This window comes from Sporofaciens sp. JLR.KK001 (assembly GCF_036941055.1).
GTDB lineage: Bacteria > Bacillota > Clostridia > Lachnospirales > Lachnospiraceae > Sporofaciens.
Window position 1 is genome coordinate 173,014 of sequence record NZ_JAYMNO010000002.1, and the last position, 115,343, is coordinate 288,356.

At 48.1% G+C, this 115,343-nt stretch carries 107 protein-coding genes (1 of these 107 running past the window's edge); 21 read left to right on the forward strand and 86 right to left on the reverse strand.

Translation table 11 applies throughout. From position 1 onward, the window contains the following. The 9 genes from VSQ62_RS26045 to VSQ62_RS26085 all read right to left on the reverse strand — a co-directional run. Positions 1-419 carry the 5' portion of a DeoR/GlpR family DNA-binding transcription regulator gene (locus VSQ62_RS26045; protein WP_334637963.1) on the reverse strand. The gene continues 352 nt to the left of window position 1, outside the view, so only the first 419 of its 771 coding nucleotides appear in the window; it begins with the start codon at positions 417-419; the stop codon falls past the left edge of the window. A 33-nt stretch (positions 420-452) separates the two neighbouring features. After that, a complete protein-coding gene (locus tag VSQ62_RS26050) occupies positions 453-1,967 on the reverse strand; it encodes an FGGY-family carbohydrate kinase (protein WP_334637964.1) in 1,515 nt (504 codons plus the stop codon). A gap of 34 nt (positions 1,968-2,001) precedes the next feature. Then, positions 2,002-3,093 carry a zinc-binding metallopeptidase family protein gene (locus VSQ62_RS26055; RefSeq protein WP_334637965.1) on the reverse strand — a complete coding sequence of 364 codons (1,092 nt, stop codon included), beginning with the start codon at positions 3,091-3,093 and terminating at the stop codon, positions 2,002-2,004. Positions 3,094-3,103: 10 nt separating this feature from the next. Further along, the gene (locus VSQ62_RS26060) at positions 3,104-3,907 is read right to left on the reverse strand and encodes a BtpA/SgcQ family protein (protein ID WP_334637966.1); all 804 of its coding nucleotides are present in this window, start codon (positions 3,905-3,907) and stop codon (positions 3,104-3,106) included. Positions 3,908-4,006: 99 nt separating this feature from the next. Then, positions 4,007-5,164 carry an ABC transporter substrate-binding protein gene (locus tag VSQ62_RS26065; protein WP_334637967.1) on the reverse strand — a complete coding sequence of 386 codons (1,158 nt, stop codon included), beginning with the start codon at positions 5,162-5,164 and terminating at the stop codon, positions 4,007-4,009. Positions 5,165-5,213: 49 nt separating this feature from the next. After that, positions 5,214-6,023, reverse strand: coding sequence for an ABC transporter permease (locus tag VSQ62_RS26070; RefSeq protein WP_334637968.1), 810 nt, complete (start codon positions 6,021-6,023; stop codon positions 5,214-5,216). A gap of 15 nt (positions 6,024-6,038) precedes the next feature. Next, on the reverse strand, positions 6,039-6,839 hold the full coding sequence (locus tag VSQ62_RS26075) for an ABC transporter ATP-binding protein (RefSeq protein ID WP_334637969.1): 801 nt from the start codon (positions 6,837-6,839) through the stop codon (positions 6,039-6,041). Between the two features lie 15 nt (positions 6,840-6,854). After that, positions 6,855-7,613, reverse strand: a complete 759-nt coding sequence (locus VSQ62_RS26080; RefSeq protein WP_334637970.1) for an ABC transporter permease — start codon at positions 7,611-7,613, stop codon at positions 6,855-6,857. 19 nt (positions 7,614-7,632) lie between these two features. After that, positions 7,633-8,412 (reverse strand): ABC transporter ATP-binding protein, encoded by a 780-nt coding sequence (locus VSQ62_RS26085; protein WP_334637971.1) that lies wholly within the window; start codon positions 8,410-8,412, stop codon positions 7,633-7,635. A 252-nt stretch (positions 8,413-8,664) separates the two neighbouring features. Between VSQ62_RS26085 and VSQ62_RS26090 the strand changes: the two genes are divergently transcribed. Both VSQ62_RS26090 and VSQ62_RS26095 read left to right on the forward strand, forming a co-directional pair. Then, positions 8,665-9,393 (forward strand): phosphatase, encoded by a 729-nt coding sequence (locus VSQ62_RS26090; RefSeq protein WP_334637972.1) that lies wholly within the window; start codon positions 8,665-8,667, stop codon positions 9,391-9,393. A 97-nt stretch (positions 9,394-9,490) separates the two neighbouring features. Further along, a complete protein-coding gene (locus VSQ62_RS26095; protein WP_334637973.1) occupies positions 9,491-10,225 on the forward strand; it encodes an SDR family NAD(P)-dependent oxidoreductase in 735 nt (244 codons plus the stop codon). A 90-nt stretch (positions 10,226-10,315) separates the two neighbouring features. On the opposite strand, the gene nifJ is transcribed toward VSQ62_RS26095, so the two are convergent. The 25 genes from nifJ to VSQ62_RS26220 form a co-directional block, all read right to left on the reverse strand. Continuing rightward, positions 10,316-13,849, reverse strand: coding sequence for a pyruvate:ferredoxin (flavodoxin) oxidoreductase (gene nifJ, locus VSQ62_RS26100; RefSeq protein WP_334637974.1), 3,534 nt, complete (start codon positions 13,847-13,849; stop codon positions 10,316-10,318). Between the two features lie 152 nt (positions 13,850-14,001). Continuing rightward, positions 14,002-14,943 (reverse strand): TIGR03943 family putative permease subunit, encoded by a 942-nt coding sequence (locus VSQ62_RS26105; RefSeq protein WP_334637975.1) that lies wholly within the window; start codon positions 14,941-14,943, stop codon positions 14,002-14,004. Positions 14,944-14,986: 43 nt separating this feature from the next. Next, positions 14,987-16,051: a CobW family GTP-binding protein gene (locus tag VSQ62_RS26110; protein WP_334637976.1), complete on the reverse strand. Its 1,065-nt coding sequence runs from the start codon at positions 16,049-16,051 to the stop codon at positions 14,987-14,989. A gap of 146 nt (positions 16,052-16,197) precedes the next feature. After that, positions 16,198-17,802, reverse strand: a complete 1,605-nt coding sequence (pckA, locus tag VSQ62_RS26115; protein ID WP_334637977.1) for a phosphoenolpyruvate carboxykinase (ATP) — start codon at positions 17,800-17,802, stop codon at positions 16,198-16,200. Between the two features lie 279 nt (positions 17,803-18,081). Then, complete coding sequence (locus VSQ62_RS26120; RefSeq protein WP_334637978.1) at positions 18,082-20,064, reverse strand: sodium-translocating pyrophosphatase; 1,983 nt, start codon at positions 20,062-20,064, stop codon at positions 18,082-18,084. Positions 20,065-20,279: 215 nt separating this feature from the next. Then, positions 20,280-21,041, reverse strand: a complete 762-nt coding sequence (locus tag VSQ62_RS26125) for an acyl-CoA dehydratase activase (protein ID WP_334637979.1) — start codon at positions 21,039-21,041, stop codon at positions 20,280-20,282. Positions 21,042-21,084: 43 nt separating this feature from the next. Then, on the reverse strand, positions 21,085-21,345 hold the full coding sequence (locus tag VSQ62_RS26130; RefSeq protein WP_334637980.1) for a putative Se/S carrier protein: 261 nt from the start codon (positions 21,343-21,345) through the stop codon (positions 21,085-21,087). 14 nt (positions 21,346-21,359) lie between these two features. Continuing rightward, positions 21,360-22,634, reverse strand: coding sequence for a double-cubane-cluster-containing anaerobic reductase (locus tag VSQ62_RS26135; protein ID WP_334637981.1), 1,275 nt, complete (start codon positions 22,632-22,634; stop codon positions 21,360-21,362). A 220-nt stretch (positions 22,635-22,854) separates the two neighbouring features. Next, a complete protein-coding gene (locus tag VSQ62_RS26140; protein WP_334637982.1) occupies positions 22,855-24,027 on the reverse strand; it encodes an aminotransferase class V-fold PLP-dependent enzyme in 1,173 nt (390 codons plus the stop codon). 15 nt (positions 24,028-24,042) lie between these two features. Next, positions 24,043-24,795, reverse strand: coding sequence for a tRNA pseudouridine(38-40) synthase TruA (truA, locus tag VSQ62_RS26145; RefSeq protein ID WP_334637983.1), 753 nt, complete (start codon positions 24,793-24,795; stop codon positions 24,043-24,045). Positions 24,796-24,873: 78 nt separating this feature from the next. After that, positions 24,874-25,698, reverse strand: coding sequence for an energy-coupling factor transporter transmembrane component T family protein (locus tag VSQ62_RS26150; RefSeq protein WP_334637984.1), 825 nt, complete (start codon positions 25,696-25,698; stop codon positions 24,874-24,876). A gap of 51 nt (positions 25,699-25,749) precedes the next feature. After that, entirely contained in the window at positions 25,750-26,598 is an 849-nt protein-coding gene (locus VSQ62_RS26155) for an energy-coupling factor transporter ATPase (protein WP_334637985.1), read from the reverse strand. Then, the gene (locus VSQ62_RS26160; protein WP_334637986.1) at positions 26,583-27,434 is read right to left on the reverse strand and encodes an energy-coupling factor transporter ATPase; all 852 of its coding nucleotides are present in this window, start codon (positions 27,432-27,434) and stop codon (positions 26,583-26,585) included. Before VSQ62_RS26160 ends, VSQ62_RS26155 begins: the two co-directional genes overlap by 16 nt. A 71-nt stretch (positions 27,435-27,505) precedes the next feature. Continuing rightward, the gene (locus tag VSQ62_RS26165) at positions 27,506-29,191 is read right to left on the reverse strand and encodes an ABC transporter permease (RefSeq protein WP_334637987.1); all 1,686 of its coding nucleotides are present in this window, start codon (positions 29,189-29,191) and stop codon (positions 27,506-27,508) included. Continuing rightward, positions 29,184-30,197, reverse strand: a complete 1,014-nt coding sequence (locus VSQ62_RS26170; protein ID WP_334637988.1) for an ABC transporter ATP-binding protein — start codon at positions 30,195-30,197, stop codon at positions 29,184-29,186. Before VSQ62_RS26170 ends, VSQ62_RS26165 begins: the two co-directional genes overlap by 8 nt. A 73-nt stretch (positions 30,198-30,270) precedes the next feature. Further along, a complete protein-coding gene (locus VSQ62_RS26175) occupies positions 30,271-31,383 on the reverse strand; it encodes an extracellular solute-binding protein (RefSeq protein WP_334637989.1) in 1,113 nt (370 codons plus the stop codon). A gap of 153 nt (positions 31,384-31,536) precedes the next feature. Then, positions 31,537-31,728 carry a hypothetical protein gene (locus tag VSQ62_RS26180; RefSeq protein WP_334637990.1) on the reverse strand — a complete coding sequence of 64 codons (192 nt, stop codon included), beginning with the start codon at positions 31,726-31,728 and terminating at the stop codon, positions 31,537-31,539. Beyond that, the gene (locus tag VSQ62_RS26185; RefSeq protein WP_334637991.1) at positions 31,715-32,026 is read right to left on the reverse strand and encodes a PucR family transcriptional regulator ligand-binding domain-containing protein; all 312 of its coding nucleotides are present in this window, start codon (positions 32,024-32,026) and stop codon (positions 31,715-31,717) included. Before VSQ62_RS26185 ends, VSQ62_RS26180 begins: the two co-directional genes overlap by 14 nt. A gap of 10 nt (positions 32,027-32,036) precedes the next feature. Then, positions 32,037-32,213, reverse strand: coding sequence for a chorismate--pyruvate lyase (locus VSQ62_RS26190; RefSeq protein WP_334637992.1), 177 nt, complete (start codon positions 32,211-32,213; stop codon positions 32,037-32,039). Continuing rightward, positions 32,207-33,127 (reverse strand): DMT family transporter, encoded by a 921-nt coding sequence (locus tag VSQ62_RS26195; protein ID WP_334637993.1) that lies wholly within the window; start codon positions 33,125-33,127, stop codon positions 32,207-32,209. The genes VSQ62_RS26190 and VSQ62_RS26195 overlap by 7 nt, the downstream gene beginning before the upstream one ends. After that, complete coding sequence (locus VSQ62_RS26200) at positions 33,127-33,645, reverse strand: peptidylprolyl isomerase (protein WP_334637994.1); 519 nt, start codon at positions 33,643-33,645, stop codon at positions 33,127-33,129. Before VSQ62_RS26200 ends, VSQ62_RS26195 begins: the two co-directional genes overlap by 1 nt. 90 nt (positions 33,646-33,735) lie before the next feature. Next, positions 33,736-34,371, reverse strand: coding sequence for a hypothetical protein (locus VSQ62_RS26205; RefSeq protein ID WP_334637995.1), 636 nt, complete (start codon positions 34,369-34,371; stop codon positions 33,736-33,738). A 36-nt stretch (positions 34,372-34,407) separates the two neighbouring features. Continuing rightward, positions 34,408-35,124 (reverse strand): AAA family ATPase, encoded by a 717-nt coding sequence (locus VSQ62_RS26210; protein ID WP_334637996.1) that lies wholly within the window; start codon positions 35,122-35,124, stop codon positions 34,408-34,410. A 496-nt stretch (positions 35,125-35,620) separates the two neighbouring features. Next, positions 35,621-36,775, reverse strand: coding sequence for an IS91 family transposase (locus tag VSQ62_RS26215; protein ID WP_334637997.1), 1,155 nt, complete (start codon positions 36,773-36,775; stop codon positions 35,621-35,623). Further along, positions 36,762-37,634, reverse strand: a complete 873-nt coding sequence (locus tag VSQ62_RS26220) for a tyrosine-type recombinase/integrase (protein ID WP_334637998.1) — start codon at positions 37,632-37,634, stop codon at positions 36,762-36,764. The genes VSQ62_RS26215 and VSQ62_RS26220 overlap by 14 nt, the downstream gene beginning before the upstream one ends. Before the next feature lie 354 nt (positions 37,635-37,988). Between VSQ62_RS26220 and VSQ62_RS26225 the strand changes: the two genes are divergently transcribed. The 5 genes from VSQ62_RS26225 to VSQ62_RS26245 all read left to right on the forward strand — a co-directional run bounded on the left by VSQ62_RS26225 (position 37,989) and on the right by VSQ62_RS26245 (position 41,118). After that, on the forward strand, positions 37,989-38,627 hold the full coding sequence (locus VSQ62_RS26225; protein WP_334637999.1) for an MBL fold metallo-hydrolase: 639 nt from the start codon (positions 37,989-37,991) through the stop codon (positions 38,625-38,627). Positions 38,628-38,701: 74 nt separating this feature from the next. Beyond that, the gene (locus VSQ62_RS26230; RefSeq protein ID WP_334638000.1) at positions 38,702-39,094 is read left to right on the forward strand and encodes a DUF6483 family protein; all 393 of its coding nucleotides are present in this window, start codon (positions 38,702-38,704) and stop codon (positions 39,092-39,094) included. 156 nt (positions 39,095-39,250) lie between these two features. Beyond that, a complete protein-coding gene (locus tag VSQ62_RS26235; protein WP_334638001.1) occupies positions 39,251-39,439 on the forward strand; it encodes a type II toxin-antitoxin system HicA family toxin in 189 nt (62 codons plus the stop codon). Between the two features lie 28 nt (positions 39,440-39,467). Further along, positions 39,468-39,869: a type II toxin-antitoxin system HicB family antitoxin gene (locus VSQ62_RS26240; RefSeq protein WP_334638002.1), complete on the forward strand. Its 402-nt coding sequence runs from the start codon at positions 39,468-39,470 to the stop codon at positions 39,867-39,869. A gap of 184 nt (positions 39,870-40,053) precedes the next feature. Then, complete coding sequence (locus tag VSQ62_RS26245) at positions 40,054-41,118, forward strand: helix-turn-helix domain-containing protein (protein ID WP_334638003.1); 1,065 nt, start codon at positions 40,054-40,056, stop codon at positions 41,116-41,118. 206 nt (positions 41,119-41,324) lie between these two features. Here the strand turns inward: VSQ62_RS26245 and VSQ62_RS26250 are convergent, their stop codons facing one another. Next, positions 41,325-42,050, reverse strand: a complete 726-nt coding sequence (locus VSQ62_RS26250) for a nitroreductase family protein (protein ID WP_334638004.1) — start codon at positions 42,048-42,050, stop codon at positions 41,325-41,327. 90 nt (positions 42,051-42,140) lie between these two features. Continuing rightward, positions 42,141-42,935: a pyrroline-5-carboxylate reductase gene (gene proC, locus VSQ62_RS26255; RefSeq protein ID WP_334638005.1), complete on the reverse strand. Its 795-nt coding sequence runs from the start codon at positions 42,933-42,935 to the stop codon at positions 42,141-42,143. Between the two features lie 268 nt (positions 42,936-43,203). Here proC and VSQ62_RS26260 point away from each other — a divergent pair, with 268 nt between their 5' ends. After that, positions 43,204-44,811 (forward strand): AAA-like domain-containing protein, encoded by a 1,608-nt coding sequence (locus tag VSQ62_RS26260; RefSeq protein WP_334638006.1) that lies wholly within the window; start codon positions 43,204-43,206, stop codon positions 44,809-44,811. A gap of 28 nt (positions 44,812-44,839) precedes the next feature. After that, on the forward strand, positions 44,840-45,499 hold the full coding sequence (locus VSQ62_RS26265) for a GntR family transcriptional regulator (protein ID WP_334638007.1): 660 nt from the start codon (positions 44,840-44,842) through the stop codon (positions 45,497-45,499). A gap of 81 nt (positions 45,500-45,580) precedes the next feature. On the opposite strand, the gene VSQ62_RS26270 is transcribed toward VSQ62_RS26265, so the two are convergent. The 8 genes from VSQ62_RS26270 to VSQ62_RS26305 form a co-directional block, all read right to left on the reverse strand. Continuing rightward, a complete protein-coding gene (locus tag VSQ62_RS26270; protein WP_334638008.1) occupies positions 45,581-46,273 on the reverse strand; it encodes an anaerobic ribonucleoside-triphosphate reductase activating protein in 693 nt (230 codons plus the stop codon). Between the two features lie 78 nt (positions 46,274-46,351). Continuing rightward, positions 46,352-46,939 carry a TetR/AcrR family transcriptional regulator gene (locus VSQ62_RS26275; RefSeq protein WP_334638009.1) on the reverse strand — a complete coding sequence of 196 codons (588 nt, stop codon included), beginning with the start codon at positions 46,937-46,939 and terminating at the stop codon, positions 46,352-46,354. A gap of 35 nt (positions 46,940-46,974) precedes the next feature. Next, positions 46,975-47,244, reverse strand: coding sequence for an acylphosphatase (locus tag VSQ62_RS26280; protein ID WP_334638010.1), 270 nt, complete (start codon positions 47,242-47,244; stop codon positions 46,975-46,977). Between the two features lie 155 nt (positions 47,245-47,399). Next, positions 47,400-49,778: a trans-4-hydroxy-L-proline dehydratase gene (hypD, locus tag VSQ62_RS26285; protein ID WP_334638011.1), complete on the reverse strand. Its 2,379-nt coding sequence runs from the start codon at positions 49,776-49,778 to the stop codon at positions 47,400-47,402. A gap of 4 nt (positions 49,779-49,782) precedes the next feature. Then, complete coding sequence (locus VSQ62_RS26290; RefSeq protein WP_334638012.1) at positions 49,783-50,691, reverse strand: trans-4-hydroxy-L-proline dehydratase activase; 909 nt, start codon at positions 50,689-50,691, stop codon at positions 49,783-49,785. 141 nt (positions 50,692-50,832) lie between these two features. Beyond that, on the reverse strand, positions 50,833-51,777 hold the full coding sequence (locus tag VSQ62_RS26295; protein WP_334638013.1) for a DUF1848 domain-containing protein: 945 nt from the start codon (positions 51,775-51,777) through the stop codon (positions 50,833-50,835). Between the two features lie 6 nt (positions 51,778-51,783). Continuing rightward, entirely contained in the window at positions 51,784-52,335 is a 552-nt protein-coding gene (locus VSQ62_RS26300; RefSeq protein ID WP_334638521.1) for an HD domain-containing protein, read from the reverse strand. Positions 52,336-52,354: 19 nt separating this feature from the next. After that, a complete protein-coding gene (locus VSQ62_RS26305; RefSeq protein ID WP_334638014.1) occupies positions 52,355-56,185 on the reverse strand; it encodes an efflux RND transporter permease subunit in 3,831 nt (1,276 codons plus the stop codon). Positions 56,186-56,365: 180 nt separating this feature from the next. Here VSQ62_RS26305 and ymfI point away from each other — a divergent pair, with 180 nt between their 5' ends. Continuing rightward, positions 56,366-57,100: an elongation factor P 5-aminopentanone reductase gene (gene ymfI, locus VSQ62_RS26310; protein WP_334638015.1), complete on the forward strand. Its 735-nt coding sequence runs from the start codon at positions 56,366-56,368 to the stop codon at positions 57,098-57,100. A 19-nt stretch (positions 57,101-57,119) separates the two neighbouring features. Here ymfI and VSQ62_RS26315 read toward each other — a convergent pair whose 3' ends face one another. The 10 genes from VSQ62_RS26315 to VSQ62_RS26360 form a co-directional block, all read right to left on the reverse strand. Then, positions 57,120-57,872, reverse strand: a complete 753-nt coding sequence (locus VSQ62_RS26315) for an exodeoxyribonuclease III (RefSeq protein ID WP_334638016.1) — start codon at positions 57,870-57,872, stop codon at positions 57,120-57,122. Between the two features lie 49 nt (positions 57,873-57,921). After that, on the reverse strand, positions 57,922-58,656 hold the full coding sequence (truA, locus tag VSQ62_RS26320) for a tRNA pseudouridine(38-40) synthase TruA (protein ID WP_334638017.1): 735 nt from the start codon (positions 58,654-58,656) through the stop codon (positions 57,922-57,924). Between the two features lie 228 nt (positions 58,657-58,884). Next, entirely contained in the window at positions 58,885-59,334 is a 450-nt protein-coding gene (nrdR, locus tag VSQ62_RS26325) for a transcriptional regulator NrdR (RefSeq protein ID WP_334638018.1), read from the reverse strand. A 29-nt stretch (positions 59,335-59,363) separates the two neighbouring features. Then, entirely contained in the window at positions 59,364-59,990 is a 627-nt protein-coding gene (locus VSQ62_RS26330; RefSeq protein WP_334638019.1) for a GNAT family N-acetyltransferase, read from the reverse strand. A gap of 72 nt (positions 59,991-60,062) precedes the next feature. Continuing rightward, complete coding sequence (locus VSQ62_RS26335; protein ID WP_334638020.1) at positions 60,063-61,709, reverse strand: glycoside hydrolase family 43 protein; 1,647 nt, start codon at positions 61,707-61,709, stop codon at positions 60,063-60,065. Positions 61,710-61,787: 78 nt separating this feature from the next. Continuing rightward, positions 61,788-62,453 (reverse strand): hypothetical protein, encoded by a 666-nt coding sequence (locus VSQ62_RS26340; protein WP_334638021.1) that lies wholly within the window; start codon positions 62,451-62,453, stop codon positions 61,788-61,790. A gap of 142 nt (positions 62,454-62,595) precedes the next feature. Next, a complete protein-coding gene (locus VSQ62_RS26345; RefSeq protein WP_334638022.1) occupies positions 62,596-62,832 on the reverse strand; it encodes a PRC-barrel domain-containing protein in 237 nt (78 codons plus the stop codon). Between the two features lie 155 nt (positions 62,833-62,987). After that, positions 62,988-63,173 (reverse strand): ferredoxin, encoded by a 186-nt coding sequence (locus VSQ62_RS26350; RefSeq protein ID WP_334638023.1) that lies wholly within the window; start codon positions 63,171-63,173, stop codon positions 62,988-62,990. Positions 63,174-63,293: 120 nt separating this feature from the next. Continuing rightward, positions 63,294-64,223, reverse strand: coding sequence for a carbamate kinase (arcC, locus tag VSQ62_RS26355; RefSeq protein ID WP_334638024.1), 930 nt, complete (start codon positions 64,221-64,223; stop codon positions 63,294-63,296). Positions 64,224-64,271: 48 nt separating this feature from the next. Then, the gene (locus VSQ62_RS26360) at positions 64,272-64,889 is read right to left on the reverse strand and encodes a flavodoxin family protein (protein WP_334638025.1); all 618 of its coding nucleotides are present in this window, start codon (positions 64,887-64,889) and stop codon (positions 64,272-64,274) included. 171 nt (positions 64,890-65,060) lie between these two features. Between VSQ62_RS26360 and VSQ62_RS26365 the strand changes: the two genes are divergently transcribed. Next, positions 65,061-65,726 carry a PepSY domain-containing protein gene (locus VSQ62_RS26365; protein ID WP_334638026.1) on the forward strand — a complete coding sequence of 222 codons (666 nt, stop codon included), beginning with the start codon at positions 65,061-65,063 and terminating at the stop codon, positions 65,724-65,726. A gap of 22 nt (positions 65,727-65,748) precedes the next feature. Here the strand turns inward: VSQ62_RS26365 and VSQ62_RS26370 are convergent, their stop codons facing one another. The 5 genes from VSQ62_RS26370 to VSQ62_RS26390 are packed head-to-tail and all read right to left on the reverse strand — an operon-like array spanning position 65,749 to position 73,317. Continuing rightward, entirely contained in the window at positions 65,749-66,351 is a 603-nt protein-coding gene (locus VSQ62_RS26370) for a PilZ domain-containing protein (RefSeq protein ID WP_334638027.1), read from the reverse strand. 25 nt (positions 66,352-66,376) lie between these two features. Beyond that, the gene (locus VSQ62_RS26375) at positions 66,377-68,815 is read right to left on the reverse strand and encodes a hypothetical protein (RefSeq protein ID WP_334638028.1); all 2,439 of its coding nucleotides are present in this window, start codon (positions 68,813-68,815) and stop codon (positions 66,377-66,379) included. 20 nt (positions 68,816-68,835) lie between these two features. Further along, entirely contained in the window at positions 68,836-69,972 is a 1,137-nt protein-coding gene (locus VSQ62_RS26380; RefSeq protein WP_334638029.1) for a class I SAM-dependent methyltransferase, read from the reverse strand. A gap of 24 nt (positions 69,973-69,996) precedes the next feature. Further along, positions 69,997-72,603: a sensor histidine kinase gene (locus VSQ62_RS26385; protein WP_334638030.1), complete on the reverse strand. Its 2,607-nt coding sequence runs from the start codon at positions 72,601-72,603 to the stop codon at positions 69,997-69,999. A gap of 12 nt (positions 72,604-72,615) precedes the next feature. Next, positions 72,616-73,317, reverse strand: a complete 702-nt coding sequence (locus VSQ62_RS26390; protein ID WP_502957844.1) for a response regulator transcription factor — start codon at positions 73,315-73,317, stop codon at positions 72,616-72,618. A 269-nt stretch (positions 73,318-73,586) separates the two neighbouring features. Here VSQ62_RS26390 and VSQ62_RS26395 point away from each other — a divergent pair, with 269 nt between their 5' ends. Both VSQ62_RS26395 and VSQ62_RS26400 read left to right on the forward strand, forming a co-directional pair. After that, entirely contained in the window at positions 73,587-73,931 is a 345-nt protein-coding gene (locus VSQ62_RS26395; RefSeq protein ID WP_334638032.1) for a sporulation initiation factor Spo0A C-terminal domain-containing protein, read from the forward strand. A gap of 357 nt (positions 73,932-74,288) precedes the next feature. Continuing rightward, positions 74,289-74,927, forward strand: coding sequence for an endonuclease III domain-containing protein (locus tag VSQ62_RS26400; protein WP_334638033.1), 639 nt, complete (start codon positions 74,289-74,291; stop codon positions 74,925-74,927). Positions 74,928-74,934: 7 nt separating this feature from the next. Here VSQ62_RS26400 and VSQ62_RS26405 read toward each other — a convergent pair whose 3' ends face one another. Next, positions 74,935-75,174: a hypothetical protein gene (locus VSQ62_RS26405; RefSeq protein WP_334638522.1), complete on the reverse strand. Its 240-nt coding sequence runs from the start codon at positions 75,172-75,174 to the stop codon at positions 74,935-74,937. 84 nt (positions 75,175-75,258) lie between these two features. Here VSQ62_RS26405 and VSQ62_RS26410 point away from each other — a divergent pair, with 84 nt between their 5' ends. Next, positions 75,259-76,032 (forward strand): HD domain-containing protein, encoded by a 774-nt coding sequence (locus tag VSQ62_RS26410; RefSeq protein ID WP_334638034.1) that lies wholly within the window; start codon positions 75,259-75,261, stop codon positions 76,030-76,032. A 7-nt stretch (positions 76,033-76,039) separates the two neighbouring features. On the opposite strand, the gene VSQ62_RS26415 is transcribed toward VSQ62_RS26410, so the two are convergent. The 5 genes from VSQ62_RS26415 to VSQ62_RS26430 form a co-directional block, all read right to left on the reverse strand. Next, a complete protein-coding gene (locus VSQ62_RS26415) occupies positions 76,040-76,903 on the reverse strand; it encodes a class I SAM-dependent methyltransferase (RefSeq protein ID WP_334638035.1) in 864 nt (287 codons plus the stop codon). Positions 76,904-77,229: 326 nt separating this feature from the next. Continuing rightward, positions 77,230-77,769, reverse strand: coding sequence for a site-specific integrase (locus VSQ62_RS26420; RefSeq protein ID WP_334638036.1), 540 nt, complete (start codon positions 77,767-77,769; stop codon positions 77,230-77,232). Beyond that, positions 77,756-78,283, reverse strand: coding sequence for an Arm DNA-binding domain-containing protein (locus VSQ62_RS26425; RefSeq protein ID WP_334638037.1), 528 nt, complete (start codon positions 78,281-78,283; stop codon positions 77,756-77,758). The genes VSQ62_RS26420 and VSQ62_RS26425 overlap by 14 nt, the downstream gene beginning before the upstream one ends. 198 nt (positions 78,284-78,481) lie before the next feature. After that, the gene (locus VSQ62_RS32545; protein ID WP_022746012.1) at positions 78,482-78,565 is read right to left on the reverse strand and encodes a putative holin-like toxin; all 84 of its coding nucleotides are present in this window, start codon (positions 78,563-78,565) and stop codon (positions 78,482-78,484) included. A gap of 333 nt (positions 78,566-78,898) precedes the next feature. Continuing rightward, a complete protein-coding gene (locus tag VSQ62_RS26430) occupies positions 78,899-79,342 on the reverse strand; it encodes a helix-turn-helix domain-containing protein (RefSeq protein WP_334638038.1) in 444 nt (147 codons plus the stop codon). Between the two features lie 114 nt (positions 79,343-79,456). On the opposite strand from VSQ62_RS26430, the gene VSQ62_RS26435 reads away from it, so the two are divergent. After that, positions 79,457-79,639 (forward strand): DNA-binding protein, encoded by a 183-nt coding sequence (locus VSQ62_RS26435; RefSeq protein ID WP_334638039.1) that lies wholly within the window; start codon positions 79,457-79,459, stop codon positions 79,637-79,639. Positions 79,640-79,660: 21 nt separating this feature from the next. Beyond that, a complete protein-coding gene (locus VSQ62_RS26440; RefSeq protein ID WP_334638040.1) occupies positions 79,661-81,505 on the forward strand; it encodes a VapE domain-containing protein in 1,845 nt (614 codons plus the stop codon). A gap of 446 nt (positions 81,506-81,951) precedes the next feature. Here VSQ62_RS26440 and VSQ62_RS26445 read toward each other — a convergent pair whose 3' ends face one another. After that, complete coding sequence (locus VSQ62_RS26445) at positions 81,952-83,334, reverse strand: IS1380 family transposase (RefSeq protein WP_120397169.1); 1,383 nt, start codon at positions 83,332-83,334, stop codon at positions 81,952-81,954. Between the two features lie 251 nt (positions 83,335-83,585). On the opposite strand from VSQ62_RS26445, the gene VSQ62_RS26450 reads away from it, so the two are divergent. Then, a complete protein-coding gene (locus tag VSQ62_RS26450) occupies positions 83,586-83,942 on the forward strand; it encodes a hypothetical protein (protein WP_334638041.1) in 357 nt (118 codons plus the stop codon). Between the two features lie 300 nt (positions 83,943-84,242). On the opposite strand, the gene VSQ62_RS26455 is transcribed toward VSQ62_RS26450, so the two are convergent. From VSQ62_RS26455 to VSQ62_RS26475, 5 genes are all read right to left on the reverse strand, one after another. Further along, positions 84,243-84,443 (reverse strand): hypothetical protein, encoded by a 201-nt coding sequence (locus VSQ62_RS26455; RefSeq protein WP_334634633.1) that lies wholly within the window; start codon positions 84,441-84,443, stop codon positions 84,243-84,245. 109 nt (positions 84,444-84,552) lie between these two features. Beyond that, positions 84,553-85,005 (reverse strand): PLC family EF-hand domain-containing protein, encoded by a 453-nt coding sequence (locus VSQ62_RS26460; RefSeq protein ID WP_334634634.1) that lies wholly within the window; start codon positions 85,003-85,005, stop codon positions 84,553-84,555. A 171-nt stretch (positions 85,006-85,176) separates the two neighbouring features. Further along, positions 85,177-86,373, reverse strand: a complete 1,197-nt coding sequence (locus tag VSQ62_RS26465) for an IS256 family transposase (RefSeq protein ID WP_334634635.1) — start codon at positions 86,371-86,373, stop codon at positions 85,177-85,179. A gap of 260 nt (positions 86,374-86,633) precedes the next feature. After that, entirely contained in the window at positions 86,634-86,855 is a 222-nt protein-coding gene (locus VSQ62_RS26470; protein ID WP_334638042.1) for a peptidoglycan-binding domain-containing protein, read from the reverse strand. Positions 86,856-87,132: 277 nt separating this feature from the next. Next, positions 87,133-87,231, reverse strand: a complete 99-nt coding sequence (locus VSQ62_RS26475; protein WP_334638043.1) for a putative holin-like toxin — start codon at positions 87,229-87,231, stop codon at positions 87,133-87,135. A gap of 540 nt (positions 87,232-87,771) precedes the next feature. Between VSQ62_RS26475 and carB the strand changes: the two genes are divergently transcribed. Continuing rightward, positions 87,772-90,996 (forward strand): carbamoyl-phosphate synthase large subunit, encoded by a 3,225-nt coding sequence (gene carB, locus VSQ62_RS26480; protein ID WP_334638044.1) that lies wholly within the window; start codon positions 87,772-87,774, stop codon positions 90,994-90,996. Between the two features lie 156 nt (positions 90,997-91,152). Here carB and VSQ62_RS26485 read toward each other — a convergent pair whose 3' ends face one another. After that, positions 91,153-91,698, reverse strand: coding sequence for a GNAT family N-acetyltransferase (locus VSQ62_RS26485; RefSeq protein ID WP_334638045.1), 546 nt, complete (start codon positions 91,696-91,698; stop codon positions 91,153-91,155). Between the two features lie 182 nt (positions 91,699-91,880). Here VSQ62_RS26485 and VSQ62_RS26490 point away from each other — a divergent pair, with 182 nt between their 5' ends. After that, a complete protein-coding gene (locus tag VSQ62_RS26490; RefSeq protein ID WP_334638046.1) occupies positions 91,881-92,774 on the forward strand; it encodes a helix-turn-helix domain-containing protein in 894 nt (297 codons plus the stop codon). A gap of 158 nt (positions 92,775-92,932) precedes the next feature. Here the strand turns inward: VSQ62_RS26490 and VSQ62_RS26495 are convergent, their stop codons facing one another. From VSQ62_RS26495 to VSQ62_RS26510, 4 genes are all read right to left on the reverse strand, one after another. Beyond that, a complete protein-coding gene (locus tag VSQ62_RS26495; protein WP_334638047.1) occupies positions 92,933-93,793 on the reverse strand; it encodes a MetQ/NlpA family ABC transporter substrate-binding protein in 861 nt (286 codons plus the stop codon). A 29-nt stretch (positions 93,794-93,822) separates the two neighbouring features. Then, complete coding sequence (locus VSQ62_RS26500) at positions 93,823-94,482, reverse strand: methionine ABC transporter permease (protein WP_334638048.1); 660 nt, start codon at positions 94,480-94,482, stop codon at positions 93,823-93,825. After that, the gene (locus VSQ62_RS26505) at positions 94,475-95,506 is read right to left on the reverse strand and encodes a methionine ABC transporter ATP-binding protein (protein ID WP_334638049.1); all 1,032 of its coding nucleotides are present in this window, start codon (positions 95,504-95,506) and stop codon (positions 94,475-94,477) included. The genes VSQ62_RS26500 and VSQ62_RS26505 overlap by 8 nt, the downstream gene beginning before the upstream one ends. A gap of 312 nt (positions 95,507-95,818) precedes the next feature. Beyond that, entirely contained in the window at positions 95,819-98,512 is a 2,694-nt protein-coding gene (locus VSQ62_RS26510; protein WP_334638050.1) for an NYN domain-containing protein, read from the reverse strand. A 141-nt stretch (positions 98,513-98,653) separates the two neighbouring features. Here VSQ62_RS26510 and VSQ62_RS26515 point away from each other — a divergent pair, with 141 nt between their 5' ends. Beyond that, the gene (locus tag VSQ62_RS26515; protein ID WP_334638051.1) at positions 98,654-100,444 is read left to right on the forward strand and encodes a flavin reductase; all 1,791 of its coding nucleotides are present in this window, start codon (positions 98,654-98,656) and stop codon (positions 100,442-100,444) included. A 90-nt stretch (positions 100,445-100,534) separates the two neighbouring features. On the opposite strand, the gene VSQ62_RS26520 is transcribed toward VSQ62_RS26515, so the two are convergent. Next, positions 100,535-101,830 carry an FAD-dependent oxidoreductase gene (locus VSQ62_RS26520; protein ID WP_334638523.1) on the reverse strand — a complete coding sequence of 432 codons (1,296 nt, stop codon included), beginning with the start codon at positions 101,828-101,830 and terminating at the stop codon, positions 100,535-100,537. A 183-nt stretch (positions 101,831-102,013) separates the two neighbouring features. On the opposite strand from VSQ62_RS26520, the gene VSQ62_RS26525 reads away from it, so the two are divergent. After that, positions 102,014-104,200 (forward strand): alpha-galactosidase, encoded by a 2,187-nt coding sequence (locus VSQ62_RS26525; protein WP_334638052.1) that lies wholly within the window; start codon positions 102,014-102,016, stop codon positions 104,198-104,200. Between the two features lie 80 nt (positions 104,201-104,280). Here VSQ62_RS26525 and VSQ62_RS26530 read toward each other — a convergent pair whose 3' ends face one another. The 9 genes from VSQ62_RS26530 to VSQ62_RS26570 form a co-directional block, all read right to left on the reverse strand. Beyond that, on the reverse strand, positions 104,281-104,919 hold the full coding sequence (locus VSQ62_RS26530; RefSeq protein WP_334638053.1) for a DUF4190 domain-containing protein: 639 nt from the start codon (positions 104,917-104,919) through the stop codon (positions 104,281-104,283). Positions 104,920-104,963: 44 nt separating this feature from the next. After that, positions 104,964-109,382 (reverse strand): hypothetical protein, encoded by a 4,419-nt coding sequence (locus VSQ62_RS26535; protein WP_334638054.1) that lies wholly within the window; start codon positions 109,380-109,382, stop codon positions 104,964-104,966. After that, the gene (locus VSQ62_RS26540) at positions 109,375-110,091 is read right to left on the reverse strand and encodes a DUF6063 family protein (protein ID WP_334638055.1); all 717 of its coding nucleotides are present in this window, start codon (positions 110,089-110,091) and stop codon (positions 109,375-109,377) included. Before VSQ62_RS26540 ends, VSQ62_RS26535 begins: the two co-directional genes overlap by 8 nt. Before the next feature lie 20 nt (positions 110,092-110,111). Then, on the reverse strand, positions 110,112-111,722 hold the full coding sequence (locus VSQ62_RS26545; protein ID WP_334638056.1) for a hypothetical protein: 1,611 nt from the start codon (positions 111,720-111,722) through the stop codon (positions 110,112-110,114). Positions 111,723-111,733: 11 nt separating this feature from the next. Next, the gene (locus tag VSQ62_RS26550) at positions 111,734-112,726 is read right to left on the reverse strand and encodes a Wadjet anti-phage system protein JetD domain-containing protein (RefSeq protein ID WP_334638057.1); all 993 of its coding nucleotides are present in this window, start codon (positions 112,724-112,726) and stop codon (positions 111,734-111,736) included. A gap of 87 nt (positions 112,727-112,813) precedes the next feature. Next, the gene (locus VSQ62_RS26555) at positions 112,814-113,128 is read right to left on the reverse strand and encodes a DUF2326 domain-containing protein (protein ID WP_334638524.1); all 315 of its coding nucleotides are present in this window, start codon (positions 113,126-113,128) and stop codon (positions 112,814-112,816) included. A 46-nt stretch (positions 113,129-113,174) separates the two neighbouring features. After that, complete coding sequence (locus VSQ62_RS26560) at positions 113,175-113,402, reverse strand: ABC-three component system middle component 6 (protein WP_334638058.1); 228 nt, start codon at positions 113,400-113,402, stop codon at positions 113,175-113,177. Positions 113,403-113,543: 141 nt separating this feature from the next. Beyond that, positions 113,544-113,816 carry an SMEK domain-containing protein gene (locus tag VSQ62_RS26565; protein ID WP_334638059.1) on the reverse strand — a complete coding sequence of 91 codons (273 nt, stop codon included), beginning with the start codon at positions 113,814-113,816 and terminating at the stop codon, positions 113,544-113,546. A gap of 245 nt (positions 113,817-114,061) precedes the next feature. Next, complete coding sequence (locus VSQ62_RS26570) at positions 114,062-115,141, reverse strand: hypothetical protein (protein WP_334638060.1); 1,080 nt, start codon at positions 115,139-115,141, stop codon at positions 114,062-114,064. Positions 115,142-115,343: the final 202 nt, after the last annotated feature.

Here is a 115,343-nt window from a genome sequence, read left to right on the forward strand (position 1 = left end):
ACATCCAGATCGTCGCATTTTGCCAGAGAGACAGCATTTCGGACATCACACGTCGCAACGACAAGCTGTTTAAATCGATTCATCTCTTCGGTCAGATGCAGGATCGTTGTGCCGGAGTCCAGCACGATCGTTGTACCTTCCGAGATCAGCTCGCTCGCCCGCTTTGCAATCCGTCTTTTCTCGTCTTCATTTATCATAATCTTCTCATCATAGGACGGCTCATATTTCGTACTTTCCGTATTGCGCTGCATAACTCCGCCGCGGACGATCTTCAGATTGTCACTGTCAGACAATAATGACAGATCTCTGCGCACAGTCGCTTTAGATACATTCAGCGCTTTCATTAATTCTTCTGTGGAAGCGTATTTGTGCTCCATCACATACCGCTCAATACATTCCAGTCTCTCATTTCTGATCATAAGCCAATCCCTCTCATCAACTATATTACCGTATCAGTCTCGGTGCATAATCTCTCTCGTCGCCAGATACAGATCCGTGTATTTCTTCTTCAACGGACGGTATAATTCATGATTTTCCATATCTGGTTTCACAGCTTTTCGTATCTTGATAATCTCATTCACTTCATCGGGAGTCCGAAAAACCTTCACGCTCAGTGCGGCAAGCAGCGCGTCTCCGTATGCCGCCCCGATCGTTTCTTCTGCTTCCTTCTGTTCTCTGCCGCAGATATCCGATACGATCTGGATCCATTTCTCATTTTTCGTGCCGCCGCCTACTGCCATTACCTTCTTTGTCTCTATCTTCCGCTCTTCAAACACATCAAAATGCTGCGCTATTCCGTATCCGATCCCTTCCAGGCATGCCTGGTAAATATGTTCCCTTGTATGAAGGACATTCAGGCCGAATATCACTCCCTTTGCCTTCACATCATTGATCGGAGTCCGTTCTCCTGAGAAATAGGGCAGAACGATCACTCCCTTTGATCCTGCCGGAATATCCTCTGCTCTCTTCGCCAGCTCCTCATACGCATTCTGCCCGCGCTCTTCTGCCTCTGCCGCCACGTCTCTTGCGAACTGCTCTTTATACCATCTGGTAAGCGTCCCCGAAGTTGACATTCCCGCCGCCATAGAATATGTGCCCGGGAACAGATAAGGCCCCGCCCATAATCTTCTGTCATTGGTAAAATTTTCCACCACATGAATAATAAATATGGAAGAACCATACATAACCATCATATCGCCCGGTTTCATTACGCCCACGCTGAAAGCTTCCGCAGACGCGTCAGCCGTTCCCGTAATCACCTTCGTATGAACACTAAGCCCGGTCTCGGCAGCCGCAGCAGGCGTTACGGTTCCGATCACTTCATCCGACCATCTGCATTCCGCCAACTGATCCCGGCGGCAAAACAGCGACAGGTCTTCTTCCCAATCCTGCTTCCCGATGTTGTACATCGGCGTCCAGCATGCTGCCGTATAACGGTCTATCACAAATTCACCGGTCAGTTTCGCTGTTAAGTAGGTACTTCCTGTAATAAATTTATATGTCTTCGTATAGATATCCGGTTCATGGTTCTTTATCCAGAGTAATTTCGCACCGGCTGACTGAGACGTGATCGGCGTTCCGCACTTTTGGAACAGCTCTTCCTTTCCAAAAGTATTCTCCAGATATTCGATCTCTTCTCCGACCCGGACGTCCACTCCGTACAGGATCGCTTTCCTTAGAGGGCGCAGCTTCTCATCCACCGGCAGACAACAGGGAGCGATCGTACTGCATCCAACCGCCTCGATCTCCTCCGGTTCTATACCCGAATCCTCAATCAGCTTCCTGCTGATCTCACAAAAATCCTTCCACCAGGTTGCCTCGGCATCATGTTCAGCATATCCCGGCTTCGGCGTCTCCATAACATGCGGACAGGAGTAAGTCATAATGACCTTACCCCGTTCGTCTATGACAGCCCCCTTGCTCTCATATGTCCCTATATCTATCCCCATAAAATACCTTGTTTTCATAATCATTATACCTCACGCAATAGGCCTTTTCAACTTAAAAGCGTTTTAATTCCATATCCGCATTCACTCTTTGGGCCATCCCGCTGCATAAGCCGGCCAACTGTTCAATATCCCGTACACAGCATACCTCCGCCGGCGTATGTGTATATCTTGCCGGGAATCCCATATCCAGAGTCGCCACGCCCTTACCCTCTAACTGCACATAAGAGGAATCCATCAGCATACCATAGGCAACCGTTCTTTGCAGCGATATCCCCATATCCCTGGAGACCTCCTTCGCGAGCCGAAACAGCCCTTCACAGGGCAGCACCCCGTTCAGCGTTCCCCTTCCGTGGAACGTAAGCAGTTCCGCACAGGGCCCCTTCCCCAGTTCCACATCAAAGACACCCTTCAGATTCGGCGTATCACCTGCCAGTGCAACATCAAGGGATATACAGATATCAGGAGCAATATGCCTTGCCGCCAGGATCGCGCCTCTTAAATTGAATTCTTCCCATACGGTTCCGACCAGATAGACACTGGAGACAGGCCTGTTTTGATGCAGCAATTCCGCCATCTTCACTAAGGCAGCGCACGCTCCCCGGTTATCCACTGACGTACCTGTTACTTTGTCATCCATCAGTTCTGTCGCTTCCGGCTTATAAACCACCGGGCAGCCGATATGTATTCCCTTTTCTTCTAATTCCTTCTTCGATCCTGCTCCCAGATCAAGATAGACCTGATTAACATTCTCTACCACATACTTCTCTTCCGGCGGCGTCACATGATGCGCCTTGGGGCCGATCAAAGCAGGATACCACTGCCCGTCCTCGCTTCTTACAAGGAATTTTGCCCCGGCAAGAACCTTCTCTTCCGTTCCGCCCAAGCGGCTGACCCCGGCAAATCCATCCTCATCAATATGCCTGATAACAAGTCCGACTGAATCCATATGGCCAATGAACATGATCTTCGGGGCCTTCGGATCTGTTCCGTCTATTTTCCCGATACAATTTCCCACATTATCAATGAACACCTCATCACAGAACCTCTCAAAATATCCTTTCATCTTATAGGACATCTCTTTTTCATAGCCTGCCGGCGCCGGTGTACGCATGAACTCCATCAAAACTTCTTTTACATCTATCATGGCATTCTCCTTATCTTGATCTCTCGACCCGTTCCATAAACCGCAGGACTCTCTCCTGATCGACCTGGTTTTCGAATCTGCCGTCCTTCTTAAATGTCGTCCCCACAACCGCTCCGTCGGCAATTTTAAGGATATCTTCGATCGTCTCTTCTCTGCATCCGGTATTGGCGAATACTGCCGTGTCCGCAAGAGCATCCTTAACCTTCTTCAGTACATTCACATCTGTAGCCGCTCCCGCATTCGTCCCTGATACGCAGATAACATCCGGTTTATTGTTAAATACAGTTGTCTTCGCGATCTCTTCGATAGGCCTTTCCACTAAGTACCTTGCAGACTCCGGGACAATATTGAACAGCATCTTTACATCATCCAGCTCCAATGCCTTTTTATGCCGGTAAATGTCACCGGTATCTGTATCCCACAGCCCAAAATCGCTCGCATATACTCCGCTCATGATCTCCCTGATAAACTTGGCGTTAACCGCTGCAGCCAAATCAAGCGACGCATACGGATCCCACAGAACATTGACGCCGTACGGAATCCTGATCTCAGATTTTAATTCTCCGATAACTCTTGCCATTGCAGCCGTCGTCTCCGGTTTGACCTTCTTAAGGTACGGCAGGCTGAATTCGTTCGAAAACATTACCGCATCCACTCCGCCTTCCTGCAGCGCCAGGAAATCCTGCCGTGCCATCTCAACGATTTTTGCCATTCCGCCTTTCGCGTCGTACGCCGGATCTCCCGGCAATGCCTGCAGATGGCACATCGCAACAATGGGCTTCTCTGTTTTAAATACTTCTTTTATCCACTTCATACATAATCCCCTTTACTTGTTATATATTTCCCCGGGATCCTTCTGCCGGAAGAACTCCTGCAGGGATCCCGGACATTTCTCATTCAACAGCCCGCGGCATTAATGCGCCGACTCATACACCTTGGACGTACATTGGTAAGCCTCTGCGTCTGCCTTGGCGTCCGCTTTGTCCTCATCACTTAGCAATTCTGGAAGCAATTCATCAGAATAACAGTCTTCCACCTTAAGCTTCTCCTTGATAACACCCGCCTTGACCGCATTATCGATAACTGTGTTCCATGCCTCGTCCGACATATACCCGACGCCGACCTCGTCAACAAAATACTCTTCCAGACTTCCTTCTACACCCAAAGCCTGTCCGACGCGTCCGTTTGCGCAGCCCAGAGCGCCGTCCCATTCTACCTCGATCTCCGGAAACTGATTACATGTGATATCTGCTGCCGCCTCAGGATTCAGATACATGAAGTAGATAGACTTCTGAAGTGCATATAAGAACTTCTGAAGCGTCTCTCCCTTCTCATCAAAGAAATCTGTTCCCGCAACCCAGGATGCACCGAATACTTCCAGAATCTCACTTCCGTCAAGATAATTGAAATCATAGCCCATACCTTTTAGCTGTTCATACTCCGATATCCATGTAAACAGTACGTCCACCTGTCCCTCTGATACCATCTGGTAACGGGAATCCCCGTTCACCACGTACTCCACATCTTTTTCCGGATCCAGGCCTGCCGCGATCAGTGTCGGAGCCGCAATAGATTCCCAGGAAGCGTCGCCCAGAGCGATCGTCTTACCCTTAAGGTCTTCCCAAGTATCGATCCCCTTACCGTTTACTGCAGAAAACCCATAGATATTGATCGCGTCATATCCTGAAACAATCTTGACGGGTACTCCCGCTTCAATCTGCGCCATCGTTACATTCGGCGACGGGCACGCCAGGTCTGCCTGTCCGGTCGATACCATCTGGATATCAGAAGGATTGGAACCCGAAATCATCTCCAGCTTCAATCCCTGCTCCTCGAAATACCCCTGCGAATCCCCGATCCACATCGCCATATCATCCAGACATTCGATATCTCTTGGCATAACAACCTTCACCGTCTGAAGCTCCCCTGTATCCTCCGCGCCTCCTGCTTCTTCCTTCTTTTCTTCTGGTTTGCCTGCACCGTCCTTCTCTGATTGGGAAGACGAGGAACAACCTCCCAAAACCACGAGCATTGCCGCTGCCGTCAATAACGCCACCATACGTTTCTTCATAACCTTTCACTCCTTTTCTTTGTTTTTTTGATTGTTATGTATGTTCTTTCTATTCTTTCCATTTGACAAGCACAGCCTCCAGCGCATCCGAGAGCATGTAGAAGAACACGCCTATGATCGCAATAAAAAGAATAGAACCAAACATCTGATCTGTCCTGACGTAGGTCTTTGCCTCGATCACGAGAGCTCCGAGTCCTACCGTACTCCCGTTGACCTCAGCCGCGACACACGTCGTAGTTGCAAATATCGCCGATAACTTCATTCCGGTAAATACGTTATTGATCGCCGACGGAAACATGCACTGAAAAAAAGTCTGTCTCTTCGTCGCCCGCAGAGACGTCATAAGCTCGATTCGCATTACCGGGACATTCATGAAACCAGTCGAGGAATTCATCGTCACAATTGCGAAGGACTGCAGTATGATCGCTATGATAATGACATCCCTCCCGATTCCCATAAACACATACATCATCGGCACCAACGTGATGACCGGCAGCGTACACAGCAGATTAATATACGGCGTAAGCGTTGTTCCAAGCAGCGCATAGTTCGCCATAAGCGCACCCATGACTACTCCGATCAAACATGCAGCGACCCATCCCGTCAATATTGACGTGAACGTTCTCACGATATTCGGCCAATACAATTCGAAATCTTCCAACATAGACCGTATGATCAAAGACGGCCTTGATATCTGCCAGGTAGGGAAATCTCCCAGGATAACCCACAGCTCCCAGATAAGGAACAACATCACGATACCCAATATCGGCATCGCAACAGAAGAGATCTTAGATATCCGGTTCTTTCGTCTTCTCTCAATTATTCTTTTCTCTTTCGTCTCATCCAGCATCCGGCTCATTCCATTCTCCCCCCTTTACTTGACCTTCCTAAGATCCACGTGTCCGATACATTCTGTCAGTTCCGCACAGTAATCCTGAAACTTCCGCTCTGTGAGCAGATCAAGCGATCTTGGCCTCTCCAGATCCAAAGTAATCTCTCTGGTGATCCTCCCCGGATTCGTCCCCATCACATAGACCCTGTCTGACAAAAGAACTGCTTCTTCGACATTATGGGTAATGAAAATCACCGTCGTTCCTAACTTCTTCCAGATATCCAGTATCTCCATATCCAGCTTCTCCCGCGTCATGGCATCCAACGCGCCGAACGGCTCATCCATCAGCAATATCTCCGGTTTGTGGACCATTGCACGGATCACTCCTATTCTCTGCATGACTCCTCCCGAGATCTCTGCCGGATATGCATTCTGATATTCCGTAAGACCGGCCATCTCGAGCAGTTCATCTATATACCTCTGCGTTCCCTCATCCCGGATCTTATATATTCTGCATGCGATCCCGACATTCTCCCTTACCGTCAACCACGGGAACAGATTGGGCAACTGAAAGATAAATCCCATCTTCTGATTGATCTCCTTCGGAATTCTCTTATAAGAAGTGATCTCCTTTCCATCTATGTAGATACTGCCCGATGTCGGCTTGATAATATCATCTATCATGCGTATGATCGTAGACTTTCCGCATCCGCTCGGTCCGATCAGAGATACGAATTCTCCTTCTCTTATGTCTATATTGGCATCCTTCACCGCGTATATATCCTGATGCCTGGTATGAAAAACTTTATTCAAGTTTTCCGTCCTGATCTTTGAAGCCTTCATGCTCTCACCCTTCCACTATTTAATCCATATCACAACTTTTTTCTCTATATATGCCACGATCATAAACAACACGATACCAATCAGCGCCACGACGATAATGGTCCCGTATGCCATATCCGTCATAAGCATGCCGGAATAGACAGAGATCCTGCTCCCCAGCCCTTCGTTGCTCGCCGCAAGATCAGCGCTCATCGCAGCTATCGTAGAGAATATACATCCAAGCTTCAAACCGACAAAAACCTGCGGCAGTGCATTCGGGAAAATCAGCTTCACAAATGTCTTAAACCGTCCTGCACCCATTGAGCGGAACAACTCCCGCTTCGCCGTCTCAACCTTTGTGAAGCCCCTCAAAGTATTCAGACATATAATGGGGACCGCCTGACAGATCACCACAATAATCCGCACCTTCATAACATATCCGTACCATAGCTGAAGGATCGGCACCAATGTCAGCATCGGAATCACCACCATCAGAATCAACACAGGCGTGATCGCCTTCGTCACCAGCTTCGACTGCGAACACAATGCAGCAAGCAGGATCCCGCTTGGAATGGAGATACAGTATCCGATCAATATGACCTGAATCGTATAGAGAAAATCCCCCGAAAGATCCCTCATGAACCTTTCCCCAAGCTTGCTTAGAATCACATGGGGAGCAGGCAGGATCCGGGCGTCAATACCGCTTACCGCAACATACAGCTCCCAACATACCAGAATTACAATAAGCAATATGACAGGAGAGACAATATTCAGCCATTTTTTATTTCCTTTCATCTTCTGCGCCACCTCCTAATCATTCCTGTATCTCATGAACAATATCATCTAATTTTTTTCTCAGTTCATTATATCTGTCGTTGTACGCGATCTTTTCATCCCGGGCCTTAAGCGGCACGTCATTTACGATCTTGCTGATGAATTCACCCTTTTTATTCATGACCAGGATCCTGCTTGACACCAACAGCGCCTCCTCTACACTGTTCGTGACCATGATCATAGTCTTCTGAGTCTTCTTCCAGATATCCAGCATCTCATAAGAAAGCATATTTCTTGTGATCGCATCCAACGCTCCGAACGGCTGGTCCATAATAAGCACCTTCGGATCATGCACCAACGCCCTTGCGATCCCTGTCCTCTGCTTCATACCCCCGGACAGCTCATGCGGATAAATATTGGCATAATCCTGAAGTCCTACGATTTCCAGCATCTCTTCAACTCTTTTCTCCCATTCACTGCCTTTAAGCCTGAAGATTTCCAGATTTAATCTCAGATTCTTCTGTACCGTCCTCCATTCCAGCAGATTATGCTGTTGAAAAACAAATCCGAAATCCTTCAGATGGCTTTTGGGAATTCCGTCTTCAAAAACTTCTTCATCCATGACAATGCTGCCAAGCGTCGGTTTCTCAATTCCTCCTATAATTTTCAATAAAGTTGATTTGCCGCATCCCGAAGGCCCCAGAATACAGACATATTCCCCTTCCAGAATAGTCAGATTGATATCATCCAGGCACACTAGCTCGTCAAGCCCCTTATCAAAGACCTTACAGATTCCCTGCAAACGCATCAATTCTTTCATTTTTCATCACCCTCTCCTCTTTTATTTGTATTTTGATTCATAATATTTCTATAACGAATTATTTTGTACAAAATAATTTCTTATCCGCTCTATTTGTTTCTGTAATGACATTATAGTTTCATTTTATCTCACTGTCAACCTATTTTTTGCACTTTTTACATCATTTTTTATCTTTTCGTTGCACTTTTTGAATTATAGTGATACCATTTGAGTAGATTATTAAACAAAACAGATCAACGAAAGGAGTTCTTCATGTATAATTATCAGCATATCGAAGTAGATACCCACACCCATACCGTTCTCTCAGGCCACGCATGGTCTACGCTTAACGAAAATTGTATCGCCGCATCGTCCCGGGGTCTGAAAGGATTGTGCCTGACCGAACACGGCCCTGCAATGGATCACTCTTTGAACAGCTTTTCTTCCTGTTCCCTAGGCATGATCCCTGAGTTCGTACATGGTATCCGCGTATTCACGGGCATGGAATTTAATATCACGAATTTTAACGGAGATATCGATCATATCGAGCCCGTTTCTCACAAGCATATCCACTTCGGCATCGCCAGCATGCACGATGTCTGTATGCCGTTAGGCACTAAAAAACAGCACACAGAAGCATATATCGCCGCGCTCAACAATCCTCTGGTCGATATTCTCGGTCATCCGGGCTATGCTTATTTCCCGAACGATCCCGAACCGATCGTCTTAGAAGCCAAGCGGCTGGATAAATTAATTGAGATCAACAATAATTCCTTTCGGGCAAGGAAAGGAAGCGAAAAGAACTGCCTTAGATTCATCCGTTACTGCAAACAGTACGGGGTCAGAGTGTGCGTATCCAGCGACGCGCATTTTGATTCTATGGTGGGTGTTGTCCCCAGGGCTTTGAAGCTTCTGATGGATGCAGATTTTCCTGCAGAGCTCATCCTCAACCGCACATATGATGATTTTGCAGGCTATCTTTCTGACCGGGGCAGAATATGATTTATTTTGAACTATTTTGATATTTATATTGACATTTTTAGATTAAAAGATATAATATTAATCATAATTGAATCATTTTAATTCAGGAGGTGTCTCAATGAGCAAAAAAACAATTCTAATTACGGGCGGAAACGGAGAAAAAGGAATCGGATTAGGCGTGGGAAGACGTTTTTCCAAAGAAGGATGGCGTGTGATCATCCTGGACGTGGCTGCCGAACCAACGCCGGGCTGCCAAAAGGTTACATCTGAAAGCGGAGGGAAATACTATCAGTGCGACGTAGCCAACAAGTCACAGGTTGACTCTGTAATGGCCGATATCTATGATGAGTTCAAGAAAATTGATGTGCTGCACAGCAATGCCGGCATTCTCCAGTGGCATCCCTTTGTAGAGTATACTGAAGAACAGATTCACCGGGAGATCGATATTAACTTAAAGGGAATGTTCTTCGTAGGACAGCCTGTTGCAAGAAAAATGATGGAAGAAAAAGACGGCTGTATCGTCTTCACCGGCTCTATGGGCGGCAAAGAAAGCGCCGCCAACCAATCTGTATATGCCGCATCCAAAGGCGGCGTTATCCAATTAGCGAAGACGCTCGCTAAAGAACTAGGACCGTACGGAATACGCGTAAATAGCATCTGTCCCGGTATCATTGAGACCAATATGGCCGATGATGCCCCTGAGCCGGAGATTCCGTGGATCAAACGCACGCCGTTAGGACGCTTCGGCACTCCTGATGATGTTGCCAATATCGTCTGGTTCCTTGCGAACAGCGACGCTTCTTATGTAACGGGACAGGCATTCAATATTACGGGCGGGATGATGACCTTCTAGTACAATTGTCCTTCCAAGAAGCAATACGCATAAAGAGTCCCACACCGAATTCTCAGTGTGGGACTCCTCTTATTCTAATCTTATATTATCTTAGTCTTCTCCATACAGAGTAACCAGTTTCTTAAGGTAAGCATATCTCTCCATAGCCTCAGCCTCATTCTTCGTGAAGAGTCTCTCGGCCTTCTCTGGATTCGCTCTCTTAAGTGCATTGTAACGAACCTCTCCGTCAAGGAATGCCTGATAATCTCCTGCCGGCTCCTTGCTGTCAAGCGAGAACTTCGCACCCTCTGCTGCCGGATTGAACCGGAAGTTATTCCAGTAACCGCACTCTACTGCCAATGCTTCCTCCGTCTGAGCCTTGCTCATACCCTTCTTGATACCATGGTTGATACATGGAGCATAAGCAATGATCAGTGATGGTCCCGGATATGCCTCTGCCTCTGCAATAGCCTTAACCGTCTGGTTGAAATCAGCACCCATAGCGATCTGCGCTACATATACATAACCGTAGCTCATAGCGATGCCCGCAAGGTCCTTCTTCTTGGTCTCTTTACCGCCTGCAGCAAACTGAGCTGTAGCGCCTGTCTTGGTAGCCTTAGAGGACTGTCCGCCTGTGTTGGAGTAAACCTCTGTATCGAATACCATTACGTTAATGTCTTCGCCGCTTGCCAGTACATGGTCAACGCCGCCGAATCCAATATCATATGCCCATCCGTCGCCGCCGAATACCCACTGAGACTTCTTAGCGAGGAAGTCTTTATTCTTAACAATGTCCTTGCATGTATCGCAGTCGCATCCTTCTAATGCCGCAACCAGCTTGTCTGTAGCATCGCCGTTGGTAACACCACAGTTGAAAGTATCAAGGTATTCCTTGCATGCTGCCTTCACATCTTCGGAAGCCGCATCTGCTGCTGCAACTGCCTCAACCTGAGCTTTTAATCTGTTTCTGATCGCCTTCTGAGCTAAGAGCATACCATAACCAAACTCTGCGTTATCCTCGAACAAGGAGTTTGACCAAGCCGGTCCCTTTCCTTCCGGAGTTACAGTGTAAGGCGTGGACGGTGAAGAGTTACCCCAGATAGAGGAACATCCCGTTGCATTGGCAATATACATTCTGTCGCCGAATAACTGTGTGATCAGCTTCGCATAAGGAGTCTCGCCGCATCCTGCACAAGCGCCTGAGAACTCAAGCAGCGGCTGCTTGAACTGGCTTCCCTTTACAGTCTCTGGTTTGAACTTCGCAACGACTTCTGGTTTTACCGGAATCTCTCTTCCGAAATCGAATAATTCCTGAGACGCAACGTTCTCTTCCATATTCTTCATCACGAGAGCCTTCTCGCCCTTCTTGCCCGGACATACATTCGCACAGGAACCGCATCCCGTACAGTCGTATGCTGATACAGACATCGCGAACTTCATGCCCGGCATACCGATCATATCAATAGCCTTCGTTCCTTCCGGAGCCTTGGCAAGCTCATCCTCTGTAAGAGCGATCGGACGGATAACAGCGTGCGGACATACATACGCACAGCGGTTACACTGGATACAATTCTCCTCTACCCATACCGGAATATCTACCGCGATACCGCGCTTCTCATATGCAGAAGATCCTGATGGCGTAGAACCGTCAACATAGTCGTTGAATGCAGATACCGGAAGTGAATTACCTTCCTGAGCATTCACCTTAGACTGAACGTTCTTAACGAAATCAACAACGTCTTCTCTTCCGCCCTTAACCTCTGGTGTAAATAATCCCTCATCCTCACAGGACTTCCAGGATTCTGGAACAGATACTTCTACGATCTGCTTTGCACCGGCGTCAATAGCGTCATAGTTCATCTGAACGATCTTGTCTCCCTTCCTTCCGTAGGTTGCCTTCGCAGCAGCCTTCATCAGGTCGATTGCTTCCTCCTCAGGAATGATCGCTGCCAGCTTGAAGAACGCTGACTGCAATACTGTATTGATACGTCCGCCAAGTCCGATCTCTTTACCGATCTTAATACCGTCGATGGTGTAGAACTTAATGTTGTGATCTGCGATATAAGCCTTCACCTGTCCCGGCAGATGCTTCTCTAATCCTTCCATATCCCATGGGCAGTTCAACAGGAATGTACCGCCGTCAACCAACTCCTGAACCATGTTATACTTGTCCACATAAGATGGATTGTGGCAAGCAACGAAGTTCGCCTGACGAATCAGATAGGTGGACTTGATCGCCTTCTTACCGAAACGTAAGTGGGACATAGTAACACCGCCGGACTTCTTGGAATCATAATCGAAGTAAGCCTGTGCGTACATATCTGTGTTGTCGCCGATGATCTTAATGGAGTTCTTGTTCGCTCCAACCGTACCGTCTGCTCCAAGTCCCCAGAACTTACAGTTGATCGTACCTTCCGGAGTCGTAACCAGAGCCGGTCCTGTTGCCAGAGACAGATTCGTTACATCATCCTCGATACCGATGGTGAATCTTGCCTTGTCAGCATTGTTAAATACTGCAACGATCTGTGCAGGAGTCGTATCCTTGGAACCTAATCCATAACGTCCGCAGTTGATCGGAACCGCATCGAACTTAGACCCCTTCAGTGCGGATACAACGTCCAGATACAATGGCTCGCCCTGTGCTCCAGGCTCTTTTGTCCTGTCGAGTACGTTGATATATTTTACTGTATCTGGGATCGCATCGATCAATGCCTGAGCGCAGAACGGCCTGTAGAGGCGAACCTTCACAACGCCGACCTTCTCGCCTGCTGCCAGCATATAATCAATCGTCTCTTCGATCGTATCACATACGGAACCCATTGCAACGATGACCTTCTCGGCATCTGCTGCTCCATAGTAGTTAAACAGCTTATAATCTGTACCGATCTTAGCGTTAACCTTGTCCATGTATTCCTGAACGATCGCCGGCATAGCATCGTAATATGGATTACATGCTTCTCTTGCCTGGAAGAAAATATCCGGATTCTGAGCAGAACCTCTCTGGCATGGATGATTCGGATTCAATGCGTGATTCCTGAATGCATCAATTGCATCCATATCTACTAATTCTTTCAGATCTTCATAATCCCAAGTCTCAATCTTCTGAATCTCATGTGAAGTACGGAAACCGTCAAAGAAATTAATGAACGGAAGCTTGCCCTTAAGCGCCGCACAGTGTGCAACCGGCGTTAAGTCCATAACCTCCTGTACGCTTGACTCACAGAGCATGGCTGCACCGGTCTGTCTGCAGGCGTATACATCTGAATGATCTCCAAAGATTGACAGTGCATGACTGGCAAGGGCACGTGCAGATACGTGGAACACACCTGGGAGCTGCTCGCCTGCCACTTTATATAAGTTAGGAATCATAAGCAGTAAGCCCTGAGATGCGGTAAATGTCGTCGTCAAAGCTCCTGCCGCAAGAGAACCGTGTACTGCTCCTGCTGCTCCTGCCTCTGACTGCATCTCTGTTACCTGAACTGTCTGTCCAAATATGTTCTTTCTGCCTTCAGTTGCCCATTCATCTACATGCTCCGGCATAACAGATGATGGAGTGATCGGGTAAATAGCTGCGACTTCTGTATATGCATATGATGCATGAGCTGCCGCCTGATTACCATCCATGGTCTTCATTTTTCTTGCCATTGTCGTTGTTCCTCCTTATAATTGTACAAATTATGGATAATTTGACGTATGCATTTATTATAGTTCACACTCTTTTAAAAGTCTAGTCATTCTTAGCTTTATTTTTGTTCCTTTTTCGGTACAAGTAGAGCGATTGCGCGCGCCGCAGGGGGTTATCCCAGATACACCACATCTTCGTCTGGTTTTTTTGCCGGTTCCATATCGATCAGATAAAGAACGGGCTGTTCATTTCCAAAAGCAACTGCCTGTTCAAATTCGAATCTGGCACGGATCTTGAACCATTCGCCCCTCTTAAAATCTATTTTATCTTCCGACTTGCACGGGTATCCATAATAATTGATATCTTCCGCACAGCATGTCATGATCTTGCGCACAGGGACAAACATATTCTCTTTCATCCCTTTCGGCCGGAACGCCTGAGCCACGAATTCGATCTCCTTGTGAAGATACAGTTCTGGATGGTCGCAGGCATCCACATACCAGATTCCGAAGTCAATAGAATCTATGGCAATCTTATCCCCCTTCACATCGTACGGCAGGTCTTCCTCGGACGGCTGGATGATCCTGCCGTCTAATCCTTCAAATATTAACTGCGCCATCGGATTCTGTACCTTCAGCGCATGCCGGAAGCCCGAGCGGTCCGTACCTTCCGGGCAGCGGTTTACCACGATCAGCTCAGATTCCGTCAACTGTTCCATCAATATATTTCTCATATTCTTAAGATACATGTCAAGAGTCGTCCCATTGACGGTGGAATAGACTCCCTGCAGCTCCCAGTTGCGGGGATATTTGACAGACAAGAGTTCCTCTAACTTCCACATTCCGTTATACTCGATCACAACCTGCGCCGGATGATAATTCATATCACAATTCTTAAAAAATGCCGGATTCAACTGGTCAAATTCATTAATTCTCAGCAGCGCTATCTCTTTTTCTTCCAGGTATTCCTTCGGATACTCTTCCTCCCCTTCTTCGCACAAGAGCAGCAATGTTAATCCCGGCGCGATCCAATCCTGCTCCATCAGCGTTCCTTTGACAAGCGTTGTCTTGCCGCTGTCCAAAAAACCTGTACATATGAATACAGGCGTTCTCATGCAATCACCTCCATTTCTATTATCCCATTCGGATTATTATAGCTTAAATATGAAACAGCTTCCGAAGCTCCTCTTCCTTCAGATTCGTTCCGATCACGCATACACGCCCGGTATAATCCGCTTGTCCTGCGCGGACCTCATACTCTTCCGGCACCAGGTCAAATTGCTTCCAGGTTCCGTCCTCCATCGGGATGATCCCCTTTGAACGCAGGATCGTCCCGTATCCGTCCGTCTCCGATAATGCTTTCAACAGGAAATCAAGCTCCTCGTCCGTATATTTATGCGCTGTTTCCCTGCCCCAGCTTGTGAAAACCTCGTCCGCATGATGATGGTCATGGTGACCATGACCGCAGCAGCCCTCTCCATGATCATGGCCATGCTCCTCATGACCGCAGCAGCCTTCCCCATGGCCATGTTGGTGACCATGCTCTCCATGGCCGCAACAGCCTTCCCCATGGCCATGATGACAGTGCTCATGTTCATCCCGGTTCTCCAACAGTTCTTCTATCTCTGCCTTACGCTGCAGCGCACGGCAGACCGCATCCTTACCAAGTTCTTCCCAGGGTGTTGATATGATCGCGGCATCCGCATTTTCTTCCCTAAGCATATGAACACATTCTTCAATCTTCTCATCCGTCATCATCTGCGTCCTGCTGACGACGATCGTAGACGCATGCTTCACCTGATCTTCAAAGAATTCACCGAAATTCTTAAGATATAATTTCGCTTTCTTACCGTCAACTACCGTGATCCTTCCGTTAATCTCAATCTCGGCCTTCTTCTTCACAGCCTTGATCGCTTTTACGATGTCGGATAATTTGCCGACTCCTGACGGCTCAATGAGCACACGGTCCGGTTCATATTCCTTAAGCACCTTCTGAAGCGCTTCGCTGAAATCACCTACCAGCGTACAGCAAATACAGCCCGAATTCATCTCCGTGATCTCAATCCCTGCATCCTTCAAGAAACCGCCGTCAATCCCGATCTCTCCAAATTCATTCTCGATCAGAACCAGTTTCTCTCCCGCATATACCTGGTCGATCAGCTTCTTAATAAAGGTGGTCTTGCCCGCCCCCAGGAAGCCTGATATAATATCTACTTTTGTCATCTGCCATTCCTCTCTTCTAATATCAAATCTTCTTTGCCTGTCCTCAACCGGCAGTTTACATTCCTTATCCGTTAATGCAAAGAGAACCAACATTATATCCTAATGTTGGTTCTCCTGCTGTCTATAGACAGTTAACAGATAGTCAATTATAACTGCGGACCAGCCGGAACCAAAGCCTTGCCGGCTTCATTTCCTTCATACTTCGCAAAGTTCTTAACGAATCTCTGTGCAAGATCCTTAGCCTTCGTCTCCCACTCAGATGCATCTGCATAAGTATTGCGAGGATCCAGGATGTTGGTGTCGACGCCCGGAAGCTCTGTCGGAACATCAAAGTTGAAGTATGGAATCTTCTTCGTTGATGCCTTCAGGATATCTCCGCTTAAGATCGCATCGATGATACCACGGGTATCACGGATAGAGATACGCTTGCCTGTGCCGTTCCATCCTGTATTAACCAGGTATGCCTTAGCGCCGCTCTTCTGCATTCTCTTAACAAGCTCTTCTGCATACTTCGTAGGATGTAATTCAAGGAACGCCTGTCCGAAGCATGCGGAGAAGGTTGGTGTAGGCTCAGTGATTCCGCGCTCTGTACCTGCAAGCTTAGCTGTGAATCCTGACAGGAAGTAATACTGTGTCTGCTCCGGTGTAAGAATAGATACTGGAGGCAGTACACCAAAAGCGTCTGCGGACAGGAAGATAACTTCCTTCGCCGCTGGAGCAGCGGATTTAGGACGTACGATCTTCTCGATGTGATCGATCGGATAAGACACTCGTGTATTCTCTGTCACACTCTTGTCGTTGAAATCAATCTTGCCCTCTGCATCCAGAGTAACATTCTCAAGAAGAGCATCTCTCTTGATCGCATTGTAGATATCCGGCTCTGATTCCTTGTCAAGGTTGATAACCTTCGCATAACATCCGCCCTCGAAGTTAAAGATACCGTCGTCATCCCAGCCGTGCTCGTCATCACCGATGAGAAGTCTCTTCGGATCAGTAGAAAGCGTAGTTTTACCTGTTCCGGAAAGTCCGAAGAAGATCGCGGTATTCTCTCCGTTCATATCTGTATTGGCAGAACAATGCATGGAAGCAATCCCCTTAAGCGGCAGATAGTAGTTCATCATAGAGAACATACCCTTCTTCATCTCTCCGCCGTACCATGTATTGATAATAACCTGTTCGCGGCTTGAAATGTTAAATACAACTGCTGTCTCAGAATTCAGACCAAGCTCCTTGTAGTTCTCAACCTTAGCCTTGGATGCATTATAAACAACGAAATCCGGCTCAAACTTCTCAAGCTCTTCTTCAGTCGGCATAATGAACATATTCCTGATAAAATGAGCCTGCCATGCCACTTCCATGATAAAACGGATTGACATACGTGTGTCTTCATTCGCACCGCAGAAGGCATCTACCACAAACAGCTTCTTGTTTGAGAGCTCACTCAAAGCAATATCCTTAACTGTCTTCCAGGTCTCCTCTGAAGCCGGATGATTGTCATTCTTGTATTCATCGGAGGTCCACCATACGGTGTCCTTAGAATTCTCATCCATTACAATGAACTTGTCTTTCGGCGAACGCCCGGTGTAGATACCAGTCATGACATTCACTGCGCCAAGCTCGCTGACCTGTCCCTTTTCAAAACCTTCCAGTTCTGGCTTTGTCTCCTCTTCAAATAACATCTCATAAGAAGGGTTGTGTACGATTTCAGTGGTGCCGCTGATGCCATACTTACTCAAATTAATCTCTGCCATCTTTCATAATCTCCTTTTTTTCATAGTATATGTTATTTAGTATACATATTTAAAAAATAAAATCAATAAAAATTCTCTAATTTTTTCTAAAAAGTCAAATTTTTAACAATCTTCACAACCAATTGCGTTATGAAATAACCTTTTTCAACATTTAGCTCAGTTCCTCTTAGGGGTATGTACTGCCATACAATAAGAGAAAGAAGAGAGACTTACCGCGTCCCTCTTCTCTCTCTAAATAAATATAACTTATAGTCACCAGACTGCAGATCTACCGCTGATCTATAATAATCCGCCTACAGCCAGGAATAACGGCGCAAATACCAGTGACACAATGGTCATCAGCTTGATCAGAATATTAATAGACGGTCCTGAAGTATCCTTGAACGGATCTCCTACCGTATCGCCCACAACCGCAGCCTTATGCGCTTCGCTGCCCTTGCCGCCGTGTGTTCCGTCTTCGATATATTTCTTCGCGTTATCCCATGCGCCGCCTGAGTTCGACATAAAGATCGCAAGCATAACGCCCGTCACCAGCGCGCCTGCAAGCAGACCGCCCAAGGATGCAGGCCCCAGCAATAATCCTACAGCCAGCGGAGATAATACCGCCATGATTCCGGGCACTAGCATCTCCTTAAGTGCTGCAGTCGTAGAAATGGCCACACAGGACTTATAATCCGGCTTCTCTGTTCCTTTCATGATACCCGGCTTCTCACGGAACTGCCGTCTCACTTCCTCGATCATCTTATACGCCGCCTTTGACACCGACTCCATCGTCATAGCAGAGAATAAGAACGGCAGCATACCGCCGATGAATAATCCGATGATCACCCGGCTGTCAAGCAGGTCTATATTCTTAAGCTGCACCGCCTCCGCATAGGAAACGAACAGTGCAAGCGCCGTCAGCGCCGCGGAACCGATGGCAAAGCCTTTGCCCATTGCTGCCGTCGTATTGCCGACCGCGTCCAGCTTGTCCGTAATCTTGCGGACGCCGGAATCCAGACCTGACATCTCTGCGATACCGCCCGCATTATCTGCGATCGGCCCATAGGCGTCTACCGCGACCGTGATCGCCGTCGTAGAGAGCATACCTACCGCCGCCAGTGCGATTCCGTAGAGTCCGCAGAATCGATATGCCAGAAAGATTCCCACACAGATCAACAGAATCGGGATTCCCGTAGACTTCATACCTACCGCCAGACCGCTGATGATCGTAGTTGCCGGCCCTGTCTCTGACTGCTCCGCAATCTCTTTGACCGACTTATAATCACCGGATGTATAGACCTCAGTGATGATACCGATCAGAAGACCGACGATCAGTCCGGCTACGATCGCGATCGCCGCTTTCATATTGCCGAAAAGATACTGGCTGAACACGAACGCCGCAATCAGCACCAGCGCGCTGGCCACATAAGATCCCATCTTAAGCGCCTTATGCGGATTCGAATTCTCATCGCCTTTAACAAAGAATGTTCCGAGAATAGACGCAACCAGACCGAGTCCTGCGATCAGAAGCGGATAGACCGCGCCTTCAATCTTATAATATACAATTCCAAGAGTGAGCGCTGAGATCAGGGCGCCCACATAAGACTCAAATAAGTCCGCGCCCATTCCGGCAACGTCGCCTACATTATCACCTACGTTATCCGCGATAACTGCGGGATTACGCGGATCATCCTCCGGGATTCCCGCTTCAACCTTCCCGACAAGGTCCGCTCCTACGTCTGCCGCTTTCGTATAGATTCCTCCGCCTACACGGGCAAACAGAGCGATCGAAGATGCTCCAAGGCTGAATCCTGAGAGAACGTCTACATTCCCCGTAATCAGGTAGATCGTGCTTACCCCCAGCACGCCAAGTCCGGCTACACACATCCCCATAACCGCGCCGCCTGAAAATGCAATAGAAAGAGCCTTATTCATGCCGCCTTCCTTCGCTGCATTCGCAGTCCTGACATTAGCCCTCGTCGCTACAGTCATTCCAAAATATCCTGCCAGTGTGGAGAATACCGCCCCCACCACGAAACAAACTGCGGTCACCCAATTGCCGATTCCAAAGCCGATCAGCAGAAATAATACCAGAACGAAGAATACCAGTATCTTATACTCTGCTGTAAGGAATGCCTGGGCGCCCTCACTGATTGATGATGCGATCTCCCGCATCCTCTCGGTTCCTGCACTCTGCTTATTCACTTTTGCAGCCAGGACACCTGCAAAAACAAGTGCGATAATCCCCAACACAGGAACCACGTTCAAAAACATTTCCATAAATAACCCTCCTACTTTCCTCCTATAAAACTTATTACCCTTATATTATCACAAAAAAATAGTTTGTATATAATTTTTTTCAGATTTTTTGCTACTTTTTAACAGTTTGCGAATAATATTTCGAATATTCGTACATACAATTCATATTTATTTTTTATCAGAGTAATAATTTTTTATCAAAATTAATATATCACATTAAGAAAGAGAAGTCAAACCTATCTTGACTTCTCTTCTGCAAGCAGCGCCGCTCCCAGCGCTCCCGCATATCTACCCCGTTCGGTCGGTTCAACCTCCCGCCCGATCTTCTCTGATAAGATCCTGGTAAAATACCGGCTGCTGCTTAAACCTCCTGTCAGTATGATCCTTCCCGCAAGGCTCTTCTTTTGACTTAACTGCGCCACCTTCGCCGCGACCGAATCCACAACCCCGGCCGCGATATCCTCTCGTTTCCTTCCCTCTCCGATATAGTTGATCACCTCGGACTCCGCAAATACCGTACACAGCGAGCTAATCGGAAGGACCGTTCCCGTATCCGCCATATCAAACAATTCCTGCAGGGTAACCCCCAGCCGGTTTGCCATGATCTCCAGGAATTTCCCGGTACCGGCGGAGCATTTGTCATTCATCAGGAAATCCTGCACCATCCCGTTCTCTACCAGGATCACCTTCGTATCCTGTCCGCCTACATCAATGATGGAGCAATGATCTCCCGCCATCTCTCTTCCGCCCCTGGCATGACAGGTGATCTCCGTGATCACATAGTCTGCGAAATCTACCGCCACCCGGCCGTATCCTGTCGCTACCACCTTGGTGTCTTCTGACAGTACATCTATGTCATTTTCTTTTAATTTTTCTTTAATTGTGTGAGTAGTTTCTTTGCTGCTCCATCCCGTCGGAAGAACGAACTCCATCTCCTTCTTTCCTCTCGCCACCACCTTGGACGCCGTGGAGCCGATATCAATCCCTACATAATCCATATCCCTTTACCTCAGCCAAAAAACTCGCGGCAAGCGCCGAATATTAACAATATCTGTCCCTCTTAGGGTTCACATCCCGCTCGATTGCCGCGATCTTAAGAATCTCAATTCCATGCTCCTCTATACAGGCCTCTACCGCTTCCTTATCTTCCTCCCGGATCAGAAGCGAGACCCCGCAGCATTTACTCGCGGCTCTGGGGGTAGGGGCGATCGTCGCCCGAACCCCCAGATTCTTCAATTCTCTATGTAACCGCATTGCATTATCATGATTGGGAAATAAAACATAATGCTGAATCTCCTGCATATATATTCACCCGACTAATTATTCAGCATCTCGATAAATGCACTGACTCTCGTACGAAGCTGCTGCGCATCACTGTCCGTATAATCCGTCTCAATTCCAAGCACCGGAATTCCCGCTTCCTTCAGAGCACGCTCTACCAGATACCCTTCAGTGTCATACAGGTTACAGAACTTCAGGTTCACATCAATGATACCGTCAGCCTTATACTCCTTCGCAAGACGCAGGATATCGTCAATTCTTCCCGCATTCGGCGTGAAGCATGCGCAATTGATATTCATGTATCTCTCAGCCAATGCTGTGATCTGATCTGCCACTTCCGTCTTCGACTCGTCTACCAGATGTTCGAAATAGCGTGTACCCGTACACATCTCTTCACAGACAACAGCGCCTCCGCTGGTCTCCACGATATTATGAAGCTTCCAGTTCGGGATCGCAAGCGGCGTTCCGGTAAGCAGGATCCTCTTCGTTCCCGCCGGCACCACACTGACTCCGTCCTTCACACGCTGTTCCAGTTCCTCGCACAACGCATTGGTCATCTGGGTAAATCTTCCCGGATCATCGTAGAACGCGATCTGGGAGATCAGCAGAGCGTCACAGCCGCTGATCGGAAGATTCTCATTCTTACGCAGTTCATACAATCTCTCAAGCGCCCTTCTCTTACCGTTGATCAGCTTAATACTCTCCGCCAGCTTCTCTGCCGTGATCTCATTGCCGGTGAATTCCTCTACCACCTTCTTAAATGCCTCTATCTCTTCCGCCCATGCCTTAATATCCTTCGCACGCTTCATCTGAGGAAGATCCATAACGTGAACCGGCACATCCTCTCCTAAGATCTCCCATGCCTTCTTCTTGCCGTCGCAGGTCGTCTCTCCCACATACATATCCGCGATCCTGAAGAACGGGCAGGTACGGTCTAATCTTGCACCTACGGAAGCCTTGATCAGCGGACAGGTATTGGTCGGAAGCACCTTCTCTCCGCCCGGTACCCAGAACTGGGAGCCTCCACACAGTCCTGTCGCTATCGCATCCGCGGCAAATACGATCTCATCCGGCACATAGACGCAGAAGGTTCCGAATACCTTGCCGCCCTTCTTCTGATGCTCGATCAGCTCTGCCGGACGGATGCCATGGATATCCGCCACTACCATATTGTAATAATCCATGCCCTCCGGGCGGTTCTCCTGTGACAGATATACGTCTCCAAACGCCTGCGGAAGCACCGCACACAACTGGTCATGCGTCTCCAGATCCATTCCCAGTTCTTCCCACATCTTGCGATAATCAGCCATAATAATATCCTCCTTGTATCTTTTGTTATCGCCAGGAACCGCTGCGGATATGCCGCTGCAGGTTCCTATATTTTATTAGAATAAACGTAACACTTTTTACATTTTGAGGCAATGGATTCATGGCTGAACGCTTATTGTTTTTTGTAATATTTCACCCATATATATTGATGTTATCTATATATTGTACATTTCTTTCAAGCCGCATCCGGCAAGCATTTCATCAATCAGCCGTCAGCTCACGGATCCCTTCTATACACCGGTCGATCTCTTCCTTCGTATTCTCCGTCCCAAATGCGAATCTCACCGTTCCCTGCGGATATGTATGCAGCGTTTGATGCGCCGCCGGCGCACAGTGAAGTCCGACCCGCGTCATAATTCCATACCGCTGCTCCAGTTCAAATGCGGTCACCGCATTGTCTTCCTTCTCGAAATCCAGCGAAACGACCGCCACCCGATCTTCTAATCCGACCTTCCCTGCAACACGGATCTTAGGAAACTCCCCGATGCGCTCCAGAAAATACCGTGTCAGCTCCATTTTCCCGGCATGTATCCTTTCAAGCCCCGTCTCTTCAATATAAGAAAGAGCCGCGTGAAGCCCGATGATCCCCGGAAGATTCAAAGTCCCGCTCTCATACTTGTCCGGCAGCCTTTCCGGCATCAGAAGTGAATCCGACTGGCTTCCGGTCCCTCCCGCGATATACGGCTCCATGCAGGAATCCAGCTCTTCCGAGATCAGGAACCCGCCGATCCCCTGCGGTCCAAGAAGCCCCTTATGTCCTGTAAATGCAAGGAAATCAATCCCGCAGCCTTGCATATCAACCGGAATCGTCCCTGCACTCTGCGCCGTATCCACAGCGAAAAAGAGATGACGCCTCCTGCATATTTCCCCGATCTCCCGTATCGGTACGACCGTTCCGCAGACATTGGATGCATGGAGCATGATCACCGCTCTGGTATTGCTTCTGACCGCATCCTCTAACGCTTCCGGGTGCACGGTTCCGTCCGTCTCCGTCCTGACCGTATCCCAGGTTATCCCCTGCGCTTCCATCTGCTTAAGCGGACGCATGACCGCGTTATGCTCCATCCCTGATACCAGAACATGATCCCCCCGCCTTAAAAACCCTTTGATAAAATAATTCAGAGAATAGGTGATTCCCGGAGTAAAGATCACGCACCTGGAATCCTTCGCATGAAACAGCCGCGCCAACTGGTCCCGCGTATCCAGGACAATACTCTCTACCTCATACGCGCCCTCGTAATTCCCCCTGTTAATATTAAAAGCGCCGTTTGTCAGCAGATCAGCCATTGCCTCTGCGACATTCGGCGCTTTCGGCCAGGATGTACTCCCATTGTCAAAATAGATCTTGCCATCATTCGCATGATCGAAACACATGATTCATCTTCCTCCTTAATGCTTCGCTTCCCCATAGTCAATCTTCACTAATACCAGGCCCTCCGGCGGCGCTGTCACGCCTGCCTCCGTCCGCTCTCCCGCTTCCAGAATCTCCTTAACCTTCCCCGGATCGTAGAACCCTCGTCCTACCCGGATCAGCGTGCCTGCTATGATCCGCACCATATTGTATAAGAATCCATTGCCCGTGACACGGATCGTAATATCTTGGTCTTCCTTCTCTATCTCGATCCCGTCTATCCTGCGCACCGTGTTCTCCGCATTCGTGCGGATATTGCAAAAGCTGGCGAAATCATGCTCTCCTGCCAGATATGCCGCTCCTTCCCGCATCTTCTCCACGTCCAACGGAAAAGAAACAAAAGTGCTGTATCTGCGCTTCAGCGGATCCGGCAGCTGGGCGTTATAGATATGGTATTCGTAGGTTTTGCTTATCTGCTCCTGATAACGGGGGTGCCAGTCAGGCAGCACTTCCTCTGACTTGACGATTACGATATCCGCCGGGAGCTTCTGGTTCAGCGCATATGCCATGCGCTCCGGGGGGATCGGAGAATCCGTATCAAATACCGCCACATTTCCCAGGGCATGGACACCCGAGTCTGTACGGCTTGCGCCGATAATGTGAATGTCTTCTCCGGTCAGTTTCTTAAGTTTTTTGTTCAGGACCTCTTCGATAGTTATGCCGTTTGGCTGGATCTGCCAGCCGCAGTAGTCTGTACCGTCATAGGAGACGAGAAGTCGGATGCGTTTCATGGGGTTACCTCTGAATAAAATCTCTTTTTAAGGGGACGGCAAGGCACAGATTCCCTGCCTGTGTACTGAAAATGGATATTAAAATATCCAGATGTGCAGCGGAAGATATCTTCCGATTGCAAATACTGCTATAACGTATATTATCACTATTGCATACGCCGTGTAATCACGGTGCTTATAATGTAAGGGCTTCATCTTCGTCCTTCCCTCCCCGCCGCGGTAGCAGCGGGCTTCCATAGCCATGGCAAGGTCGTTGGCACGGCGGAAGGCTGATACAAACAGCGGAACAAGGATCGGAATCATACTCTTCGCCCTCTGAATAATATTGCCGCTCTCAAAATCAGCTCCCCGGGCGATCTGCGCCTTCATGATCTTGTCCGTCTCTTCCAAGAGGATCGGAATGAACCGAAGCGCAATCGACATCATCATCGCAACCTCATGAACCGGCACACGGATCTTGTTCAAAGGATGGAGCAGCGCCTCTATCCCGTCGGTCAGCTCGTTCGGCGTTGTGGTGAAGGTCATAAGGGACGAGCCGATGATCAGGTAAATGAGCCTGACCGCCATATAGACGGCCGTTACCAGGCCGCCCTCCGTGATCGTAATGATCCAGGCGTGGAACAATACGTCTCCGCTTCTCGTCAGAAACAGATTAAATAATACCGTGATCATCAGCAGCAGGACCACTGGTTTTAACCCTCTCACAATAAATGAAAAAGGAACTCTCGATATTCGGATCACCGTGACAAGGAATACGGTCGCAACCAGATATCCGGAAATACTGCGGAATAAAAATAACGAAATCAGATATAACAAAGTAGACACAAGCTTCACCCTCGGGTCAAGCCTGTGCACAACGCTCTTAGCCGGATAATATTGTCCTATCGTTATGTCTCTTACCATCTCTTCGTCTCCATCATCTGTTATGCGCCTGCACTGCAAACCGTGCAGGCATTATGATCCCACCGCTCTCAGAATCTCATCCGCCGCCTCCGCTACCGTCGTCACATCTGTCCTGACAGGAATCCCTCTTCCCGCAAGATCATGCATAATATAAGTAACCTGCGGCGCGGCAAGGCCTACCTTCTCCAACTCCTGGTAATGCTCGAACACTCTCTTCGGCTCATCATTGTACATGACGGCTCCCCTGTTCATCACGATCAGCCGGTCAGCATATTTGGCAACATCTTCCATACTGTGAGATACCAGGATCACCGTTATATCGCTCTCCCTGTGAAGATATGCGATCTGATCCAGAATGTCGTCCCTCCCCTTGGGATCAAGCCCCGCAGTCGGTTCATCCAACACCAGGACCTTAGGCCGCATGGCAAGCACACCTGCGATCGCCGCACGGCGCTTCTGCCCGCCGGACAGTTCAAACGGAGAGACATTATAATACTTCTCCTTGAGCCCTACCAGACGCAGCGCTTCAAGCGCCCGTTCCTTACACTGTTCCGCAGTAAGCCCCTGATTCTTCGGTCCGAAGCATACGTCTGTCATGACGTCGATCTCGAACAGCTGATGCTCCGGGTATTGGAACACAAGCCCCACCTCGTTCCGAAGCCCCCGCATAGAATAGCCTTCCCGGTAAATATTCTCACCGTTATAATACAGCTCCCCGCTCGTCGCACGGATCAGACCGTTCAAATGCTGGATCAGCGTAGACTTCCCGGACCCGGTATGGCCGATAATCCCCACGAACTCCCCGTGGGGGATCTCAATACAGATATCGTTTAACGCCTTCTTCTCATATGCGGTTCCCTGACTGTATACATAATTCAAATGCTCTAATTTAATTGACATAGCGCTTCCACCAACTCTTCTTTCTTAAGTATCCCGCCAGGAATCTTAAGCCCCCTTTTTCTCAGTTCATCCGCAAGAAGCGTCGCCTGCGGAACATCCAGGCGGTAGGATTTGAGCTCGTCTACCCGTGAGAATATCTCCCTGGGTGTTCCTTCCATCACAACATGCCCATGATCCATCACATAGATCTTATCCGCATCTACGACCTCTTCCATATAATGAGTGATCAGGATAACCGTCACCTTCTTCTGCTCCCTTAGCTTCTGAACCGTCTTAAGAACTTCCCTGCGTCCTACCGGATCAAGCATCGCCGTAGGCTCGTCCAGCACGATACATTTAGGCTCCATCGCAACCACACCCGCGATCGCCACACGCTGCTTCTGTCCGCCGGATAATTTGTTCGGAGAATGGTGCCTGTACTCGATCATCCCCACGGATCTTAAGCTGTCCTCTACCCGCTGCCAGATCTCATCCGTGGGAACGCCTAAGTTCTCCGGGCCGAATCCCACGTCCTCCTCCACGACCGTCCCGATGATCTGGTTGTCAGGATTCTGAAATACCATCCCCGCTGACTGGCGTACGTTCCACAGCTCTTCCGGGTCTTTGGTATTGCGCCCGTTCACCCACATCGTCCCTTGCGTCGGCACGAGAATGGCATTGATATGCTTAGCAAGGGTAGACTTCCCGGAGCCGTTATGACCCAGAATGGCGATAAACTGGCCCTCCTGTACATCTATATCCACCTCGTCGATGGCGCGGGAGGTGCCGATCACATTCCCTTCCTCATCCCGCTTCTCATATTCAAATATCAGCTTCTCCGTCTGAACCATGTCCATGAGGACGCCTCCAATCTGTTCATTCACTTTTCTTATTGTACGTTATTGATGTATGTTTTGCAAGATACTGTTTAAAAATACCGCTCTTTATCAAATTTGAATATCAAACCTAAGGCCGCATAACAGATCATGATCACAATCACCCCGTACGCCAGCGATATCCCCATCTTATATTCCTGCATATTCGTGACCATAGAGATTGATATCGGTCTGTTATACACTCCATACAACAGGGCTGACATCGTATATTCTCCTATATTCCTTATAAGCCCCAGCACTCCGCCCGCCATGATCCCAGGCGCTATATTCGGTACGATCACATGAACGAATGTGTAAAACATATCCGCGCCAAGGCTTCTTGACGCTTCCTCCAGATTCTTATTAATTCCCTGAACCGCCACCTCATTCGAGCTGAACAGAAGAGGCAGAGAGGTTATCGTATAAGCGATCGGCAATATATAGAAGCCCCCGATCAAGGACTGGTTCAAGGCAAATATACTCTTATGATTAAACGCATTGATCAGGTTTACCGCTACCACACTTGCAGGCATTGCCCACGGAAGCATAATAAGGACCTTGAACACCGCATTCCATCTGCCTCCCCGCCTTACGATCATATATGCAGCCGGAACCGTAAGGACAAGTCCGGCCGCAACCGCCATCACCGACATTTTCACGCTATTGATAATGGGCTTTAACACCCGCCCTTTCTCAACGATCACCAGATAATTCTCCAGCGTAAATCCCCTCGGGAAGATCATCGTCATGATAGATTTCGTTTCCACGAAAGAGAGATATACTATGGCAATGACCGGCAGGATCACCAATACGATCTGCACGATGATCACAATACGGCACAAAAATACGAAGAACCCCTTCTTCTTTCCCATTCCCGCCGACACGGCGCGGAAGGATCTGGCATTGCCGTACTTTTTGCTGTAGAATTGGATCAGCAGCATAACTGAAAGACTGATCAAAAACAGCAGCATTACCTGTACAGATGCTATCTCCATATGATTATTCGCCTTCGAGCGGACGATCTGCGTGCTGAGCACCTTGAACCCTCCGCCGATCAGATTCGGCGCCGAAAAGGAACTGATTCCCGAGGCAAATGTAACGATCACCGACGTCAGGACCGCAGGCAGGATCTCCGGCCATACGACATCTGCAAATACCCTTAATTTTGACGCTCCCATTCCTCTTGCCGCCTCGATCAGTGAGTAATCCATATATTTTAACGCTACATACACATTCAGATAAAAATAAACATACTGCGTATACGCGATCACAAACACAACCGCGCCGAATCCTTGAAAACGATACGGTATTTCCGTAAGCTGCAGAAGATATTCCAGACTCTTCGTAATAATCCCGCTTTCCCCGTACAATTGGTTAAATGCGATCACGACAATAACACCCGGAATCATCATCGGGCTCAGAAGAAGAATATGCACGGCCTTCTTCTCCCTGCCTGCCAGGAATGTCATATAGAGAGCCAGCGCGATTCCTACTGCCCCGCATACCAGCACCGACGCCGCCCCCAGAAGAACGGTATTCCCTATCACACGGAGCTGGTTTGGATTCGACAGATATTCCTGTATATTCCCGATCCCGTAGCCGTTTTCCGTCTCAAATGCCTTAATGACAGTACAAAAAAACGGCACCACGATATATCCGGTCAGAAGAAAAGCCAGAAGCATATACCACAGACACTTTAACCATCCACTCTTTATTCCTCTATCACTTTTATTATTCATATCCACCCACCATATCGCCGATATTATCAACCGTCATGTACGCCGTATCATTGACGTGCCATTCATGGTACATTTTCCCGAGGTTTATTTCCACGATACGGTATTCCTCCTTTTGCGCGCTGACCACCGTATATTCAAAATACATGCCCATGAATTTCACTTCCTTTACCGTCACCAATATCCCGTTTCCTTTATCGCGGCTAAGCTGTATCTGTTCCGGCCTCACACAGACAGACACCGAATCGGCAATACGCCTGCCCAGCAGGCTTTCTAATACCGCTCCTCCTATATGGTTCGAAGTTCCGACAAAATCAGCAACAAAATCCTGTCTCGGATCATCATAGATCTCCTTAGGCGTCCCCATCTTAAGAATTCTCCCCTTCTGCATTACGGCAACCCTGTCAGAGATAGACAGCGCCTCCTGCTGGTCATGGGTAATAAAAAGAGTCGTGATCCCCGTCTTCTTCTGGATCGCCCTGATCTCTTCCCGCATCTTCGTTCTAAGCGATACATCTAAGTTTGACATCGGCTCATCCAGCAGAAGCATCTGCGGTTCGATCGCCAGCGCCCTCGCGATAGCCACGCGCTGCTGCTGTCCGCCGGACAGCTCGTTCACTTTCCGATTCTGATACTCCAATAGCCCTGTCAATTCCATATACTGCTCACATTTGTCCCGGATACTTGTCTTGTCCTTTTTGCGGATCTTTAAGCCGTATGCAATATTATCCCTTACGCTCATATTCGGAAACAACGCGTAATTCTGAAACACGATCCCCATATTTCTGCTTTCCGGCGTCCATGCCGTGATATCCTTCTCTCCGTTTGCTACTGTTCCCTCGTCCGGGATGATAAAACCGGCGATAATCCGCAGAATCGTTGTTTTTCCGCAGCCAGACGGCCCAAGAAGCGTGAGCAGCTCCCCTTCCTCTATGGAAAAATTGACCTGATCCAATACCTTCTCCTTCGCATAGGCATGGCTTATATTCTTCAATACTATATTACTCATATTACATTCTCCCAAATAGACATATATAAGAAATAGCGGAACCCAGTATCAGTCCCGCTACTTCCAACCAGTTTTAATTGTCTGACGCAACCGCTTTGTCGGCATCCAGATAATCTGTCTCCCATTTTTCAAGCCAATCCGACTGATTTTCACCGATCGCAACCCAGTCAAGCTCCATAGACTTATACTCTGTCTGCATCCACTCCGGGCAGTCCGGCAGCGCGCTGTCTAATGCAGGCAGACGGCTGAATTCGTTCGCAACCATAGCCTGTGTCTCGGCGCTTCCCGCAAATTCAAGAAAAGCATCCGCGGCGCTTGGGTGCGGTGCATTCTTAATCTTCGCGATACAGTCTGTCAGCACGATCGCACCGCTCTTCGCATCGATCACTTCCACCGGAAGTCCGTTCTTATCACGGTTTGTAATGATATCATTCAATACTGCAATAGAGACCGGCGCCTCTCCCTTTCCAACCGCCTCGTACATCATACTGCCGCTGTTATAGTAATTCTTTGTATTGGCATCCAACTTCTGGATATAATCCCACGCTGCATCTTCGCTGTCATTCTGCGAAATATTATAAATCAATGCCGTGATTGCAGACCGCATGGATGACGATAATGAATCACGCGTAACGATCTTGTCCTTGTACTCGTCATTCGCCAGATCGCTCCAGTCAGACGGAGCCTCTTCTGCAGACATATGTTCTGTATTATAGAACATCATAACCGGAGTCTTGATCGTTCCAAACCATTTGCCGTCCGCATCCTTATAATCGTCTGACAGTTCAGAAGCCCAGGCCGGATTCGCCGAATCGAAACACTCCTCGCCGTTAAGCTGCATATAAGTAGCCGCGTCCCCGCCAAACATAATATCCGCCTGAGGGTTGTCCTTCTCACTCCTCACACGGTCTGCCAGTTCACCTTTCAGATTGATATACTCGACCTCGACGCCTGTCTCTTCTGTGAACGCATCTCCAATCGTCTCCAACAGTTCTTCCGGATGGGTCGAATATACAACTACCACATCCTCTAATTCCTCCGTCTCTTCGCCCGGCTCTTCTGTGCTCTCTGTGCTCTCCTCAGATACGCTGCCATCCTTGGATGAACTGCTGTCTGCTCCCCCGCAGGCTGCCAAAGACAGAATCATTGTTCCCATTAATAATGCTGAAAACCATCTCTTTTTCATACCTTTTCCTCCTGAAATCAATATTTCTGACATCTCTGCCAAAGTCATCGGGACGATTGTATCATGCATATTCTAAACTGTAAACGGATTCACCGGATTCTTTTATTTAATACTCTTATAAACTTTATTATCTTTTTTTATAATTGCAGCTCTCTACTGCAGATCTCCTGCTGCTCTCACCTTCACCCGGTTCGTATTGCCCGGATAATACGCCAGCGGTATATCCTCCGCCTCAATGATCTCCACAGTCTCCCGAAGCGCCCCTGCCGCCGCCGCAAGCTCGGCAGCCTCCATTTTCGCCTGTTCAAGCGCCTTCTCCCTTGGAATATCGTCATAATCGATCATCCACCCGCGGCAGATAGACGCCCACATAGAAAAGGATCAGCCCCACTTCTCCGCCTTCCGCCATCCGGCGGATATTCGCGCACTGTCTCTCTACATCCTCCAGGATATTAACAAATCCCGTAATCACGATCTCACTGCCGAAAAATTCTCCCTGGGGAAACAGCTCATCGATCAGTATGCCCGGATCGACGGATTCTAACACCGATATAGAAGAGACGATCCGCGGCAGTCCCTTTGCTCCGCCCAGCATCTCCGCCCGCCGAAGAGACGGCAGTCTCAGCAGATCCTCTACAGTCACACTCATCCGGCTAGATAACCGAATACTGCATATATTCGTACAGCAGCCTCGTCCCTTCCATGATCTCCGGCGGAAGAAGCGCACGCGCCGTCATCTTAGGCTCCGCATTCTGATCCGTCTCATCTTCCCTGCGGAGCATTGCGTAATCACCGTCTATCCTCTCCACGATATATGTACATTTTAACATAGTATTTCCTTGCCCTTCCGATTGATAATAATGATCCCGACGCTCACACAGACGAGCGCGATCAGATTCTTCACGGATATTACCTGTTCTCCTAAGAATATTGCCGACATCGCAACCCCGAACACCGGAATACTGAATCCGAATATCGCAACCTTGCCTACAGAATTGTACTTCAGAAGCTCTGCCCATATACTGAAAGCCACCGTAGACAGCAAGGACATATACAGCAGCAGAAGCGTTGATTTCAAGGCAAATCCATGCACGCTTCCGCCGGCCGCCGCGCCGGTCAGAATCAGCACCGCACCGCCGAACAACAGCTGATAAGCCGTGATCGTCACCGGCTTCTCCCTGTCAGAGATCATCTTAAGCGTCACGCTGCTCAGTCCATAGGAAAACGCGCACACCAGGACCATCCCCTCTCCCATCAGGGAGAAGCCGCTGCTCCACGCTCCCGGCTCCAGATTGATGATAATGATCCCTGCAAATCCCACCAAACAGCCCGCAACCTTCTTCCAGGTAAGCTTCTCTGATCTCATCAGGAAATGCGCCGCTATAATAGAGAAAAATGCATTCGACGCGTTGATCACAGACCCCTTGGCCCCCGTTGTGTGCGCCAGACCGATATAGAAACACACATACTGGACTGTCGTCTGCAAAATCCCTTGTCCAAACACATACGGGACTGAACTCTTCTTCATCGTGATCACACCCTTCTCCAGCACACATGCCAGAATAAATGTAAACACGCCTGCCAGAAAAAACCGATACCCGGCAAATAATATCTGGCTCCCCGAGCCCTCTATCCGGAATAATTCATATCCTATTTTAACACATGGAAATGCACTGCCCCATAAGGCGCAGCACATCAATGCCAGAATCGTTCTGGTTACCGTATTCTGATAAAACCGTTCCATTATTCCTTCTCCGGTTCCGGATAATCCACACCCTGCGTATCTACCATAACCTTCTTCATCTTCTGTTCTATAAGCGGCCTGTCATTATAATCCGTATCTGTATCCGCAATCTTATTCACAATGTCCATACCTTCTGTCACCTTGCCGAACGCCGCATATGAACCGTCCAGATGCGGAGAGTTCTCATGCATGATGAAGAACTGTGATCCTGCTGAATCTGGATGCATCGCCCGCGCCATAGACAGCACGCCTTCTGTGTGCTTCAAGTCATTCGCCACACCGTTCTGACTGAACTCACCTTTGATATTATATCCCGGACCGCCCATACCCGTTCCGTCCGGGCATCCGCCCTGGATCATAAAACCGCTAATCACACGGTGGAAGATCAGCCCGTTATAGTATCCCTTCTTCACCAAAGAGATAAAATTATTCACCGTATTCGGCGCGATCTCAGGATACAGCTCCGCCTTCATAATGTCCCCGTTTTCCATTTCAAATGTCACAATTGGATTCGCCATACTTCATTTCCTCTTTTCCCTGTTATTTATCTACTAAAATATCCTGTTCAGACGCTATCTATTGTAGCGGATAACAGGCGGTTCGTAAAGCTATTTTTTATATAGAATAATGCCGCCTTTCTCCTCATATCCAGTATTCCACAGTTCTTCCAGGTGAAGCCGCACTTTCTCCCCGTAAGTAGCGGCTATGATCCACATTCCCCGTTCCGTCTCCTCATACCCGACCACCAGGAACCAGTGCCAGATGAAATCCTTATACTTCTCAGCCAGCTTATGACGAAGCATCACATACGGAACCGGAAGTCCCGCATCAATCTGCCCTCTGATCCTTTCCGCCGCTTCTTCATATGGATATTCTCCTGCAAACCCTTCCATCCCGATTCCGATATCTTGTACCGGCATCTGCTTCACCCGCGCCTCATCACAGACGTCCCGAAGATATTTCTCAAATCCTTCTATATACCATTCAAGTTTCTTCACCCCGTTCACCCTCGGTCTGATATACGGCTTCATGATCTGGCTGAACTTCTTATAGTCCTCCTTGTTGAGTTCTTCAATATCATAAGGGTACAGAAACTCCATTCCCATATATTTTGCAAAATAAATACAACTGTCGCACGCTGTCGCCGCAGCGCAGCCTCCGATATGCATAACAATATTCGTGAACCAATCCTGATTGCCGCCAAACGCACCATCTATTGTAAAATAATTCAGTAACTTCTCCATTAGACTGTACTCTCCCCGTATTATGATATACTCTGATTACTCATTTAACAACCTATGCAGCAAAATATCCCGATTGTTAATAAACAGTTCTGTTACGATATAGCTGTCCGTATCTTCATATTCACATAAATGAACCTCACCATTGTCAAAGCTATATATCTCCGCCTCCGGCATCCCCAGCAAGATCGGCGAATGCGTCACTATTATAAATTGTGCCCCGTCTTTCGCACATTTATATATGTCCATTAACAATGTTAACTGTCTCTGCGGCGATAGCGCGGCCTCCGGTTCATCAAAAATAAAAATCCCGCCTGCTTTCATGTAGTTCTGCGCAATCGCCAGAAAGCTCTCGCCATGGGATTTCTCATGATATTCCTGTGAAGGATGCTGGATATCCGCATACTCCCGTTCCTTCGTCGCCACATTATAGAAGCTCTCCGCCCTCAGAAAATACCCGACTCTTGGCCTGCGGACGCCTTTTATAAGCGTAACGGCATCACACAATTCCGAGTGAGAATCATACGTTGAGAAGGAATAATTCCTGGTTCCGCCCTCCGGATTAAATCCATATGCAACGGCAATCGCTTCTAACAACGTTGATTTCCCGCTTCCGTTTTCCCCTACAAAAAATGTTACCGACTTATTGAAATCTAATGTACGCACATCTTTTATGGCCTCTATCTTCCTCAAATAGCTGTCCGCTTCAATCTTCTTCCAGTCGATCATCAATCCCTGAATAAACTGATTCTTCACACTTATCCTCCTTATAAAATCTGTTTGCTCACTTCTCATTTTATAAGCCTGTCTGGAGATGTGCAAGCCATATATTTATATTCTTTTTATCTTAAAATATTGAGCGGCAGGCTTATAGACACGAAATCAACAAGAGCAACGCTTGCCGCAATTACTGATTTGCTGAAAAAGATAGTGAAAAGCGGCTTTGAATTTGCTATAATTCTTAAGGAAAGTATCAGATTCAGAGCAGACAAAGAGAGCAGCTTTATACAAAAGATAAAACTGCTCTGAATGTGATTCTTTCCAATTGTACCAAGCCGCGGACGATCAGCCGGTAAGTGTATGGGGATAGCATTCTTTTCCTTTGGTTAAAATGCTGCTATTTTTGAAAGGATAGATGGCATAGAAACCACTTTTTTGTGTAACTTCATGGGAGCGTTTTATAAATGGGCATGCTTCGCAAGCCTTCTTGCGGAGGCTTAGAAAAAATCTATTCAGTGGACAGACACTTTGATCAGGAAGTGCCATAAGTCCTTCCGATGCTCTGCATCCCGAAGCATCCACATTCCGGACAGACGCGAATGTCGATCTTCCACACCGCTTTTATAAGCTCAGCCATGGATAGATGGACATATCTTGCCTGGAAACGCTGATGTCCCTGAAGGGTAAATATCAGCTTCAGGTTTTTGCTTTTTCCCCGGTTATTTAGGAACCCATAGTATCGGATCTTCTGGAAGCCGCAGGGCAGCACATGCATCAGATAACGGCGGATGAACTCTGTGTTCTCCAGGGTGACGGTCCTGCGCGGCTCGCCAGGCTTCCGTCCTCTGGCGGAAAAAGAGACCTGTTGGTTATCTACAGAAATGAGGCGGCTGTTTCCGATAGCTATTTTGTGGGTATATCTCCCAAGATATTCCATCGCATTTCCGAAGCCGTTGAAGGTTTCTTTGATGTAAGGGCACCAGTCTTTTTCATAAAGGCCATTGCGAAACCCGGTCCATTCGTAAGAATTCCGCAACTTTTCACAGGAAGAGGAAAATACCAGCTTGCCGCTTTTATAAAGGGAATCCAGTTCAGCAAGATATTTCCCCCTGAATTTGTTCCGGAGGACCTTTACCGGGATGAAAAAATGATTGATGGATTTACGGATCCTATGGTCCGGTGTAAGCCCGCCGCCGGAAATAATACAATGCATATGCACATGATAGAGCATTTCCTGATTCCAGGTATGGATGGCCTGTATGATACCGGGCGTTGCACCGAGGTACTTTTTGCACGAAGAGAGTTCCAAAAGGGTCCTGGCGCAGCATCTGTGGAGCAGTCCATAGAGGAGCTGCTGGTTACAGTAGATAAGGCTGTTCAACTCATGGGGAAGAGTAAAGACGACATGGAAATAAGGCGCATCTATCACTTCAGCCCTCCGCTTATCCACCCAGATTTCCTGATTCACAGCCTGGCAGTTGGGGCAGTTGCGGTTGCGGCAGGAATTGTTATGGAATTCGGTATGCCCGCAGTCGGGGCACTGGGAAACGTTGATGCCAAAGGAACCGGATTTACAGCCCATGATGGCACGGGATGCTTTTTTCTGGACATCCGACTGGAAGCAGCCGGAAGAGCTAAATGCTTCATAGGAAAACGCCCAGACCTGCTGGACCTTAGACCTGTCCATGGGAAACACCTCCCATCTGGTCAAAAGGGCTTACTGCATTTCCCGTGCCATTAGAAGCGAGATGTACATAAATCGTAGTGGAATTTAATGACTTATGCCCGAGGAGCGCTTTAATGGTGAGCAGGTCAGTGCCGTTTTCATAAAGGTGGGTGCCAAATGCGTGCCGAAACGTATGGCAGGAGAAACGGTGCTCCCAGCCAAGTTCAGCTTCTTTGGCGGCAATAAACTGGTTTACCGTATAAGAGGCCATGGGCTTTTGGGAATTATCACGGTTAGGGAAGAGGAATCCCATGGGTCTGCCGGCATGGAACCAGTACTGTGTCAGGATATCCAGTGCATTCTGGGAAAGGATGGCATAACGGTCAGAACGTGCCTTGGAATGACGGATATGTATGCGCATGGAAGAGCGGCTGATATCCTCGTAGCGGAGGGAGCAGGCTTCGCCAACCCGCAGCCCGGCAGAATACAGGAGAGAAAGAACCGCCTTGTGCTTGAGGTTGGAAAAAGACTGGATAAAATACCAGACCTCATTTTGTGTAGGAACAAAAGGAAGGTAGGAATCAAATCTGCGCATAGGGAGCTGTGTGGCATCCCAGGGTTTGTGCAAAACGTAAATGGTGAAGAAACGGAGTTGGGAAATGCAGTGGTTCATAGTGCGGTCAGAAAGGCTTTTCTCTCTTTGGAGCCACCGGATAAAATCACGCAGTTCATCCCAGGAGACATCTTCGGGCATCTTATGGAGGATGCCGGAAAGATAATTCAGGTAAGCCCGGATGTAGGTGGAATAAGATGTTACAGTATGGTCAGTAAGACCGCGCAGGGAGATCATCTCCCGGAAAGCAGATAAATATTTGTCCATAATGGAACCTCCTTGAAAAAATGATGGAAAAGTGAGGGAAACATCATTTATGTGGAGGCGGGCGGTAAAAATTTTTCGAAATATAGTTGTTGAGTTTGAAAATCCATGATAACATAAGCATAGCAGTTTTTGTTGTGTTTTAAGTTGTCTTGTGGTGATTCAACAATAAAACATATATACAAAAACTGCTACTATTATTTTGTGAAAAATGAAAATTTTAAGAAAAAAGTGTAATTTCACATACTTAGGGCTAGCCGCCGCGCTAGCGGCTTGGTACAATAAACATAGACATATCAAGGCTTTTCCGACACGGAAAGGAGTAAAAATGTCAGTTCAAACTTACAGGAGAACAAAATGAGCAAGATTCATCGGATAAAATGCGGCAATGTTAATTGCCATATTATCGATAACGGAACAAGCGGAATATTAGTAGACACAGGAAAAAAGGAGTTCCTTGACAAGGTGATGGAAGCATGCAGATCTTATAATGTGAAACTGATCATCTTAACCCACGCGCATTTTGACCACGCCGAAAATGCTGTCCGGATATCGGATACCTTAGGAATTCCTATTGGAATGAATGAGAATGATCGTAATCTGATTCAATCTAACTCAAACCAATCGCTGTCCGCTGCAACTATATTAGGGAAAATCGTCCTATCAGCATCCCTCAGGGAATTTTCTGTCCGTTCCATACCGGAATTTAAACCTGACGTATTGCTTCATAATGATGACCGTCTGGACGATTACGGAATAGATGCCCGCATTCTTTCTTTACCGGGACATACGGATGGTTCCATCGGCATTGATGTGGACGGTAAACATTTTATAGCCGGCGATGCACTGATGAATATGTTTTATCCCACAGTTTCCATGCTGTATCATAATAAGGACAGCATGCTGGAAAGCGCAAGAAAAATAAGCAATATAGGCAATAGAATCATATATTTCGGTCATGGCAAGCCGGTTCTTAATAAGAATTGGGTTAAGTAATCTTTAATCCGCGGCACACATGGTAAAACGGCAGTATCATATGCCTTGTTTAGAACATTTTACAGGAGGAAAACATGGACTTTATCGATGAAAAAGACTATATCATGCGGCTTATTAAGGAAGCGGTTAGAGTGCTTTTTTCTCTAATACTTGGGAAACAATACAAGTCGGTTGAACTGCCGGAAGCAAACAAATACGAAGTCTCAGGGGACACGCTGGAGAAATATGAAAGAATGGTTGATGAAGGCTTTATAAATGAAGCCGAAAATATATTGCTGGAAGGTATTGACTATACAAAAAAGGAAGAAGTTCTTGCAGCAGTATTATTTTATCAATATATAAGCGAAAAAGATATTGATTTCTTAGAAGCACACAATTATTCCAAAGAGGAAGCGTTGGATGGGATTAAAAGACTGGCAGAGAAACTAGGGTATGGGCAAATAAGTTCACTAATTTCACAATTTTAAATAATATTTAACCGCTCTGGTGTCTATATTGATTTCTCAATCTAAATCCGAAAAAAATTAACACGCAGTTTTTAACACGTAATATTACGTATTTTAGTTGACACACGCAATATTACGTATTAAAATGTATTATAATGGGAAAAGGAGTTGCAAAAGGTGCCGTTAACTCCAAAGGAAATTATTAAAAAACTAAAACAAAATGGTTTTATAATCATTAATCAAAACGGTTCTCATGTAAAGTTAAAAAATCCTGAATCTGGGAAACAGGTAATTGTTCCTTATCATTCTAAAGCCATGAAAAAGGGCTTAGAACAAGCAATATTAAAGCAGGCGGGGCTAAAATAGTTCTGTCATTAAAAATGGAGGTATCTGCATGAATAAATTAGTATTTTATCCCGCTATTTTCCACAAAGCTGAAGACGGAGGCTTCTGGATTTCCTTCCCTGACCTTCCAGAATGTCTTACTGAGGGAAACGATATGACACAAGCGTATGAGATGGCTGTCAATGCTCTCGGACTGGCACTCACATCACGCGAAATTGAAAATGAACCTATACCTGAACCATCTGCCCCTAGTGATATAATAGTCGAAAAAGACTCTTTTCTTGTTGTAGTTGAATTTGATATACTGGCATATAAGAAAAGAACAAGTCCTCGGGCTGTTAAAAAAACACTTAGTATTCCAGAATGGCTCAATGAGGAGGCTACCGCCATCGGCGTAAATTTCTCCCAAGTTTTGCAGGAAGCGCTTATGCAGAAATTGCAGACCAAATAAAAACTGCCCCCCCCCCACTCTAAACCTCCTAAAAGCTTTGAAAATCCATTCATTTAACCAACGGTTAACTTTCAATGCCGAATAAATACAACGATTCAATTGTCCTCTCTCCGCCGCCGCTGTTATAATGGAAGAAAGATGAATGCAAAGCATTTTTCATACCTTTCAAAGGAGGACTGCCACAATGAAAATCAATGAAATCATCCGCCAAAAACGAACCGAAAAAGGCTACACCCAGGAGCAGATAGCTTCCTTCCTGGGCGTCTCTGCCCCGGCCGTCAACAAATGGGAAAAGGCCATCTCCTACCCGGATATCACGCTGCTTCCCGCGCTGGCAAGGCTGCTTGGCACAGACCTTAACACGCTGCTCTCTTTTCAGGATGACCTTACAAAGGAAGAAATCGGGATTTTTATAAATGAATTGGTTTCTATTGCCGACACAGAAGGGATTGACGCCGCATTTCACATGGCGCAGGATAAGCTTCACGAATATCCCACCTGTGATCTTCTGCTATTGAACACTGCGCTGACTCTCGAAGGTCTGATTATCATGTCCAAGACCACCGTTCAAAACTGCCGATATGCAGCCGATATCGAAGAGATGTACACACGGGCTTCCAAAAGCTGTGACCCCGCGGTGAGCAGCCACGCCAAAGCCATGTTAATCTCAAAACACAGAAAAAGAAAAGAATTCGATGCTGCCAGAAGGTTATTGAATGAGCTTCCCGACACGACGCTCTACAACAAGAAACAATTAGAGGCCACCCTATGCCAGGAAGAGGGGAACTTAGAACAGGCCGCACAGATCATCGAAGGGAAGATTCTGTCGGAGATCAGCGGGGTACAATCAGCTCTGCTCACACTGGTGGAGATCGCTGTCAAAGAACATCATCTGTCCGAAGCCGAACAGCTGACGGAAATCGCCAAAGAGACCGGCCGGCTATTTGATCTGTGGGACTGTAATTCGCATATTGCAGATTTTCAGCTTGCCGTTGCACAACGGGACACCGGCGAATGTCTTCGTGCCCTTGAGAAGATGCTGCCGGGTCTTTGCCAGGAATGGAAGCCAGATCACTCACCTTTGTACCGGCACCTCTCCATGAAAGGGACAAACATGGGGAGCAGGATGCTGTCTGGAATACTAAACGAATTGGAAGACACGGAAAACCACGAATATGATTTCCTGCGGGAAGATACAAGAATACAGAACTTGCTGGACCAATACCATTCTGTTGTAAAAATGCCTTAACCGCTTCATATCCGCCGCACCAATAAGCCGAATCCTATACTCGTTATCTGTGCCAGATGCACGTCTCCGCCCAGTACGTTTCTTGGTTTGCTTTCCCGATAGCACGTGTGTAAAGACGCAGCCCGCTACGCCTGCGTTTTTACACACGCACCCTCGAAAAAGCATTCCCAATGAAACAGAGAGGTATTTAAAACAGATTAGATTTCTTAAAGAAATTCTTTCAGATACACTTCCATAGACCGGCTCATCTCCTTAGAGAAGCCGGACTCATACTTCCTCTTCCAGAATGCCTCCATCCATTCCTCATAACTCTTATCACCCGTCTTATCTGCAAACATCTGACGGATCTCCTGGCTGCCCTTATCCCGGTAAACATTCTCACATACAATATCCGAAAGGCCGAACCTCACCGGCTTTTTCCTCTCCTTCTGCTGCTCGGTCGGATAGCCGAATACTAGCATACACGCCGGATATACATATGATGGAAGCTCCAACAGCTCCTTCATATCTTCCGCATTCTCCATCACGTCACCTATGTAGCAGGAACCGATTCCGAGACTCTCTGCCGCTGTCACCGCATTCTGGGCGGCGATCACCGCATCCTCCACCGCGAGAAGAAGATCTCCGGCGCCAGGCCTGCGCGGTGTCAGGCCCGCCTCCCGGTAGAATGAGAGCCATTTTCGGCAATCCGCGCAGAATACAAGCACCAGCTTCGCCTTCGCTATAAATGCCTGATCGTCGCAGAGCTTCGCAAGCCTTTCTTTCTTGTCCTGATCCGTGATATCAAGGATCGTATATAATAACTGACATCCTGCGGACGGCGCCTGAAGCGCCGCATTTAAAACGGCTTCCTTATCTTCTCTTGTTATCTCTTCTTCTGTATATACACGCACAGACTTTCTCGCATATAACGATTCTATAATCTTATTCATCTCTTCCTCCCATCCACAGGCTCAGATCGCCTTCCAACCACAATTGCACTGCAGCCGTCCAGACAGGCCGAGCTCGTCCAAACCGTTGTATTACATCCCCTTAGACATCTCCTCGCAGACCTTCATAGCCTCAAATACCGCACTCCTGAAACCGCGTTCTTCTAATACACGCACAGCCTCGATCGTCGTTCCGGCCGGAGAACATACCATATCCTTCAGCTCTCCCGGATGCTTTCCGGTCTCTAATACCATCTTCGCGCTTCCAAGCACTGCCTGGGCAGCAAACTGATAAGCCTGCGGTCTTGGCATCCCGCCGGATACCGCAGCATCCGCCATAGCCTCGATCAGCATGAACACATATGCCGGAGAACTTCCGCTGACAGACACCACCGTATCCATCAGACGTTCCGGTACGATCTCTACCCGGCTGAAGCTTTCAAGCAGCGTGCGCACATATGCCGTCTCTTCCTCGGTCATATGCTCATTCGGGCAAGCTGCCGTCATTCCTGCTCCCACCATTGCCGGTGTGTTCGGCATCGTCCGGACAAGCTTCACATCCTTGCCGAACTGCTCTGCAAGCCATGCCAGCGTCTTACCAGGCGCTATGGTGATCACGATCTGATCTGCACGGATCAAATCCTTGATCTCCTGAATTACATCCGCATAGAACTGCGGCTTCACGGATAACACGATCACATCCGCTTTCTCTACAACTTCCTTGTTGCTGTCCGTTACATGAATACCAAACTGAGCCTTTGCCCTCTCCCGTCCCGGTGCAAACAGGTCTGCGCCGATGATCTCCTCTGCCGGAATGATCTGGTTCTTGATAATTCCTCCCATGATAGCTGACGCCATATTACCCGTTCCGATAAATCCTAATTTCATTTGAAACACCTTCCTTTTCTTTTTTTCATTATAAAATCTCGCTAAGACTGTCTGTAACGGTTCAAATCTGTCCTGCTGCAGATCATCCGTCACAAATCATCTTTTTGTATACAATTATATATTTTGTATACAATATGTTATGTACTGACTATAACATGGAAATGGGAGCAAGTCAATCAAAACCTTACTTGTTTATCTTGATTCTCCATGGTAAAATGAGACTGAATTAGTGTAGTGTCTCATCTCTACAGGAAAGGAGATTCTTTGCATGAGAAAACGATTCAACATCACGGGGCTTTGCATTCCGGCCAAACATTATATGGTTGACTTAAGCAATAGACTGGCAGAAATCCACAGTATGGTTGACGAAGGTTCGTATTTTTCAATAAATCGCGGAAGACAGTTCGGCAAAACTACTATATTGCATGCCTTGACTAAGGTACTGTCAGACCGATATCTTGTAGTACACTTGGATTTTCAGGCCTTGGGCAGCGCATCCTACAAGGATGAGAATACCTTTTCGGTGGCATTCGCATCCATATTCGTAAGAGGTCTTAGTATAGCTAATGAAAACGTACTCGAGGAATATCCCGTTCTTCAAACACTTCGGGATATAGACGCGTCCCCCTCTTTGCAGTTTGATCTCCGAAAGCTATTTTATCTGCTGCTGACATTTTGTCAATCTTCAAAAAAACCGGTAGTCCTCATAATAGACGAAGCAGACAGTGCATCAAATAACCAGGTTTTTCTTGATTTCCTTGCACAGCTGCGAAATTATTATCTCGAACGGGAAGCTCTTGGAACAATTACATTCCAGTCCGTTATCCTGGCCGGAGTATATGATATCAGGAATTTAAAGAGGAAACTTCGCTCAAACGATGAACATAAGCTTAACAGTCCATGGAATATTGCTGCAAAATTTAATGTTAAAATGAGTTTCAGTAAAGACGATATTGAAGGTATGTTAATGGATTACGAGAAAGATTACCATACCGGCATGGATGTGCTCGAGATTGCCGGTTTAATCTATGATGATACCTCTGGCTATCCATATCTGGTATCTGCTTTTTGTAAACTGATCGACGAAGAGGTCAGCACTGAAGACACACCCGAGAGCAGAAAAAATGCATGGACAAGGGACGGTTTTTTCCAGGCGGAACGAATGCTTTTGGAGGAAGAAAATACATTGTTTGATTCATTAATCGGAAAACTCAGCGATATACCCGAACTGAACACCCTAATCAGAAACCTTTTGTTTACAGGTTCAAATACCGTCTACAATGCTGATCTGCCTGCCATTAACATTGCGGCAATGTTAGGATTCATCAAAAAGCACCATCATACTATAACGATTGCCAACCGTATTTTTGAAACCCGCTTATATAATTTCTATTTGTCAGCCGCAGATATGCAAAACCTGGATATTTACAAGGCATCGCAGCGGGACAAGAACCAGTTTATCATAGACGGACATCTGAATATGCGGCGGATCTTGGAAAAATTCGTCGAACATTTTCATGATTTATATAAGGACAGTCCGCAGACCTTTATTGAAGATACCGGCAGAAAGTTTTTCCTGTTATATCTGCGTCCAATTATCAATGGAACCGGAAACTATTATATTGAATCACAGACAAGAGACCTTTGCCGAACTGATGTGATCGTGGATTACCGCGGCGAACAATTTATCATAGAAACTAAAATATGGCACGGTAATGAATATAACAAACGCGGAGAACAGCAGTTGATTGATTACCTGGATGCATATCATAAAGACAAAGGCTATATGCTCAGTTTTAATTTCAACAAAAAGAAACAGATCGGTGTACATGATATAGTCATTGGCAATAAAATTATAATTGAGGCAGTCGTATAGACAATTTCGACAAAACGGAGGACCCCCCATGGCTGAAAAGACCGCATCCCTCGCCGCCCAGGCTTACGAGAAGATAAAAGAGAACATACTGAATCTGACCTATTCCCCCGGCATGCCGCTGACTGAAGCCATGCTTGCCGCGGAACTTGGCATGAGCCGAAGCCCCATCCGGGCAGCGATCCAGATGCTCAGATCAGAAGGTCTGATCGTATCCGACTATTACAAGTCCATGACCGTCCGGGAGATCACCGACAGAGACATCAACGAACTGTACCAGATCCGCGAATTGTTGGAAGGAGCTGCTTTCCGGCTCATCTTCTCTCTCGGCCGCAACGAAGAATATTCCTACCGCATCGAGGAGAAGGTCGTCCGTATGTGCGCGGCCGCAGAAGACCCTTACGAGTGGGAGCTTGCCGATACCGCCATGCACATGGAGATCATCAGTATTTTTGACAATGAGCGTATTAATAAAATCTATGAAAATAATCTGTGTGAATTGATCCGTATCGGACAATGTTCCGTCCAAAACGGAATGAAGATCTCAAAAACCAATGAGAATCTCAAGAAAATGATCGGATATATGAGAGACGGGAATTCCGAAGCAGCATTTGCGCTCCTTAAGGCAGATCATTTTAAGATCGGACGGGACAGCGCATTAAAGGCAGAGATCATCGAACGGCTGTCGTAGAATAGACTTCCGGTTCCTGACAGAAGCAAAACAGTTCAGGAAAGTTCACCCGCCTGAACTGTGAGCAATTACCGCTTATCTCTACCATCCCCGCAGCCGCGCCGCCGGCACATCCTTCTTCACGATCTCAAGCGCCTGTTCCATAATACTGTCATTATACCGGTGAAGCCCCTCCCTGATCACTCCCTCGGAACAGATAAAACGCTGGAGATAATAGCGCTCTGCCCCTGCGATCCATCTTCCGATAGATTCAAAATCCGACCTCCTGTGATACTCCAGCACGACCGTCGTACAGAACTCATACGGCACCGCGCCGCCAAGCAGATATTCCACACTCTTCTGCACCTTATCCACATCATATCCTTCAATTCCAACGGTTCTGCCGTAACTCTCCCGGGAATTCTTAATATCCATGGCAACATAACTGACGAGTCCTTCCGAGACAAGCTTCTTAAGCTTATCCGGGAAACTTCCGTTCGTCTCCAGCCTTACATCGTATCCGATCTCCCTGATCCGTCCCAAGAACTCTTCAATCCCCCTCTGAATCAACGGTTCGCCTCCGGTCAGGCAGATCCCGTCCAATATCCCGCTGTACTTCTTCAAGTATGCATAAATATCTTCCAACGGTATATCCCGATTCTCATGAGTATCTATTACAAGCGGCTTATTGTAACAGTACGGACATCGAAAATTACATCCTGCCGCAAACAGCGTGCAAGCCATCTTTCCAGGGTAATCTAACAGTGAGAATTTCTTCAGCCCTTGTATCACCATACCACTGCCTCCTATTTGTACCGCCCCTCACCTTCGTTCGGCGGCATGTTGCCGAAAAGCGCCTGTCAGTCTGCGCTTTTACATTTTAAAATGTTCCAGCATATATGGCATACATTCCCTGCTATACTGCCCAAGCGAATATTTCCCCTTATTCAGACACCAATCCGACACAAGCGCGCGTTCGCACATGGCATAATACCTCGTCACCTCACTGGCCGGGACGTCCTGCCGGATCTGTCCGCGCATCTGCCCCTCTTCCACGACCTGATTCAAGAGCCTGTAGTAATTGCGGTTCTGGTCAAGAAGATGGCTCGGCCTCTCCGAGACAAGCTGCGTCGAATACAGAGAAGCCAGCAGGTCTATATTGATCTTCTCCTCCATCATCTTATGCATCTCATAATTCAGATATAATAACTTAGAGAAACTGTTCATCTCCGGGTCCATCTTCACTTCCAATTCTTCATAATAGTCATCCAGGATCATTGCCAAAGTATCCAGCAGCTCATCCTTCGTACTGAAATAATAATAGAAGGAGCCCTTGGATGTAGCTGACAATTCGATGATATCATCCACCGTCGTGCCATTGTATCCCTTCTCATAAAATAACTGCCACGCCGCCGACACGATCCGGCTCTTCACGCCCTTTTTCTCAGTATCCCTTCCCATTATCTTATCCTCCCTCTCTTATTAGCTTGTGTATTCTAGCGTACACAAAAACCGCTCTCCTTCTCGGCCGGAATCTCCTCATCATCGATCCAGTCGATCGATATATAGCTTCCCCGGTTCAGTCCTTCCATCAGCTTGTAGATCATCGCCTTAGTCCCCTGCACCTCCATATGTACCGTTCCGTCGTATTCATTCCTGACCCATCCGGTCAATCCCAGGGATCCGGCAAGATGCTTCGCCCTGTATCGGAACCCCACTCCCTGTACTCTTCCGTGAAAAATCAAGCGTTTTCGTATCTCTGCCATTGCAACCACCATTTTTCGTCTTATATTTACATCATTGTAATTGGTTTCCGAGAGAAAAGCAAGCAAAACCAAACAACTGTAAAGAAATAACAAGAACCGGCATTTTTACAGACGATTTTTTCACATCTGCAAAAATGCCGGCTCGATTTTATTTCCTATTCAAAGCTCTGCTCTGTTCTCTCGATGATCTCATCCTGAAGCGGTTTGCTTAAGTTACGGAAGAAATCACTGTATCCCGCAACACGAACGATCAGATCCTTATAATCCTCCGGATTATTCTGTGCATCGATCAAGGTCTGCCTGTCGATCACATTGAACTGGATATGATGTCCGTCCATGGAGAAGTAAGAGCGGATCAGGCTCGCCATATGCTCGAGTCCTTCCTCACCAGCAACAACATCCGGTGTAAACTTCTGGTTCAGCAGAGTTCCCGCCGTTGCCAGATGATCCATCTTCGCACAAGACTTCACTACCGCCGTAGGTCCGTTGGTATCCGCGGATTTCTCCGGGGAAATACCCTCAGATACCGGCTTATGCGCCTTCCTTCCGTTCGGTGTAGCAAGGATCACGTCGCCGAAATATACATGGCATGTAGTCGGAAGCATATCCACCCCGTATTTGCCGCCCTTCATATTCGGACGCCCCGTGATAGAGCTTCTGTACAGCTCAAATACATCCTGCATGATATCATCCGCATAGTCGTCGTCGTTGCCGTACTTCGGAGTCTTATCATGAACCATACGGTAGATCACGTCATATCCTTCAAAATCATGCTCCATAGCTTCGATCAGCTCTTCCATGGTAAAATTCTTCTTGTCAAATACATTATATTTGATAGCGGAGAGACAATCCGTGATCGTTCCGATCCCAACACCCTGGATATAATTGGTGTTGTATCTCGCGCCGCCGGCATTGTAATCCTTCGCATTGGAAATGCAGTCGTTGGTCACAACAGACAGGCACGGCGCCGGCATCTCCTGTGCATACAGCTGCTCGATCACATTGTTGCCGCGGATCTTGATATCAACGATATGTTCAAGCTGCTTCTTAAACGCATCCCAAAGCTCCTCGTAAGTCTTGAAGTCCTTCGCATAACCGAGCTTCAATCCGATCTGCTTGCCGGAATACTGGTCAAATCCGTTGAACAGCGTCAATTGGAATACCTTCGGGATATTCAGATATCCTGTAAGGATATAAGCCTCGCTGCCCCATGCGCCGGTCTCCACACATCCTGAGGAACCGCCGCGCCTTGCGTCTTCAAGCTCCTTGCCCGCATTGACAAGCTCCATGATCTGCGCCTCTGTATTATAGAACGCAGGCTGTCCCCATCCCTTTCTGGACACCTCGCATGCCCTCTTAAGGAACTTAGCCGGGGTCTTCTTGCTGATCGTAACATTCGAATTCGGCTGCACCAGCTTCATCTCATCCATACAATCCAGGATCAGATAACTTACATTATTCACTCCGTTGCGTCCGTCCGGCGTTACCCCTCCGGTATTGATATTGGCAAAATCCGTATAAGTCGCGCTCTCCTTCAAGGTGATACCGACCTTCACCGGAGCCGGCTGGTTATAGAACTTCACCCACAGGCATTCAAGAAGCTCTAAAGCCTTATCGTCGTCTAAGATGCCTGCCTCCACATCCTTCTCATAATATGGGTTCAGATGTTGGTCAAGCCTTCCCGGGCTGAATGCATCCCACGGATTCAGTTCCGTGGTAACGGCAAGGTGGGTGAACCAGTATAGCTGAATCGCCTGCCAGAACGTCTGCGGCTTATGAGCCGGAACCACCTCAAGGTTCGCCGCGATCTGCATAAGCTCTGCCTTCCTGGTCTCGTCTGCTTCCTTCCCGGCCATCGTAAGAGCCAGCTCGCGGTAACGCTCACCGAGAATGATCACCGCATCACAGGAGATATCCATTGCCTTCAGCTCTTCGCATTTATTTACCGCATCAGGATCATTGATATAATCCAGAGCATCCATAGTCTCTTTGATCTTCGCTTTATAATCCAGGTATCCCGTCGTAAATACCTGCTCTCCGCCGCATGTATGTCCCGGACCTCTCTGCTCCATGAACTCTGTGAACATACCCGCGCTGTAGCACTCATGCCATTCCGGCGTCATCCTCTCAAGGATCTTCTCTCTCATGCTTCTTCCAGTCCAGTAAGGAATGATCTCCTCGGCCTGAAGCTTCCTGTCTTCCTCCGTCGTATGGAAGGATACCAGTTCACGCTCGCTCATGACCGTCATATCCTCCACGCTGTGACAGCACAATTCCGGGAATGTAGGGGACGCCTGAGGGTCTCTGCCCTTCTCGCCGATAATAAGCTCTCCCTCTCCCAGATACAGCGTCTTCCTTGAGAAATACTCCTTAAGGACCATCGCTCTCATGACCGGGATGGAATATTTACCGTCGTTCTCTTTGTAAAAATCTGTCTCGATCTTCGCTCTCTCCAGGTCAATATGTACCGGTGTCGTCACACTGACCTCCCGAAGTTTCTGGATTCTTTCATTCATACCGCGCAGTTTCGCCATGTCTTTACCCTCCTATTTTTGTGTTCGCAAATCCGGCATCTGCAAAGAGTTGTACGAAGCTCTTCATCTCTTCCTTGTCCGGCGCATGCAGATCTGTTCCCTTATATTCCATATCCAGCTTCGAATACTTGCCGCTTCCCGTATCATGGTACGGCAGCAGATTCACCTGGGCCGGATGAATATCGTGTTCTTTAAGAAACGCTATGGTCTCTCTCATATTCTTCTCATTGCCGTTCACTTCCTTGATCGTAGGAATCCGAATATAGATCCTTGCCCCGTCCCTGGCAAGGCGGACCAGATTCTCAAGGATCAGCTTATTGTCTGCTCCTATGTACTTCTTATGAAGCTCAGGATCCATCACCTTCACGTCGTATAAAAATGTATTCACGTAAGGAAGCAGCGCCTGTAATCTCTCATACTGAACATATCCGCAGGTATCAATAGTAAGCGTAATATCCTGACGCTTTAACTCTCTCGCAACCGCCAGGATATAATCCATATCCATGGTCATGACTTCTCCGCCGGACAGCGTCACCCCGCCGCCGGAATCCTCATAGAAGATCTGATCCTTCATGAGCTCCTTCACAAGCTCCTTCACCGTATACTCCCGCCCAACGATCTCCCTGATCCCGGCAGGACAGTAATTCTCACATCTTCCGCACAGCGTGCAGGCTTCCTTATCAAGCACAGGCCTTCCATCCTTCATAGTAAGCGCCTGGCTTGGGCAAGCCTTCACACAAGCGCCGCAGCCCGTGCATTTGCCCGGGTCGAACTGCATCTCCCTTTCGTATCTCTGCGTCTCCGGGTTGTGGCACCACTCACACTTCAAGGGGCATCCTTTAAAAAATACGGACGTGCGGATCCCGTCTCCGTCGTGAATGGAAAACTTCTGAATATTCGTAATATTTTTCATCTCATATTCCTTTTCCGGCCTTATTCAGATAATCTTATATCTCAGCAAGATATTCAGAACAAATTAGACCATAGTTTAGACTATAGTACGAATATACCACTTTGCCATTATTTTGTCAATTACTCAACTGTTCCTGCACTGTTAAAATCCCGTATACATCCCCGGCAGATCAAACAGAGAGATCTGCATGTCTCTGCCGGTAACCGAAGCGCGCTCCGTCACAATCTCGTCTCCCTTAAGATTCCCCACAAGCATCGGAGAATCCGGATCATGCTGCTGATACTTGTTCCTGGCATTCTCAGGGCTTCCAGACGCATAGCAATACCGGCAGCCATGGATACAAGTATGGTACATGCCGATATCCACACTCTGCACGCACCTGCACTCCTTACGTTGCCCTGTGTCCTTCTTGAGATCCAGCCTGTATCCGGTCAGGCTGCCTATCTTCTTCTTATCAATGCACGCACTGTGTCCGATTCCGAATCTCTCAAGATTCACCTTCTCTGCGCAGGTAAATAACGGCAGCCGATATCTCCGGGCAATCTTCCCAAGCCCGCCTGCTAATTCGATGATCTCTTCTTCCTTCAATTCCCGGAACGGACAGTCCTTATAGGCATCCACAAAGCTGATGATACATCTGGTCGTTGCGTCATGCAGCCAATTGCACATCATCTCAAACCGCTCCAGATGATAAGATATGGAATATTTCTCCGTAAGAATGATCGGATCGAACCGCCAGTCCATCCGTTCCTTCCCTATCCTTTCGCTCATCAGCAAAAAGGTCGCCATCGACTCTGCCGTACCCGGCAGGTTCAGCTCCATATCCTCATCATAATCTGTAATCGTCATCTGGAAATAGTATTCATATCCCATCTCCCTGATCTCCTTCAGGTACGGAAGCATCGGCTCCGGGTTCTTGGTCCAGAACACGATGCAGTCCACCGTCTCAGGCGACAGGAAGATCTTCTTGACCTTCTTGCGGTTGTATGGATTGGGAACCAGCACCTCTCCGGCTTTCAGACGATTCACAAACCATTCCGGGTATAAGGCCGGAATATCCGTTCTTCTGCTTGCACTGATAATCATATCACATCATTTCCGTTCTATTCCCCCAAAATTCTTCTCAATCAGCCTGCAGTATTCTTCGTAGGCGTCTAATCCGCCGAACCCCTCTCGCAATACATCCCGCACGCCCTTATAATACCATCCGATAATGCGCTTGTCCTTCATACGGAACCTGTTCCATAATTCCTCGCCCACGACCGGATAATCGCGGTCAATATCCCGAATGTTCGACAGCTTGTCCGCAAGCCCGACGATCTGCACCTCTCTGGGCGCATTCCGCAAATGCTCGATCGTACTCTTCTTCCTGTCTATCCAGGACCGTGACTTGTCTTCACTCTCCTGCGCCACGATCCTTGCTACCCTCTCAGAAAATTCCTGCGCCAGTATCCTCTGCGTTACCCCTTCACAGTCCTCGATCGTATCATGGAGCACCGCCGCACTGATCACCTCCACATCCCCTGTCATCGTCGATACAATGTCCTTCACCTCTACAGGATGAACGATATACGGACGCCCCGTACCTTTCCTGAATTGTCCTTCGTGTGCCTTAAATGCGAATTCGACCGCTCTGTCAATCATACTCTTACCTCTCTTAACATCACTGCTCATCTAACGGGTTCTCTTCCTCCTCTATACCTTCACGAAGTCGCGCCTTTTCCTTTTTATGGAATAAGTTAAATATACAAGGAACGACGACCAAAGTCAATATAGTTCCGTATATCAATCCCCCAATTGTTACGATTGCCATCGGCTGAACCATATCCGCACCCATGCCCAGCCCCAGCGCCATGGTGGAAAGTCCAAGGATCGTCGTGAGCGCCGTCATGATGATCGGCCTAAGTCTCGTCACTCCGGCTTCCACAAGAGCTTCCTTCTGTTCCATCCCCACTTCAATCAACTGATTCGCATAATCAATGAACACAATACCGTTATTTACAATAATACCTGACAGCATGACAAACCCGATCATCGCGATGACGCTGACGGGCATACCTGCAATATAGAGTGCAAGCAGCCCTCCGGTAAATGCAAGAGGCACAGTAAACATTACGATAAACGGCGAGCGCATAGACTGGAATTGCGCCACCATGATCAGATACATAAACACCAGCGCCAGAGCAAGCATCTTGAACAGCTCCGCCATCGCTTCCATGATCGTCTCATCCTCGCCTGCCATCTTGATCTCATATCCTTCCGGCGCGCTGTAGGACCCAAGCGCCTTCTTCACCCGGTTACTTACCAGTCCGATATTATCTCCATCCTTGATCTCTGCCGATACCGACATGTAACGGCTCTGGTCCTTCCTGCTGATGGCGCGCAGTCCTGAAGCGTCCTCAAAAGAAGCGATATCCGCAAGCTTAACCTCCTCTGTGGTTCCGTCCTGCTTCTGCGCCGTAACCGTCAGCTCGCGCACATCCTGGCGGGTCATGCTTTCATTGGCGTCATCCAGTACATACACATCATATTCATGGGTATCCGTCGACAGGACCGTTGATTTCTGGGCCTCTGAGAGCTTCCCATGAAGTTCCTGGTATACCTGGGCTACCGTAAGGCCGTGCGACGTCGCCTTCGTCTTATCGACCGCAATCTTAAGTTCTTCCTTGTTATCCTCCGTTCCGTCCGTCACGTTCTGCGTGCCTTTGGTATCTTCTACGATCTTCTTAATATCTCCTGCGATTTCCTGAAGCTTATCAAGGTCTTTTCCCTTGATCTGGATATTGATCCCGCTGCTGCCAAGGGCACTCATATCCATATTGGACATATCGACCGTCAGCTCTCCGCCGATATCTTCCGTCACCTTCTCGATCTCTTTTTTAAGCTGCATGTTCGTCATAGACGGATTCTCTTTGGTAGTCGCATAGAAGGAAATGCTGTTCTCATCCGCCTGCCCTCCCATCATAGCCGCAGAAGACATCAGGGCGCCCACATCCTCGATATCTTTGATCGCTCCGACCTTCTCCGTCACTTCGTCAGCAGCCTTCACCGTGTCCTCAAAACTGGTTCCTTTCTCCGTCTCGAACGTCATGCTGATCTGCGTACTCTCCATATCCGGCATAAACTGCGTCCCCCGGGTCAGCTCCAGCGCGATACTTCCCGCGAATAAGACCAGCGCCCCCGCAAGCACCAGAAGCTTATGCGCCAGGGCTATACGCAGTACCTTGCTGTACTCCTCCTTAATACGGACAAATAATTTAGACTCTTTATTCTCTGTCTTCTTAAGCAATCCTGCCGACATCATCGGAACCAGCGTCAGCGCAACCGCAAGGCTGGCAAGCAGAGAGTATGCGATCGTCAATCCCATATCCACAAAAAGCTGCCTTGTGACGCCCGATGTAAATACGATCGGCAGGAATACGCAGACGGTTGTAAGCGTAGACGCCGCGATCGCTCCGCCCACCTGTCTTGCCCCTTCGATCGCCGCCTTCTTCGCCGGCGCCCCTTCTTCATTGCGCATTCGGTATATATTTTCAATAACTACAATGGAGTTGTCCACCAGCATCCCGACTCCGAGCGCAAGACCTGACAGCGAGATGATATTCAGGGTAACGCCTGAAAAATACATGGCTACCAGAGCAGTCATGATACTGATCGGAATAGAGCACGCAATGACAAAGGTCGGCCGTATGCTCTTTAAGAAGATCAGCAGGATGATGACCGCAAGCACCGCACCATAAACCAAATTCTGCAGGACCGAATTCACGATCAGATCTATGTAAACCCCCTGATCCATCAGGATAACCGTATCGATTTCCTTATTCTCCTTCTTCACCTGCGAGAGTCTGTCAAGCACACGGTCGCTCACATCCCCGGTAGAATACCCGGTCTGCTTCTGGATCATCAGCATCACACCTGCATCGCCGTTGATCCTGGCATAGGTCTCATCCGCATTGTTCACCAGTTCCACGCCTGCCACATCCGCAAGCTTCACAGGATCGATCCCTTCCATATCGATCAGCACCAGATCCTTCAATTCCCCGATATTCCTGAACTTATCGCCGACACGCACCAGATAATCGATTCCGTCCTCCTTCACATACCCGGCCGGCATACTGAAATTCTCCGCCGCCAGAATGGTCTTCACCATATCCGCTGTCAGCATATTCTCCATATCCGCCTGCGCAGACGCATCGTTCATGGCCGATTCCATCTGCGCCTCCTGCATCTGGATCGCCGACTGGCCTGCGGCAAGCTCGGCCGTCCCTTCCCCGATACCTACTGCAGCTTCTAACTGTGACGATGCAAGCTGTCCTCTTGCCTGCGCAAGAGTCATGGCGCCCTCATTGATCTGCTGCTGCATAGCCTCCAACTGACTCTTTCCGGCGGTGAGCTGGCTCTGCCCTGCCCTCAGGGCGGCTTCCTGCTGCTCTAACTGCGATACGGCCGCCTTAAGCGTCTCATGTGCCGGTCCATAGACCTGGTCGCCGGCAACTGGTTCCAGCTGAGCAAGCTGTGCTTCTAATTCTGCCCTCTGTTCCGCTGATATCTCCAGATCCGGCGCCTCAAGCATCCCCTTTATCTGTTCATAGGCAGCTCTCGACGTCTCCAGTTGTGTAAGCTGTGCCTGAGCCTGCACCTTCCCGGTCTGAAGCAGAGCAAGGTTCTGCTGAAGCTGCGCGTCCGCCACGCTTAACTCCGCCATCTTCTCCGTAATCTCAAGCTGCGCCTGCTTGATCTCTTCTCCTTTCATGGAGAGCTGCGATTCTGCCTGCGCAAGTCCTGACGAAGCCTGCGCCTTGCCGGCTTCCAGGGCTGCCTTCCCGCTCTCCACCTGCGCCTTCGCTTCATCCAGCGCACTTTTAGCTTCGCTGACCTTCGCCTCCAGCTTGGCCTTGATCTCGTCATTTAACTCCGTAACCTTCTGCTCATTGACCGTGATCTCTACCGCCTCTTCGATACTTCCCGTCACAGTGACCGAAGCTACGCCTTCCACACTCTCGATCTCCGGGATGACCTGTTCATTTATCACCTTGCTTGCAGAGACCGCATCCTCTCCCTCGGCGCTGACTGCCGCAACCAGTACCGGCATCATATCAGGATTCAATTTCATAATGATAGGATTCGACACTTCATCCGGCCAATAGCCCCTGATCTGGTCCAGACTCTCCCGCATCTCGATGGTAACGGAATCCATATTCGCCGTCTGATCGAACTCCAGAGCTACCGTGGACGAATTCTCATTCGAGACAGACTGAATCGACTTGATATTACTGACCGTAGCCATAATCTGTTCCACCGGCTTGGTTACGATCTCTTCCACTTCTTCCGGGCTTGCGCCTATGTATGACGTCGTGACGATCGCATACGGAAGATTCATGCTTGGCAGGAGATCTACCGTCATATTGCCGAATGATACGACACCCAGAATAATAATAAGCACTACGCCTACTACAACGGTATAAGGTTTGTTAACACTGAATTTTGATAACATACGGAGGCCCTCTTTCTATGAGAAGATATTGGGTCAATAACCCATATATCTAAAAATAATATGTAAATCATAGCACTTGGGACTTTAATTGGCAAGAATTCCGGGGTATAATGGCACCATGAGAAGCTAATTTAATAGATAATTTATAAACATTCTATAAAGGGAGATTATCAAGATCATATGCACAGAAAAACAATACTGGTTACAGGAGCATCCAGAGGAATCGGCCGAAGTATTGCCGTAAAATTCGCCTCCGAAGGTTATCATGTATTTCTGAACTGCCATACCTCCGTCGCCGAATTGACGGCTGTTAAAGACTATATTGAGAATAATTATCATACGCCGTGCAGTATCGCCGCCGGAGATGCCGGGAATGCTGCCGACGTTGCACGGATGTTCGCGGACATCCATCAGACCTGCGGCCATTTGGACGTACTGGTCAATAACGCAGGGATCTCGTACATCGGGCTTTTGATGGATATGAGCGATGAAGATTGGCGGCAGGTAATCGATACGAACCTGTCCTCCGTCTTCTATTGCTGCCGTGCCGCGATCCCGCCGATGATATCCAGGAAAAGCGGCCGGATCATCAATATCTCTTCTATGTGGGGAACCTCCGGGGCCTCCTGCGAAGCGGCATACTCCGCCTCCAAATCCGGCGTCAACGGACTTACCAGGGCTCTCGCCAAAGAACTGGCCCCAAGCAATATCCAGGTCAACGCCATCGCATGCGGGGTGATCGACACCGAAATGAACCGGCAGTTATCCGCCGAAGAACGAAAAGAACTGGAAGACGCCATACCGGCAGGCAGATACGGGACACCCGATGAGATCGCCCGGATCGTGTGGGACACCGCTAATGCCCCTGAATATATGACCGGACAGATCATCGGGGTAGACGGGGGATATCTGTAGATATCCCCCGTCTCACAATCTAATCCATCTTAAGCACCACCGGGCAATGATCCGATCCCATTACCTCTGTCATGATCTGCGCATCGGAAAGCCTGTCCCGCAATCCCTCCGACACACAGAAGTAATCAATGCGCCACCCCGCGTTCTTGGCTCTGGCGCTGAAACGATAAGACCACCAGGAATAGATCCCTTCCGCGTCCGGGTAAAAGTACCGGAACGTATCTATAAAGCCATTGTCAAGAAGTTCTGTAAACTTCCCTCTCTCTTCATCCGTAAATCCGGCATTCTTACGGTTCGTCTTCGGATTCTTAAGATCGATCTCCTTATGCGCCACATTCAGATCTCCGCAGAATACCACAGGCTTCTTCTCCTCTAACTTCTTCAGGTACGCAAGGAAATCCTCTTCCCACTGCATCCGGTAGGAGAGTCTTGCCAGCTCGTTCTGAGAATTCGGAGTATATACCGTAATAAAGTAATAATCTTCGAATTCCAGCGTGATCACGCGCCCTTCCTGATCGTGTTCCGGGATCCCGATTCCGTTCGCCACGGACAACGGCTCTTCCTTTGTAAATACCGCCGTTCCTGAATACCCCTTCTTCTGAGCATAGTTCCAATACTGATGGTATCCCGGCGTCTCAAGTTCAAGCTGTCCCTCCTGCATCTTCGTCTCCTGAATGCAGAAGATATCAGCATCCGCCTCTTTAAAAAATTCCATGAACCCCTTCTGTACACACGCCCGGATTCCATTAACATTCCATGATACAAATTTCATTTATTTCCCTCCCTTGTACAGAATTCACTGTTAATTGCACAATGCTGTACTAATAATATACTTTCCTCAAAAACAGCCCCCTTGCCGGTGCAAGGAATCCTGCAAGACTCCGATCCTCCGCTGCGATCACGACCGGAAGCTTCGAAGCTTCTCTCTTGCCGGTTCCGATCTCCAGCAGGGTCCCCGTGAGAATACGCACCATATGGTATAGGAAGCCTGTCCCGTAATAGGTGATCCTTACCTTATCCCCGCTGCTTACGATCTTGATATTGGTAATACGCCGGACCGAATCCTTACAGTCCTTATCGTCCGTAAAGCTGATAAAATTCTTCGGTCCGATCAGATACCTCGTTGCATTCCGCATTGCCTCGATATCAAGCTTCTCCGGATAATGATAACAATATCTGCGTGAAAATACATCCGGCTTCTCCCGGCAGTCGATATAATACTCATATTTCTTACCCTTAGCGCTCTTACGGGCATGGAAGCTGTTCCTCATAAGCTCCACCTTCACCACCCGGATATCCTCAGGAAGATAGCGGTTCAAGGATTCCCTGAATTCCTGCGGATCATACAGCTTCGAGAGCTTCACGCTCGCCACCTGCCCGCGGGCGTGGACTCCGGCGTCTGTCCGGCCGGAACCGTCCACATGTACACGGTAACCTACCAGTTTCCCGATACTCCATTCCATAATAAACTGAATCGTATTATCCGTCGTTACCTGCCGCTGCCATCCCTGATATCTGCTGCCATCATAAGTAATGGTCAATTTGTAAGTTCTCATATATCTCACCCAATCTAATCGTTATATTTTCTCTATAGCATCAACCATCCTGTCAAATCTTCTGATAAATAACATCTAAAAAGGAAGAAGCAAACAACTCATCTTTGCTCCTTCCCTCTATTCTATCACTACATCTATAGCTTCGTAAATCTTTTTTTAACAAATATATTACCAAAATATTACCAAAAGGTAACAATTCAGCCAAAAGATTAATTCTTTAACAGTTTCTTACTTCAAGATCTTCTTCAACTCGTCCATAAAAGTATTCACATCCTTGAACTCACGGTACACCGATGCAAATCTTACATACGCAACCTCGTCCAATTCCTTCAATTCTTCCATTACGATCTCTCCAACCCTGCTGCTTGGCACTTCCTTGACCTCTAAGCTAAAGATCCGCATCTCTACCCTATCGATCACGCGCTGGATATCCACCGCAGGCACAGGACGCTTATAACAGGCGCTCAAGATCCCGTTCTCGATCTTCCCTCTGTCATACTGCTCACGGTTATTGTCCTTCTTAATAATGATCAGCGGAATCGTCTCCACCTTCTCATAGGTCGTAAACCTCTTGCCGCACGCATCGCAGGAACGGCGGCGGCGGATGGAATTGCCGTCCTCCGCAGGTCTGGAATCAATTACCCGGGTATCTAACTGATTACAATATGGACACTTCATTTGCATCGTTTCCTTTCTTCTGGCATTGTCTAATCTCTTATTATCTCGTCGGCTTTTGCAGCGTCAAACATGTCAAGCGCAGCATGGTTCGTCAGCGCCTTCACAATCCTCCATCCGTCCCGGCTGTGAACCGCATTTTGCGGAATCGGCCGAAAACCAAGATCCAAATATATCTTACATGCAAGCCATGTGGTGGTCTGGGTCGGAATCTTTGCGTGTGTGTAGCCAAGCTTGCGCATAATATCCAGGACATGTGTGATCAACGGCTTTGCCAGACCCTGCCCCTGGTATTCTCTTCTGACCGCAACCCAGTGAAGCCATCCGTCACCTGACCGGTCGATCTTACGCACATCATAATATGCCGTGGCAGTCGCAGCCTTCCTGCCTTCTGCATCTTCTATAAAAACCATCCGGTTTGTCAGAGTACTTTCCCTGCCTCCATAATACTTGTTCCACGACTCTAATCCCTGCTCATAAGATGTAAATTCCTTCGCAGACTTTTCAATATCGATCCAGTGATCTCTGTCACCGTCCTGATAGAATACATACCTGTAACCTTCCGGGAGCGGAAAATACAAAATCCCCTCCAGATCCCGTTCCAGCATCAATTCATAATATCTGATGCGCTCATCATGATTGTCAAATTGTTGTTTCATACTTCCGCTACTCCCGCTTTCCGATACACCGTTTCTAATATTATACCAATAAGAATCGGCAGTGTAAAGCCTCTAATTCACGTCTCTTGTCTCATCCGCAATATACTCAAAGAAATCAAAATCCGCATAATGCTCATGCTTCACACGGTCCGCGCATGTGAGCCCTACCATCGTCCCCGTGAACTCCCCATACCGGCAATACTCGTCCGAGAATTTGGTGGTATCGAAGACGCGCCCGATCTTCTCATACTTCTCGTTGTCATAGCTCCATTCGAACCAAGAGTTCCGTCCTTCGATATACAGCCGCAGATAGACCGGCTTATCTTCCACCGGGATCCTTGTATTCAGGAATTCCGTCTTTTCTCCGTTCTCCAGACAGATTACAGACAGCGCGCTCTGTCCCAGCGTCTCGCTGTAATATTTCCGCAAATTGATATAGTTCATATTGTCATAGTAGAGAATCAGTCCGGCGCTGTGCTGGTGAACCTCAGGCGTGAATTCCATCTTAGCGGTGATCCTGGCATACACACTGGTCAGCTTCCTTGCAAGGATGCTGACCTTGTTAAGAGAAGTCCTGGATTCCTGTCCGCGGATGCGCACATATCCCGGCCTTGCCGATACATCAGCAAACCGCTGCGGCATCATACGCGGGGCATAATAATAATTCCCAAGTTCCTCTCCGTCAAAATCATCAAAATCCGGTATCTCAGACACAGGCACTTCCGGCAGAGATGTTTCCGGCACTTCCGCTTTCGCAAGATTGCTTCCGTCCGCCATGCGAAGCCAGCCGTCCTCAGTCCACATCATCTTCTGAATCGCCGTCTCCCGGCCCAAGGTACATCTAAGCTCCGGCACAAAAGGTCTTGCACTAAGATGCACCAGATATACTTCCTTATTCGGCAATTCTACATAGCTTCCGTGCCCGGACTTCTGAAGGATGGATTCTGGATTGTAATATCTGGGTTTTAAATGATCCGGATCGTGCCTTTCATAGGATTCCCCCGGGACACTGGTCACGATCGGATTCTTCGGATCCTTCTCGTAAGGCCCCCATACCTGTGCCGACCTTCCCATGGTAACACAATGATTATAACCGGTACCGCCCTCAGCGCACATGATGTAATAATATCCGTCCCTCTTCGTCAGATGCGGGGCCTCGATACATCCCCGGTCCGTACCTCCCCGCCACATCTTCTTCGGATAACCGACGATCGCCTGCGCTGCCGGGTCATACTCCACCATGCAGATCGCCCCCGGCTTCTCATAGCCTTCCCTTGTCTCCCACTCCAGAGATACCACATATTTCCTGCCGTCGCTGTCATGGAACATGGACGCATCAAACCCCGAGGAATGTATGTATACCGGACGGCTCCACGGCCCGCGGATATCCCGCGCCGTGATCACATAATTATCCACGTCAAAATATCTGGCATTCATAGAGTTCATTACTCCATACACCACATAGAACAGATCTTCTTCCTCACAGTAAGTCAGACACGGTGCCCAGATTCCTTTTGCACTTGGAAGCTTCTTTAGATCTACTTCCTCATCATCAGTTAACACATGAGTATAGAGCTCCCAGTTCTTCAGATCCTTCGAATGATACACCGGGATTCCCGGGAACCACTCGAACGTCGACACCGCAAGATAATAATCATCTCCCCTTCTGCAAATACACGGATCCGGGTTAAATCCCGGCAATATCGGGTTCTTTATCATATCTCTCCTCCTCTTGCATCTTTTACGGTCTCTTCACACTTCTGGAAACCATCCCTGATCCACACATTTCCCCAGATCCTAGGCATCCCAGCCGATCCAGTTCGGCTCATTGACCGTATCTAAGAGCAGCTTATAGCTCCAGTAGAAGTATCCGCTCCCCTTCCTCCAGGCGTCAAGCTGGGCTCCCGTGATCTCTCTGTAGATCTTCTTCTTCTCTTCCGGGGTAAATATCTCCGCATTCTCAGAGAAGTCCATTCCGTTTAACGCCGACTGTCCGCCCTTGGTATCCACACCGGCCGCATAGCTGTTGAACATGCACCACTCGCCGACTATCACGTCCGCATACTCCTGTACCTCGGCAATCTCCCTGGCATAATGCTCTTCAATATATTGCTTATAGCCCTCCACGCTCTGTTCACAGCCGTCCATCTCCGCCATCATCAGATATTGATGCGTGTCCAGAATAATATTTTCAAACTTCGGCTGCGTCAGGAAATCTTTCCACGCGTGAAGCTGGAACGCATCATGAAATACCACATAACAAGCCTTGTCCGCATGCTTCCGAATCCGCTCATACGCATCCGTATAGAATCCCCTCAGGAATTCCAGTGTATTCGGCGCAGTCCCCTCTGCCATCGCCGGATCCGCCGCCGGATACCGCTTAGTGACATTCATGATACTCCACATCGGTTCTGTGACCGGCTCATTGATCGGCGTGATTCCGAACAGCCCCTTTATCTGCATTGTCTTCTCCTTTCCTCTTTGGAAGCATCATAACATATAACGCCGTCTTATGATATACCTTTCCCCAAACCGGATAGAATTATCTAGTAAATCCACACTATTACCGCTACGTTTTGCTTAACTATACCCGTTCCCCCCGTATCTACTCTTCATGTATTTCCACCAGTATAATATCCGCCCCTATCTTCTTGATGCATTTGTAGGGTATGATATACTCCGATCCGTCGCAGAAAAATCCGCATAACTTCCCAGCCTTGGGAATCACCATTGCTTCAATGCATCCGCTGCACTCATCAATGATCAGGTCTACCACATATCCCAGCTTCTTACAATCACAGGCGTTAATGACCTCCTTATTCTCCAGCTCGCACAACCTCATATTCTCTCCACACTTTCCTGTTCTAAACTCTCAGGGAACATCCTTTCTCTCTAAAAGAAACACATGCAAGAAAACCCGCATATACTATCTACTCATAGTATACGCGGGTTTCACTTATTTGTGCCAGGCACAGCCTGTTCAAAAGAGCGGTATGCCTACCCTTCGATATCAATTACAGAGACCGGACAGTCGTCCCTCGCCTCTGTCGCCGTACTCTCATACTCAGGCGCCACATCTGCGTATGCCTCCGCAATACCGTCGTCATTAAACCGAAATACTTCCGGGCAGGCGGCCACGCACGCTCCGCATGAGATACATCCGTCATTCACTCTGGCTTTCATGGGTTCTTCCTCCTTGCATTATAGAATCATTTGCAGTATTCCCATTTATGCCGCAGCTATTCAGCCGGATCCGGCAAATCTATGATTCCGGTGCTAAATATCCGATTCCCAAAAAAATCTCTAGCGGATCCAGGTTCCCGTCCTGCCCTTCAACGCGTCGTTCAACTTATCAAACGATGTGATCAGCGCGCTTCTGCCCTCGCCCTTCTCGATAAAGGATACGGATGCGCTGAACTTCGGAAGCATATTATACTCCCCGAAATGTCCCTCTTCCATATATTGCTTCGCCTGCCCAAGATTGATCTCGCCAAGCTCCTCTTCCTGCGGCCTGCCCATGTTGATCTTCACCTTCTCTACACTGGTGAGGATGATCAGCTCATCTGCGTTGATCTCTTCCGCCATCCGGCCTGCCGCCAGATCCTTCTCGATCACCGCGCTTGCTCCCCGAAGATGATGATCCTGTTCAAGCACCGGGATTCCGCCGCCGCCGCAGGCGACCACGATCTGATCCGCATCCAGAAGCGCACGGATCGCATCGATCTCCACAATACGGACAGGATTCGGCGCAGACACGATCCTCCGGTATCCCTTCCCGGGCTCTTCTACGATATAATTGCCCTTCTTGCGCTCCTCATTCGCTTCTTCTACATTCATATAACGTCCCAGGATCTTCGTCGGCGTATAGAACGCTTCGTCATACGGGTCCACGATCACCTGTGTCAGTATCGTACTGACTGTCCGGTAGATGCCCCGATCCAGCAGCTCTTCACGGATACCGTTCTGCAGGTCGTATCCGATATACCCCTGACTCATAGCAGAGCACACCGACATCGGCGCCGGCGTATAGTCCTGGTGAGTCTTGCCGAATTCATTCATCGCCGTGTGGATCATACCCACCTGCGGCGCATTACTGTGGGTGATCGCCACCTGGTATTCCGCCTTGATCAAATCGGCGATTACCCCGGCCGTCTTCTTAACCGCTACCTTCTGCTCCGGCAGCGTAGTTCCAAGCGCGCGGTGTCCCAGCGCAACCACAACCCTTTTCTTCATATACTATCCTTCTTTCTATGTTCTCTATCCAGACTCAGGCTCCTTCATCTACCGAATGAAGTTCGTCGCTACTCTTTCTTCCTTCTTCGGCAGGCCGTATTCCTTCTTTCCCAGCTCAATGCTCTTCATCAGGAAAGACATATTCCTTGCCAGGGTACGCATAATCTGCATTCCCTCGCCGTCCGCGGCAGCCTCCGCAGCGTTATTGCCATGGATACTGTTCCAATACTGGCCGGACGCCACCGGCATTCCGCTGATGGTAAAATACTTATTCAGCTCGTCAAATGTTGCGGACAGACCTCCTCTTCTCGCTGAAACAACACTCGCTCCCACCTTCATCGTCTTATCAAAATGAGTGCTGTAAAAGAGCCTGTCCAAGAATGCGATCAGGGTCGCATTGGCAGAAGCATAATATACCGGACTTCCGACTACCAGTCCATCGCACTCCCCGAAGGTCTTCGCGGTCTCATTTACCAGATCGTCAAACGCACATTTCCCTGTCTTGGCGCACGCGCCGCAGGCAACGCATCCCCTGATATCTCTATTGCCCACCTGGATCAACTCTGTCTCAATATCATTCTCGGCAAATATCTTCTCCATCTCATGCAATGCGGTATAGGTACTGCCCTGCGCATGCGGGCTTCCGTTGATCAATAATACTTTCATGGTACTTCCCTCCTGAAAAATAAGATAGTGCTATTGTATCATTCCAATCCATATCCAGCAAGATTTGATTTTTGATTTTTTTGCTTCTTAATGTTATACTATATATGATTTACATATATACATAATAGAATGTAAAGAAAAATTCAGAAAGAATAAGAGGTGATCTATCATATGAAATTTTACAAATTATGCAGCGCCAAACTCATGAAGCGGAATACAGCGGCGGCAATGATCCTGGCAGCAATTGCCGGCAGCCTAGCAGGATGCGGACGGATAGCAGACATCGGGAAAGACAAAGCCGCCGACATTGCATTGGAGGATGCAAGCCTGTCCGAGTCGGATGTCACCCGTCTTAGGATTTCCAAAGATACGGATAACGGAAAAGGTATCTATGAAGTAGAATTTACTATGAACACTACCGAATATGAATATGAGATCCTGGCTTCCAACGGAGACATCCTGAGCGCTGATTTCAAGGAATTGCAGGGATCTTCCGATCCGCAGCCGCAGGGATCCAACGATTCGCAACCGCAGGGATCAGACGATCCTCAACCGCAGGGATCCAACGATCCTCAACCGCAGAGATCAGACAGCCATGACAGCTCCAATCATGGGGCAGTTCCCCAGGCAGACGTGCAGATCAGTTCCGAGCAGGCATCGAAGCTGGCATTAGATCGGGTTCCCGGAGCCACCGAACAAGATCTGAAGATCGAACTGGATTATGATGACGGCTATTACAAATACGAAGGTGACATCATATACGATCAGAAAGAATACGAATTCGAAATCGACGCGAATACCGGAGATTTTCTGGAATGGAAAGAAGAGAGACATTAATCTCTCTTCTTTATCTTTATCCTTACCATATCTGCCCATGCTCCCGCTTGAATATGTACTGCTGGATATCTCTTTCTGCTCCTTTGGGGAGTTCCAAAAACCGGCATCCATAGCCGTAGCGCCCGTCCCGGAAATCCTCTTCCCTCAGCACAACAGCCTTAAGCGGATACTCCTTCTCAACAAATGAATAGCAGAATTCAACCGTATCATCATACCGCAATCTTGTCCTGGTGATAAAATATATCCCGTCCGTGCTGATATTCTGGATGTCTCCGCTGAGCTCTCCCTGTTTGAACGAGTTCATCGGAATCTCTCTCTCCATCTTAGCCCGCAGATTCCGCCGTCCCTGTATGATCTCAGCCACATCCAGGATCTCACAGTCCGCAATCCACGGTTCTGCTGCAGAAGAATCATTATTCCTTCTGACTATAAGCTCGCAGTATGTCTTGATGCAGCCGATCTGCCCGTCGAAGAAATCTATCCTGATCCGTTCCGAATCAGGCAGTTCATTCTCCCTTTTCAAAAATAATGTAATCCTGTCCCCGGCGCACTTTACCCGAATTCGTCTCAGAGCCCCATCCTCCGGTACATATACCGAACATACGGTACAATTGTTTAAAACCATAGTTTTCCCCCTCTCAAAGCGCTTCCTACCCTATATATATATTTCCGCTCCCCGACGTCATCTGATCGATCATCTCCACCGGTGCAACCAGTTGTTCCCCGCTCTCGACGTTGATATAAGTTACACTGTTCTCATAATATCCGATCAGGATCACCGCATTCTGCGCGTCCAGCATCCCGATAACCGGGATATTCTGATCCAGCAGGTACAGCAGATCGCCTGCCGAACATCCCGACAGATCCAGATACCTTCCGTCATTCAGCTCCTTTACAATATCGATCGGAGCGTCCTTTTTCTTAAGCCTGTCCTCCATAGACCGTATAGCCTCTTCCTTGCCTACCACCATATGCTGCTGTCTCTTGCTTCCCCTCGCCCAGATGCAGGTCTGATTGGCATCCACGACAACACCCCGGTACTCATTAGCGCTCCGGATCGCTTCGCCGGCCTTATCGAAGATACCCCGAAGCTCACCATAACCATATACAAAGAATCTGCCGGAATCAGAAGACTCGTCAAAGCTTGCCGTCTTCGGGCTGTTGGCGGCAATCTGCTTCGGCCTCAATATCTTGGGACTCTTATCTCTGATCCCGTCTTCAAAAGCCAGCCTTACCTGCGTCTCCTTCAGGTCTGTCACATAGACCTCCGTATAGATATTACTCTTTTCCTTCTCTTCATTATTCGTGATGTAATCCGGCGCCGTCCCTGTATAGGAATCTCCTTCCTTCACTGCCCGGTTCAGTGTGATCATGTTATCGTCAAATACTGCGTCCAGTACATAGAGCCCATCCACCTGATAGGTCTTAACCACCTGATTCTTACTGTTCAGGATCTCGATCTTGTACATCGGAACCGTCGTCTCTCCAGAGACAGTCCTGCCCGTATCCTCTGTCCGGGCAATCCCGTATACAAAATCCTTCTTGACAAATCCCAGAGGGCGGATGCATTCGCCTTCCCCGCATTCCACCGTCCGCTCGTCTCCGCTCTCAAAATCCAAGATCACGATCCGGGACGCGGCATTCAGCTCACCGCCGTCCTGCCAGGCCGCCATACTGCCGTCCCCCGATATCACATACTGGGTATTCTCAAGTTCTTCCGCCAGAGGTTCACTGATGCCCCATTTCACATCATATTCATACAGCGTCCCGTCAAGCATCACATACAGCATATTCCTGTCCAGACTGTAATAGACCATTCTTCCAAGCTCAAGAACCGCATTCCCATAAGACCGGCTGCTGGAAACAAACACCTTCTCCTCCACAGAGTTCTTCCCGGCATCATAATAATAGACGGCAACACCGACCTCACCTTCATGGACGCCCCGGCTCATATACCCGCATACGGCAAATATTGTATTCCCCTTCTTATCTATCTTAAGCAGCTTGATACTGTAGTCAGAACCCATGTTGCGCACATCGCTGTTCTCCACATCTGCAAAGCTGAACACCTGCGAGATCTCGTCCGCATCCCGGTTATAGTTCCAGAGCTCGTTTGCCGCCACGAAAGACACCGCCGTCCCGTCGCCGCTTACCATGCAGGGCACATTCTGCGGGACGATTCCAAGCACGATCCCCCGTTCATTCAACACATGCTTTGACGGGTCGAAGATCTGTTCCATCGTCCGGTCATAATCCAGCAGATAAGTCTTCTGCGCCCCCGCGATATGATTCACACGGAAGAACTCCTTAACCTGGTATACATCCGATTCATTCTCCTCTCCCTTGCACCGCACGCGGTACTCTAACTGCACGGAGACAGAATCACCGCTGATCTCCTTGATATTCCAGCGCTCTCCCTTCTCAACCATCGGCTCCAACGCTCCCCAGGATACATGGTCATAATTTGAATTGATCGTCACATGCCGAAAATCTGTATTATCCATCGTCTCGTCCGGTTCGATCGCCACGCCTACGCCCGCGCCTTCTACCTTCCCCATGGCCTTCTCGTGGAAATTCCGTATATAATCCAGGCTTTCCGCCATACTTACATTCGCCGCGTCCGCAATTCTGGTATAGAAACGCACAGACCGGTCCTTCCCCGTACTAAGGATCAGCTCCAGGACTCTCTCTTCCGCTATCCCTACACCTTCAAGATCCACCGCAAAGCCATCTCCCTGCCGGTCAAGCTTGCCTTCCTTCAGCTTCTCCCTGCCGTCCAGAGAATATATGATATAGCGGGCATCATCGATCTTGTTATCATAGGCCTCTATCGTACCGTCAAGCCTCTGACCCGTTACCGGCGTTACCGTATCGCGCATGGCGGGGATATTCATCTCTTTCGCGTAACCGCTAAGGTTATTGATCACAAATCCGTTATATGTAAATGAAATCTGCGGAAATGTTGCCGATCCCATATCCGCCGTCACATTATCATTGCCTTTATTCGTGTACAGACTGAATCCTATGACAGCAATCATAAAGATCAGGACAAGAATTCCCGCATCCTTTAACTTCCTCTTCCAATCCATCTACCGCTCCCCTTCTTGCCCTAGTACAGCAGCCGTCCCAAGGTCGGCGATACATGCAGTAGTTCTTCGCACCGCCGGATCGCTTCCCGATTCTCTCCTGTTCTTCCTGTCCTCACCGCACGGATCAGGATATTCTTCGGAGTATGCTCCATATCAATGAATTCCAGGATCTGCGCGGTATACCCTTCGCTTTCCAGATACTCTGCGCGCAGGGCATCCGTCACAAGAGCGGCCATGCGCTCCTTGATCAGTCCGTATTTGAATACCGGCTTCAATATCTCATTCTCTATCTGCCCGTTCAGCTCGTGCTGGCAGCACGGCACCGACAGGATAACCTTCGCTTTCCAGGAAACCGCTTTAGCCAGAGCATGATCCGTCGCCGTATCACACGCATGGAGGGTCACTACCATGTCCACCCGTTCTGTATCTGCATAATTTGCAATATTTCCCACCTGGAAGCTAAGCTTCTCATAGCCGTACTTCCTTCCAAGCTCGCTGCAGTGCCTGATCACGTCCTTCTTAAGATCCAGTCCGACGATCCGGATATCATATCCCCGAAGCTCATGCAGATAATAATACATGGCAAATGTCAAGTAAGACTTCCCGCATCCGAAATCCAGGATGGTAAGCTCCCTGTCACGCTCAAGCTCCGGCAGGATATCCTCGATAAATTCCAGGAAACGGTTTATCTGTCGAAATTTGTCGAATTTGGAGCGGATGATCTTCCCCTCTTTCGTCATGACCCCCAAATCCTCAAGAAACGGAACCGGCATTCCTTCTTCAAGGATATATCTCTTCTTCCGGTTATGGCTCATATCCGTCTCCTTTCCCTTATCCTTCTGAGCCTTTCTCTTTACCGTCGCTCTGCCCTTCTTACTCACCAGCACCGTAAATACCGATTCTGTCGTCTCCATCTGCATCTGGCGCATATTCTCCATATACTCCTCCAGAAGGGCGCACGCCTCTCCGGCATCCACATTCCGGTGGAATGCCTGACGATTCTCAAATGTCTCGATCTGAAACATCAGTTGCTGCCGCACGAGCAGAGGGCGCACCTTCACCTTCGCCGGACCGTCTTTCTTCCTTGGATTGCTGAGCACTGCCGCTCGGAATTCTATATTCAGATTATCTTGTAATAATTCTCTTAATTCACTCATAGCATTACTATTGTAATGTTTTTTTTACCGGAGCGCAAGCGGAAATGTGATCGTAACCCGAAACAAATCTCCGTCCAGGTACAATTCGAACCGTCCGCCCTGCATCTCGGTCAGCGTCTTGGCAATCGAAAGTCCAAGCCCGCTTCCTTCTGTACTCCGTGAGATATCTCCCCGGATAAACCGCTCGGTCAGTTCATCCGCCGAGATATTAAGCGGCTGCTCCGACACATTCTTAAGACTGAATATCACAGTATTGCCGGACACATATACATCTGCATAGATCCTGGTCCCTTCCATCGCATATTTCGCCGCATTATTATAGACATTTGCCAGTACTCTCCACAGACGCCTTCCGTCCACCCGGATGATCACCTCATGGTCCGGAAGCGACATCACCTCCTTCAGGTTCCGCTCTTTGAACTTCTCCTCGAATTCCCCGCTGGTCTGCTGGATCATCTCCACCAGGTTGATATTCATGAATTCCAGCGTGATATTTCCCGAGCTTACTTTGGACGCCTCTACCACATCCTCAGTAAGTGTCTTGAGCCGCTGGGACTTCGCGTCCAGCACCTCCAGATACCGCTTAAGTCTCGGATCCTCGAAATTCTCCTGCTTCAACAGATTCACATAATTAATAATAGAAGTAAGCGGCGTCTTGATATCGTGGGATACATTGGTAATCAGGTCCGTCTTAAGGCGTTCGCTCTTGATACTCTCCGCCAGCGCCGTATCCAGCCCCTGCCCGATGGAATTGATCTTCTCTGCAATACTCCTCTGCTCCTCTCCCATGCCGTCGGTCGGAATCTTATAATCCACCTCGCCTCCCGCGATCTTCTCAACCCCGGTGTCGATCCGATGGCGTCCGATCGCCTGCTTCACCATATATATGAAGATGATCAGCTCCATCATCAGCATCAGAAACAGCACAAATACATTCCGTTCACTTACAAATCCCATCCAGTGGACCATCACAAAGACTCCGAAGATCAGAACGGCCTTCCAGACTGCATGCATATTGAATAATAATTGTCCGGCAAACGCCAGCATATTCCTTAAGATACTGTTCTCCCACAGCGTCTTCGCCTTGATCCTCCGCACCAGACTCAGATATCCGATTAAAAACATCGCACAGGTGTATGCAGCAGCGATCCCTGCCCACATGACCGCACTCGGCTTTGCACCGCCGGTATAACTGCCGTCTATCCATACAGACGCACCGGATACCCCGTCGATCATAGATGTATTCAATCCTATGATTACTATCGGAACCGCCCATAATACGACCACCGCCGACGCCGCCAGCTCTGTCTTCCATCTGTCAAATACATTCAGGTGCAGTTCCTCATCCTTATCGTTTCTTCCCGCAATCACCGTCAGCCAGATCATTATCGCCAGCAGCGCAAGCGTCATAACAATTCCAAGCGCCGCGATCTGCCGGATATTCGAGCCATATTTCTCATACATGCGGGCTTCCGAGTAGAATCCGTCCTTGATCGGATATTCCGTATCCACTCCGATGGCAAATACGAACTCCGGGGTTTCTCCTGCATACTGCATCGAATATTTGGCGGAGTCGCGCCAGCTAAGCGCATTGATATCCTCAATATTCGTATCAAAATCCTCAAGCTCCGGCCTAACGACCACATATTTACCCAATTGCCGTATCTTCTCTATATTCTGCTCCGCCTGAGAATAGTCTCTGTACGCGTCACGGTTGGTAAATACCCGCTTGGTATCCTTATCCACATACAGATACGCCATATTCGTATCGCCTTCCTGATACATACCTCCTATGTTTTCATATTTCTCGATCTCATCATAGAGACAGATGATCACATCACGAAGCATACTGTATGCGTCGCTCAGCCGCCCGTTCCATGCCGGTTCGTCATTGGCTATCTCCATGATGCTCCCGGCTCCAAGCGGCGGGTACATCTCCCTAAACCAATATCCGTCATAGCTCCAGCAGTCAATATAGGCCACCTTGCCTTCTGTATCCTGCAGTCCCTTGAACGCCGTCTCAGGCACATTATTCCGGAAGCTTCCCTCCCGAAGCTCAGCAAGAATATCATCCTCCGTAATTCCCGATTCATCATTCACGATCACAAACCGGAGCTCTCCGCTGTCGATCAGCTTCTTGAACTCACTATAATAATAGTAATGGTAGCTGTTGTCAGACCGTCTGCATACGATGATATGGTCATCCTGCTTTGCCCTGTCCGCACTCATATTATCGCCGTAATTGATCCAGTCCTTCCCCCACTCATCGCCCCACTCTTCCAAATTCTTAAGAGGATACGCCAGACCGTTGATATTCTCATCGGATATCCGTGATTTCTCCTGGAATTCCTGGATATCTACGATTCTCTCGGATGCGTAGACACCGTCCGGCTCCAGCAGTTTCTTAGATCTTATCCCCTCAAACACGTTGCCGCTGATATTCCTTAAGTCCCTCTCGAAGCTCACCGTGTCTTCATATCTCCTGGCCGGCCTTCCAGTCAAAACTTCGTTCTTAAGCATCGGGTACGACATAATCCACATGATTCCTGCCGCGACGGCAACCACCAGAAGATGCGCCACCGCAACCAATATACCCTTCACGGGCGCTGACCGATACCATTGATGGTTCATATATACTCCCTTCTAAAGCTTCTCTATCTTATATCCGACTCCCCAGACCACCTTGAGATATCTTGGCTCCTTAGGATTAATCTCTATCTTCTCGCGGATATGCCTGATATGCACCGCCACCGTGTTATCCACGCCGATAGCGTCTTCATTCCAGATATTCTCATAGATCTGGTCGATAGAGAATACTTTTCCCTGATTCTTCATTAACAGTAATAAGATATTATACTCGATCGGAGTCAGCTTCACCGGCTCCCCGTCAACCGTTACTTCCTTCAGATCATCATTGATGGCCAGGCCTCCCGCTTCATAGACCGCCTGGTTGGTGTGATCCACCGTACTTCCAAGCTGGGTGTATCTGCGCATCTGGGATTTCACCCTTGCCACCAGTTCCAACGGATTAAACGGCTTCGTGACATAATCATCCGCCCCCACATTAAGCCCAAGTATCTTGTCCGCGTCCTCTGATTTGGCTGACAGGATAATAATCGGCATATTATTCTCCTCCCGGATCTTAAGGGTTGCCCGGATCCCGTCAAGCTTAGGCATCATCACATCTATCACCAGAAGGTCCACCTTCTGTGACTTCAGCACCTTTAGCGCCTCCTCGCCGTCATAAGCTTTCAAAACCTGATATCCTTCCTGAGACAGATAAATGTCTATCGCTTCTACAATCTCTTTGTCATCATCGCATACTAATATCTTAGCCATGTTCATCACCTCCCTTATACTATACAAGAATATCAGCTATTTTTTAAGAGCCATTTAGGGAATTTCTTAAGATATTATGAAAATGTCAATTTGACACATTTTGCCACAAATAAGCGGTATTTTGAAAGTATTTTCATAAAGGTGTCGAAATTTGTCTTAGTATGTCGAAAAATTACGGATTATGTTGCATTTCAAATCTGCCCGTGTTTTTCGGCTATAATACAGATGTAGCATGTAGTCGTTTCTCAATAGATAAGGTCCGGAAGGATATTGCAATGAACGAAAGACAGATTGAATACTTGATACGTTCCCTCGGTATTGGGGCTACATACCGTGGATACCGCTATTTGACCTACGGCATACAATTATGCCTAAAAGATGAAGATTATCTCCTGTCCGTAAGTAAGTTGTTATATCCTCAGATTGCAGAACATTACTGCACCACCAGTTATAGTGTTGAAAGGGATATACGAACAGTCATTAAGGTATGTTGGGATAGAGGCAACAAGACCTTACTACAAAAAATCGCTTTAAGACCGTTAGCCGCCAAGCCCCCATCCGGCGAGTTTTTCGATATATTAACCGCCCATTTGAGACAAAAGTCTGTACCAGTGATTTAGGTTTTCTTATTAAGTTCTTAAGTCCTTCTTAAGAATTTTTCTTTTTCTTTTATGGATTTAACATACTTTGGACATAATTTTCTTTTATACTAAAACACAGATAGTTGATTAACACTCACTATCTCCCCCTCAATAAAGTAACGCATCGCCGGATCATACTGACGGTGCCGCACTTTACTCTCATTCCTTTTAGATAACTATAACAACAGCGAGCCCCTTCATTCCGTATGGTCTGGAGGGGTTTCGTTGTGTATTGGCCCAGGATTGAGCAACAACATGCTGTTTACAGCAGAGCAATTTTAGTGTATATTTTAAATGACTTTTTGACGCTTGTATTATTATATTCTGGAGGAAAACATGACAAAAGAGAAATTAGCCCTGGAGATTATCGAACGCCTGAAAAAGGAATATCCGGACGCCGGATGTACCCTGGATTATGATCAGGCATGGAAATTACTGGTCAGCGTACGGTTGGCAGCCCAATGTACAGATGCCCGGGTGAATGTCGTGGTTGAAGGTCTGTATGAGAAATTCCCGGATGTAGACGCACTGGCCGCGGCAGATGTAGAAGAGATCGAAGAGATCGTCCGTCCCTGCGGGCTTGGTAAGAGTAAGGCAAGAGATATCAGTGCGTGCATGAAGATATTGAAAGAAGACTATGACGGCAAGATCCCCAAAGACTTCAATGCACTTCTGAAGCTTCCCGGCGTGGGGCGTAAGAGCGCGAACCTGATCATGGGCGATGTATTCGGTGAACCGGCTATCGTAACGGATACGCACTGCATCCGCCTGGTCAACCGCATGGGACTGGTAGACGGCATCAAGGAACCCAAGAAGGTTGAGATGGCGCTCTGGAAGATCATCCCTCCCAAGGAAGGCAGTGACTTCTGCCACCGCCTGGTCTACCACGGAAGAGATATCTGCACCGCCAGGACGAAGCCGTACTGCGACCGCTGCTGCTTACAGGACATCTGCGCAAAAAACGGGGTAGAATAACCGAATATCAGCTCTGGCGGAACGCCTTCAGGCATTCTATGAATTCCAGGTCATCCTGCTTAAGCTTCAAGTTGGAGCAATAATTCTTGCCCTCCGGAGTCGTTATGTTGATCTCGACAACTGAACCCTCCATGAGTGCATCCTGTGATACCGCATTGAGGAACAACGGGAATTTGGGATGGTTCAAACGAAAATGCTCCATACACCCCTTTAGCTTCTGAATCATTGCAATTTGGTTAAAATTCATATTCAAGACAAGGTACCTCCCATGTTTGTTTCTATATCATTATACTGAACTGTTCGAAAATAGTCAAAGAAAGAAGTGAATCTTATGGACCTGCAACATGCAAAAACGGAATTTGAACATTATCTGGACGGCTATGACCGGAACGATGACAAGGTGCATCTGAAGATCGTGCATACCTATGGTGTGACTGAATACAGCCGGCAGATTGCCGAGCGGCTGAATCTTCCTGATGAAGACCGGGAACTGGCACAATTGATCGGTCTTCTGCACGATATCGGCAGATTCGAACAATTGAAACGGTTCGACAGCTTCGAACCAGATACTATGGATCATGCGAGCTTTGGAGTCCAGATTCTATTCTCAGAAGGAATGATCCGGAACTTCGCAGGAAAGGATTCGTGGGACGGCATTATCCAGACAGCAATCGCCAGGCACAGTGATTTCCGGCTGACCGGCATCACAGACAGCCGTACCCTGATGCATGCCCGCATCATCCGGGATGCCGACAAGTTGGATAACTGCCGGGTGAAGCTTGAAGACACCATCGAAACCATACTGGGCGTCTCTGCCGAAGAGGTCGGCAAGGATTCCGTCAGCCCGGAGGTTATGGCTCAGTTTTGCAGAAAAGAATCCATCCTCTCTTCCATAAGAAGAACGAAGATGGATTACTGGCTGTCTTATCTGGCTTATTTCTTCGACATTAACTATAAGGTATCCTGGGATATTATCCGTGAACATGATTATGTGGCACGGCTGATCGCCCGGATCCCGTATTCCAATCCGCAGGCTCAGGTGCAGATGGATGAGGTCCGGACGATACTGGATGCGTATATGATGAATTTTACAGAAAGAATCTGAAAACGGATTATATAACGGCTTCCCAACGCCCGGAAGCCCCGCACGGGAGATATAATCCTGTGCGGCCGACAGGCAGCCCAATCTCCTGAGAGGCAACGCTGCCTTTATATCCCTTAAGCTCAACGCTCAGCATATAAGTCAGCACCGCCGGTGCGAGTCCTGTCGTATAAGAATTGACCAGGAAGAACAACGGTGTGTCTGACAGAAGCTTCGCACACAGCCGGATCAGCGGATGAATCGCGTCTTCTATCTTCCAGATCTCTCCCTTGGGCCCTCTTCCGTAAGACGGCGGGTCCATGATAATGGCATCATAGTGATTCCCTCTCCGTATCTCCCGCTCTACGAACTTGACACAGTCGTCAACCAGCCACCGGACAGGCTTATCCGCCAATCCGGAAGACGCGGCATTCTCCTTCGCCCAGTTGACCATCCCCTTGGATGCGTCCACATGCGTGACACTGGCTCCGGCAGCCGCTGCAGACAAAGTGGCGCCGCCCGTATAGGCGAACAGATTCAGCACCTTGACGGGACGCCCGGTCCGGCGGATCTTCTCAGAGAACCAGTCCCAGTTCGCCGCCTGTTCCGGGAACAGGCCGGTATGCTTGAAGCTGAACGGCTTCAGGTTGAATGTCAGATCACGGTAATGAATCTGCCACTGCTTGGGCAGGTCGAAGAACTCCCAATCGCCGCCCCCCTTCCTGCTTCGGTGGTAATGGCCGTTCCTATGCGTCCAGCCCCGGTCGGTCCGCGGCGTATCCCATATAACCTGGGGATCCGGGCGGACCAGGATGTAATCTCCCCAGCGTTCTAATTTCTCACCTTTGCTGCAATCTATGATCTCATAATCTTTCCAGTTATCTGCAATCCACATGGTATATTTCCTTTCTGTATACATGATCGGACGGCAGTCCGCCCGCCCCAGGAAGGGCATGCATCACGGGATGCCCGAATGGGGATTCTTGTATAGAATATACACTAAAAAAAGATTTCTGTAAATAAAAGAAATCTCCATGCAACAACAAACCCCTTCTGTTCCTTACGGAATGAAGGGGCTCGCTGTTGTTATAGTTATCTAAAAGGTATCTTTTGCCGTATTTTAAGCATATTTCTAATTATTTTGTGCTTTGAAACGGCGTGTTTCCATTCCTTGTTGTGCTCATTTTTCTGTTTGCATAGTTTTTTAATATCATTTTAATATCAATTGACCTTGGTTATCTTCTGCACGATTTCCGCCTGGGAGGAAGGAAAGAGGTGCGAATAAGTCTTAAGCGTGATATCAGGGGACTCATGACCGAGCCTTTCAGCAACCAGTACTGGATTCGCGCCGAGGTTGATCAGCGTGGATGCATGGGAGTGCCTGAGATCGTGGATTCGGATCTTCTTGACGCCGGAACGCTTTACCCGGATATTGAACGCACTCCGGATATAGTTCAGTTGCTTCGGGAATAACCGGTCGTTCGGATCCGGTTTATACAGGTGTTTTATGTATTCCTTTATCTCATCTGTCAGGAAGTCCGGTATGTTAACGGTGCGTTCTCCTTTTGCGGTCTTTGGAGGCTGAATGGTATCCCTGCCGGTTAGGTGGTAGAAAGTCTTGTTAATAGAAATCTGGTTATTCTTAAAATCAATATCATTCAAAGTCAGTGCCAGAAGTTCGCCGGCTCTCATCCCGGTATAATACAGTATTTCGAATATGGTATAATATTCTATATTATCCCGGCATTCATGAATGAACAAGGAGTATTCTTCCGGCGTCCAGAAATCTACATTTTGGGGCTTGGGGCTTGGTGCTTCCGATCGGCTTCCTGCATGGGGTCCTTTCCAGACCTAAATATTCTACCGCATAAGCAAAAACGGTTTTTAAATAAATGTTTGCACTTCTGAGATAAGTATCACTTAATCCCTTCCCCATCATTTCAATCTGCCAGGCGGATATGTCCGCGGGCGAGATGTCGGAGATTACCCTGTCTTTGAAGAACGGAAGAATATGACGATCCATCATGTGGAATCTGGTGTGTGCTGTGCTCTCCCGGATCTTCGGTGTAATATACTCCTTATACTTCTCATACAATGATTCAAAGGTTATATCCGGATTCTTAGCGAATTGTTCCAGGAAGAGCCGTTCCCACTCCTTCGCTTCACGCTGCAGCTTAAAGCCGCGTTTGCATTTCTGCCGTTTCTGTCCCTGCCAATCAGTGTAATAAAACCGGCAGTAATAAGTATTTCTTTCTTTGTCTTTATATACTGGCATTCCATCATCTCCCTTTCATCTGTGCGCGTGGTGGCGGTTTTGAAATGAAAGGATAGTATTTGACATATTTGGAGAGATTGACTATAATATACTTAACAGACTAGCCGAAGGGTGAGTGCACTTCACCCGACCCGGCGAATCAATCAACAGTTACATAAAAAGTAAGCCGTTTCCGAACTTGCCAGAGTACAGGACGGCTTATTTTTTATTTTTCAGATTCAGAATTGCAACAACCAGTGACGCAAATGTCAGTAAGATCATGAATTCCTCATATGTACTCATAAAATACCACACCTTTCTACAGACTCGGGAAAGGGTGGGAGCACGTCCCTCAGCTAGTCGGGTAAGTATATTATGTTGTCAATGTGCATTTGTCCTGCAGGACGAGTCGAAGCCAATTTGGACTTGGGCGGTTTTCGTTCTGTGGTACGAATTGCGCCGGCGCAAATGACTGGGGGGACAAATGGCCCTCAGTGACCACGCCCAAATGGGTTTGGGTGCTTCCGATCGGGGCAAACTTGTCCAATCTGGGGATGCCTGGATGTAGCCATTCTGGACAGGCCCACGCTGCCGATCGAGCTGAGGGGAATCTTCCCCCGTGGGGGTTTTCGCCTTTTAGGAACGAGCTTGAAAAAGCTCGTGTATTTTAAAGTTCAAATATGATTTTGTAGAATGTGATAATTCTTTTATCTCTTCCAGCGTAATTGATATGGAGTGCTCGGTGGTATCCACAAGGGTTATAGGTTTATTGTTAGTTGCTTCTGGGCGGTATATTAATTTATATCCCAGAGAAGTTATTAATTGCTCAAATTCTTGATCTATTCCGCCTAATGCATTATTTATGAATTTTTGTTTTGTCCAATCGAGTAAATACTGTAAAGGAATATCCAAGACAGTTGATATTTTTTCGAGAACGCTTATAGGAACCTCGGTTTCACCTTTTTCATATTTTTGTACGGAGCTTTCAGCCTTATCAATCAAATCGGCTAATTGTTTCTGAGTTAACTTTTTAGCTTTTCTATAGGTGTTTATATTTTCACCTATCTTTTTATTATCCAATGCATAAAACCCCTTTCAATAATTATGTTATTGAAATAGTACCATAAACAATAATTAAATTCAAGTTTATGTTGACAACAATAATTAAATTATGTATTTGAAAGGAGGCAGAAGGTGGAAAGGCAATTCATAGGAGCGAAGGAGGTAGCGGAGATATTGGGAGTCTCAGAAAGTAAAAGTTATGGAATAATCCGGGAACTTAATAAGGAGCTGAAAGAGAGCGGATTTATAACCGTTCAAGGCAAGGTTAGCAGGGTATTTTTCCAAGAAAGAGTATATGGAATAAAAGCAGTATAAGGAGGGCAAAAAAAAGAAAGTATGCAGAATGACAAGAAACTAATCATTTCAATGGGGCAGAGCCGGAAGGCAATAAACTGGAAATCTGTAGAATTATACTGGTCTGAGTTCGTCCAACGGCTTAGTGTCCCGCAACGATCCACAGAGACTCTTGCAGAGTACAAGAGGCTTACCAAGAGCCAACAGGATGAACTTAAGGATGTTGGCGGATTTGTTGGCGGTCAATTAAACGGCAGCAGGCGTAAAAGCGAAAGTGTGATCAGTCGGAGTCTGGTCACACTGGATTTGGATAACATACCTGCAGGGCAGACGGAGGATATTTTGAAGCGTGTAGAGGGATTAGGCTGTGCCTATGTAGTGTACAGCACGCGCAAGCATGAGAGCGCGGCGCCACGGTTTCGGGTTATCCTGCCGGCTGATCGGGATCTTACAGCGGATGAATCTGAGCCAGTAGCACGGAAACTTGCGTCACTGATCGGGATTGAGTTCTGTGATTCGACCACATTTGACGTATCCAGGCTTATGTATTGGTCGAGTTGCTGCAGGGACAGCGAATACATATTTACCTATAGCGATAAGGGATTTGTATCTGCAGACGGGATTCTAGGGATGTACGGAGACTGGCATAATGTGTCAGAATGGCCGTCAGTACCAGGAGAAATAGAACGTCTGGAAAGGAATCAGAGGAGACAGGAAGACCCGACTACAAAGAAAGGTATTATAGGGGCATTCTGCCGGGTGTATGATGTGCCGGCGGCTATGGACAAGTTTTTGCCTGGTATATATGAAGAAACGTCCATATCTGGGAGATACACATATACAGCGGGCTCCACGGTAAGCGGTGCGGTTCTGTATGATGATGGGAAGTTCCTATACAGTCATCACGCTACGGATCCAGTACAGGGGAGGCTATGCAACAGCTTCGACCTGGTAAGGCTCCACAAGTTCGGGTATCTGGACGAAGAAGCAAAACCGGACACATTCACACATCAACTGCCAAGTACAAAAGAAATGCTAAATTTCGCTTCACAGGATGAACTGGTACACTTGGAAAACACAAGAGCGAAATTTAAAGATAGAACCCCTTATCCCGATGTACAGTATGGAACTAATGGGAGTATAAAAGTACTTCCAACCTGCGATAACTTGAAGGTATTACTAGAGAATGAGGGGATTAGTGTTACTTACGATATGATTTTACGTGAAGTTAAAGTACAGTGTGAAGATAAAGAGAAGATAAAACAATTCAATACGCCGCCTAACGGATATAATAATCTTCTTGTACATTGTGCGGATCAGTTTGTGCGCGATGGCTTGAGGGTAAGCACGGCAAAGATCCATGAATGGATGTTAAAGATAGCAGACGATAACAGAATGCATGCTGCAGCACGATATTTAGAAGTGAATTATATGATCTGGGGCGGCGTTGCAGGCGAGATCAACAGGCTGTTTGAATGCTTTACGGTGGGCGGTGACGAAGGCTTGTATAAGGTCATGATGACAAAATGGCTGTGCCAGTGTGTGGCGATGGCATATAATAATTCCGGCTCATACGGTGCAGACGGGGTTTTAGTCCTAAAAGGTCCCCATGGGATAGGAAAGACTACATTTTTCCGGAAATGCTGTGTGATCGGGCAGATATATTTTGCAGAAGGTGTGCAGATAGATGGGAGCAAGGACAAACTTATAGAATCAACTGCCAGTTGGATCGGAAAACTCGGAGAGCTGCCCCGGAGTCTAAAGGATATGGAGTATATGAAAAATTTCATAACCTGTGCCTCTGACGAATTTCGCGCACCCTACGCAAGAAAATCAGAGTATTACCCAAGGCTTACTTCTTTTGGAGCTACGACTAAATTCGTCTGAGGTATAGATTACGTTTGAGAAAGTAACCAGAAAAGCCCCATAGGTACGCCTATACCTACAGGGCAGCACATAGCCGGAGCCATGTCCCCAAAGCACTTACATAGTAACATGGTATCCCGGCAGAAGGATTTGCAGGTACGTCTTTAGGTGAGGCATTTGACAGCTACATAAAGAGATTTGGTGTACATAACATTCACTTCATATGTTCGTTAACTTATACCTGAATCCGTGAACCTAACCTAAAAATAAAATGAAATCGGTAAATAAGAAATATGAGGCACTCTTTGTACCAATTTCATGCCAATAAAATATTGTTTTCGATAATCATACACTTTGAATCAAACTACTATCCAGCCACTTAGGTAAAATTTCTCTAAAATTGCCATACCTTAACTAAGGCTCATTGAACCATTCCAATGGCAAGGAAAATGTAGGATATCTTTCGTTTATTTTGCAGCTTGGAATATCCTGCTTATTTGTGAAGCTGCGTTCCTCCAGGGATTACTCCGCCCCAGATCAAGTCTCACCTGCCTTGCATGCTTTGTCACAACCCCGGGGGTCATGATGATCCGTTCAACTACCGTGCGTAGCCTCCGGCGGTTTACGGGTCTTTTCATGGGGATATCGCTGATCCTAAGTGATGCCTGTCCAATCATCCGCAGGAGATTGTAGGCCAGCTGGATCAGTTCCAGGACAAGTTCGTTTGTTTCGAACTTTCCAGATGGAAACTGCTCTGCACATAAGTCCGTCTTGATTTCACTGTGGTACTGTTCCATTTCTCCATGTTTATGGTAAAGCTCTATGATGTCTTCGTCCGAAAAATCTACATTGACGGAGTACATATCACAGTCAATTTTAGGGCTGATATAGTACTGCCCATCATGGTCACAGGCACGCTCTGTTATATCGTAAATGGTTCGGATTCCAACGGTCTTCCTGCTATGGCCGGATTTTGAACTGGCATCAGGTACATTATAAGATACGTCCCGGAATGTCTGCCCAATGTATTCCTTTTTCCCTTCCCGTGAAGACTTTACATTTGTGCATACACCGCCTACTTTGTCCAGCCACTCCTGCGGATTCTCCTTGCGGATGTTGCGCTTAATGATGAAATGCACCCTGTCCCCCCGGAAACACTCTTCCATGAAAATGCCGATATTATCCGCAGAATCGTTTCCGGAGTCGAGACGAATCAAGAGTGGTTTGTCCGTAATCTGACGGGCAAGTTTTAATACTTCGACCAGAAAGTTTGGTGTCCCTTTCTGGCAGTGCTGTTTTCCCTCCCGTAGTTCGCATGCAATAAGGTATCCTTCTGTCCCAATGTAGGCGAAGATAGGCGCATAGCCATCCTTCTTTTTATAAGTTCTCGAAATGCCTTCCTTATTGCATTTCTCATCAAGGAAAGGGCTCACGTCGATGTCGATTGGTATATAGCCATTTTCCAATGCAGACGGTTCCACGCCAAACTTTTTGAACAGATCCACATTGATCTGACGCAGCGCACCCTGCATACTGGCGCCGATTTCGTCCATACGCTGCCGCATGGTTGGCTCCGATGGGATATGGCGCATATGGAAAGCATTGCAGAAAAACTCAGGGTCATCATCGGTTTCATGGATGGATTCGAAGTCAGCGTTCCCACAGAGTATACCGATAAGCATGGCCTTTAGTACATCACTGTTCTTATATTCCTTGGATGGCGAAGAATATTTGTCAATTTTCGTGTCAAAATCAACAGCTTTTAACATCTGTCCTGGAATCAGCAGACCGCCATAGGGTGTAATCCTGGAATTGCTGAATGTATACTTTATGGTGTTATATGCAAACATAACATGTTCTTTCATGCTCATTTTAGTTGGCCTCCGTGTGTATAAGATGATGATATCATTATACACCGACAGCGGAAAAAAGGCAATAATTATCCACCTATTCGGTGAGCACCATATCTTAGCCGATATATATCAAGATATTGAATTTTAGAAGCATGCCAAAGTATTACTTTAAACGAAGTTCACGGATTCAGGTTATAATCTCGGGAAGATGCATGGAAAGCGTGAAGAGCGTGCCAGGAGAAAGCTTCATGAGCGTTAAGATCAGGATCTCATTCACTGAGGATGAAGAGCTTGCCGGAGTGATCCGGCTTCTCTCCCCGGCTCTAAAGTCTTATAAGGTATCCAAGAAGAAGGAAGGAAAGTACCGGAACGCCTACGCCGATCTGCATCCTGGCTTCCAAAACGACGAACCAGGAGAGGACGCAGAGCAAATACATAGCTTCCAGAAGCTATCGGCATGTGGGCGTGGCGTCTTTCATGCGAACAGGCTTGAGCGAGGTAGAACTGGAGATGTTAGGATGGATCCGATGAAAAACCATGAAGGGTATCACGATCCGACTGCCGGCAGGGAGATCCGAAAGTGTGTGGAGTTGAATAGAAAATAATATCATTTCAATATCATTATAGACAGCGAGAACCCCACAAACCAATGGAGTGTGGGGTTCTCGTCGTTGTTATAGTTATCTAAAAGGAATGAGAGTAAAGTGCGGCACCGAGACTGTAAAATAAACTGTGTATTGTCGTAAATTGGTATGTAAAATCTTGTTTTTTCGACATTTCTAAAATCAATTCCCAGTGCCGATTTTTTTACAATTACCGTTATTTTTCGACGCTATTTTCGATTTCTTTATATGAATAGTATTGCCATTTTCTGGTGATACTATTCATTTTATTTTATTTTTCTTTTATTTCCCATCCCTTAGCAATGTTTCATAGGCATCCAGCCGGACGTTATCCAGATAGACTTTTTTGATTTCATTTTCCGTATAAAAATCATACAGCATCTCCATCAGTATGCTTAAATATTCTTCAGACATTTCCTGTCCTTCGTATTCCATGATCCGGTAGGCTACACAGGCATACGCCCTGGAAGATTGATGTGTCATTGTATTATTTCCTTTACTTTACTGCTGGTTTTCAGGTTCATTCTCTATTCTGCTTATAAACTATTACCCCCAATAGGTGGGGGCTTTATGGTATTCCCTTCTTTTCCTATCATTTGATTTCAAAGGGAATAGGTTCTCCTCCATATTCATCAATATATTTCTGTGATTCTTCCCAAAAGCCTTTCTGTCCTATGAATTCCTCCAGGTGGAATAGTTCCCTTTCCAGTTCCCGTACCCTCTCTTTTAGTGCTTCAACAGTGTATTCTTTTTGCTCGTTTTCTTCCTCCGTCCATCCATAGTAATCCAATACGTATTTTCTTGCTTCTTCATTCCCCATGCCGGCTGTCGCTTTACGCAATGCTTCTTCCTCTCTGTATATGTCAAGAAAGTCAATCGGACTGTTCCCATCGCCAACAGCGCAGCATGTATTCTCATGTACACTATATCCTGCTTCTATCCATTTATGGAGCTCCCTGCGTTCTTCTTCGGTCATAGGCGTTATTTTTTCATATTCCTTTAATTCTTGTTTCAGAAATCGTTTTCGTTCCTTACTGATCCGCATTCTATACACCTCTCTGATTGCCTTATCCCTCACTTTAGTTATTGCCGCCTGTATGGTTCTTATGCATGAAATGCCTATGCATAAGAACCATACAGGCGGCATTGAGGCAGTCAAGGGATAAAGGGCAGCACTGCTGTCATTTACAGCCGGATACGTTTCTGTTTCTACGCTTTAGGCAATCCTGGCCCTGTCGCCGAATTCAATCACAAACTGTCCATAGGTCTCTCCCCAGTCACGGTACGGCATGGACCATTTCTTAATAATGTCCCTGGTAGACAAATAAATTGTTTTTCTTAATGCCTCGTCATTTGGAAAGAGTGCTTTGCTCTTTGTAACTTTGCGCAGCTGCCGGTTAAAACCTTCTACGGTGTTGGTGGTATAGATTAATTTGCGGATCTGATGGCCATAGCAGAAATAGGTGGAGAGGTGCTCCCACTTATCAAGCCAGTTATCCAGGACGACGGCATACTTTTTCCAGCTATCCATCATACTCTCCAGATTCCGCATCGCGATTTCTTCACTCTCCGCCCCATATACGCGCTTTAAATCTCTCATAAATGCTTTCTGGTCTTTATAAGCAATATATTTTAGCGTATTGCGGATCTGGTGGATGATACATAATTGGATCCTTGTTTCCGGAAATACCGTATGGATCGCATCCGGGAAACCTTTTAAACCATCCACACATGCAATCAAAATATCAGAAACGCCTCTGTTTTTCAATTCATTGCATACTTTTAACCAGAATTTGGCACCCTCATTTTCCCCAATCCATATCCCAAGGATATCTTTATAACCGTCTCCATTGATTCCCAATGCCACATAAGCTGCTTTTGTTATGATCCGCCCATCTTCACGTACCTTAAAATGTACTGCGTCCAGAAATACGACAGGATAAAAAGAATCCAGTGTCCTGCAGTACCATTCTTTTGCTTCTTCCATTACTTTATCCGTGATATTGGAAATGGAACCGGCCGAGAGTTCTATCCCATAAAGGGATTGTACATGTTCCGAGATATCCCGTACAGACATCCCTTTTGCATACATAGAAATGATTTGGGATTCCAGCCCTTCTTCAACGACTGTACGGTTCTTTATGATCTCCGGCTCAAACCCTGGTTCCCGTGTCCGCGGCACGTCAATTCCAATCTTTCCATAAGCTGTTTTGATTGTTTTAGAGCTGCTTCCATTTTTAGATACCCTGTTTCCATTCTCCTTTGCATCCGCAATATACTCATTTACTTCCTTACGGAGTATCTGCTCCACGGCATCCTTTATTACTTTCTGTATCAACCCATTCGGACCTGTAATATCTTCCATCGTGTTGCATTTTGCTATTTCTGCCTGATAGTCAATTTTCTGTGACATAGTTGTTTCCTCCTAAAATTTTTCTACCAATTTTTTCCAACTAATCACAGTATTGTCGAATTCATTATCCATTATACAAAAATGGATGTGTCGAATAATCTGTGATGATTTACACAGATTATTTTACACACCCGCGGCACCCGGGGTAAATCCAATCCCCTGGGTGCAATACTTTGTGAGGGGGGAGATAGTTGAATCTGTCTTTCAACTATCTGCCTCTTAGTATAAGGGTAAAATGTGTCCAAAGTATGTTTATTTCCTTAAACAAAACGAAAATTTCTTAAGAGGAGATTAATTATTATATTCGAAAATCGACCGACGATGCCATCCACGACACGGCCCTTTGCCTTCTGGTATGCTATAACTGAGGCCTTGGTCTTAACTCGGAAGTCGCCGTCAACATTTCCGCAATCAAATGCTTTCAGATGTGCGATCAGTTCCTTACCTGCTTTCTTCTGAGCATTCGGCATCGTTCGCTCCACATCATAATCACCCTCAAAACAGGTCCCAACATAATCAGCATACCCGCCGGATGCATGAGCGACAACACTGTTATCTGGGCTCCTTCCTGCCGGATCTTGCGCCGGCGCAAAAAAAGAAAGCCTGTTTAAATTTCCGGACTCTCCAAATTTTACATTGCAATCTCTTTCAACTTACTCTATAATACAGATAGGAAGAGATAACCGCCCACAAAGTGGTTAGCCTCCCAAGTTGGCAATAAGCCTACCTGCATCCGCCAAGATTACAAGGTAGGCTTATTTATTTTCGCTTGTTGTTCCTACTATCTATGTAGGCAAGCAATGCAACGAGAAACGTTCCGAAAAGAATTAACAATGTTAAAACTTCGTATGTACTCATTCACATCACCTCCCCCTTTCGTATTTCCCATGATGGGATCAGTGCCGGGCGGCACGACAACGAACGCTGTTTCAGAAAGGAGGGAGACTGTCCACTTTGTAACACGATTATCTCTCTATTACATTATCATTCCATCGTTCTTCTGGCAATCTTTATTTTTTATCCGCAAACTACCATCCTTATCCAACTGATTCCTAATCATCTCACACAATCCCGCACTAGTACATCATTGCATAAATAACCAAGTAAATCTACACTGCTAATACGACCATTGCATTGATCCCAGCCTCCAGATTGATCAGGATATTGATGATACCCCCCATTGTCAACGCCGCCAACGGAATATATTTATTCGGGAACTAATGTAACAGATCTGCAAGACTGTCTCATAATCGTTCGAAACTGGTCTTCGGCCCTGGATCACCCGGACCGACTCAACCGTCAATTTTACCTTTTCTTTTTCTCAATTCTCCTATATAATAATGTAAGCGCCAAAAATATTTTAGTGTATTTCAATTATGTCATACGAGGAGGATACATATGCCAAAAAGAACAGACATTCACAAGGTACTCATCATCGGTTCCGGTCCTATCATCATCGGGCAGGCCTGCGAATTCGACTATTCCGGAACCCAGGCATGCAAAGCACTGCGCAATCTCGGCTATGAGATCGTGCTTGTCAATTCCAATCCGGCTACCATCATGACCGATCCGGAGATGGCGGACGTCACCTACATCGAACCATTGAATGTAGAGCGGCTAGAGCAGATCATTGCCAAAGAACGGCCCGATGCGCTCCTGCCGAACCTGGGGGGGCAATCCGGGCTGAATCTGTGTGCAGAGCTTGCCAAGGAAGGGATTCTTGATAAATACAATGTCAAAGTCATAGGCGTCCAGGTGGATGCCATCGAGCGCGGAGAGGACAGAATCGAGTTCAAGAAGTCCATGGATGCACTTGGGATCGAGATGGCAAGAAGCGAGGTAGCTTACAGTGTTGAGGAAGCGCTTGGCATCGCCGGCCGCCTGGGATACCCTGTGGTTCTGCGCCCTGCTTACACCATGGGCGGCGCCGGCGGCGGACTGGTGTATAATAAAGAAGAGCTTAAGACCGTGTGCGCCAGAGGGCTGCAGGCAAGTTTAGTAGGCCAGGTATTGGTAGAAGAATCCATCCTCGGATGGGAGGAGCTTGAGCTTGAGGTTGTCCGGGACGCCGACAACAACATGATCACGGTATGTTTTATTGAGAATATTGATCCGCTGGGGGTTCACACCGGCGACTCCTTCTGTTCTGCTCCGATGCTTACCATATCGGAAGAATGCCAGAAGGAACTGCAGCGGCAGGCATATAAGATCGTAGAATCTGTAGAAGTGATCGGCGGAACCAATGTACAATTTGCCCATGACCCTGTGACCGGCCGGATCGTGGTTATCGAGATCAATCCCAGAACCTCCCGTTCCTCCGCACTTGCTTCTAAGGCTACCGGTTTCCCGATCGCACTGGTATCCGCCATGCTTGCCTCAGGGCTGACTTTGAAGGATATCCCCTGCGGGAAATACGGCACACTGGACAGATACGTTCCTGACGGCGATTATGTGGTGATCAAGTTCGCGCGCTGGGCGTTCGAGAAATTCAAAGGAGTCGAGGATAAGCTCGGCACACAGATGCGCGCCGTAGGCGAGGTCATGAGTATCGGCAAGACCTACAAGGAAGCCTTCCAGAAGGCGATCCGGAGCCTGGAGACCGGACGGTATGGTCTGGGATACGCCAGAGATTATCATGAAAAGAGCAGAGAACAGCTTCTCCATATGCTGATCACGCCATCCAGCGACCGTCACTTTATCATGTACGAAGCCCTTCGCAAGGGGGCGTCCGTGGAGGAGATCTTCGATATCACGAAAGTAAAGACCTATTTTATAGAGCAAATGAAAGAACTTGTGGAGGAAGAAGAGGCTCTGACAGCTTCTCGCGGAAGCCTTCCTTCTGATGATATGCTGATCTCGGCCAAGAGGAACGGATTTTCGGACAAGTATTTAAGTCAGATCCTTGACATTTCCGAAGATACCATCCGCACCCGCCGGATTGAACTGGGTGTGGAAGAGGCCTGGGAGGGCGTACATGTAAGCGGAACGCCGGACAGCGCGTATTATTATTCTACCTACAACGCCAGGGATAAGAATCCTGTCAGCACCGGCAAACCGAAGATCATGATCCTTGGCGGAGGCCCTAACCGGATCGGTCAGGGTATCGAATTCGATTACTGCTGTGTCCATGCGTCACTGGCTCTTAAGAAGCTTGGCTTCGAGACCATCATCGTGAACTGTAACCCGGAGACAGTTTCAACGGATTACGACACCTCCGACAAGCTGTATTTCGAGCCGCTGACTCTAGAAGACGTACTGAGCATATACAAGAAGGAACAGCCCGTCGGCGTGATCGCCCAGTTCGGCGGACAGACGCCTCTGAACCTGGCCTCCGACCTTGAAAAGAACGGCGTCAAGATCCTTGGCACTTCACCTTCCGTGATCGACCTGGCGGAGGACCGCGACCTGTTCCGTGAGATGATGGACAGATTAGAGATCCCTATGCCGGAATCCGGTATGGCGACCACCGTAGACGAAGCCCTGTCAATCGCACACAAGATCGGATATCCGGTTATGGTTCGTCCTTCCTACGTCCTTGGCGGACGCGGCATGGAAGTGGTATATGACGATGAGAGCATGGCGGGCTATATGAAAGCTGCTGTCGGTGTAACCCCTGACCGGCCGATCCTGATCGACCGTTTCCTGAACCATGCACTGGAGTGTGAAGCAGACGCCATCAGCGACGGCAGCCATGCTTTTGTTCCTGCCGTCATGGAGCATATAGAGCTGGCAGGCGTGCACTCCGGAGATTCCGCATGCATCATCCCGTCCGTACACATTTCCCCGGAGAATGTACAGACTATTAAGGAGTATACCCGCAGGATCGCCGAGGAAATGCATGTCAAGGGACTTATGAACATGCAGTACGCCATCGAGAACGGCAAGGTATACGTCCTTGAGGCCAACCCGCGTGCATCCCGAACAGTGCCGCTGGTATCCAAGGTATGCAATATCCGCATGGTACCGCTGGCAACGGATATCATCACCTCCGAGCTTACCGGCCGGCCGTCACCCGTACAGAACCTTAAGGAACAGCACATCCCGTATTACGGAGTGAAGGAAGCTGTATTTCCATTCAATATGTTCCAGGAGGTCGACCCTCTTCTGGGTCCTGAGATGCGCTCCACCGGGGAAGTCCTCGGACTGTCGCCATCTTACGGCGAGGCATTCTTCAAGGCACAAGAAGCCACACAGTCCAAGCTGCCCCTTGGCGGTACGGTGCTGATCTCCGTGAACCGCAAGGACAAGGACGAGGTAGTAGAGATTGCCCAGAGCTTCGCGGATGACGGCTTCAAGATCCTCGCCACCGGCAATACCTATGAACTGATCCGAAGCGCCGGAATCGAAGCCGAGAAGGTGAAGAAGCTCTACGAAGGGCGTCCGAACATCCTGGACATGATCACCAACGAAAGTATCGACCTGATCGTCAATTCACCGGCCGGCAAAGAGAGCGTTCACGACGACAGCTACCTGCGCAAAGCCGCGATCAAGGCAAAGATTCCGTATATCACGACCATTGCCGCTGCGAGAGTCACCGCCCAGGGAATCCGTTATGTCAAAGAACACGGTAACGGAGACGTTAAGTCACTGCAGCAGTTACACAGTGAGATTACGGATAGATGATCCAGACGGCTGCATAGTAATATTACAGGCAGATGATCCGGGCAGCCGGGAATCTGTCTCATACAAACTCAGAGGACACTGTAAAAGGCTGCGATCCGCGCCCGCCGCCTTTTACAGTGTCCTCTGCATTCTATATAGAACCACATCCTGGCAAGGTTATTGCCTGTCGCTCAGTATATATTCTAACTGACAATCATACGGCTCTGCCTCCACATGCTTCCGGCAATATTCTTCCGCCTCCGCACATCCCATGGCCTGATAGAATGCCTGCGTCTCAACCGCCGAGTGTCCCGAGATATACAGCTTATCTGCTCCCTTCTCCTTCGCCCACTGACCTGCCTTATGAAACAGCGTCCTTCCGATCCCTTCTCCCCGCATATCCCCAGACACGTGCAGACTGGTCAGGTCCAGGTACTGTCCCCGGCTTCCGAACGGTTCTGACTCGACAGACGCGAATCCCTTAAGAACACCGCCGCAAAACGCACCCCATACCGCTCCGCCAGTCTCCGCCGTATTCTTAAGGCAGCTGACCAAGAGCTGATAATCCTCCTCCGACCAGTCATCAATGAAAGGCGCATCTTGAATCACCCACTTCCCGCCTTCTCTGCGCCAGCACTTCGTGACCTCCTGACGGCGGATAAACTGCCCGAACAATTCCCGGCAGATTTCTTCTTTTTCCAGTCTTCGATATTCTATCCTCATAATCCAACTCTCCTTGAGAAACTATTTTGTTTATTATAACAGAAAATCAGCCGCGCAACCGAAAGTTTACATCGATTTCTTCAAAAGCAACATGAAATATATAGATTTTACATGGGAAATATTATAAGATAAACCCAACCTGAAACGCGTAAAGGCACTACAATAAAGAAAGGGTACACACTATGAGCTTATTTGGAGAAAATCTACAATACTATAGAAAACGAAATAATATCACACAGGAACAGCTTGCCGAGCAACTGGAAGTATCCCGGCAGACGATATCCAAATGGGAGTCCGGCGCCTCTTATGCCGAGATGGAGAAGCTCTTGCAGCTATGCGATCTGTTCTCCTGCGGCCTGGATACTTTACTTCGTAAGGACGCAAGCATATCAGAGATAGAAGACAACCTGCAGCACCGGGAGCATATGAAGCATTTCCGCAAATGGATCACCTTCGGCGTCGCCCTCATCATCTTCGCCGCCGCCTTCTATGAACTGATAACAGGTCTTAGATGGATGGACGAGGAAGTCTTGAATACCGTATTCATGATAATTGCCACGGTCGCCATCCTGATCCTGATCGTACAGGGGATGAAGGATTCTGACTACCGCAAGAAGCATCCGGTCATCCAGGACTTCTATACCCAGGAAGAGAAAGATACCTTTGACAGCCATTTCCCGTCAAAGATCGCGACCGGCGTCGGACTGATACTGATCGGAATGCTTATTGGGATGAACGGAGACTCGCTTCCGCTGCCAGACAACATGACGGATGATTTCTACTACGGCATCTTCATGCTCTTCGTGACCGGCGCCGTATCCATCTTCACCTATACCGGGATGCATAAGGCAGAATTCGACGTTGCGGCCTATAACAGAGAAAACTCCCCGGAAGCCAAAGCCAAGAACAGTCCGATCGCCGTCTGGTGCGGATGCATCATGCTCCTTGCCACCATCGTCTTCCTGATCGCAGGACTGGTGTTTTACCTCTGGGAGATCTGCTGGATCGTTTACCCGATCGGCGGACTCCTATGCGGCATGGCCACCCTGATCCTGAACCGCCAGAAGCCAGAATAGTAAGTCAACTGGAAAATTAACATTGCAATCTCTTTAAATTTATTAGTTATAAGCCTACCTGCATCCGCCAAGATTACAAGGTAGGCTTATTTATTTTCGCTTGTTATTCCTACTATCGATCATCCCGCCGAGCACTACTGCGGCATTAATCCGTGCCTCTATTCCTCGAATGCGATTACCGCCCCGTCGTACTTCTCATCAATGAATTTCTTGATATCGTCGGACTTCAGCACCTTCACAAGCGCCTGGATCCCTTCGTTCTCCTCATTGCCTTCCTTTACCGCAATGACATTCACATAAGTCTTAGCCGCCTCAGAATCCGACTTCTCATAGGCGATCGCATCTGACTTCACAGAATATCCTCCCTCCAACGCATAATTACCGTTCAATACCACGAATGCAACCTCGTCTACCACTCTGGATACCTGTGCAGCTTCCAGCTCAACGATCTCCACATTCTTCACATTCTCTTCGATATCATTGACCGTTGCATTCAAGCCTGCGCCTTCCTTCAGGGTGATCACGCCGTTATCCTGGAGAAGCAGGAGCGCCCTTGCCTCGTTGGTCGTATCGTTAGGCACTGCGATGGCGTCGCCCTCTTCCAGCTCGTCTAAGCTCTTCTTGGTCCCCGGATAGATCCCGAACGGCTCGTAATGGATTCCGCCTGCATTCACCAGATGTGTCCCCTTCTCCTCGTTAAAGCTTTCCAGATATGGGATATGCTGGAAATAATTCGCATCAAAATCGCCGCTCTCTACCACTTCATTCGGCTGGACATAGTCGTTGAACACCGTCACCTCAAGCTCATACCCTTCCGCTTCCAGAAGCCCCTTGGCCTCCTCCAATATCTCCGCATGAGGAGTCGCAGACGCCGCAACCTTCACTGACTTAGAACCAGAATCCTCGGAGCCTGAACCGGAATCAGAACCGGAATCTCCCCCCTTATCCGAACCGCCGCAGCCTGTAAGCGCCGCTGCCAATACTCCCGCCAGCAATACTGTCAATAATCTTCTCTTCATAATACATTTCCTCCTTTTTCGTTATGTTTTTATTTCCTTTTATCAAGATGAACAGACAATTTCATGCCAATTGTCTGGAATATTTGCACCAGAAGGATCAGGAGCACCACCGTAACTGCCATGATGTCAGCCTCATACCGATGGTATCCGTAACGAATCGCAATATCTCCAAGTCCGCCTCCGCCCACGGTCCCTGCCATTGCCGAATATCCTAGTATCGTCCCAAGCGTGATGGTCACTCCCACGATCAGGGAGGTCCTTGCCTCCACCAACAGTACCTTCGTCACTATGGTAAATGTGGAAGCGCCCATGGACCTTGCCGCCTCGATCACTCCCGCGTCCACCTCCCTGAGGGAAGATTCCACCATACGGGCTATGTACGGAACCGCAGCAGCCACAAGGGGCACGATCGTCGCCGTCGAACCGTAGCTCTTCCCCACGATCATTCTCGTAAATGGGATCAGCACGATCAGCAGGATCAGGAACGGCACGCTTCTTACAATGTTCGCGATCACGTCCAGTACCTTATAGAGCACCCAATTGGGCTTGATCCCTTCCTTATCTGATATGGTCAGCAGGATTCCCATAGGAAGACCAAACAGATATCCAAACAGGGTCGACGCAAGCGTCATATATAACGTCTCCCCGATTCCCTGTATCAACATCTGTATTACCTCACTGCTAAACATCTCCCGTCACCTCCTCGATCTCCAGTCCTCTTTCTGTTATATAATCCTCAATCTCTCTCTGAAGCTTCTCATCATCCGGAAGCCCAAGGATCATCTCACCCTTGGCGATCCCTCCTACGTTCTTGGTATCTGCCCGCAGGATATTGACCGGTCTGCCCGTCTTCAGCACCATATTGGCGATCACCGGTTCAAACGAAGAATTCTCCGAGAACACGATCCGGATCTTCTTCGACTCCATCAGTCTGTCCTGCGTCCTGCCGGCATGATCCCCATGCTCCCCGTCCGAATCCTTCAAGATCAGCTCTCTCGCCTCCCTGGTCTTGGGATGGCTGAAGATCTCTTCTACCAGGCCATGCTCCTTGATCTCTCCCTGAGCCATGATCGCCACATGGCTGCAGATCTTGCGGATCACAGACATCTGATGGGTGATGATCACGATCGTGATCCCAAAACGCTGATTGATATCCTTCAAAAGATCCAGGATGGACGCCGTTGTCTGTGGGTCCAGCGCACTGGTCGCCTCGTCGCACAGGAGGATCCTCGGATCAGACGCCAGCGCCCTTGCTATGGCGACTCTCTGCTTCTGTCCTCCGGAAAGCTGTGCCGGATAGGACTGTTCCTTCTCCTCAAGCCCTACGATTCCAAGCAGTTCTTTGGCCTTCCTGCGCGCTTCTTTCTTCTTAACGCCCTGGATCAGAAGCGGAAAGCTTACATTATCTACCACATTCTTCTGCATCAGCAGATTGAAATGCTGGAAGATCATCGCGATATCCTTACGCTGCTTCAGAAGCTCCTTCTCTGACATCGCCCCCAATTCCTTGCCGTCTACCAGAACCGCTCCTTTGGTCGGCTTCTCCAGGTAATTCAGACACCGTACCAGCGTACTCTTACCCGCACCGGACATACCTATGATCCCATAGATATCTCCCTGTTCAATCTCCAGGCTGATGTCCTTCAACGCATCAACCTTCGCATCCTTTGAAGTAAATATTTTCGTCAGATGTCTTACTTCAATCTGTGCCATGACCCTTCTCCTCTCTCCTCAGGAACTTTCAGTTCCTTAATTCTTTGAAACCACAAAAAAGGGAACAAGTACACGCCGCACCTGCTCCCCGCATTCTATCCAAGATCAATAGTATGTCAAAAATCAGATAATCAGACGCATACACTAATAAGCCATGTCCATCATGCACATCATGCACATGCTGTCACAGCCTGTCATCATCATATTCTGATTCATATTCTGATGAAATGTTGTCCTCATATCTGCTTCCCTTTCTCGAATGATCCTACAAATATGTTAGTATATTAGACCAATCCGCAAGAATTGTCAAGTTTATTTTCTCCCAAGCCGTATATTTTCCATATCTTCCTGCATTTTCTCATCCATATGGTCAAACAGATAGTTCTTCCCTCTGTCTCTCCTGCTCTCATATTCCTCCCGGATCTGCCGTCTCACAAGCTCCACTTCTTCCCGGAATTCCCGCGAAGAGATCAGCGTGCCGCCCTGTCCCAGGGTAACGACCTGCTCCACCCCGTCGGAGGTCACCACCGTCACGTGATATTTTCTGCCGATGTGGTGGACCACCTTCTCGATATACTGGTCCGCCGTCTCCGCCTCCTTCGTATACACGATATGAATGTTGTGGTACTTCTGGATCTCCAACGCATAACCGTCCACCTTGTAGGCGTCAAACACCAGGATCACCGTGCATTTGCGGAAGCCCTGATAGTTGCACAGGATATCCGTCAGCTTATTTCTCGCCGCCTCGATATTCACCTTCGCCAGCTCCTTTAAGTCTTCCCATGCAAAGATCACATTATAACCGTCCACCAGAAGGAAATCCATAACTGCTTCTTCTTCCTTCCTGTGCCGCGTCTTCTTAGGGACGCCGGCAACCGTCTTAGAAGACGGCGGAAGCTTTCTCTCCACCTTCCCATAGGTCCGGATAAATATCTCTTCCAGTTCTTTTTCCTCTTCCCGGCTAAGATTCGTCTGACGGCTCCTGCCCTGTCTGTCCGCACCGCTTCCGTCCCTGCGTATCTCTGCTTCTGTCTTCTGCTGCCTCATCCGCTTCTCAAGCTGGCTCTCGATATGCATATACTCCGGCACCTGATCCCACGGCACGGCAAACCCGGCTCCATGAGCACAGAAGACAGACCCTGCCGGGTTCTCAAGGTCCCGTTCCGGGTCATACCCTTTCGCCTCTATGATCTCTTCTGCATTGTGACACGGTTCATATCCCTTGAACGTACAGGTAAGCTTCCCCTGTCCTCTTGTATAGCTGTTGACCTCCATCTGATAATCACGCATAGCCGCTGCAGGCGCTTTCCCTGTCAATACCGACCGGTCTGCGAAGATCTCCGGCGCCTTACATTCTCCGGACATCTTCTGGATATCCGTCATAGCGCGTCCCACCATCTCCGACGGCAACTCCAGACGATATGCATAATACGGCTCCAACAGGACGCTCCCCGCCTGCATCAGCCCTTGTCTGACGGCACGGTACGTCGCCTGCCGGAAGTCTCCGCCTTCCGTATGCTTCGGATGCGCCCGGCCTGCAAGCAGGGTAATCTTCATATCCGTGACCGCCGCTCCGGTCAGTACGCCGCGGTGTTCCTTCTCCGCAAGATGCGTCAGCACCAGACGCTGCCAGTTCCGGTCCAGTACATCCTCGCTGCAATCCGTATCCAGCACGATTCCGCTGCCTGCCTCCCCCGGCTCTAACAACAGATGTACCTCCGCATAGTGACGAAGCGGTTCATAATGCCCCACGCCTTCTGCCGTATTCGATATGGTCTCCTTGTATACGATATTTCCCGCGTCAAAGGATACTTCTATGTGGAAACGTTCCCGGATAAGGCTCTGCAGGACTTCGGTCTGCACCGCGCCCATAAGCTGTGCATAGATCTCGCCCAATTCTTCATTCCATACGATCCTAAGCATCGGATCCTCCTCCTCCAATTGCCTGAGATTCCGAAGCATGACCGGCGCATCACACCCTTCCGGCAGATGAATACGGTAATTCAGCACAGGCTCTAAGACCGGAGTCCCCGATTCCTTCTCCGCACCCAATCCCTCTCCCGGATATGTACGGCTAAGCCCTGTCACGGCGCAGATACATCCAGCTTCCGCCTCCGGAACCGTCTCATATCTATCTCCGGAATAGATTCGTATCTGGTTGACCTTCTCTTCCCACTGTTCGGCTGCTTCCGGGCCGGAACATAAGATATCCTTCACCTTAAGGCATCCGCGGGTTACTCTAAGATGGGTCAGACGATTCCCCTGCACATCCCTGGTTATCTTATATACCTTCGCCCCAAAGTCTCCCTGTCCGCCTCTCCATTCCCTCGCATAACACCCGAAGCCTTCCAGGAATTCCTTCACTCCGCTAAGCTTCAATGCCGATCCGAAATAACACGGATACGCCTTCCTCTCCCCGATCAGACGGATGATCGTCTCTTCCTTCAAGCCGCCGCTCTCCAGATACTCGTCCAACGCGGCCTCCTCACACATGGCCAATTCTTCAAAGAACTCGCCGTCCTCCCCGCCAAAATCAATACATGCCCCGCTGAGCTCGCTCTTCAGCGTCTGAAGAAGCGTCTCTTTGTCCGTTCCCTCCTGGTCCATCTTATTGATAAACAGAAAAACAGGAATCTGATATCGTCCAAGCAGATTCCAAAGCGTCCGGGTATGCCCCTGCACCCCGTCCATACCGTTGATCACGAGAATCCCATAATCAAGTACCTGGAGCGTCCGTTCCATCTCCGCAGAGAAATCCACATGCCCGGGAGTATCAAGAAGCGTCACCTGCCTATCGCCAAGCTCACATACCGCCTGTTTTGAGAAGATGGTAATTCCTCGGCTGCGTTCCAGTTCATTCGTGTCCAGATATGCGTCCTTATGGTCTACCCGGCCAAGCTTGCGGATTCTTCCGCTAAGGTAGAGGATCGCCTCGGACAGTGTCGTCTTCCCCGCATCGACATGTGCCAGCATACCTGCACAGATATATCTTCTATGATCCCCCATCGGAAATGCCCCTTTCTGCAACTATAATTCAATTATTATAGCATAGATAAATTTTTTTTTCACTATGCGCGTGTATTTTTGCATTTTGCTTTTTGATATGATATAATTAGCTGAAATCAAAAAGAACAGGAGTGATTACCAATGGATATTTCAAACGATATTAGATACGCCGGCGTGAACGACCACGAAGTAGATCTGTTCGAAGGCCAATATGCAGTCAAGAACGGCATGTCCTATAATTCTTACGTGATCATGGATGAGAAGATTGCTGTAATGGACACGGTCGACGCCCGGTTTACTCACGAATGGCTGGATAACATTGAAGCCGCGACCGGTTCCCGCAAGCCTGACTATCTGATCATACAGCACATGGAGCCTGACCATTCTGCCAACATAGCCAACTTCATGAATGTATACAAGGACACCAAGATCGTATCCTCCGCCAAGGCATTTGTAATGATGAAGCAGTTCTTCGGCACAGATTTCGAGGACCGCCGGATCATTGTTGCCGAAGGCGACACACTCAATCTAGGCAGACACGAGCTGGCTTTTGTCACCGCTCCTATGGTACACTGGCCGGAGGTTATCGTCACTTACGACAGCTATGAGAAGGTCCTGTTCTCCGCTGACGGATTCGGCAAATTCGGCGCCCTGGATGTAAGCGAAGACTGGGCGGACGAAGCACGCCGTTATTATATCGGGATCGTAGGCAAATACGGAGCACAGGTTCAGAGACTCCTTAAGAAAGCCTCCACCCTGGATATCCAGACCATCTGCCCGCTGCACGGACCGGTATTGAAGGAGAACTTAGGTTATTACCTTGGACTCTATAACACCTGGTCTTCTTATAATGTAGAGGAGGCCGGAATCGTCATTGCCTACACCTCCATATACGGCAATACCAGGAAAGCTGTCGAAGCCCTGGCAGACAAGCTCCGGGTGAAAGGCTGCCCGCAGGTTGTAATATATGATCTGGCGCGATGCGATATGTCAAGCGCAGTGGCCGACGCGTTCCGCTACGGCAAACTGATCCTTGCCACCACGACCTACAACGCCGACATCTTCCCATTCATGAGGGAATTCATTGAGCACCTGACCGAGCGCAATTATCAGAACCGTTTCGTAGGTCTGATCGAGAACGGATCCTGGGCGCCGCTTGCCGCCAAGACCATGAAACAGATGTTAGAAGGCTGCAAGAAGCTGACTTTCGCCGATACCACCGTCCATATCCACTCCGCGCTCAACGAAGAGAGCAGCGCTCAGTTAGATGCCCTGGCCGATGAATTCTGTAAGAATTATCTGGCGCAGCATGACGAGACCGCTGACAAGAACGACCTTACCGCACTGTTCAAGATCGGATACGGACTCTATGTTGTCACTTCCAACGACGGGAAGAAGGATAACGGGCTGATCGTCAACACCGTGACACAGGTTACGAACACTCCGAACCGGATTGCAGTTACCATCAACAAGGATAACTATTCGCACCATATTATCAAGCAGACCGGAATCATGAATATCAACTGCCTGTCTACAGATGCACCGTTCAAAGTATTTGAGAATTTCGGTTTCCAGAGCGGAAGAACTGTGGATAAGTTCGCCGGCTGCTCACCGCTCCGCTCTGACAACGGATTGGTATTCCTTCCAAGATATATCAACTCCTTCATGTCTCTGAAAGTAGAACAGTACGTTGACCTGGATACACACGGTATGTTCATCTGTACCGTCACAGAAGCACGTGTGATCTCCAACGTAGAGACTATGACCTACAATTACTACCAGAGCAACGTGAAGCCGAAGCCGGACACCGAAGGCAAGAAGGGTTATGTATGCGTGGTATGCGGTTACGTCTACGAAGGCGACGAGCTTCCTGACGATTTCGTATGCCCGCTTTGCAAGCATGGAGTTTCTGATTTCGAGAAGATTGGTTAATACCGCAATACCCGGACAGGTAACAGACAGCGGCCCAATTACAGACCTGGGCGTTGTCTGCCGCCTGTCTCTTCTATCGTCCCGGCCAGGTCACCGCAGATTCCCGTTCGCCGGATTATCCAGCAGCTTCCCGAAGCCGTCAAACCGCGAGCCATGGCAGGGACAATCCCAGGAATGCTCAGCCCGGTTCCACTGTAAGGCGCAGCCAAGATGCGGACAGCGCTTCTCGGATATGGTGAGCAGGTTCGCGATCGCAGAATATCCATTGACAAATAACTGAGGCTTTATCATATTTCTCGAAGGAGAGAAAACCGGGGCATACGGATTCTCCTTCCCAAGGATCAGATCTGTCAGGATAGAAGCCGACACCATAGAGGAAGTCATGCCCCATTTGTTGAATCCTGTCGCCGCGTAACAGTCGGGCATACTTCTGGAATATTGTCCGATATAAGGTATCCCGTCTAACGTCATACAATCCTGCGCCGACCAATAATATTTCTCATCCAGATTCGGATAATATAACCTGGCATAATTCCTCAGTTCTTCCCAGTTTCCCCCGATCTTACCGGTTCTGTGGGCGCCCCCGCCAAGCAGAAGATAATCCTTATAATTCCGGAAGGACAGCCCCGTCTTCGCCTCATCCACATACATTCCCTTAAGCCTGGGCGCATCCTTCAGCGCGATCACATACGAACGGTGTTGGTACATCTTAAGGTAATACATTCCATGCTTATTATCTACGGGAAAATGTGTCGCGAAGATCAGCCGGTCAAAGGTGATGCTGCCTTCCTCCGTAAGCGCCGTATTCTCTGTAAATTCTCTGATGAATGTATCTTCGAATATACGCAATCCCTGCGCGATCCCGCTTATGAATTTCAGCGGATGGAACTGCGCCTGTTCCACGAACCCGACCGCCCCCGCCGTATGGATGGGAAGCTCGCACAGATCTGTCAAAAGCGGCTGAAATCCAAGCCGCGCCAATGCTTCTGCTTCTTTTTCTAATATCTTCCGATCCTTCCTGGAATAGACAAAAGACGGCTTGACTTCATAGTCGCAGTCCACTCTCCGGCACAGTCTGGCAAACTTATGAACGGCATCCTGGTTGGCGTCAAGATACATCCTTGCCCGCTCCGCCCCCGCCTTCTCCAGCAGTCTGTGATAGATCAGCCCATGCTGCGAGGTGATCTTCGCCGTGGTATTCCCTGTAATCCCCGAACCGATCCTCCTGCCCTCTGCCAGCAGGTAATCCACCCCCGCCTTCTCCAGAAAATAAGCACACAGAATCCCCGCCATCCCTCCGCCAACGATCAGTACGTCCGTCTTCCTGCTCCCGGTAAGCTTTTCGAATCTCGGCATCTCTGTATTTTCAGTCCAAATAGATCTCATCTCTACCACTTTTATCCCCTCCGTCCGGAAAATATATCACTCCCTAGTTTTAAACAATCAGCCCAAAAATATACCAACTACACTAAAATTTCCCGATTTTTTCTGCCAATATGCCAAATGAAATTCCGTCCATTCGTGCTATACTTTTGGTAAATGGAAATTTTTAGGAGGACAGTAGGATCTATGGGAATTATTTTTAATGAATCATCAGAAACCATCACCTTACACACAAGACATACATCTTATCAGATGAAGATCGGCAATCTGGATTATCTGCTTCATCTCTACTATGGACCGTCTATCCGCGATACGGATATGTCCTACCAGATCATGCAATATGACCGGGGATTCTCCGGCAACCCTTATGAATCCAGGAATGCACGCACCTTCTCGCTGGATGCACAGCCTCAGGAATTCAGCACACAGCAGCAGGGAGATTTCCGTACCGCCAGTATCGAAGTGGTCAACTCCGACGGCAGCTACTCCTTCCACGGCAAAACGGCTAATTTCAAGATCAAGGACGGCAAATACCAGTTAGATACTCTTCCTTGTGTATTTGCCGCTGCCGAAGACACAGTTGATACACTGGAAGTTACTTTGACCGATGAAGTCAGCAATGTCCAGGTAATACTTCTCTACAGCGTATTCGAGGAGGCCGATATCATCACAAGATCCGTGAAAGTCGTCAATTCCGGCGCCGCGCCCATTCATCTTAAGAAGATCATGTCTGTCTGCCTTGACTTCTTGAACGGTGCAGGCTTCGATCTGGTAAGCCTCCCGGGACGCTACGGGCAGGAACGGCAGGTAGAGCGCCAGCATATGACACACCACATCCATACGATCGGAAGCGTGCGCGGCTCTTCCAGCCATCAGCAGAATCCGTTTGTCATCTTATGTGACAGGGATGCCACGGAAGATTATGGCAAATGCTACGGATTCTCCCTGATGTACAGCGGTAATTTCCTGACGGAGATCGAACTTGACCAGTATGACCAGCTTCGCCTTGTGATGGGTATCCATCCGAAGCAGTTCGTATACGAATTGAAGCCGCAGGAGGTCTTCGAAGCTCCGGAGGTCGTAATGGCATTTACCGAACATGGATTTACCGGTCTTTCTCACCTGTACCATGATTTCTATCGGACAAACCTGTGTCACAGTAAGTTTGTACAGAGAGTCCAGCGTCCCGTCCTTATCAATAGCTGGGAAGCCGCATTCATGGATTTCGACGATGTGAAACTGGTCGAGATCGCCAAAGCCGCCAAGAATATGGGCGTTGACCTGCTCGTTATGGACGACGGGTGGTTCGGCAAACGTGATGACGACAACAGCGGACTCGGCGACTGGTATGTGAATACAGACAAGATCAAATGCGGGCTCCATAAGCTCGTGGAACAGATCAACGACCTGGATATGAAATTCGGTATCTGGTTTGAGCCAGAGATGGTCTCCGAAGACAGCGACCTGTACCGGGCACATCCGGACTGGGCCATGCAGATCCCAGGCCGCCATGCCGTCCGGAGCCGGAACCAGATGGCTCTGGATATGAGCAGACAGGAAGTACAGGATTATCTGATCAAGAACATCAACGCGATTCTTGACGATGCCAACATCTTCTACGTCAAATGGGACATCAACCGTTCCCTTGCCGATATATGGTCCAACACACTGCCCGCCGAGAGACAGGGCGAGGTATACCACCGCTATATCCTTGGTCTGTACCGCGTGATGGATCAGATCATCAAGACACACCCGGATATATTATTCGAGGGATGCTCCGGCGGCGGCGGACGCTATGATGCTGCGATGCTGCATTATTATCCGCAATACTGGGTCAGCGACAACAACCACCCGATCGACCGCTTAAAGCTCCATTACGGAACCTCTTTCGTCTATCCGGTATGTACTATGGGCGCGCACATCTCAGACAGCGGCAGATTCGTACCTCTCAAGACTAAGGCCGTGGTCGCCATGTGCGGAACCTTCGGGTATGAGTTGGACGCAACCCATCTCAATGCCGAAGAGCAGGAGATCTGCCGCGAGCAGAGCGGCCTGTTCCGCCAATATTATCCGCTCATCATCAAAGGAGATTATTACCGGCTTACCAATCCCTTTGAACCCGGCAACATGACCGCATGGCAGCATGTATCTAAGGATCGGTCCGAATCCCTCTTAAGCGTGGTCGTCACCAACCTGACCTGCAACGGTCCCCAGGAATATATCCGCGCCAAAGGGCTTGACCCCAACGCCATGTACAGCATCAATGGCGGTACAGAAGTATATTCCGGTTCCGCTCTTATGAATGCCGGACTTCCGATCAACCGCGAGGTAGAAGAATACAGTTCCTTCCAGTTCTATCTGAAACGGCAATAGTAAGGCAAGGGCTGTCAGGAGATTCGCGAATGCAGCGGCATCTCCTGACAGCCCTTTATCTGACCGTGTATAAAATCCTTCTAATAGAATCTTGCAAACGATGCCGAGAGCGTCAATATATTCAGCCCCCACATTACGATTGCAGCAATGATTCCTATAATGCAGAGAATCTTCCCTGCCTTCGCCAATCCTGCCTTACTGGAACCCGCGCCCATCCTCGCTCTCGAGAATCCAAGACACGCAAGTAGAATGCTCACAAGCGGAATCAGAAATGCAAATATCAAACTGAATATTCCAAATACCAGCCCCATCGTCGCCGCGCTGGAATTATCCACCGTCTGTACCGGCACCACATTCGGCATCGGACTCATCTGCTCCGGCGCACCCGTCTGATTCATCGGAATCGGCTGGTTAAGGGCAGCAAACAGTTGCTCCAGGCTTGCCTTATAAGGCTTCTTCTGCAATGTCCCTACGAACCCGTCAAGATTCCATTCGCCCCCAAAGGTCCCCTTCATCCACGCTTCCAGATGGAATATCCCTCCTGAATAGTTCCACTTAAGGTACTTGTACCCTTCCATCATAGCGTCTCCGGTACGGTACGCCGGCTCTCCCTTCCAGTCGGACATCACAAAGCTGTTCTTCCGCAGAAAATCATTCATCATGAACTGCACGAAATCATCCGGCTTGTTCAATACCAAGTCTCTTACATATCTGGCCATCTCTTCCCACTCCTTGCTTCTTGTAATTTTATATTCTCTGTCATTTAAAACACCAGCTCCTGCTGTTCCATCACTTCGATCTGAGACACGATCATCGTCTCCGGCTCATTCCCTCGCAGATGATCTGCTTTCAGGTATTGCATGCCGTTCCTCAGGCTTGCCGCGATCAGATTCAGCACATAAATATTGTCGAATCGGTTGTAGATCGACTCCCCGCCAAGACCGGTAAGGCAGATCAGCTGCGTATTCGACTTCTTCGCCACATCCATCAGCGGCTTCAGCAGATGCGATGCATTCGTCTGTGCAAAAGGATTATCCATCACCAGGACCTTGCCCTCGTTCCTGTCCGCAAATATGTCCGTATCGTCCTTCCTCATATAGTATAGAAGGCTTGAGAGAATAACGAATGCCGATAAGAATCCTTCTCCGCCGGAATTCCTGGCCACTTCCGTCCAGGTGATTGGGTATTCTCTCTGAGCTTCGATCTTATACAGGCGTATCTGCACGTTGCCGATCCCGACCACCGTATCATACAGATTCCTCGTTGTGATCTGCGTACCGAAATATTCCTGTGCGTTCTCATTCTGTTCGAACAGTCTTAACCCTTTCTGAGTGATCTCATCGATCATATCCTGCAGACGGATCAGATACAGATTCTCGTTCTCCTCCCATTCCGGGATCTGGAGTTTCAACATCTTGACCGGACGTTCCCGGATCGTGATGGTAGAATTATGGTCGATCCTGCCCAGGTTCTGGTGCACCTCACGAATATAGTCCTCCATCAGCTCCACGATCTTCTTCTTCTCCTTCTCCACCAGAGAGATATCTACCATAAGCTTCTCTATCAGGCTGTCATAAGACTGGAGAGTCGTTGACAGCTGCCGAAGCACGGCCGACGCATCCCCCGTCAGCTCCAGCATAGCCTCAAGCGGCTTCCTGTAGAAATCCTCCTGAAACTGCTCCATGCGCACGACCCGGTTCAGCAGCCTCGTAAGCCGTTCTCTTGCATCCCGGCCGTCCCGCTCCTTCTGCTTATGATCTCTGATCAGGACCCCCTTATAATTCCTGAGATTCTGTCCGTCCATCTCCTGGAAGTCCTGTTCCCACACAATCTGCTCTCCCAGCGGGAGATCACTGAATTCAGCCAGCGCCGTCAGATTCTCATCATAGATCCTAAGCCGCTCCTTCCGGTCCTCCGCCTGCTTCTCAGCCTCCTTCTCCTGATAACGGAACTGGTTCTTCCTCGCATCGAAATCCTGATCCTGAATCTTCGCCTTAGGAAGCGGTTCATCTTCCCCGCACTCACTTTGCATCCTCTTCAGACGCTCGCTCTTCTGCTGACCGATCACAGCGATCTGCTTGTCTTCCTCATTCCAGAGTCTTTGTTTTACCGCAATCTTCTGCCTGCGGTCCTCAAGCATGATCTCCTGGTGTGTTTCCTCCTCACGGCTATAGGATATGTCTGACCATTCGTCCGCAGTAAGGCCGTATTTTCTCTGCAGATGCAAAAGCTCGTCTGCTGCTTCCTGACAGCGGCTCCCAGCCTTCTGCTCCTGATCCTCCAACTCCTGGATCTCCTGGGACATACTGGATGTGATCGCTGCATATCTGGCCTCCAATTCACGGATATCTTCCTGACTGTCCCTCCCGGGATCATCCGCCATATCCGAATGATCGGCATACTTCTGGTACTTCCGCGCCTCCCTCTTAAGCTCCTCTCCTGTATGCAGCAGATGATTTCTCTCGATCTCTTCGGACTTCTGACGTTCTCTGAGCTTCTCCTGCTGTTCCTTCAAAAGCTTCTGTTTCTGGGTAAGCTTCTCGGCCTCCTTCTTGCAGCGCTCAAGCTCGTTCAGGTTCTGCTCATACAGCTCATAGTCCCTGCACAGACGGATAAAGTCTTCAAATTTTCTCTGCTTATGTTCTGTCTCCTTCCCGTTCTTACGGATATCCTGTTCCAACCGCAAAGTCTCTTCCTTAAGCGCGCTAAGCTCGTCCGTGCATTCCCGGATCTCTCCGTGCAGCTTCCCCAGTTTCTCCGTAAGCTCCTTGATGCTCTTGTCGTTGGCATCCCACTTCTCTTGGCTGACCTCCTGGTTCCGAACCATCTCCTGCCGTTCAAAATACTCCTTGTACTCCGCCTGGCGGATGGCAATCGCTTCCTTCTTTCTCTGGATCTGCCTCTCCTTCTCTTCGACCAGAAGGCGCAGCTTCTCTTCATTCAGCAGATTCTCATTGAACAGCACATAGAAGCTGACCCCGTCAAGCCGTATGATCCCGCTCTCCCGCTCGCTTTCACTTCTCTCCAGTAATTCTCTTGGCACGATCGGAACAGGAAACGAGGTATAGATCCCTTCAGTGTGCCCAGACAGCTTCTTAAGCTCTGCCTCTGACAGGATCAACGCATAGGGCAGGAACGGGTGACGGCGTACCAGCTCCAGATTCTGCTGCTCCGAGTACCCGTTCTTCCCTAACCACTCCATTCCATAGACCACATGGATTCCCAGATTCATAAGCTCCTGCTCCAGTTCCTCCGGCAGCTCCAACACCTTCCCCTGCGTCAGCCTGTGGTATTCCTTCTGCAGGATATCCTCTTCCTTCTCAAGCTTCCGCCTGATTCCCGCAATCTCCAGCAATTTTCTCCCGGAAGCATGCAGGATCTTCTCTGTGTCGAACAATACCGCTTCTTCCAGATTCAGGTAACTCAGTACCGTTCTCCGGTCATTAAGCTCCTGCTCATACTCCTTCCGAATATCCTCCTTCTGTGTCAGCATAAGCTTCCCCCGAAGCTGCCCGGCTTGCAGGTCCTGAAGCGCACGCTCCCGGCTCCTGCTTCTCTCCTGCGCCTGTTCCTGCTGTCTCTTAAGCCCCTGCCGTGCCCGCGAGAGCTTCTCAAGCTCCTTCTCATAAGCCTCTCGGCGGATCTCCAGCATTCCCGGCTCATATACTCCAAGAATATTACGGACCAGGGCTTCCTCATAGCAACGGTTGAAGTTGTCCTCTGTCCTGTCATAGGACGCTGCCGCGTTCTTTAACCCGCCTTCTCTGGCAGCATTCTGTATCAGTTCCTCTCCCAGAGTTGTCAGCCTGCATTCTGTCTCGCCAAGCTCCTCTGCGGTCGCCCTGACCTCTTCCTCATTCTCCTGCCTCTTCTTCTCATTCTCCTCTACAAGCTCCCCGTAATACCGCCTCAGCGCAGACCCTAACGCATTCCTCTCCGGCTCCAGGTCCTCTTCCTTCCGACGCGACACAAGAAGCTTCTGACGAATCATTTCTAATTCCTCCCGCTCCTGCTCTGCCGCCTTCTGTTGTCTGGAGCATCTGAGCAGATGCAGCATCCTCTCGATCTTCCCGGCCTCCCCTTCCAGATCCTCCTTCTCGATCTCAATCATATCCCGGTTACTGGTATGATAATACTGCTCCTCATTGAGTCTGTGGATCTCGCTGGACAGCTTCTCATATTCAATCCTGGCTATCCGCTCCCGGAGCTCCTCGATCCTCGCAAGGATATCATTATATTCTTCCTCTGTCACACCATGCAGCCGGTTCAGTTCTGCAATAAAATGTGCCACAAGATTCTCCTGCCGCTTCACCTCTTCCGTCTTCTCAAAATAGTCTTCCGCTCTCTCCCGGATTCCTTCCGCCTCTTCCTTAAAAGCGCATATGATGTCGCGCCGCTTGATCTTGGTCTGGTTATCCTTGTACTGCCCCACATATTTCTCCAGAATGGTCTGGAATTCCTTCATGCGGTTCCGCTCCTTATTCAGCTTGCTCTCTACCGCGTCAAGAAACCATTTCTCCACCAGACCTTTCTCGTCCCGGCAGTCCGCGAACAGCTCCGAAAGTCCCGATTCCTTAAGGTTCACCTTCTTAATGATCGTCTCCCATTCCTTATAATGGATCTGGTACTCCATAAGCTTGTCAAAATACTGTCTGGACTGCGCAGCATTCGTCATATCATAATAGAAGAAATTCATCGAGCGATCCTTCTTATACGTCTCAAATATCTGCCTGCACGCCGCAAAATTCTTGAGGATCATCTCCTTCTTCCTCTTCTCCACCACCGGAAGATGGTGGATATCCTGGATACATGGTTCCTTATATTCACTGATGATATTGATCATCTCCAGATTCTCGCCGCTGCCTTCACCGCTCTCCTGGCTCCTTCGCACCATCATCCCCGTAAGGACATACCCTGCTCTGCCGTCCAGCACCCACTCCACCAGGATAAATGACGGCTTGCTCGATGTAAAGTAGCTCTCGAAAGAACGGTCCTTCGCATCACGGTATCGCTTATGCACGAACGGAGCAAGCATCATCTGGACCAGCACCGACTTACCGCCGCCGTTCCTGAGCGAGAGCAGCGTACTCTCCCCATTTAGATGAAGACATTCATCACTGACACGGATCGCATTATTGTTATAATTTACATTGATCAGCCTGACGGCCTGTATCTTACTCATCCTCCGTCACCCCCAGCACTCGCAGCACTCTGTGATAATTATTCTGGTTCAGCAGATTCCAGTCCATGAAATTATCCAGCTTCTTCGTAGTCTTAATCATCTCATCCTGCTCTACATACTCGATCAATCCCTGCTTCTGCAGGAATAACAGTATGTGATGCAGAAAACCTTCCTTCGTAGTCTTCGCTCTGGATCCCTTATCATCCGAGCGCAGCGCCTCATACGCCTCCAACATATCGGAGAATGCGATTCCCCCCTGCTCTTCTTCCTCCTCGTCCATACTCTGAGCGCCCTCCCTGAGCCGCGCAGAGATACAGTTCTGAAGCTCTCCCACCCGGATGTATTCTCTCGCCTTACTGCTGCTCCCCTGACCGTCAAAGAATTCCACCAGAAGAGTCAGCACCGCAAATTGGGACAGATAGTAATCCTTATCCGTACCTGACGATTTGCACAGCGCCGCCTTAAGCTGGGCTTTGGAGAACCCCAGGAAATGATTCTCCTCCCTGGGAATCAGGTAGATCACATTCCCATAACGCTCGATCCGGCTCTGGGCAATCTCTCCCTGGGATTTGACCAGGTTCTGAACCTCTTCCTGCTCCGTGTATGCCTTATATAGCTGTATCTCCTCTTCTTCCCGAAGCTCGTGATGCTCCAGAAGATAATAGAAGATCTCCTGACTGATCCTGACCTCCTCTAATTCATATGCCATATCTGCTCTCCCCGCTTTCCTCACATAACCCGAATCCGTACATTCGAACACCGGATCGTCTTTCGCTCCTGCGCCTCATTCAATATCCCTTCAAATGTCACCGTACTCCCATCCTCAATCCGATATGTCTCCACCTTACTGACGTGACGGAACATGGGATATTCCTCCATCAGGCGCAGCAGCATCTCATTTAGCTGGAACTCTTCAGGACGATCCTGGATGAATTCACTGCGCTCCCTTAAAAGCGCGGCAATATCGATCTCCTGGTTCCTGATCAGTTCCACCATGATCTCCTTGAATATCTCGACATTGGGTATCATCTCCCGGCGTTCCTCTTCCTTCTCCTGCGTAAGCGCCGAGATCTCCATAAGAGAGATCTCTCCCGTTCTTGCCGCATACCCAAGAATCCTGCCAAGACTCACTTCATAACGCTTAAGCTTCTCCTTGCGCAGCCGCTCCTGCTCCCTTATCCACTCCTCCTCATCAAAATCCAGTTCTTCCGCGGCATCCTCTTCTTCCCGCCTGCGCACCGGACGCTGCAGTTGAAATGCTTTATTCAGGTTATATACCTTCTCTATCTCCTGATTGAACAGCGGACGAAGAAAATAATCCAGATTCTCCAGGCCCTTAGGATCCTCCAGAATCTTATCATACAGCTCTGTCCGCATAGGAAACCGCCGGATCAGAGACATCTGCGACAGCGTCTCCAACTCCTTCGTATATAAAGCCTTAAGATCGAAATGACTGTTCAATATCTTCTGATGCTCATCGATCGTCCGGTTCAGATATGTCTCGATCACCCGGAGATTGCCAAGCTTCTCCTCCTCCTTCCCGCTGAGTCTCCTCACATTGATATTCTCCTCCTCCAACGCACGCGCACGGCTCTTCACCATCTCCCTGTAGTTCTGGAACTTCTGCTTCGTATCACTGATCGTATCCAGATTCCCTACCAGGATCTCCTCGTAATCCTTCACTGAGTAATTCAATGCATTTCTCCGGATCTTCCCCATCGCCTCCTGGATCTTCTGAAGCTGGATCCTCAACAGGTTAAACACATTCTTGATCTCGTCCACAGCCTTGTCATAGCTCTGCTTCTCAAGATGCATCTGAAATATCATCTCATGGATGGTCAGTTTCATATTGTTCTCAATCTCAAGGGTTGCAAGAAGAAGATTATATCCGTCGTCTGTCAAATAATAAGAAGTGCGTCTGAATTCCTGATCTATGTAAATGATCCTGTTCGCTACATAGCTGATATGCAAGGTCTGATACGCATTCTGTTCGAAATCAAACCCGTCAAAATACATCGCCTTGCCCTCGTTGGACAACACAACATTGACCACGAAGTCTCCAAGCTGCCTGCAGTCATCATACGCCATATCCTTCCCGAAATGCTGTGTATTGACGGTGTCGATATAGGCCCCGATATCATCCATCGTACAATGCTCTTCCTTCAAAGACTGCTCCATAACGTAGAGCATCACAGCAAAGATCAGATTCAACTGCTCTCCAAGCGTCAGGAATCCATACTGCTTCCAAGTCGTCTTCTGGGCGCTGTTCTGGATCAGCAGCGCATACAGGCCTACATTCTTCATCCTTCTTGGAAAATGTTTCAAAAATTCATACTGCATCTTGTTCCTCTCTACCTAAAATCCGTAATATTCAATATCTCCTGCGGGATATATTTCCCGGACTCCAACAGCTTCCTCATCTTATCTTCACACACCGTATCAAAATATGAGAAAAACTCCTCCCGGATATTCCGGTTCTGCTGCTCCTTCGTATCCGGAAGATTCTCCGTCCCGCAAGTCCTCTCTGCCTTCTTGATCATCGTCTCATATGCCGCCGCAAGCGGCATCACCTTCCGCTCCCCGGCGTTCATCTTCGCAAGACTCTCATAGATTCCGATGCCCTCGTAATCAAGATCTCCGAAATAATAGATTCCATTCCTTCCATCCCTCATGTATGGCTCTACACACAGATCAAAATCCAGGAATGAACGCAAGATACCCTTCCCCGCACCATAGATCAGCGTTCCAAACTCCATCCCCAGGATTCTGCCGCCTCCCTCCATCAAATGCCGCCGCATGCTATAGAAGGTATCCTTATTCTCCAGGATAAGAAGATTCTGCGGCACGTCCCGCGTATGCGAATAATATGCCAGCGGCTCCGTAGTCTGATAGATATGAAGAAACTCCTCCGTCAGTCCGCAATTCTTCAAGATCCTCTTCCCCTGTTCGCGCCCCAGGAACTTCTCTCTGCCCCATATCTCGAAGCTGCGCTCATTCACAGATTCCGCGTATTCCAAGTATTCCCTGCTCTCTTTGAGATATTCACTCAATCTCAAAACCCATACTCTGTCCTTCTCATAATTCCTCAGATGAGACAGATAATAATCCACGGAGAGCAGGGGATGCAGCCGGTATTTTAACTCTTCTTCAAGTGCAAGGTAATCCTTCTCCTGCTCGATCAGCCAATATTCCCGGTATAGCGCAGGATGCTTACCATTCGTCCCGGATGCTTTCAGGGGCTTGATCCTTCCCTCTGATATGAGTGTCAGTATATATTCATATTGTTGGTTGTATGGAGTATCTCGATGTGATCGGATCAGAGCTTCAAGAGTGATTCTCTTCATCTCTTCGCCTCATACTCTAACACTTTTCTGCCCATGATATCTTATACCCCTTTCTTACCGCCATAGTAATATCTCCCATTACATCCTTTAGCCATTTTCAATTTTAAACAATTTTTCTCGTTGGGACAGTTCCACTGCAATATGTGCTTTATCTAATACAGCCACTGGTAATTTATCCCTTAATATAGAAATTACTAACTGAATATTTTTATTTTGTAAAAATTCTGCGACCTTAATTAACTGATTATCATGCATAAGTTCTTTCTTATCATTGAGTAAAAAATGCAAACACGGAAGTTCTTCCTCATCAGCAAACAATAAATATGCCAAATCAAAACATAAAATTTCTCCCTGTTTCTTACCAGAACTCATATTAGCATTAAATTTAGTCCAGAGTAAAATTCTATTTCTCGAATAATCTCAGATGGACTTGATATTATAAGTTTTTTTATAAACATAATTGAATATACCCCTTTTCATTCATTCTAGCCGCTTCAATTAAATATAGCCAATCAAGACATAACATAAAAGCTGGAAAAGACATTTCATTTTTAACCTTTACATTCTGATACAAATCCATAATTGTCTGATTATCCATTTTTTTCAATTCTTCAAGGACAAATGATCCATTATAGTATATACTCAATCCAGGATGTATATTGTCAGGTAACAACATGATTATATCCCTCCGGATTCTTAAATATCTTACAACGAATAAATGCATCTACAACTAAAATAGAGACACACATTTCCGCATCTCCTGAAATTGCAATAAACTTAAAACAAAATCCCGAATAATCTTCTAAAATCTTTTTAGCTAAAGAATTTTCAATCTTTTGTTTTGAAGCGTAGACGAAACTTGAACAATAATCTTGTTTTTATTATCAAATAAATCTATTCCCTCTGTATTTTGCCTGATAGCATTAATATTTTTTAACTCATATCCCAACAAGTGATTCATAAGCTCAGCAAAAAATGTCTCAGAATAAATATTTAAATCTAGTAGATTTATTTTACCTCTACTTTTTATACGATATGATAATATATTTAGTTTTTCTTCTATGTAGTTAAAATAATTACTACGGTTCATTCCAGCCCTCCCCTCAAAACTTACACTATCCATAAAAGTATACAGCTAGTACAGCTATTTTTGTACGTCATACTTGCTTTTTCACACTTCTTTGATAAAATTCTACCACTGATGAATAGAATAAGTCAATCTATCAATACAAATATCTATCCCAATTCTCTTCCGCATAACAGCTTTCTGGACACTGATATATTGCATATCATATATACCTCTCTATTACCCACAATCATCTCATCAAAGCATACTTATTTTATTCCTATCATCTTTAGAGTATCTTCCACTTCTTGCACCGTACAGCCTACCTTTTCTGCTATCTGTTCAAATGTAATTTCCGGATTCTCTTTCGCTTCCCGGAAAATCCTGATTGTCAAGAGTCTCCCCTCTTCTCTCCCTTCTACTCTCCCTTCTTCTCTCCCTTCTACTCTCCCTTCTTCTCTCCCTTCTACTCTCCCTTCTTCTCTCCCTTCTACTCTCCCTTCTTTTCTTCCCTCTTCTCTTCCTTCCGCTATTGCTTCTTCTACCAATATCTTCCGATACTTCTTCTCACTAAAATCCGTCAATAACATATTCTTTACCTCCGCTCTGTTCTTCACCAGTATATCAGTTAATTTATCATTCGTTACACAATCGTCTATCGCTCGATCTACAGAAGCTTCCAAAGTACAACCTGCCGCCAGATACGCGCGGACTCTCGATACAAAAAACGCATATGCCTCCAGACGCTCGCATTTTGCCATCAGTTCTATATTGTGTCCTTTATTGATGTTCAGTATCACCGCTCTGCACTCCAGCGCCGGATCTGCTGCCTTTATTGCTTCCTGTATGGTTCCATCCATATCGCCCTTTCCCGCAGATACATCCGCCGTCCTCATATATGCATCCGACAGGTTCAGCACCGATACATCCGGCATACTGTCTGAACCATTGTAGAAAACCAGATACCGCGGCACGGGAAGCTGTACCAGCTTCGATCCATAGATATTACACTTCTTCTCCTCAACATATGCTTTCAGCATATTGGCAAAATACAGCATCCCCCTTAACGGCATATTGGGATTCACCGTACTCTGGTGTTCATACAGATTCAAGGTATCACTGATCAAAAACGACAGGTCGTTCTTATATCCCAGATACACCGCGTCATCCAACGTCCGGATCTCCAGATCATCCGGATTCGTATAATTGGTTCCATTAATGGCATTATACAGGGACAGCAAATCCTTCTTCTTATGGAAAATCATACGGAATATCCTGTCCTTGTACTTCTGATTCACACGATATCTCCTGGCTGCCTTCGCTATCTTCGACACTATTCTGTTTTTCATACTATTACTCCTTCATCTTAGCACAATTCACAGTTAAAAAATAGTCCTTCCCTCAGGCAAATACATCCATAGGCATCACCGCTTTCCTCTCAATTAATGAATAAAATTGATTGTCTGAATTCTTTGCAGATCTTGCAAGAAATGAAACATTGAAATCTACTGATAGAACATCAGTTTTGACTTGTAATTAATCTACCACAAG

What these genes read in the sequence shown, in the direction of transcription:
- VSQ62_RS26225 (WP_334637999.1), top strand. Translation starts at nt 37,989, where the DNA reads ATGAGCAAGATTCATCGGATAAAATGCGGCAATGTTAATTGCCATATT.
- VSQ62_RS26175 (WP_334637989.1), bottom strand. Translation starts at nt 31,383, where the DNA reads ATGAAAAAGAGATGGTTTTCAGCATTATTAATGGGAACAATGATTCTG.
- VSQ62_RS26410 (WP_334638034.1), top strand. Translation starts at nt 75,259, where the DNA reads ATGGACCTGCAACATGCAAAAACGGAATTTGAACATTATCTGGACGGC.
- VSQ62_RS26530 (WP_334638053.1), bottom strand. Translation starts at nt 104,919, where the DNA reads ATGGCCAGATATGTAAGAGACTTGGTATTGAACAAGCCGGATGATTTC.
- VSQ62_RS26395 (WP_334638032.1), top strand. Translation starts at nt 73,587, where the DNA reads ATGAACGAAAGACAGATTGAATACTTGATACGTTCCCTCGGTATTGGG.
- truA (WP_334637983.1), bottom strand. Translation starts at nt 24,795, where the DNA reads ATGAAACGCATCCGACTTCTCGTCTCCTATGACGGTACAGACTACTGC.
- VSQ62_RS26400 (WP_334638033.1), top strand. Translation starts at nt 74,289, where the DNA reads ATGACAAAAGAGAAATTAGCCCTGGAGATTATCGAACGCCTGAAAAAG.
- VSQ62_RS32545 (WP_022746012.1), bottom strand. Translation starts at nt 78,565, where the DNA reads ATGAGTACATATGAGGAATTCATGATCTTACTGACATTTGCGTCACTG.
- VSQ62_RS26130 (WP_334637980.1), bottom strand. Translation starts at nt 21,345, where the DNA reads ATGCAGGAGATTCAGCATTATGTTTTATTTCCCAATCATGATAATGCA.
- VSQ62_RS26375 (WP_334638028.1), bottom strand. Translation starts at nt 68,815, where the DNA reads ATGGATTGGAAGAGGAAGTTAAAGGATGCGGGAATTCTTGTCCTGATC.
- VSQ62_RS26360 (WP_334638025.1), bottom strand. Translation starts at nt 64,889, where the DNA reads ATGAAAGTATTATTGATCAACGGAAGCCCGCATGCGCAGGGCAGTACC.
- VSQ62_RS26110 (WP_334637976.1), bottom strand. Translation starts at nt 16,051, where the DNA reads ATGACAAAAGTAGATATTATATCAGGCTTCCTGGGGGCGGGCAAGACC.
- VSQ62_RS26140 (WP_334637982.1), bottom strand. Translation starts at nt 24,027, where the DNA reads ATGTGTTTCGATCATGCGAATGATGGCAAGATCTATTTTGACAATGGG.
- VSQ62_RS26135 (WP_334637981.1), bottom strand. Translation starts at nt 22,634, where the DNA reads ATGGCTGATTATCGCAAGATGTGGGAAGAACTGGGAATGGATCTGGAG.
- VSQ62_RS26070 (WP_334637968.1), bottom strand. Translation starts at nt 6,023, where the DNA reads ATGAGCCGGATGCTGGATGAGACGAAAGAGAAAAGAATAATTGAGAGA.
- VSQ62_RS26240 (WP_334638002.1), top strand. Translation starts at nt 39,468, where the DNA reads ATGAATAAATTAGTATTTTATCCCGCTATTTTCCACAAAGCTGAAGAC.
- VSQ62_RS26275 (WP_334638009.1), bottom strand. Translation starts at nt 46,939, where the DNA reads ATGGGAAGGGATACTGAGAAAAAGGGCGTGAAGAGCCGGATCGTGTCG.
- VSQ62_RS26055 (WP_334637965.1), bottom strand. Translation starts at nt 3,093, where the DNA reads ATGATAGATGTAAAAGAAGTTTTGATGGAGTTCATGCGTACACCGGCG.
- VSQ62_RS26090 (WP_334637972.1), top strand. Translation starts at nt 8,665, where the DNA reads ATGTATAATTATCAGCATATCGAAGTAGATACCCACACCCATACCGTT.
- VSQ62_RS26150 (WP_334637984.1), bottom strand. Translation starts at nt 25,698, where the DNA reads ATGGTAAGAGACATAACGATAGGACAATATTATCCGGCTAAGAGCGTT.
- VSQ62_RS26405 (WP_334638522.1), bottom strand. Translation starts at nt 75,174, where the DNA reads ATGAATTTTAACCAAATTGCAATGATTCAGAAGCTAAAGGGGTGTATG.
- VSQ62_RS26515 (WP_334638051.1), top strand. Translation starts at nt 98,654, where the DNA reads ATGGATATTTCAAACGATATTAGATACGCCGGCGTGAACGACCACGAA.
- VSQ62_RS26490 (WP_334638046.1), top strand. Translation starts at nt 91,881, where the DNA reads ATGAGCTTATTTGGAGAAAATCTACAATACTATAGAAAACGAAATAAT.
- VSQ62_RS26260 (WP_334638006.1), top strand. Translation starts at nt 43,204, where the DNA reads ATGAGAAAACGATTCAACATCACGGGGCTTTGCATTCCGGCCAAACAT.
- VSQ62_RS26250 (WP_334638004.1), bottom strand. Translation starts at nt 42,050, where the DNA reads ATGAATAAGATTATAGAATCGTTATATGCGAGAAAGTCTGTGCGTGTA.
- VSQ62_RS26525 (WP_334638052.1), top strand. Translation starts at nt 102,014, where the DNA reads ATGGGAATTATTTTTAATGAATCATCAGAAACCATCACCTTACACACA.
- carB (WP_334638044.1), top strand. Translation starts at nt 87,772, where the DNA reads ATGCCAAAAAGAACAGACATTCACAAGGTACTCATCATCGGTTCCGGT.
- VSQ62_RS26165 (WP_334637987.1), bottom strand. Translation starts at nt 29,191, where the DNA reads ATGAATAATAAAAGTGATAGAGGAATAAAGAGTGGATGGTTAAAGTGT.
- VSQ62_RS26220 (WP_334637998.1), bottom strand. Translation starts at nt 37,634, where the DNA reads ATGGACAAATATTTATCTGCTTTCCGGGAGATGATCTCCCTGCGCGGT.
- proC (WP_334638005.1), bottom strand. Translation starts at nt 42,935, where the DNA reads ATGAAATTAGGATTTATCGGAACGGGTAATATGGCGTCAGCTATCATG.
- VSQ62_RS26390 (WP_502957844.1), bottom strand. Translation starts at nt 73,317, where the DNA reads ATGAACATGGCTAAGATATTAGTATGCGATGATGACAAAGAGATTGTA.
- VSQ62_RS26080 (WP_334637970.1), bottom strand. Translation starts at nt 7,613, where the DNA reads ATGAAAGGAAATAAAAAATGGCTGAATATTGTCTCTCCTGTCATATTG.
- VSQ62_RS26370 (WP_334638027.1), bottom strand. Translation starts at nt 66,351, where the DNA reads ATGGTTTTAAACAATTGTACCGTATGTTCGGTATATGTACCGGAGGAT.
- VSQ62_RS26510 (WP_334638050.1), bottom strand. Translation starts at nt 98,512, where the DNA reads ATGGGGGATCATAGAAGATATATCTGTGCAGGTATGCTGGCACATGTC.
- VSQ62_RS26290 (WP_334638012.1), bottom strand. Translation starts at nt 50,691, where the DNA reads ATGAAAAATATTACGAATATTCAGAAGTTTTCCATTCACGACGGAGAC.
- VSQ62_RS26105 (WP_334637975.1), bottom strand. Translation starts at nt 14,943, where the DNA reads ATGAGAACGCCTGTATTCATATGTACAGGTTTTTTGGACAGCGGCAAG.
- VSQ62_RS26445 (WP_120397169.1), bottom strand. Translation starts at nt 83,334, where the DNA reads ATGTTTGCATATAACACCATAAAGTATACATTCAGCAATTCCAGGATT.
- VSQ62_RS26120 (WP_334637978.1), bottom strand. Translation starts at nt 20,064, where the DNA reads ATGGAAATGTTTTTGAACGTGGTTCCTGTGTTGGGGATTATCGCACTT.
- VSQ62_RS26380 (WP_334638029.1), bottom strand. Translation starts at nt 69,972, where the DNA reads ATGAGTGAATTAAGAGAATTATTACAAGATAATCTGAATATAGAATTC.
- VSQ62_RS26075 (WP_334637969.1), bottom strand. Translation starts at nt 6,839, where the DNA reads ATGAAGGCTTCAAAGATCAGGACGGAAAACTTGAATAAAGTTTTTCAT.
- VSQ62_RS26540 (WP_334638055.1), bottom strand. Translation starts at nt 110,091, where the DNA reads ATGGCATATGAATTAGAGGAGGTCAGGATCAGTCAGGAGATCTTCTAT.
- VSQ62_RS26195 (WP_334637993.1), bottom strand. Translation starts at nt 33,127, where the DNA reads ATGGAACGGTTTTATCAGAATACGGTAACCAGAACGATTCTGGCATTG.
- VSQ62_RS26340 (WP_334638021.1), bottom strand. Translation starts at nt 62,453, where the DNA reads ATGCAGATAAAGGGGCTGTTCGGAATCACGCCGATCAATGAGCCGGTC.
- VSQ62_RS26245 (WP_334638003.1), top strand. Translation starts at nt 40,054, where the DNA reads ATGAAAATCAATGAAATCATCCGCCAAAAACGAACCGAAAAAGGCTAC.
- VSQ62_RS26345 (WP_334638022.1), bottom strand. Translation starts at nt 62,832, where the DNA reads ATGAGGTTGTGCGAGCTGGAGAATAAGGAGGTCATTAACGCCTGTGAT.
- VSQ62_RS26455 (WP_334634633.1), bottom strand. Translation starts at nt 84,443, where the DNA reads ATGACACATCAATCTTCCAGGGCGTATGCCTGTGTAGCCTACCGGATC.
- VSQ62_RS26215 (WP_334637997.1), bottom strand. Translation starts at nt 36,775, where the DNA reads ATGGACAGGTCTAAGGTCCAGCAGGTCTGGGCGTTTTCCTATGAAGCA.
- VSQ62_RS26295 (WP_334638013.1), bottom strand. Translation starts at nt 51,777, where the DNA reads ATGATTATCAGTGCAAGCAGAAGAACGGATATTCCGGCCTTATACCCG.
- VSQ62_RS26465 (WP_334634635.1), bottom strand. Translation starts at nt 86,373, where the DNA reads ATGTCACAGAAAATTGACTATCAGGCAGAAATAGCAAAATGCAACACG.
- VSQ62_RS26300 (WP_334638521.1), bottom strand. Translation starts at nt 52,335, where the DNA reads ATGATTGACAGAGCGGTCGAATTCGCATTTAAGGCACACGAAGGACAA.
- VSQ62_RS26425 (WP_334638037.1), bottom strand. Translation starts at nt 78,283, where the DNA reads ATGCCAGTATATAAAGACAAAGAAAGAAATACTTATTACTGCCGGTTT.
- VSQ62_RS26365 (WP_334638026.1), top strand. Translation starts at nt 65,061, where the DNA reads ATGAAATTTTACAAATTATGCAGCGCCAAACTCATGAAGCGGAATACA.
- VSQ62_RS26305 (WP_334638014.1), bottom strand. Translation starts at nt 56,185, where the DNA reads ATGTTATCAAAATTCAGTGTTAACAAACCTTATACCGTTGTAGTAGGC.
- VSQ62_RS26550 (WP_334638057.1), bottom strand. Translation starts at nt 112,726, where the DNA reads ATGAAGAGAATCACTCTTGAAGCTCTGATCCGATCACATCGAGATACT.
- VSQ62_RS26350 (WP_334638023.1), bottom strand. Translation starts at nt 63,173, where the DNA reads ATGAAAGCCAGAGTGAATGACGGATGTATCTCATGCGGAGCGTGCGTG.
- VSQ62_RS26280 (WP_334638010.1), bottom strand. Translation starts at nt 47,244, where the DNA reads ATGGCAGAGATACGAAAACGCTTGATTTTTCACGGAAGAGTACAGGGA.
- VSQ62_RS26475 (WP_334638043.1), bottom strand. Translation starts at nt 87,231, where the DNA reads ATGAGTACATACGAAGTTTTAACATTGTTAATTCTTTTCGGAACGTTT.
- VSQ62_RS26315 (WP_334638016.1), bottom strand. Translation starts at nt 57,872, where the DNA reads ATGAAATTTGTATCATGGAATGTTAATGGAATCCGGGCGTGTGTACAG.
- hypD (WP_334638011.1), bottom strand. Translation starts at nt 49,778, where the DNA reads ATGGCGAAACTGCGCGGTATGAATGAAAGAATCCAGAAACTTCGGGAG.
- VSQ62_RS26545 (WP_334638056.1), bottom strand. Translation starts at nt 111,722, where the DNA reads ATGCAGTATGAATTTTTGAAACATTTTCCAAGAAGGATGAAGAATGTA.
- pckA (WP_334637977.1), bottom strand. Translation starts at nt 17,802, where the DNA reads ATGGCAGAGATTAATTTGAGTAAGTATGGCATCAGCGGCACCACTGAA.
- VSQ62_RS26155 (WP_334637985.1), bottom strand. Translation starts at nt 26,598, where the DNA reads ATGTCAATTAAATTAGAGCATTTGAATTATGTATACAGTCAGGGAACC.
- VSQ62_RS26495 (WP_334638047.1), bottom strand. Translation starts at nt 93,793, where the DNA reads ATGAAGAGAAGATTATTGACAGTATTGCTGGCGGGAGTATTGGCAGCG.
- VSQ62_RS26230 (WP_334638000.1), top strand. Translation starts at nt 38,702, where the DNA reads ATGGACTTTATCGATGAAAAAGACTATATCATGCGGCTTATTAAGGAA.
- nrdR (WP_334638018.1), bottom strand. Translation starts at nt 59,334, where the DNA reads ATGAAGTGTCCATATTGTAATCAGTTAGATACCCGGGTAATTGATTCC.
- VSQ62_RS26535 (WP_334638054.1), bottom strand. Translation starts at nt 109,382, where the DNA reads ATGAGTAAGATACAGGCCGTCAGGCTGATCAATGTAAATTATAACAAT.
- VSQ62_RS26440 (WP_334638040.1), top strand. Translation starts at nt 79,661, where the DNA reads ATGCAGAATGACAAGAAACTAATCATTTCAATGGGGCAGAGCCGGAAG.
- VSQ62_RS26560 (WP_334638058.1), bottom strand. Translation starts at nt 113,402, where the DNA reads ATGTTGTTACCTGACAATATACATCCTGGATTGAGTATATACTATAAT.
- VSQ62_RS26330 (WP_334638019.1), bottom strand. Translation starts at nt 59,990, where the DNA reads ATGAAACAACAATTTGACAATCATGATGAGCGCATCAGATATTATGAA.
- VSQ62_RS26170 (WP_334637988.1), bottom strand. Translation starts at nt 30,197, where the DNA reads ATGAGTAATATAGTATTGAAGAATATAAGCCATGCCTATGCGAAGGAG.
- VSQ62_RS26125 (WP_334637979.1), bottom strand. Translation starts at nt 21,041, where the DNA reads ATGGATTATGTAGGGATTGATATCGGCTCCACGGCGTCCAAGGTGGTG.
- VSQ62_RS26095 (WP_334637973.1), top strand. Translation starts at nt 9,491, where the DNA reads ATGAGCAAAAAAACAATTCTAATTACGGGCGGAAACGGAGAAAAAGGA.
- nifJ (WP_334637974.1), bottom strand. Translation starts at nt 13,849, where the DNA reads ATGGCAAGAAAAATGAAGACCATGGATGGTAATCAGGCGGCAGCTCAT.
- VSQ62_RS26570 (WP_334638060.1), bottom strand. Translation starts at nt 115,141, where the DNA reads ATGAAAAACAGAATAGTGTCGAAGATAGCGAAGGCAGCCAGGAGATAT.
- VSQ62_RS26450 (WP_334638041.1), top strand. Translation starts at nt 83,586, where the DNA reads ATGAGCGTTAAGATCAGGATCTCATTCACTGAGGATGAAGAGCTTGCC.
- VSQ62_RS26200 (WP_334637994.1), bottom strand. Translation starts at nt 33,645, where the DNA reads ATGGCGAATCCAATTGTGACATTTGAAATGGAAAACGGGGACATTATG.
- VSQ62_RS26500 (WP_334638048.1), bottom strand. Translation starts at nt 94,482, where the DNA reads ATGTTTAGCAGTGAGGTAATACAGATGTTGATACAGGGAATCGGGGAG.
- VSQ62_RS26415 (WP_334638035.1), bottom strand. Translation starts at nt 76,903, where the DNA reads ATGTGGATTGCAGATAACTGGAAAGATTATGAGATCATAGATTGCAGC.
- VSQ62_RS26160 (WP_334637986.1), bottom strand. Translation starts at nt 27,434, where the DNA reads ATGGACATGGTTCAGACGGAGAAGCTGATATTTGAATATGAGAAGCGG.
- arcC (WP_334638024.1), bottom strand. Translation starts at nt 64,223, where the DNA reads ATGAAGAAAAGGGTTGTGGTTGCGCTGGGACACCGCGCGCTTGGAACT.
- VSQ62_RS26520 (WP_334638523.1), bottom strand. Translation starts at nt 101,830, where the DNA reads ATGAGATCTATTTGGACTGAAAATACAGAGATGCCGAGATTCGAAAAG.
- VSQ62_RS26270 (WP_334638008.1), bottom strand. Translation starts at nt 46,273, where the DNA reads ATGGTGATACAAGGGCTGAAGAAATTCTCACTGTTAGATTACCCTGGA.
- ymfI (WP_334638015.1), top strand. Translation starts at nt 56,366, where the DNA reads ATGCACAGAAAAACAATACTGGTTACAGGAGCATCCAGAGGAATCGGC.
- VSQ62_RS26385 (WP_334638030.1), bottom strand. Translation starts at nt 72,603, where the DNA reads ATGAACCATCAATGGTATCGGTCAGCGCCCGTGAAGGGTATATTGGTT.
- VSQ62_RS26485 (WP_334638045.1), bottom strand. Translation starts at nt 91,698, where the DNA reads ATGAGGATAGAATATCGAAGACTGGAAAAAGAAGAAATCTGCCGGGAA.
- VSQ62_RS26460 (WP_334634634.1), bottom strand. Translation starts at nt 85,005, where the DNA reads ATGCGGATCAGTAAGGAACGAAAACGATTTCTGAAACAAGAATTAAAG.
- VSQ62_RS26565 (WP_334638059.1), bottom strand. Translation starts at nt 113,816, where the DNA reads ATGAACCGTAGTAATTATTTTAACTACATAGAAGAAAAACTAAATATA.
- VSQ62_RS26050 (WP_334637964.1), bottom strand. Translation starts at nt 1,967, where the DNA reads ATGAAAACAAGGTATTTTATGGGGATAGATATAGGGACATATGAGAGC.
- VSQ62_RS26505 (WP_334638049.1), bottom strand. Translation starts at nt 95,506, where the DNA reads ATGGCACAGATTGAAGTAAGACATCTGACGAAAATATTTACTTCAAAG.
- VSQ62_RS26085 (WP_334637971.1), bottom strand. Translation starts at nt 8,412, where the DNA reads ATGAAAGAATTGATGCGTTTGCAGGGAATCTGTAAGGTCTTTGATAAG.
- VSQ62_RS26205 (WP_334637995.1), bottom strand. Translation starts at nt 34,371, where the DNA reads ATGGAGAAGTTACTGAATTATTTTACAATAGATGGTGCGTTTGGCGGC.
- truA (WP_334638017.1), bottom strand. Translation starts at nt 58,656, where the DNA reads ATGAGAACTTACAAATTGACCATTACTTATGATGGCAGCAGATATCAG.
- VSQ62_RS26065 (WP_334637967.1), bottom strand. Translation starts at nt 5,164, where the DNA reads ATGAAGAAACGTATGGTGGCGTTATTGACGGCAGCGGCAATGCTCGTG.
- VSQ62_RS26190 (WP_334637992.1), bottom strand. Translation starts at nt 32,213, where the DNA reads ATGTTAAAATGTACATATATCGTGGAGAGGATAGACGGTGATTACGCA.
- VSQ62_RS26180 (WP_334637990.1), bottom strand. Translation starts at nt 31,728, where the DNA reads ATGATCGATTATGACGATATTCCAAGGGAGAAGGCGCTTGAACAGGCG.
- VSQ62_RS26060 (WP_334637966.1), bottom strand. Translation starts at nt 3,907, where the DNA reads ATGAAGTGGATAAAAGAAGTATTTAAAACAGAGAAGCCCATTGTTGCG.
- VSQ62_RS26335 (WP_334638020.1), bottom strand. Translation starts at nt 61,709, where the DNA reads ATGATAAAGAACCCGATATTGCCGGGATTTAACCCGGATCCGTGTATT.
- VSQ62_RS26265 (WP_334638007.1), top strand. Translation starts at nt 44,840, where the DNA reads ATGGCTGAAAAGACCGCATCCCTCGCCGCCCAGGCTTACGAGAAGATA.